63 protein-coding genes, 1 tRNA gene, 5 rRNA genes and 10 pseudogenes (1 of these 79 only partly in view) are annotated in these 85,000 nt (G+C 37.9%); 18 read left to right on the top strand and 61 right to left on the bottom strand.

Annotated features, from left to right (window positions below):
• Nucleotides 1–189, bottom strand: a pseudogene (locus BK574_RS16510) (transcriptional regulator); the annotation flags it as partial.
• A 645-nt stretch (nucleotides 190–834) separates the two neighbouring features.
• Nucleotides 835–1,353 carry a DJ-1/PfpI family protein gene (locus BK574_RS16520; RefSeq protein ID WP_078429359.1) on the bottom strand — a complete coding sequence of 173 codons (519 nt, stop codon included), beginning with the start codon at nucleotides 1,351–1,353 and terminating at the stop codon, nucleotides 835–837.
• 148 nt (nucleotides 1,354–1,501) lie between these two features.
• Here BK574_RS16520 and BK574_RS16525 point away from each other — a divergent pair, with 148 nt between their 5' ends.
• Together BK574_RS16525 and BK574_RS16535 are read left to right on the top strand one after the other, a co-directional pair.
• The gene (locus tag BK574_RS16525; RefSeq protein ID WP_031537027.1) at nucleotides 1,502–1,891 is read left to right on the top strand and encodes a winged helix-turn-helix transcriptional regulator; all 390 of its coding nucleotides are present in this window, start codon (nucleotides 1,502–1,504) and stop codon (nucleotides 1,889–1,891) included.
• A gap of 576 nt (nucleotides 1,892–2,467) precedes the next feature.
• Nucleotides 2,468–3,487, top strand: a complete 1,020-nt coding sequence (locus BK574_RS16535) for a site-specific integrase (RefSeq protein WP_078429360.1) — start codon at nucleotides 2,468–2,470, stop codon at nucleotides 3,485–3,487.
• A gap of 218 nt (nucleotides 3,488–3,705) precedes the next feature.
• On the opposite strand, the gene BK574_RS16540 is transcribed toward BK574_RS16535, so the two are convergent.
• Both BK574_RS16540 and BK574_RS16545 read right to left on the bottom strand, forming a co-directional pair.
• On the bottom strand, nucleotides 3,706–4,923 hold the full coding sequence (locus BK574_RS16540; RefSeq protein WP_078429361.1) for an IS256 family transposase: 1,218 nt from the start codon (nucleotides 4,921–4,923) through the stop codon (nucleotides 3,706–3,708).
• Between the two features lie 94 nt (nucleotides 4,924–5,017).
• Nucleotides 5,018–5,758, bottom strand: coding sequence for a DDE-type integrase/transposase/recombinase (locus BK574_RS16545; RefSeq protein WP_078429362.1), 741 nt, complete (start codon nucleotides 5,756–5,758; stop codon nucleotides 5,018–5,020).
• A 126-nt stretch (nucleotides 5,759–5,884) separates the two neighbouring features.
• On the opposite strand from BK574_RS16545, the gene BK574_RS16550 reads away from it, so the two are divergent.
• On the top strand, nucleotides 5,885–7,090 hold the full coding sequence (locus BK574_RS16550) for a tyrosine-type recombinase/integrase (RefSeq protein WP_238458038.1): 1,206 nt from the start codon (nucleotides 5,885–5,887) through the stop codon (nucleotides 7,088–7,090).
• A gap of 67 nt (nucleotides 7,091–7,157) precedes the next feature.
• Here BK574_RS16550 and BK574_RS16555 read toward each other — a convergent pair whose 3' ends face one another.
• Both BK574_RS16555 and BK574_RS16560 read right to left on the bottom strand, forming a co-directional pair.
• Nucleotides 7,158–7,517, bottom strand: a complete 360-nt coding sequence (locus BK574_RS16555; protein WP_078429363.1) for a hypothetical protein — start codon at nucleotides 7,515–7,517, stop codon at nucleotides 7,158–7,160.
• Nucleotides 7,518–7,650: 133 nt separating this feature from the next.
• On the bottom strand, nucleotides 7,651–8,109 hold the full coding sequence (locus BK574_RS16560; RefSeq protein WP_078429364.1) for a helix-turn-helix domain-containing protein: 459 nt from the start codon (nucleotides 8,107–8,109) through the stop codon (nucleotides 7,651–7,653).
• A 167-nt stretch (nucleotides 8,110–8,276) separates the two neighbouring features.
• Between BK574_RS16560 and BK574_RS27610 the strand changes: the two genes are divergently transcribed.
• Nucleotides 8,277–8,480 carry a hypothetical protein gene (locus BK574_RS27610; RefSeq protein WP_078429365.1) on the top strand — a complete coding sequence of 68 codons (204 nt, stop codon included), beginning with the start codon at nucleotides 8,277–8,279 and terminating at the stop codon, nucleotides 8,478–8,480.
• A gap of 145 nt (nucleotides 8,481–8,625) precedes the next feature.
• Here the strand turns inward: BK574_RS27610 and BK574_RS16570 are convergent, their stop codons facing one another.
• The 8 genes from BK574_RS16570 to nikA form a co-directional block, all read right to left on the bottom strand.
• Nucleotides 8,626–9,918, bottom strand: a complete 1,293-nt coding sequence (locus BK574_RS16570; RefSeq protein ID WP_078429366.1) for a GTPase family protein — start codon at nucleotides 9,916–9,918, stop codon at nucleotides 8,626–8,628.
• A 1,225-nt stretch (nucleotides 9,919–11,143) separates the two neighbouring features.
• Nucleotides 11,144–12,325, bottom strand: a complete 1,182-nt coding sequence (gene cntE / locus BK574_RS16580; RefSeq protein WP_078429368.1) for a staphylopine family metallophore export MFS transporter CntE — start codon at nucleotides 12,323–12,325, stop codon at nucleotides 11,144–11,146.
• Nucleotides 12,326–12,340: 15 nt separating this feature from the next.
• Complete coding sequence (gene cntE, locus BK574_RS16585) at nucleotides 12,341–13,513, bottom strand: staphylopine family metallophore export MFS transporter CntE (protein WP_180320591.1); 1,173 nt, start codon at nucleotides 13,511–13,513, stop codon at nucleotides 12,341–12,343.
• Between the two features lie 23 nt (nucleotides 13,514–13,536).
• Nucleotides 13,537–14,361, bottom strand: coding sequence for an ABC transporter ATP-binding protein (locus tag BK574_RS16590; RefSeq protein WP_078429370.1), 825 nt, complete (start codon nucleotides 14,359–14,361; stop codon nucleotides 13,537–13,539).
• A gap of 15 nt (nucleotides 14,362–14,376) precedes the next feature.
• On the bottom strand, nucleotides 14,377–15,234 hold the full coding sequence (locus BK574_RS16595) for an ABC transporter ATP-binding protein (protein WP_158211683.1): 858 nt from the start codon (nucleotides 15,232–15,234) through the stop codon (nucleotides 14,377–14,379).
• Nucleotides 15,235–15,248: 14 nt separating this feature from the next.
• On the bottom strand, nucleotides 15,249–16,064 hold the full coding sequence (locus BK574_RS16600) for an ABC transporter permease (protein ID WP_078429372.1): 816 nt from the start codon (nucleotides 16,062–16,064) through the stop codon (nucleotides 15,249–15,251).
• Complete coding sequence (gene nikB / locus BK574_RS16605; protein ID WP_078429373.1) at nucleotides 16,061–17,002, bottom strand: nickel ABC transporter permease; 942 nt, start codon at nucleotides 17,000–17,002, stop codon at nucleotides 16,061–16,063. The genes BK574_RS16600 and nikB overlap by 4 nt, the downstream gene beginning before the upstream one ends.
• A 4-nt stretch (nucleotides 17,003–17,006) precedes the next feature.
• Nucleotides 17,007–18,620, bottom strand: a complete 1,614-nt coding sequence (gene nikA / locus BK574_RS16610) for a nickel ABC transporter substrate-binding protein (protein ID WP_078429374.1) — start codon at nucleotides 18,618–18,620, stop codon at nucleotides 17,007–17,009.
• 689 nt (nucleotides 18,621–19,309) lie between these two features.
• Here nikA and BK574_RS16615 point away from each other — a divergent pair.
• Nucleotides 19,310–20,521: pseudogene (locus BK574_RS16615) on the top strand (site-specific integrase).
• 202 nt (nucleotides 20,522–20,723) lie between these two features.
• Here the strand turns inward: BK574_RS16615 and groL are convergent.
• Both groL and groES read right to left on the bottom strand, forming a co-directional pair.
• Nucleotides 20,724–22,361, bottom strand: a complete 1,638-nt coding sequence (gene groL, locus BK574_RS16620; RefSeq protein ID WP_078429375.1) for a chaperonin GroEL — start codon at nucleotides 22,359–22,361, stop codon at nucleotides 20,724–20,726.
• A 55-nt stretch (nucleotides 22,362–22,416) separates the two neighbouring features.
• Nucleotides 22,417–22,701: a co-chaperone GroES gene (gene groES, locus BK574_RS16625; RefSeq protein WP_075388854.1), complete on the bottom strand. Its 285-nt coding sequence runs from the start codon at nucleotides 22,699–22,701 to the stop codon at nucleotides 22,417–22,419.
• 383 nt (nucleotides 22,702–23,084) lie between these two features.
• Here groES and BK574_RS16630 point away from each other — a divergent pair, with 383 nt between their 5' ends.
• Entirely contained in the window at nucleotides 23,085–23,801 is a 717-nt protein-coding gene (locus tag BK574_RS16630) for a CPBP family intramembrane glutamic endopeptidase (RefSeq protein WP_075388855.1), read from the top strand.
• Complete coding sequence (locus BK574_RS16635) at nucleotides 23,798–23,992, top strand: YdiK family protein (protein WP_075388856.1); 195 nt, start codon at nucleotides 23,798–23,800, stop codon at nucleotides 23,990–23,992. The genes BK574_RS16630 and BK574_RS16635 overlap by 4 nt, the downstream gene beginning before the upstream one ends.
• 237 nt (nucleotides 23,993–24,229) lie before the next feature.
• On the opposite strand, the gene BK574_RS16640 is transcribed toward BK574_RS16635, so the two are convergent.
• The 7 genes from BK574_RS16640 to BK574_RS16670 form a co-directional block, all read right to left on the bottom strand.
• Entirely contained in the window at nucleotides 24,230–25,648 is a 1,419-nt protein-coding gene (locus BK574_RS16640; RefSeq protein WP_238458039.1) for a DHA2 family efflux MFS transporter permease subunit, read from the bottom strand.
• 290 nt (nucleotides 25,649–25,938) lie between these two features.
• Entirely contained in the window at nucleotides 25,939–26,469 is a 531-nt protein-coding gene (locus tag BK574_RS16645; RefSeq protein WP_078429376.1) for a DoxX family protein, read from the bottom strand.
• 930 nt (nucleotides 26,470–27,399) lie between these two features.
• A complete protein-coding gene (locus BK574_RS16650; protein WP_078429377.1) occupies nucleotides 27,400–28,188 on the bottom strand; it encodes a carbon-nitrogen family hydrolase in 789 nt (262 codons plus the stop codon).
• A 19-nt stretch (nucleotides 28,189–28,207) separates the two neighbouring features.
• Nucleotides 28,208–29,380, bottom strand: a complete 1,173-nt coding sequence (locus BK574_RS16655) for a pyridoxal phosphate-dependent aminotransferase (protein ID WP_078429378.1) — start codon at nucleotides 29,378–29,380, stop codon at nucleotides 28,208–28,210.
• Nucleotides 29,381–29,533: 153 nt separating this feature from the next.
• Nucleotides 29,534–30,307 (bottom strand): twin-arginine translocase subunit TatC, encoded by a 774-nt coding sequence (gene tatC / locus BK574_RS16660; protein ID WP_078429379.1) that lies wholly within the window; start codon nucleotides 30,305–30,307, stop codon nucleotides 29,534–29,536.
• Between the two features lie 16 nt (nucleotides 30,308–30,323).
• Nucleotides 30,324–30,506, bottom strand: a complete 183-nt coding sequence (locus BK574_RS16665; protein ID WP_075388862.1) for a twin-arginine translocase TatA/TatE family subunit — start codon at nucleotides 30,504–30,506, stop codon at nucleotides 30,324–30,326.
• A 69-nt stretch (nucleotides 30,507–30,575) separates the two neighbouring features.
• Nucleotides 30,576–31,211, bottom strand: a complete 636-nt coding sequence (locus BK574_RS16670; RefSeq protein WP_075388863.1) for a redox-sensing transcriptional repressor Rex — start codon at nucleotides 31,209–31,211, stop codon at nucleotides 30,576–30,578.
• Nucleotides 31,212–31,464: 253 nt separating this feature from the next.
• Here BK574_RS16670 and BK574_RS16675 point away from each other — a divergent pair, with 253 nt between their 5' ends.
• Nucleotides 31,465–33,372, top strand: a complete 1,908-nt coding sequence (locus BK574_RS16675) for an ABC-F family ATP-binding cassette domain-containing protein (RefSeq protein WP_078429380.1) — start codon at nucleotides 31,465–31,467, stop codon at nucleotides 33,370–33,372.
• Between the two features lie 133 nt (nucleotides 33,373–33,505).
• Here the strand turns inward: BK574_RS16675 and BK574_RS16680 are convergent, their stop codons facing one another.
• The 8 genes from BK574_RS16680 to BK574_RS16715 form a co-directional block, all read right to left on the bottom strand.
• Nucleotides 33,506–35,656, bottom strand: a complete 2,151-nt coding sequence (locus BK574_RS16680; RefSeq protein WP_078429381.1) for a hypothetical protein — start codon at nucleotides 35,654–35,656, stop codon at nucleotides 33,506–33,508.
• Between the two features lie 529 nt (nucleotides 35,657–36,185).
• Nucleotides 36,186–37,202, bottom strand: a complete 1,017-nt coding sequence (gene tsaD / locus BK574_RS16685) for a tRNA (adenosine(37)-N6)-threonylcarbamoyltransferase complex transferase subunit TsaD (protein WP_078429382.1) — start codon at nucleotides 37,200–37,202, stop codon at nucleotides 36,186–36,188.
• A complete protein-coding gene (gene rimI, locus BK574_RS16690) occupies nucleotides 37,192–37,650 on the bottom strand; it encodes a ribosomal protein S18-alanine N-acetyltransferase (RefSeq protein WP_075388867.1) in 459 nt (152 codons plus the stop codon). The genes tsaD and rimI overlap by 11 nt, the downstream gene beginning before the upstream one ends.
• Complete coding sequence (gene tsaB, locus BK574_RS16695; RefSeq protein WP_075388868.1) at nucleotides 37,647–38,354, bottom strand: tRNA (adenosine(37)-N6)-threonylcarbamoyltransferase complex dimerization subunit type 1 TsaB; 708 nt, start codon at nucleotides 38,352–38,354, stop codon at nucleotides 37,647–37,649. The genes rimI and tsaB overlap by 4 nt, the downstream gene beginning before the upstream one ends.
• On the bottom strand, nucleotides 38,355–38,807 hold the full coding sequence (gene tsaE, locus BK574_RS16700) for a tRNA (adenosine(37)-N6)-threonylcarbamoyltransferase complex ATPase subunit type 1 TsaE (RefSeq protein ID WP_078429383.1): 453 nt from the start codon (nucleotides 38,805–38,807) through the stop codon (nucleotides 38,355–38,357).
• Nucleotides 38,808–38,819: 12 nt separating this feature from the next.
• Complete coding sequence (gene thiL / locus BK574_RS16705) at nucleotides 38,820–39,803, bottom strand: thiamine-phosphate kinase (protein ID WP_078429384.1); 984 nt, start codon at nucleotides 39,801–39,803, stop codon at nucleotides 38,820–38,822.
• 130 nt (nucleotides 39,804–39,933) lie between these two features.
• Nucleotides 39,934–40,010, bottom strand: a tRNA-Met gene (locus tag BK574_RS16710).
• A gap of 751 nt (nucleotides 40,011–40,761) precedes the next feature.
• On the bottom strand, nucleotides 40,762–41,901 hold the full coding sequence (locus tag BK574_RS16715; RefSeq protein WP_078429385.1) for a trans-sulfuration enzyme family protein: 1,140 nt from the start codon (nucleotides 41,899–41,901) through the stop codon (nucleotides 40,762–40,764).
• A 182-nt stretch (nucleotides 41,902–42,083) separates the two neighbouring features.
• On the opposite strand from BK574_RS16715, the gene BK574_RS27615 reads away from it, so the two are divergent.
• Complete coding sequence (locus BK574_RS27615) at nucleotides 42,084–42,221, top strand: hypothetical protein (RefSeq protein WP_158211684.1); 138 nt, start codon at nucleotides 42,084–42,086, stop codon at nucleotides 42,219–42,221.
• A gap of 398 nt (nucleotides 42,222–42,619) precedes the next feature.
• On the opposite strand, the gene rrf (BK574_RS16720) is transcribed toward BK574_RS27615, so the two are convergent.
• The 3 genes from rrf (BK574_RS16720) to BK574_RS16730 form a co-directional block, all read right to left on the bottom strand.
• A 5S ribosomal RNA gene (rrf, locus tag BK574_RS16720) occupies nucleotides 42,620–42,735 on the bottom strand.
• 414 nt (nucleotides 42,736–43,149) lie between these two features.
• A 23S ribosomal RNA gene (locus tag BK574_RS16725) occupies nucleotides 43,150–46,081 on the bottom strand.
• Nucleotides 46,082–46,724: 643 nt separating this feature from the next.
• Nucleotides 46,725–48,276: ribosomal RNA gene (locus BK574_RS16730) — 16S ribosomal RNA — on the bottom strand.
• The 16S, 23S and 5S rRNA genes sit together here, the layout of an rRNA operon.
• Nucleotides 48,277–48,891: 615 nt before the next feature.
• Between BK574_RS16730 and BK574_RS28485 the strand changes: the two genes are divergently transcribed.
• From BK574_RS28485 to BK574_RS16745, 4 genes and pseudogenes are all read left to right on the top strand, one after another.
• Nucleotides 48,892–49,035 (top strand): DUF6407 family protein, encoded by a 144-nt coding sequence (locus BK574_RS28485; RefSeq protein ID WP_274379463.1) that lies wholly within the window; start codon nucleotides 48,892–48,894, stop codon nucleotides 49,033–49,035.
• Nucleotides 49,036–49,285: 250 nt separating this feature from the next.
• Nucleotides 49,286–49,453 (top strand): annotated as a pseudogene (locus BK574_RS16735) (IS4 family transposase); the annotation flags it as partial.
• Nucleotides 49,453–49,575: pseudogene (locus BK574_RS16740) on the top strand (sigma 54-interacting transcriptional regulator); the annotation flags it as partial. The pseudogenes BK574_RS16735 and BK574_RS16740, both read left to right, overlap by 1 nt.
• 368 nt (nucleotides 49,576–49,943) lie before the next feature.
• The gene (locus BK574_RS16745) at nucleotides 49,944–50,375 is read left to right on the top strand and encodes a cell wall hydrolase (protein WP_078429387.1); all 432 of its coding nucleotides are present in this window, start codon (nucleotides 49,944–49,946) and stop codon (nucleotides 50,373–50,375) included.
• Nucleotides 50,376–50,616: 241 nt separating this feature from the next.
• Here the strand turns inward: BK574_RS16745 and BK574_RS29265 are convergent, their stop codons facing one another.
• From BK574_RS29265 to BK574_RS16775, 7 genes are all read right to left on the bottom strand, one after another.
• Nucleotides 50,617–50,928, bottom strand: coding sequence for a CBO0543 family protein (locus BK574_RS29265; protein ID WP_420796956.1), 312 nt, complete (start codon nucleotides 50,926–50,928; stop codon nucleotides 50,617–50,619).
• Nucleotides 50,929–51,417: 489 nt separating this feature from the next.
• Entirely contained in the window at nucleotides 51,418–52,524 is a 1,107-nt protein-coding gene (gene mnmA, locus BK574_RS16750; RefSeq protein ID WP_078429388.1) for a tRNA 2-thiouridine(34) synthase MnmA, read from the bottom strand.
• Nucleotides 52,525–52,635: 111 nt separating this feature from the next.
• Nucleotides 52,636–53,592, bottom strand: coding sequence for an LLM class oxidoreductase (locus BK574_RS16755; protein ID WP_078429389.1), 957 nt, complete (start codon nucleotides 53,590–53,592; stop codon nucleotides 52,636–52,638).
• 472 nt (nucleotides 53,593–54,064) lie between these two features.
• Complete coding sequence (trxA, locus tag BK574_RS16760) at nucleotides 54,065–54,379, bottom strand: thioredoxin (protein ID WP_078429390.1); 315 nt, start codon at nucleotides 54,377–54,379, stop codon at nucleotides 54,065–54,067.
• Nucleotides 54,380–54,589: 210 nt separating this feature from the next.
• Entirely contained in the window at nucleotides 54,590–55,009 is a 420-nt protein-coding gene (locus BK574_RS16765) for an RrF2 family transcriptional regulator (RefSeq protein ID WP_078429391.1), read from the bottom strand.
• 300 nt (nucleotides 55,010–55,309) lie between these two features.
• Nucleotides 55,310–55,612, bottom strand: coding sequence for an ArsR/SmtB family transcription factor (locus BK574_RS16770; RefSeq protein ID WP_078429392.1), 303 nt, complete (start codon nucleotides 55,610–55,612; stop codon nucleotides 55,310–55,312).
• Nucleotides 55,613–55,734: 122 nt separating this feature from the next.
• A complete protein-coding gene (locus BK574_RS16775; protein WP_078429393.1) occupies nucleotides 55,735–57,726 on the bottom strand; it encodes a sigma-54-dependent Fis family transcriptional regulator in 1,992 nt (663 codons plus the stop codon).
• Between the two features lie 466 nt (nucleotides 57,727–58,192).
• Here BK574_RS16775 and BK574_RS16780 point away from each other — a divergent pair, with 466 nt between their 5' ends.
• Nucleotides 58,193–58,705, top strand: coding sequence for a 2,4'-dihydroxyacetophenone dioxygenase family protein (locus BK574_RS16780; RefSeq protein ID WP_078429394.1), 513 nt, complete (start codon nucleotides 58,193–58,195; stop codon nucleotides 58,703–58,705).
• Nucleotides 58,706–58,984: 279 nt separating this feature from the next.
• Here the strand turns inward: BK574_RS16780 and BK574_RS29270 are convergent.
• The 3 pseudogenes from BK574_RS29270 to BK574_RS16790 all read right to left on the bottom strand — a co-directional run.
• A pseudogene (locus tag BK574_RS29270) lies at nucleotides 58,985–59,190 on the bottom strand (IS3 family transposase); the annotation flags it as partial.
• Between the two features lie 91 nt (nucleotides 59,191–59,281).
• Nucleotides 59,282–59,389 (bottom strand): annotated as a pseudogene (locus BK574_RS16785) (phosphogluconate dehydrogenase (NAD(+)-dependent, decarboxylating)); the annotation flags it as partial.
• 32 nt (nucleotides 59,390–59,421) lie between these two features.
• Nucleotides 59,422–59,607: pseudogene (locus BK574_RS16790) on the bottom strand (glucose-6-phosphate dehydrogenase); the annotation flags it as partial.
• Between the two features lie 54 nt (nucleotides 59,608–59,661).
• Here BK574_RS16790 and BK574_RS16795 point away from each other — a divergent pair.
• The 4 genes and pseudogenes from BK574_RS16795 to BK574_RS16810 form a co-directional block, all read left to right on the top strand.
• Nucleotides 59,662–59,784: pseudogene (locus BK574_RS16795) on the top strand (SDR family NAD(P)-dependent oxidoreductase); the annotation flags it as partial.
• Nucleotides 59,785–59,825: 41 nt separating this feature from the next.
• Nucleotides 59,826–61,256, top strand: a complete 1,431-nt coding sequence (locus BK574_RS16800) for a spore germination protein (protein WP_078429395.1) — start codon at nucleotides 59,826–59,828, stop codon at nucleotides 61,254–61,256.
• A gap of 14 nt (nucleotides 61,257–61,270) precedes the next feature.
• A complete protein-coding gene (locus BK574_RS16805; RefSeq protein WP_078429396.1) occupies nucleotides 61,271–62,350 on the top strand; it encodes a GerAB/ArcD/ProY family transporter in 1,080 nt (359 codons plus the stop codon).
• On the top strand, nucleotides 62,343–63,431 hold the full coding sequence (locus BK574_RS16810) for a Ger(x)C family spore germination protein (RefSeq protein WP_078429397.1): 1,089 nt from the start codon (nucleotides 62,343–62,345) through the stop codon (nucleotides 63,429–63,431). The genes BK574_RS16805 and BK574_RS16810 overlap by 8 nt, the downstream gene beginning before the upstream one ends.
• 280 nt (nucleotides 63,432–63,711) lie before the next feature.
• Here BK574_RS16810 and BK574_RS16815 read toward each other — a convergent pair whose 3' ends face one another.
• The 17 genes and pseudogenes from BK574_RS16815 to BK574_RS16890 all read right to left on the bottom strand — a co-directional run.
• A complete protein-coding gene (locus tag BK574_RS16815) occupies nucleotides 63,712–63,912 on the bottom strand; it encodes a tautomerase family protein (RefSeq protein WP_078429398.1) in 201 nt (66 codons plus the stop codon).
• A 149-nt stretch (nucleotides 63,913–64,061) separates the two neighbouring features.
• A complete protein-coding gene (locus BK574_RS16820; protein ID WP_078429399.1) occupies nucleotides 64,062–64,262 on the bottom strand; it encodes a tautomerase family protein in 201 nt (66 codons plus the stop codon).
• A gap of 201 nt (nucleotides 64,263–64,463) precedes the next feature.
• A complete protein-coding gene (locus BK574_RS16825) occupies nucleotides 64,464–65,252 on the bottom strand; it encodes an N-acyl homoserine lactonase family protein (protein WP_078429400.1) in 789 nt (262 codons plus the stop codon).
• A gap of 32 nt (nucleotides 65,253–65,284) precedes the next feature.
• Nucleotides 65,285–66,886 (bottom strand): class I adenylate-forming enzyme family protein, encoded by a 1,602-nt coding sequence (locus BK574_RS16830; protein WP_078429401.1) that lies wholly within the window; start codon nucleotides 66,884–66,886, stop codon nucleotides 65,285–65,287.
• A gap of 31 nt (nucleotides 66,887–66,917) precedes the next feature.
• Nucleotides 66,918–67,685, bottom strand: coding sequence for an enoyl-CoA hydratase-related protein (locus BK574_RS16835; RefSeq protein WP_078429402.1), 768 nt, complete (start codon nucleotides 67,683–67,685; stop codon nucleotides 66,918–66,920).
• 128 nt (nucleotides 67,686–67,813) lie between these two features.
• A complete protein-coding gene (locus BK574_RS16840) occupies nucleotides 67,814–69,508 on the bottom strand; it encodes a flavin-containing monooxygenase (protein ID WP_238458041.1) in 1,695 nt (564 codons plus the stop codon).
• Nucleotides 69,509–70,615: 1,107 nt separating this feature from the next.
• Nucleotides 70,616–72,580, bottom strand: coding sequence for a sigma-54-dependent Fis family transcriptional regulator (locus BK574_RS16845; protein WP_078429403.1), 1,965 nt, complete (start codon nucleotides 72,578–72,580; stop codon nucleotides 70,616–70,618).
• Between the two features lie 605 nt (nucleotides 72,581–73,185).
• Nucleotides 73,186–74,352 (bottom strand): type 2 periplasmic-binding domain-containing protein, encoded by a 1,167-nt coding sequence (locus BK574_RS16850; protein WP_078429404.1) that lies wholly within the window; start codon nucleotides 74,350–74,352, stop codon nucleotides 73,186–73,188.
• Between the two features lie 73 nt (nucleotides 74,353–74,425).
• Entirely contained in the window at nucleotides 74,426–75,502 is a 1,077-nt protein-coding gene (locus BK574_RS16855; protein ID WP_142247986.1) for an acyl-CoA dehydrogenase family protein, read from the bottom strand.
• 7 nt (nucleotides 75,503–75,509) lie between these two features.
• Complete coding sequence (locus BK574_RS16860) at nucleotides 75,510–76,670, bottom strand: acyl-CoA dehydrogenase family protein (RefSeq protein ID WP_078429406.1); 1,161 nt, start codon at nucleotides 76,668–76,670, stop codon at nucleotides 75,510–75,512.
• A 1,380-nt stretch (nucleotides 76,671–78,050) separates the two neighbouring features.
• Entirely contained in the window at nucleotides 78,051–78,332 is a 282-nt protein-coding gene (locus BK574_RS28120; protein WP_218970588.1) for a cysteine hydrolase family protein, read from the bottom strand.
• 100 nt (nucleotides 78,333–78,432) lie between these two features.
• Nucleotides 78,433–78,588 (bottom strand): hypothetical protein, encoded by a 156-nt coding sequence (locus tag BK574_RS27620; RefSeq protein WP_218970589.1) that lies wholly within the window; start codon nucleotides 78,586–78,588, stop codon nucleotides 78,433–78,435.
• 355 nt (nucleotides 78,589–78,943) lie between these two features.
• Entirely contained in the window at nucleotides 78,944–81,076 is a 2,133-nt protein-coding gene (locus BK574_RS16870) for an ATP-dependent Clp protease ATP-binding subunit (RefSeq protein ID WP_078429407.1), read from the bottom strand.
• A 230-nt stretch (nucleotides 81,077–81,306) separates the two neighbouring features.
• Nucleotides 81,307–81,597, bottom strand: a pseudogene (locus BK574_RS28490) (IS3 family transposase); the annotation flags it as partial.
• Between the two features lie 37 nt (nucleotides 81,598–81,634).
• A pseudogene (locus BK574_RS29275) lies at nucleotides 81,635–82,117 on the bottom strand (IS91 family transposase); the annotation flags it as partial.
• A 152-nt stretch (nucleotides 82,118–82,269) separates the two neighbouring features.
• Nucleotides 82,270–82,385, bottom strand: a 5S ribosomal RNA gene (gene rrf, locus BK574_RS16885).
• Nucleotides 82,386–82,799: 414 nt separating this feature from the next.
• Nucleotides 82,800–85,000 (bottom strand): 23S ribosomal RNA (locus BK574_RS16890); it runs 730 nt beyond the window's last position.

Here is an 85,000-nt window from a genome sequence, read left to right on the forward strand (position 1 = left end):
CTTGCTTCGGATATCCCCTACGCAAACCCCGCCTTCAAATCCTTCATCAGCAATAATATGGGCTTGCGGTGAAAAATGACTGTCGGGATCTTTTAACATTTGAAGAATGCTCACCCTCGTCTGGTTCGACAATGCCTTAAAAATTTCAACGGCTTGTTCATCATTTAAGCGTTCCAATTCCTGCTTCAATGTCATTTGCCTCTTTCTATATCAATTATCACTATCCCAATGGAAGCTGGATAGATGATCTGAAAGCATCATGCCAAATCGGTAATTCCCGATATTAATATATTAGCCATCTGGTCCTTCCAAATCAAATGATTTGTTTCGAAGGAGATACGGCGAAAAGCCACATCTTAAAAAAGGTCACTAAAAAACCTGCAAATAACAGGTTTTTTCGACGGTTCCGCGACTCCATCTTTGAACTTATTCCATTATTTTCAGCTTATACACTTCTCTATTTGACATAAGGTCTGTAATATTGTTCCTGTATTCCTGATAATGAGCCGACTGAATATGGTATTCCAGCGCTTCCTCATCCTTCCACACTAAATGTACCCTTTTAAATCTCTTATCCGCTTCAATTATGTAAGCTTTTAACTGTACTCTTAACTTTTTTAGCATGACCAAAAAGTTGAGGCTTGTTTTCGATTGAATTTGATTGATATTCAACTAAAGGACGACCTAGTAAAACTATATAAATATCGTAATACGGTTCATATTGAATCAGAGTTAATTTTTGGTGTATTTTGCTTACATTTGGATAGCCGAAAACCTACGGAATTAATTCCGTAGGTTTTCGATTATATGAAAATTCAGGGAGGAAATGTAGAATTAACTTAATGCTTTTACTACAGCTTCTCCAAATTCTTTAGCGCCATCTGGACCATCACCAGTGATAATATCATCATGAGCAACAACATGTTTTTCAACATATGTTACTTTATTCGCTTTTAATTGGTCTTTTTGTACATCTACTGGATAGCAAGTTGCTTCTCTTCCAGTAAGTAAACCCGTTTTAGCTACAGTAACCGCACCTGCACAAATTCCTGTTACAAGAACTTTATTAGTATACGCTTGTTTCAAGTAGTCTTGTAATTCTTTATTTTCCCATAGATGATCGTTCGTACCAGATCCACCAATAACAGATACAACATCATAGTCAGAAGCAAAAACGTCGGAGAAAATGACCTCAGCAGTTGCTGTACCTTCATAATCTCCTATGATTTCACCTGTTTTTGTACTTGCAATTGTCACCTCAATTCCGCTGCTTTCCAATTCCGCTTTAGGTTGAAATAATTCGTCTTCATTGAAACGTTCTGGTGGTATAATTAAAAGTGCTTTTTTACTCATTTGTAGTTCCTCCTCATTAATGAAAAAGATTTGCCGGTAAGACGACCATTTCATTCTACTGCTTGTTTTCTTCACTGTGAAGAATGCACTTTTTTGTAAGGAGGTTACCGACAGGTTACAATTGATACAAATAAGGAGGTAAGAATTTATGCCAGATACATTTAGAGATGAAGTTAAAGAAAAGATCATAAATGGTGATTATAATTGTGAAAAAGAACTTACCTTATCAATTATAAGTGGTAAATGGAAAATTGTTATTTTATGGCATTTGGGGGTAGAAGGACCACATCGATTCAGTGATCTCCAAAGGCTTTTTCCAAAAATATCCCATAAAATATTAACGAATCAATTAAGAGAACTGATGGAAGATGGAATAGTTCATCGCGAGGTTTATCCAGAAGTTCCACCGAAAGTGGAATATTCCATGACTGAATTGGGGATGACTTTACTTCCTATCGTTGAAATGATGTATGAATGGGGAAAAAATCGGATAGCAGAAATCATAAAAGAAATGGATATTTCGGAATTAAACAATTAAGCATAAGCTTACATTTACAATGTTGCTTTACAAAACCTATTAGAAAAGAAGCACTTTCACTTAACTGTAAGAAGGTGCTTTTTTTCTACCCATCATTAAAAATTAAAATGTTCGAAGGGTCCAACACGACTAAACCAAGGCATTTTTAATCCATTTTATTAATCATTTTTGGTAACTTCCTTTATTATTTCAGTTGCAACCGTAACAATGACTGGATTCCCACACTTCCTATCACCTCCCTTAATTACTTTTATTAACTATTACAATCTTTGCTAATAAACCATCTCCCATCTTTTAGACAAACTAAAAAGAGTAGATTATTGGTTTCTGCTTCTAAGGCAATTCCAATAACCCACTCTGATTCTGCATTGTATATATATGTGAAACGAAACTAGCAGAAATGTCCCGTCAGGGACTGGATCTATACTATTCTCTTCCTATCCTTTCCAATTACCTAGGTCACTCATCCTTAGAAGCTACTGATAAGTATGTCAGGTTAACTTCGGATATGTATCCAGAATTAATTCAGGAGGTAAATAGTCTTTGTTCATATTTGTTTCCGGAGGTGACTTTACCGTGAAACCTACAGATTTTTCATATTATCTTACAGGATTTCTTACCAAGTTTCTACCAGGGGAAATTGGTGCAAGCAAAAATACCATTGCCTCCTACAGAGATACATTTATACTCTTTCTGCGGTTCTTAAAAGACGAAAAAGGAATTTCAGTAGAACATCTAACATTGAACAAAATAACAAAAAATTTAGTGGTGGATTATTTAGATTGGACAGAGGATAAGCGTCAGTGCAGCCCTTCAACAAGAAATGTGCGACTAGCGGCTCTCCATTCTTTCTTTAAATACCTTCAATACGAGAATCCAGACAATCTATTAGAATGGCAGCAGGTCCTCTCTATATCGGTCAAAAAGACAGAAAAGAAAACCATTAACTATTTAACCCTTGATGGAATTAAACTACTTTTAGAAATGCCGGATCTTAACACAGAGGCAGGACGGCGCAACTTAGCCTTATTAACACTTATGTATGACACTGGGGCAAGAGTGCAGGAAGTTATTGACTTGACACCATCTATGATTAGATTCGACAAACCTTATACTATAAAGTTGATTGGTAAGGGGAACAAGGCTAGGATCGTACCATTAATGGAGCCAACTATGCGGATTGTAAAAAAATACATGGAAGAGCAGAATCTTTTACGAAATGCCGCTAACTTATATCCTTTGTTCTTTAATAAGAGAAAAGAAAGACTGACTAGAGCAGGGGTAAATTATATTGTAGAAAAATATAAAAAATTAGCACGTGAGAAAAATAAAGTATTAATACCAGAAGTATTGTCCTGCCACTGCCTTAGACACTCAAAGGCAATGCATCTCCTTCAGGCAGGAGTAAATCTTGTCTATATAAGAGATATATTAGGCCACTGTTCTGTACAAGTAACGGAAATCTACGCTAAAACGGATTCAAAGCAAAAAAGAGAGGCAATTGAGAAAGCGTATGTAGATGTATCACCTACTGATGAACCAATGTGGGAGAAGAATGAAGATTTATTGACTTGGTTGAAAACCTTTAATAAATAATAGCCATGGTGATAATGTAAAGTTAAATCTGGGAAAACTTGGGAGTATAAATTATTTTGTGTAAATGGGAATTGCACTCAATAAACTAAGAAGGCTTTACATGGAGAGGCGGGCATGATAGGCTTGTCAGCCAGGCGATACTTTTTTCAAAGGATCGCCCCATCGCCAGAAATCCATGCCCGTAGAGGCTCCATGTCAAGCCGGAACTTTATAAACTGCTATGCAGATAGTTCCGACTTAAGCCGATCTTCAAAATAAATGGCTAGCTGTGATATACATTCTTTCCAACCTATTAGGGGCATAGTCCATTTTTTTGATACTTCCATGGTAGCTAAATAAATAATTTTCCTTAAAGCCTCATCCGTTGGATAGGCTGTTTTTGTTTTGGTTACTTTTCGTAGCTGTCTATGATAACCTTCAATAATATTGGTGGTATAAATCATTTTTCTAATGGCAGGTGGATAAGCAAAATAAGCGGTCAACTCAATCCAGTTCGCTTCCCAAGACCTGATAATAATTGGGTGCTTCTTGCCCCATTTTTCCTTAAACTCTTCAAAGGCTAGTTCGGCCTCTTCCATCGTTAAAGCTTGATAGACTTTCTTTAAATCTGCCATCACTTGCTTTTGTTCTTTGTATGAAACATATTTCATAGAGTTACGAATTTGATGGATTACACATAGTTGAATTTCCGTTTGAGGAAAGACGGAATTAATAGCTTCAGAAAAACCTGAAAGACCATCTTTACAAGCAATCAAGATGTCCTCAACCCCTCGATTTTTCAAGTCTGTACATACGCCTAGCCAAAAGCTGGCACTCTCATTCTCGCCGATCCAAATGCCGAGAATTTCTTTATGACCTGAGACAGTTATACCTAAAACACTATACGCAGCCTTATTGATAATTCGGTTGTCTTTACGCACCTTAAAGTGAATGGCGTCTAAAAAAACAATCGGATATACACGATCTAAAGGACGCGATTGCCACTCTGTAATTAATGGCATAATTTTATCTGTTACTTTACTAACCATCGTAGGAGAGACATCTATGCCATAGATATCATTCATGTGAGATTCAATATCCCTAGTCGACATACCTTTAGCGTAAAGAGCGACAATTTGATCTTCAAGTCCGTTCGCCGTTGTTTCATACTTCTTAATAATTTGTGGTTCATACTCACCATTACGATCTCTCGGAACCTCTAATTCTGTATTCCCAAACTTGGTTTTTAATGTTTTCTTACTATAGCCATTTCTACTATTCCCTGTATGATCTCCTTGAGCGTCGTGCTTTTTATAGCCTAACTGATTTTCTATTTCAGCTTCAAAAACCTCTTGAATTGTATCCTTAAATAAGTTTTTTAACATGGCGTGGACATCTTCAACAGTACGGCATTCTTTTGCCAATTCCTTAATTGTTTTGTTTCCATAGTCTTGCATAAATGATCATCTCCTTATTGGAAAGTATAACCATTTACACAAAACTTTTTACGCTCTCGAAAACTTCTTATTTAATAACATAAAAAGGGTTACTTTACATTATCCTCTTCTTTACATAACCTTTTGATTCAGGATCACTCTTTCTACATAGATAAATGTTGAATTGACGTGCTAGATGATACTTTGTGAATTCAGCTGTCATGATCAAGTCACCAGCATTTTCACTAACAGCTAGTAGCGCATCTTGATCGTATACCATCTCAAACGGTATTCCCTCAAAATAATGGAAAGCATTCTCATGCATTCTAATTACATCTGAGGTACGAAACGGTCGGTCAAGCCACTCCACGTACTTATAACGAGAATGGGCTAATACAAATGCAATAAAGTAAAGCTTGATGTTGTTACCATATTGTCCTTTAATTACTGTCTGTCCAAAGTCCACTTGAACTTGTTGACCCATAGGAAGTTCTGGAACTACAGCATAAGTGCGATACGCTTTAACTTTCGGAATATGATAAAAATCTCTCATCTCATTTAGATAATTCCTAACCGTATTTTCACTCACCTCTTTAAAGTCTAATTTTTCCTCTAACCAATCATATACTTGAGCAGCTGTTAGATCTGGGTGTTCTCTAATCCAACCCAGTATTTGATTGTGATACAAGTCCAACTTCTTTTCTCGTGTTTGTATTGAATTCAAAAAATCCTCAAACTCATCTGGTGTCATTTTCAAATAATCTATCACCCTATTTCTTGAGATATTCAGTTTCCTAGCAATTGCACTCTTTGAGAATCCCTCTTTAAAAAGCTGATGGACCTCCTTATAAGTCATAAAACGGTTCACTCCTATTCCTCACTTTCAATAAACTATAATCTAGTATATTGAAAATGATCATGTACTGGGGAACTGTTTAATCTTATTTGTGGTTTTCTGTTGAGTTCTATTTGTGGAAAACTGTTGATTCTAGTTTATCGTTTACAAGGTTGCACTTGCAGTGTACCTAATTGCAAGTGTGACAAATCTTGGGCTTTCGTTATAGACATCGGACGAGACCCAGAGACTGGCAAAAGAAAACAAGCAACAAAAGGTGGTTTTGGATCAATAGAAGAAGCCCAGTTTGCTGCTCAAACTTTACTTAATGAAAAAAAGCATGGTACTTATATTAAAGAGTCGAATATTCTCTTTAAAGATTTTGCACAAGAGTGGCTTTCAATTTATCAAGAAAGAACTGGAGCTAAGTCTGGAACAATGCGTCTTAGAAAGTACAGTATTAATAAACTACTCCCTTATCTTGCTCATGTAAAACTGAGAGACATCACTGAAGAGATGTATCAAAAAGCAATAAATGATTTAAAAGCTAAAAACTTTGCTAGGAGTACATTAGAAGGCTTCCATACCACTGGAAAAATGATTTTTAAAATGGCTCTTAGCAAGAGAATGATTAAAATAAATCCGACAGAGTATGCTTATATCCCTCGAGATCCAGAAGTTGTAATTGAGTCAGATGAAGAAGACATACCTAAATATTTAGAACTCGATGAACTGTTACAATTCTTGGATACTGCTAAGAATAAGGGTCTATTTATGGATGAACTAATTTTCACTACCCTAGCCTTTACAGGTATGCGTGTTGGAGAGTTAGTAGTACTCAAGTGGAAAGATATTGATTTCGATAATCACACAATTAAGATTACAAAAACGTACAACAATGAAAAAAACAATACAATAGAATACTCATTAGGAACTCCAAAAACCAAACGTTCCAGACGTACCATTTCCGTACATGAAACAGTGATTGAATTGTTTAAAAAACATAAGGCCGAACAAGAAAAGTTAAAAGAAAGATTTGGCCCTGCCTATTACGATCAAGATTTTGTATTTGCAAACATCAACCGACATCCAGGCTACCCGATCCTCACAAAGTTTGTTGGAACTAGAATAAATAGGTTATCAAAGTTTTTTAAATTTAAAGTATGCAACCACACACTTCGTCATACCCACACATCCCTTCTTGCAGAAGCAGGAGTAAAACTAGATCCAATTAAGGACCGATTGGGGCATTTCGACGACGAAACGACTAGAAAGGTTTACCTCCATGTAACGTCAACAGTGAAAAGAGAGGCTTCCGATAAATTTGGACAATTAATTCAGGGGAGAATGTGAAAAATTACTGAAAGTAAAATGATTTAATTTTGCTTTCAGTAATTTACATATATTCATTTCCCCACCATCAATCTTCTTTTTTTTCTAGGTAGGCCTCGATAAGCTGTCTCGGAATTAAATTTAGTGTACTTTCCACACCTAAATTAAATATCAGCAATTTTATTGCTTCCTGTAATTCACGATCAGAATACAACAGTTTACCATTTCGAGGCATCTCCCACCTTTCCGGTAAGTACTCACAAACAGTATCGTAATTAAGCAGCTGAGATTCCATCTTTAGTTCTAGTTCTGGAGCGATATCTTCTTTGCATACTTCATTAACCAAATCCCACAATGGATTATTTTCTTTATTCTTTGGTTCCAAATCTCTTGCAGCCTTTTTTATCTTTTCTACAGCCTTTCTATAATTTTCTTGCTCATATGACATATCATCACACCAATTCTATTTATTTTGATGGCTTTCCACCAGCCTTGAGATTCTTAAACGATTGCTTAAACAGTTATATTCAAATCGGACACACTCCTTCACCCATTTAGCACTTGCAATTTGTAAGGAATTGTTATTTCTTTTTCTCAACTTTTTCCAATTCAAAACACTTTTCTATCGGCGGGCAACCCAGTGAAATCCAAATCAACAAAAAATACTCCATTGAAATAAATCGTTTATTATTTAAGACTATACTAAGCTCACTATTGGAGATACCTGTCATTTCAGAAAGATCTTGTTGTTTCAGTCCTAATATTTTTAGTTGTTCCTTAAATTTATTCTTCACATTTTTGGGAGAGCGAAGTGGCTTTGTTTTCAACTCGCAAAAAATCTCGTTAATTAATTCCATCCGGTCTAGCTCGTTATGTACGGATCCTTTAATAAAATCCTCTAAAGCAAATTCCTCTTTAGTTTTTAAAACGTAATTGTTTTCTGCATTAAGCCAGTTCATAATGTGCCCTATTTTCATAATAGTGTTTAGTTCAAAATCTAACTTCACCTCAACTTTGTTAGACTTATTTGTGATAGACATGTATTTTCTCTCCCCTTCTTTCATAAGATTTTATTAAAATATATGGTTATGAGGTGATTTTAATGACATTATTCCGAAATACAATGGATGGAAAGTCCGCAGGAGAGATAGCGAGGGAAACTTGCAAGCGTGGCCAAAAAGGTTGCTAAAGTTAGGTGTGCAATTGTTTGAGTAAAGCAAAAAAATGTGATGTCAGTTTCAGGTGTTTTTCAATAAATGAAATAAAAATCATATTTGTTTTGTGCCCTTCTAAAATTTCAATTAGAGGAGGTATACAGAAAGGATTTCTTTTTGGAGACCAATTAAGGAAAAATGAACGGACTGATCTTACAGTTTTATATACTCTTATTAAAAAATCTAAAAAAGCCTAATTATACATTTGTATGAATAAAACAATGCATATTTAGGCTTCTTAAAATTTTATATTTTAATCGACTATCGAGCCCCGATTGTGGAAGAACATTATTTTAAATATTATTAATGGTACTGTTCTCCATAATGTATCTAAGTGAGGTTTTATTGCAACTGTTCTTCTTTTTTTGCATCTTCCATTTCTTGCTTCGCTTGTTCTTTTGTTTTTCCATCTATATAGTAAGCTATTGCTGCTTTACCTATTGCATAAGTTCCCGAATAAGCTATTGTACTACTGATAGCAGATCCTGAACCTGGTATTACTACATTTAAAAATTTTGCACCTTGTTGAGCTACAAATCTCAATCCTAATCCAAACAAAGCTACTCCTCCTAACGAAAGAATAAATTCTCTTGCCATCTTACTATCTATCTTATGTCCACTTAGATAAGCTATAAGAGTAACTTCAACTATTTGTATAGGTATTAGAACTACAATATCACTTGCTGGTATCGGAGTAATTGCCACACCTGCACTTGCTGTTGAAAACACTTTGACAAACTTATTGGCAATTTTCTCAATAGCTATATCAAGTTTGTTGTTCAACATTAAATATACAGCGGCACGAAAGTCAATGTTTTCTTCTAAAAAGTTTACCAGCTTATCAATATTGTATCTTCCATCAAATTCAATCACTAGTTTCGCACGCTCTTCTGGAGACAAAGATTCTGGGTCATCATGATTCCATTCAATATATGAAGAAACTGGTACTATAAAAGTATCTGATAATCCTACTTCTTCTAATACTTGACTAACCTGTTGCTCTTTTATTGCAATGTTATCTTTTTTCTTTTGAGTATATCTTGTTGGTTCCTTAATTCTAGCTGGCTCTATATCATCTATTCGTGTAATAACTGTAACTAAAGGGACAGTTATATCTAGACTACTATAGACTTCTTTAAGATACACAGCATCTTCTCTTAAAGTAGATCTATCAGCACCATTGGTTAATAATAAAAAGGCATCTGGTTCAAAATCTTCAATTACATTTTTTAAATCTTCTTCAGCTGTACTTGATAATGCATTTAAATTTTCTTTAATTCCTCTAGTATCAATAATTTCAAATATTACTTCATCATTCTTTTTATATTGAAATACTTGAGAATCTTTAGTACCAACCTCTATAGCACTAGTCTCTGCTAAGTATTCACCAAATATGGCATTAATAAGGCTGCTTTTTCCTACACCTGTGCGCCCCATTATGACTAATCTAGGCGGTCTTCTTTCTTTGATTCCTTCCATAATACTAGTAATCTCATCTGATTTTAAAGCATTAATCACTAAATCTTTGGCTTTTTTCGGGATAACAAAATCTACCCCATTAATTAATTCTTCAACAGAGTCCATCGTATCTGTAATTTGTTGCAATCTTTTTTCTAAAACCTCTCTGCTAGTCATAATTCCACCTCCATTTTAAATACCTAATTCATATTGCACTACTTTTAAAAAAACATATAGTATTCAATCAGATTTCTGATTTAAATAGTTGAATCTAATTTACACATAATAATATAGGGAAAATTACCCACTTATATAATATCATTATAGATTCATTAAATATAATTAAATTTACTCGAATTACTATGATTCATATTTAAAAGCCAACAAAACCGATAAAGGAGCGAAAGAACCATCTAATGATGGCTCTAATTGTCATTCTTCAAGTACCTCTGTATTGATCCTTATAGTTTGCAATTGTCTTATTCGAGCTTATAGTTGTCCTATCTATTCTGGCTATCAAACCGTTTATTTTCACTTTCGAAAATTGATCTAGCTTTTAGAACCTCATTTACTTATGTACTATTCACTCCGATTAATCCTAAATAAACTTAAATGTGATACAAATAAATTCACGAACTCTTTCTCCATAATCATGGCCCGATTGTTAAATAACTACCTTCGAAAATTAAAACCTCTTTAATAAATTGCATTCTTTCATAAACGAAATTATTTGTTATGTAGTATGAGTCAAATACGAAGAGACGATTACTTAAACGTAATTGCCTCTCCGTAATTTTTTGCTTCACAGTATCGTTGTAATGCGTAGCAAAAGATCCTGTTATAAATTGGATGTCCTGATAAAAAAAATTACGCTTCCCCGCTCTTCCCCCCTCATTCTCCCCAATCCCTTCTCCCACCTGCCTTCACGCCTTTTCTCTCACCCTTCCATTTTCTACAAAATAATAATACCGTTCCTGCTTTTTCACGCTTTTTGCCCATTTGTGTATCGATTTTGCAATGATTGCGAGAGAAAAAATACGTTCCGTAGTAGAGTTAAGGATTAAGGTGGGTAGTGGAGGCAAGGATAGAGGGTTAAGGCGTTTTCATCCTGCCTTGTTTCTACGCTTATTCCTGACACGACTGGTTTTGTCACGCTTTTCATCCTACGTTCTCACCTGCTTTTTCTCCTGCTTTTCTGGCTCTTTTTCGGACATAAAAAGACCGAAGGTCTGCTGAGATTACTCAGAAACCTTCGGTTTTTGGAACGCTATTTTTATATCGGAAGCGTTATTTTTATTTAAGAGTCGGTAATTTTTTGGTGGGACATTGGAGATTGGGACTTGTTAAAGATACAATCTTATTGCTTACTAAAATTAATACTACATTCATAGATTTCTCTATATTACCCAACAAATATTTTTCTTCGCTCATAGCCAAAAATAATCATTGCTACTCCTAAAAAAGCACAAATCATATACATAAATGAATAGGAGAAAATATCTGCTAATGGTCCCATAATAACTCCTCCGAGCGAAACTCCTAAATCAGCAGTAGCAATAAATAAACCAAGTAATACATTACGATTTGCTTTAGGCAAAACAAAAGTCAAGTATGATGTTAACGTCGGATAGATAAGTGCCTGAGCTATCCCCATTAAAATTGCACCTCCATAAAAAAAGATAGGTCCACCAGTTATAGAAAAGCTTACACACTGGGCTGCTAACGCTAGAATAAGCATAGTTCCCATGATAAAAGAAGAATGCCATTTCCCATCTGAAGGAATTCTCTTTCTTAAAGTAAAGCGAGAAAAGACAACTGTTCCTGCCATAAGCATGAGGTAAATTCCAGCATTGCCGCTTTCTAATTGCAAAGCATATAAGGGGATAAAGACTGTAGTGGCTCCAAATACCATGGAAGAAGTCAACATTAGTATGCTACATTTAAATAAAAACGGATTTTGTACTAATTGCCTAAATGATTGAATTATATTGACACCCTGTTCAGCATTACTCGTAACAGGCTGTTCAGTGTTTTTATCCATTTTCGCACTATAGCCAACCAAACCTGTAAAAATCGCAATTCCTATCATCACAACTGTAAAATAATTCATATCACCAGCTTGCCAAATCCCTAAAGCAAGCAATGGACCTATGATTCCAGGTACATAAGAAAATAACGAATATAACGAAATACCTTGAGAGCGATCTTCCTCTGGCAAAGCATCTATAATACCTATCTGTAGTGCCATGGAAAAGAATGCCGTCGATACCCCTTGTAGCATACGGGCGAAAAAATACCCTCCTAATCCAGTAAATGTATAGATTATTAAGGCAAAGCCATTAAGGATTAATATAACTCGTAACACTTTTATTGGACCATGTTTCTGAATTATTTGACCTGCCCACGGGCGAAAGAACATAGTGGTAAATAGATAGGCTCCCATAATAATTCCAATCGTTGTATTACTAGCACCTAATGATACTCCTTTTAACGGGATAATAACATTTAGAATAGAGTTGGCACTAAAATATAGAAGAACTAATAAATATAAGCGTAAAAAAGGCCAAGACAATGCTCCTCTCACATTTTTCCCCCTTTCTTAAGAGACGGCACCCTTATCTATTACGAAAACATCTGCTTCTTTCCTATTTGCCCAAATGAACATAATTGCAGCGAGACCTACAATTGCACAAATAATAAACATTATTGAAAAAGAACTCATTTGTATTACAAATCCCATAACAAACCCACCTAGAGCAAAGCCTAAATCATAAGAAGCAAGAAAAACGCCGAGTAATATATGCTTGCTCTCCTGCGGAATAGCAAAAGACATATACGTAATGATCGTTGGATAAAGCATCGCTGTAGCCAAACCATTAAAAATGGCTGATACATAAATAAAGTGACCTATATAAGGCATGAATGCCAAAAGGGTGGTTCCAATAACCGAACTTACTAAAACAATCGACATAAAAGATGGATGCCATTTCCCATCAGAAGGAACTATTTTTCGAAGTAAAAACCGACTCACGACCACAACTATTGCTTGTAAAAATAAATACAATGCTGCATTACCATAGCCAGTCGTTATCATATACAAAGGTAAAAAGGTAGTAATAGCTCCAAAAACACTTGCACCGATCAGCATAACAAGAGCAGAAACCATAAGCCCTCTATGCCGCCTTGTAGTCTTAAAAGCTGTATACATCTCCCGAAACGTAAACATCCCTTTATCCTCTCTTGTTGCTGGTAACGGAGAGCGGAATACAAATAAAAACGGCAGCACGGATAAGGCAGCAATTAAAAGTAATAAATATAGATGGTCAAAATGAGTCCAGAGGAGCAAAGCTAACGCCGGTCCATATAAACCTGGCAAAACAGTAGATAAGGAGTACATGGACATACCTTGACCCCTGTCCTTATCTAACAAAATTGAAGCTATCCCTATTTGCATGGCCATGGAAAAGAACGCTGTCACCACCCCTTGAAGGGCACGTACGATATACAGGCTCTCGACTCCTAACCAAACATACAATAACAAGGCTAACGCATGACCTACTAACAACCATTTCATGATAGTTAATACGCTATATTTGGCAATTAATTGACCTGCCCAAGGTCTTAGCCCCATACAGACAAACATGTACATTCCCATCATAATTCCAATTTCACCTTCCCTGAAACCATAATCAGCTGCCTGTAATGGGAAAATGACGGTTAAAATGGAATTGGCAGTAAAGAAGAATAGAGCCAGTACATATAATTGAAACATTTTTATTGAGATTGGATTAACTTCTATGATACATTCATTCCTTTCTTCACCGACATATCCTCACTAGCTTGCTGCGTCTTAATAGGAAGCTGAGCTTCTAGCAACCTTCTACTTGCAGGATGCGTTAATTTATCAAACTCCTTGACATCTTCTGTATAATCAACTATTTTTCCCTTATCCATTACAGCTACCTCATCAGCAAACAGTTTCACTGAATGTAAATCATGGCTTATAAAAAGATAGGTTAAGTTCAATTCACGTTGCAATTTTTTTAATAACTTTAATATACTAATCTGAACCAACACATCTAAACTATTAATTACTTCATCTAAGATGATAAACTTAGGTTGAATAGAGATGGCCCTTGCAATCGTAATTCGCTGGAGCTGTCCACCACTAAATTGATGGGGGTATTTCTCACCATCCTCTGCGGTTAATCCAACGGTCTCTAACAATCTCTTTACTTCTTCCCTTTTTTCTTTTGAGGAGTATTGTAAATGAACACGCATCGGTTCAGCAATCACATCTCTTATTTTCATACGAGAATTGACGGCACTAAAGCAATCTTGAAAGACAATTTGCATGTCTCTGCGTAATTGCTGTCTAGTTTGGTTGGAACTATTAAGTAAATTGAATCCATTAAAAAATATCTGACCACTTTCCGGCTTCTCAAGACCAATCAGTATTTTTCCTAAAGTACTCTTACCAGAGCCGCTTTCTCCTACTAAAGCAAAACACGATCCTTCCTTGATGTGTAAAGAAATATCGTCTAGGGCCTGTATTTTCTTTTTCTGTCCCCACCATTTGCCATCAAAATACTGTTTTGATACGTTTTTAAATTCTATCATTGTAATCCCTCCAGCCTACTGCCTTACCCAATAACCAGGTTTCCATTCTATAAAATGACCTTCCATTGGTTCTTCATAATGGTCTACCAACTCTTCTAAGAGACTATTCTCTTTTTTTACTGCTAGTAAGGCTTTCGTGTATGAATGAAGCGGTTGTTCAAGGACTAAGGAAGCAGGGCCATACTCAACCATCAACCCGCGTCTCATCACGATGAGATCATCAGCTAATTTAGCAATCACTCCCAAATCATGAGAAACAATGAGCATACTCGTGCCAGATTCTTGCTGATATGCTAATAGCTCATCTAAGATGCGTAGCTGTGTCATCGTGTCTAAGGCTGTTGTTGGTTCATCTGCAATTAGTAAAGATGGACGATGGCAAACTGCTATCGCAATCATTATCCTTTGTAGCATTCCTCCACTTAGCTCATGAGGATATTTGTTTAATATATTCTCTTCAGGTAGCTGATAACGAGAAAGCTGTTCAAGTGCTTTTTGTTTCGCCTCTTTTTTACTTATATTAACGTGAGCTTGTAGTGTTTCGATAAAGTGATCTCCAATCGATACCATAGGATTAAACATGGCCATGGGATTTTGCATAATAAGAGCGATTTCCTTCCCCCTTAGCTTACGCATCTCCTCCTTGTTTTTAGCATGAAGAGATTCACCCTGAAATAAAACCTCTCCGGACACTCGACGACTCTCACGAAACAATTGAAGAATCGTGGTACATATCATTGATTTTCCGCTACCGCTCTCCCCGACAACACCCACAATTTTCCCTTTTGGGATTTTAAAGCTTATATCCTGGACAACCTCAATTTCATCCGTTTCACGTTGTACAAAAACAGATAGATTTTTTACTTCTAACAAGTGAATCAGCCTTTCTATAGCGTTTTTGGATCTAGAGCATCACGCACCGCATCTCCAAACCAATTAAAGAGGAGCACAGTTAGTGAAATTATGAAACCTGGAATAAACATTAACATCGGATTGCTTAATAAAAATGTTTTACTATCACTAATCATCATCCCCCACTCAGCCATTGGGGCGCTCACTCCTAGGCCTAGAAACGATAGTTCAGATATGAGTAAAATCGTAGAACCTAACCCAATTAATTTAAGCAGGAATATTTGTGGAAAAACAAAAGGAAGAATATGGACTCTCATAATGTTAAAGCGGGAAACTCCTGTCACCTGAGCATACTTCACAAACTGGGCTTCTTTAAGACTTAACACCATGTTTCGAATTATACGGGCATACCATACCCAAGAGACAAAGACTATTCCTATAAACATATTGAAAAGCCCACCGCCAAGCGTTCCTACTATAACAAGGGCAAAAATAAAGTTGGGCATCGCTAGTAAAATATCACAAATACGCATTAATACTGTATCTATAATTCCACCAACATAGCCTGCTACAATGCCAACAACCAGACTAATAACTAATGTTACAAATAAAATTGAAAATGTGGTAAACAAGGATACTCTTGCACCTGCGATGAGCCTTGATAGTACACAGCGTCCTAAATGGTCCGTACCTAAGGGGTAGGTAGCTGAAAAGCCTTGGAGCTTCATGGCCATATTGATTGCATAGGGGTCATGAAGTACTAACCACGGTTCAAGTATAGCCACCATAGTAACTAACGCAACAAGGGAGCTACTGATGATTAAAGGTAAACGCTTGTTTCGCTTTTTCATTTTCCCTCCACCTTTAAACGAATTCGTGGATCAATCAGGGCACACACGATATCCGCTAAGAAATTTATGAAAATATAAAAGACCCCGATTAACAATATAAAGCCTTGTAATACAACATAATCTCGGGCACTCATTGAATCCAAGATATATCTTCCTATTCCAGGAATTGTAAATACGATCTCTATGATCACTGCTCCACCTAATAAACCGCCAAACGTCATAGCTAATGATGTTAATAAAGGAGGTAACGTTCCCCTTAACAGATGATGGAGTACTATGACACTCTCTTTTAAACCACGAGCCCGAGCATATAAAACATAGGGTTGCTGCATCTGCTCTATCATACTTGTTCGGATTAACCGAATATAAAATGGACTTATTCCCAGTGCTAGTGTCAATGATGGTAATATCATATGCTGCCATGTTCCCCACCCCATCAACGGTAAGACCCCCCATTTCAACGCCACAACGTATATTAAAATAAAGGCTAACCAAAAATTAGGCATAGAGGCAATCGTAAAAATCGATGTACGTGCAAGCCTATCAAATAGGCTGTATTGCTTTACTGCTGATAAAACACCTATGGGAACACTTATAAAAACTACAAAAAGCAAGGCTGTGAAGGCAATCCCTAAAGTTATCCAAAACCTGCTTATTAGTTCATTTGCGACATCCTGCTTTGAAACAAACGATTTTCCAAAATCAAGTTGAAACACCTGCCACATCCAATTGGCATATTGAGAAAGCAGAGGCTGATTAAACCCCTGCTCTTCACGAATTGCGTCCATTGATTCCTCGCTAACTGGTAATTGATTGATGGCAAAGTAAGCTTCAACAGGGTCAACTGGAATCACCCTAATTAAGAAAAAAGCAACGAGGGATACACCCCACAGCGCCAAAATCATACTTAAAATTCTACTTACTAGAAAACGTTGCATTATTCTATTCCTCTAATTCAAATAGTGAGAGTGGTACTTCATATTGATGCGGAGTAAACTGTAAGCCTTTAACACTATTATTGGCTACTAAGTAATTGGTACGATATGAGATTGGAATAAGCATCGCTTCTTCATGAATTCCTCTCAGAATCTCTTCATACAATGTTTGTCGTTCATTTTCATCGGTTGAACGAATCACTTTTTCGACAGTGGTAACAAACTCAGATGAAATAGTTGTTCCACTTTGTGCATAGTTTCCTAATTGGTTCTCTCCAATCATCGTACGAATATACATATGTGGGTCGTATGGTACACCCCATGTATCATTAAAAGTCAGATTAAATTCTCCATCTCTCACTTTTTGAGTATAGATTTGAGGTTCTTCCGCCTGTAACTTTACATCAATCCCGATTTCAAGCCATGCACTTTGCAAATACTCTAATATACCTTTATGTATTTGCTCCGTACTGCGATATGGAATTGTTACTTGTAAGACTTGATTATCTTTCATTCGAAATGGTTGTCCCTCTACTTCTTTCCAACCAGCTTGATCAAGTAATCTCTTAGCTTCTTCGATATTGTTCTTATATTGACCTACCTCAATATCACTATAAGGGAAACCAGGCGAGAATAAAGAATGTGCCTCTTCCTCTAAACCATTTAATAAATGCTCCACGATGGTCTCACGATCCATTGCATGATGAAGTGCTAATCTAACTTCTTTTTCATTCGTTGGAGCAACGGTTGAATTAATAGCCAAAACTCTCGTTGATAATGGACCTGAAATTAACGTTTGATATGTTCCATTCTGTTCCAGATTCTGATATTCAACAGGAGCAAGTTGGCCACTTCCAAATATTAAATCAATATCTCCTTTCTCCAAGGCCATGATGCGTGCTTGCGAGTCTGGAATGACCTTAAGAATAACTTTTTCTATTTTAGGCTTTTCTCCCCAATAATTTTCGTTACGTGTAAACTCAGCATGACTATCTTTCGCATAATCAGTTAAAACCCACGGACCTGTTCCAATAGGAGCTTTGATTTCTTCCACTGTTAAACCACTCTCAGGAAACCCACTGTCACCTAACATTCTCAGTGGACGAATTAACGTTAACTCTTGTAGAAAAGGATAGTAGGCTTCTTTTAAATCTACTTTTACTTTTAGTTCATCTATCACTTCTACTTTTTCAATAATACTTACAGCTTCTAGCCAGCTGTGTCTTTCCATATTTTGAAGAACGGCTTCTATATTTCTTTTCACATTCCCCGCTGTAAGAGACGAACCATCTGAATACACTACACCTTCACGTAAAGTGAATAAATAGCTTTTCCCATCATCTGAAATCTCCCATTCTGTAGCTAAGGCAGGTGTTATCTCTCCATTATCACCGTAGCTTACTAGTGGATCATACAGCAACGCCTGAGCAAACATTTCATTAGGTGCATATAGATGTGGATTTACCTCTCCAATATCCAAGGGCCAAGATAACGTCAATGTATCATTAGCCAATGTTCCTTCTTGTTTGCTTGTTTCTTGAATACTTGTCTGTTCATTACTACAAGCCGCTATCATTAACATAAGTGTACAAGAGAGTACGAGCAAAGCTAGTTTTTTCATACTTATCGAGCCTTCTTTCTTCCATTGTATTTTTCTACTATTACTTTCAAAGCCCTTACTCAAATAGTAATGATTACTATTTTCAATTTAAATTAAATCACAGTTTACATAGATTGTAAATAAGTTTAAGAACTAACTTATGTGATAAGAAAACAATACTATATATTTGTGAGACCCTTGTGAAATTTATTTTATTGTCACAAGTTCAATTCATATGATTTCGCCATATACCATGGTACCTGAATATAAAAAGCACACTACCTACTCAGTTAGGTAATGCGCGAAGTGTCTTAAACTCTATGAGAGATTTCATTTAACCATATGGACGTTTGTGGAACAATTTTCTTAGTAGGACTTTTAAACTCTTCTGCTTGTCACCTTTAGTACATTCTTCTCAAGACCACTCGAAACTGTAGTCATATGCTGCAGAGTTATGGTCTACTGTTCATTAACATATTATCTTCAAAGCAATCTACGTACAAAGCTTTGTAGCACCCCCTTACCTCAACAGTCAACAGAATCTCGAAGTGAATAAATCATCATTAATAATTACCCTTATATACCACTTATACCATTTATAAAATAGTCTTTAATCCGCATTTTCCTGAATTAATGTCATGAATTATTATTCTGATTTTGGCAATAATGTACAATTGCAACAAAATAATATTTAGAAAGCGAGGATGCCTATGAAAGGACATTTTTACAGAAGAGGCTGTAAGTGCAAAAAGAAAAAATGCACTTGTGGTTCAAAGTGGGCTTTCACTGTCGATATTGGGTTAGATCCAATCACCGGAAAAAGAAAACAAAAGGTAAAAAGTGGATTTACTACTAAGCAAGAAGCTGAAGAAGCTGCTACCACTCTAATTCATCAAGTAAACAAAGGAACATATTTAGAGGAGACAGATAAAACCTTCAGCGAATTTGCAAATGAATGGCTTCCCATCTACAGGGACTCAAAAGATGTAAAACCCGGAACCATCCGAGTTCGCCTCCATGAAATCGGAAAATTGTTACCCTACTTTGCTCAATTAAAATTAAAAGACATCACAAAAAAAATGTATCAAGATGCTCTAAACGATTTAAAAGAGCAAGGTTACTCTGATAGTACTAGGGAGGGAATTAATCGAACAGGAAGGATGATTTTTCGAAAAGCACTAGAACTGGAGTTAATTAAAAAGGACCCTACGGAGTTTGCTTATGTAAAAAAAGATAAGAAAACAGTTGAACAGTTGGAAGAAGAGGAAGTTCCAAAGTATCTTGAAAAAGAAGAGCTCGCCCTATTTTTAGAGACAGCTAAAAATAATGGACTTGAACATGATTACTTGGTGTTTTTGATACTCGCCTATACTGGAATTAGGGTTGGGGAGTTAGTTTCTCTAAAGTGGAAAGATGTAGACTTCAAAAACCACACGATAAGTATTACCAAAACGTATTACAACCCCAATAATAATACCGTCGAGTATCAATTAGTCCCACCGAAAACCCGAAAGTCTAGGCGGAAAATTGTTGTGGATGAAGATGTCATCAACGCTCTGAAAGAACACAAAAAGGTTCAGAATAAAGTCATCGAGCAATTAGGTAACAGTTACTATAACAAGGACTTTATCTTTGCCAAAATGGAACGACAGCATGGCTATCCCATTGTCGTCAAGACCGTTCAAAACCGAATGGCTAGATTACTTGTCATTGCTAATTTAAACAAAGAATTAACACCACATAGTTTAAGACATACACACACTTCACTTCTTGCAGTAGCCGGTGTAGGGCTTGAACAAATTATGGATCGACTTGGCCATTCCGATGATTAAATAACCAAAGACGTATATCTACATGTCACCCACGAAATGAAAAAAGAAGCCTCTCAAAAGTTCAGTGAACTCATGAGAAGCCTCCGTTAATTATCCTCAATGTTAGCAAAATGTTAACATTTCACTCTCACCTTGCCAACAAACCCAGTCATATCAGGGGTTCGAGGGGCAGATGTCCAGCCTCAACTCCTAGAAACTCCAGCCTCTTCCCATCCTCCTGCGTGGCAATGAGCGCCACTTGTCGGATGGTCCAGATTCCTCCGTTTCTGAGCAGTCGCTTCGGCTTTTCGTATTACATCATGCCGCCCATTCCACCCATGCCACCCATTCCAGCCATGTCTGGCATTCCGCCACCATTCTCATCTGGTTGGTCAGCGATTACAGCTTCAGTTGTTAAGAACATTGCTGATACTGATGCTGCGTTTTGAAGAGCAGAACGTGTAACTTTAGCTGGGTCTACGATACCCGCTTCAACCATATTTACCCACTCACCCGTTGCAGCGTTGAAACCTACTCCAACTGCTTCGCCTTTTAAGCGCTCAACAACAACAGATCCTTCAAGCCCTGCATTGTGTGCAATTTGGCGAACTGGCTCTTCTAAAGCACGAAGTACGATGTTTACACCTGTTTGCTCATCGCCATCCGCTTGAACAGCAGCTACTGCTTTGTAAACGTTCATTAATGCAGTACCACCACCAGCTACGATACCTTCTTCAACCGCAGCACGAGTTGAGTTTAGAGCATCTTCAATACGAAGTTTACGCTCTTTCATTTCAGTTTCGGTAGCAGCACCAACTTTAAGAACAGCTACACCGCCAGCTAATTTAGCTAAACGCTCTTGTAATTTTTCTTTATCAAAATCAGAAGTTGTTTCTTCTACTTGTGCTTTAATTTGGTTTACACGAGCAGCAATTTTATCAGACTCGCCTGCACCTTCCACGATCGTTGTTGTTTCTTTTGTTACAACAACTTTTGCAGCGCGACCAAGTTGAGTAATGTCAGCAGATTTAAGATCTAATCCTAAGTCTTCTGTAATTACTTCACCACCTGTTAAGATTGCGATGTCTTCTAGCATTGCTTTACGACGGTCACCAAAACCAGGAGCTTTTACAGCTACAGCGTTAAATGTACCACGAAGTTTGTTAACAACTAATGTTGCTAGCGCTTCACCTTCAACATCTTCAGCAATAATTAAGATTGGACGACCTTGTTGTACCACTTGCTCAAGTACAGGTAATACTTCTTGGATGCTTGCAATTTTCTTATCAGTGATAAGAACATAAGGGTTTTCTAAAACAGCTTCCATTTTATCAGAGTCTGTTACCATGTATGGCGAAGCATATCCACGGTCAAATTGCATACCTTCTACAACTTCAAGCTCAGTTGTAAATCCTTTTGACTCTTCAATTGTGATAACACCATCGTTACCAACGCGCTCCATTGCTTCTGCAATAATTTTACCAACTTCATCGTCAGCAGAAGAGATTGCCGCTACTTGAGCGATAGACTCTTTACCTTCGATTGGCTTAGAGATGTTTTGTAATTCTTCAACAGCAACACGAGTTGCTTTTTCAATCCCTTTACGGATAACCATTGGGTTTGCACCAGATGTTACGTTCTTTAACCCTTCACGGATCATTGCTTGCGCAAGAACAGTTGCCGTTGTCGTACCATCACCAGCAATGTCGTTCGTTTTGCTAGCAACTTCAGCAACTAACTTTGCACCCATATTTTCAAACGGATCTTCAAGTTCAATTTCTTTAGCAATTGTTACACCATCATTAGTAATTAAAGGAGAACCGAACTTCTTTTCAAGAACAACGTTACGTCCTTTTGGTCCTAATGTTACTTTAACAGCATTTGCTAATGCATCTACACCACGAAGCATAGAGCGACGAGCGTCTTCACTGAATTTAATATCTTTTGCCATCGTTTCAACCTCCTAAAATGATCTTAATATGTTTTATCATGTTTTATCGTTTTGATTAACCAAGAATAGCTAATACGTCACTTTCACGTAAAACTAAATATTCATTACCTTCGTACTTCACTTCAGTACCTGCGTATTTAGAGAAAATTACTTTGTCGCCTTCCTTCACTTCAAGAGCAACACGCTCACCATTTTCAAGTACGCGACCTGTACCTACTGCAACAATTTTACCTTCTTGTGGTTTTTCCTTCGCAGAGTCTGGAAGTACGATACCACTTGCAGTCTTTTCTTCTGTCTCAACTAACTCAATTACAACACGATCACCTAATGGCTTTAACAAGGAAAACAACCTCCTTAAAATATTTTTTTCTCCTCAATTTATGTAAAATTTTAGGGTGAGGAGTTTTTGTTAGCACTCTGTTTGGTTGAGTGCTAATTCCATTATTATAATAATCATTCATATTTTTTTTTGCAAGTACTTTGAATAATTTTTTTTGTAAAATTAATATTACAACTTGTAATATTGAACAAAAGCCTTCACTAGAATAACCAAATGAGTTGTTTTATAAACTACTTACTGAAAGTTTTCTAACACAAAATTGGACTTAAACTTCTTCTTTATTGTTAAGCCCCATTCCTTCTTATTTTGTAAATAAGTATGATAAAATGGAAAATACATTGTTCATGAAAAACACTACGTCTATTCAAAAGGGGAATTATATCGTGTCTAAACGCTATTGGTGGGTATTAATTACATATATCGCCATGCATATGTCTGCTTTTATTGGTGTTCCATTATTGAAACTTATGGATATACCTTTGGAAAGAATTCCAGGGATTTGGAGTACCATTAGTTTTTCAGCTGCATTATTGATTATCGTAATTTTACTCCTACCTGACATACGTAATCGCCATCAAGTTCGTGGCCGTTCTTCTAAATCTGAAGCCGCGATGTGGTCGGTGCTTGGTGTACTCCTTGCATTTGTAGCACAATACATTTCGATTTATATTTCAGTTTTTCTATTAGGAGTAGAACCTGGATCTGAAAATACAGAGCGAATCTCTGAATATGCCCGTATCTTTCCATTGTTTATCATCATTATGGCCGTAATCGGCCCAATTCTTGAGGAGATTATATTTAGGCAAGTTATTTTTGGTTCACTCTATAAAAAATATAACTTTATTATCGCTGCGCTTATCAGCTCATTAATTTTCGCTCTCGTGCACATGGATTTAGACTACATATTAGTTTACACTGCTCTTGCGTTTGTTTTTGCTTATCTCTATGTGAAAACAAAACGAATTCTAGTACCGATTATCGCACATGTTGCTATGAATACCATAGCTGTTTTAGTCCATGTTATCTATGGAGAAAGACTAGATGAATTACAACGACAACTAGAGCAAATACAATCATTTATTGGAGGATTTATAGTATGAGAACGTCTCCTACATTTATGGCGCTCGTCTATGCCTTAATAGGTGTCATGTTCACCTATTTAGCGATTCAAAATGTCCAAGTAGCAGGCTGGAATTTTTGGACATACCTTTTTATCGGTTTATCAGCCGTTGATTTTATGATGGCCTATCGATTTTTTCAAATGAGAAAATCTATAAAAAAGTCTAAATAAACAGGAACATAAGTATTAATTAAACATTTATTTAATACTTATGTTCGTATAAATTAAGAAGGGCTGGTCTAACTTAAGTGCTAGCCTTTCTTTTTATTTCATCAATAAAACAACTTTTGTAATCTATTTCATAAATGGGTCGGTACCATTATCTTACATAAACGCGAACTTATTGCTCTGCTTCTAACAGAAAAGAACACTCGCTTCAAAAAGGAGTGCTCTCTTTCTTGTCTTTAGTTATGAAACATTTTTTTCCTGCGTGGGCATTTCTTTTGCGGTTTTTCCGAGTAAATAACCTAAAGGAACTGTAATCGCAGTTAACACAGCTAAAATAATAAATCCTTCATTAATGGCTTGTAAGTTAGCTGCTTCAACCGACTCTTCAATTCCATATAATTGTGCTTTTCTTACTTCATAATAAATAGAAATGAATACGATCCCTAAGGCTGAACTCATTTGGCGCAATACATTATTCATGGCCGAGCCACGAGAAATGAATTGCTCTGGTATTGCATTCATACCAGCGGTTGTTGCAGGCATACTTGAAAGTCCAAACCCTACTCCCCTAATAGCCATAAGAATGATAATAAATGCAAGGGACGTTTCCATTGTCAAAGAGCCTAATAAAAATGTACAAATTGTTGAAATAATTAGCCCAGTAGTAATAACCCCTGTTCCTCCACGCTGATCTAAAATACGTCCACCTACGGTCATAAAAATTCCCATTAATAAAGCGGTAGGCAAAAATACGAGACCCGTGACAATGGCGTTAAAACCATACACATTTTGTAGTAGTAGCGGGATCAAAAATACACCCCCGAACAAACCGATCGACATCACTCCTGAAACACAAACACTCAGAGAATATGGGGTAATTTTAAATATCGTTAAATCTAGTAATGGATACTTTTGTTTTTTCTCTATCATAATAAATAAAACTAAACAAACAGATCCAATAACGATAAAACTAATATTTAGAGCATTCGTAAGATGTTCAAGACTTGAGGTACGGCCAAGTGCAAGAAGAATTAAACCAACACCGATAGTAACCGTTATAAATCCCCAACGATCAAATGTAATTTTCGAATTCATTTCCGTTTCTTTTAAATATTTCGAAGCAAACCAAATTCCTAATAACCCAAAAGGAACATTACATAAAAATAAGTAATGCCAACTTCCCGTTTCGATAATTATTCCACCAATCGTTGGACCGATGGTAGGGGCCATCATTGCCGCAACACCATATATCCCGGTTGCCATTCCTCTTTCCTGTTTGGGAAAATTAGCAAAAATAAGCGCCATCGATAAAGGCATCATAATGCCCCCACCTACTCCTTGTATACCTCTAAAAATGATGAGAGATGAAAGGTTCCATGAAAAAGTACCAAGAATCGAACCTACTACAAAAATACCTAGTCCGATAATATATAACCGTTTCTTACCCCATTTATCACCGAGGAAACCCGTTAGGGGCATGGTCATCCCCATTGTTACCATGAAAATCGTAATGACCCATCCTGTAGAAACCGCATCTGTATCGAATACAGTCATGAGCTGTGGTACAGCAGGGTTGAGCATACTATTATTTAAGATTAACGTGAACGTCCCAATCAATACAGCAATGACGACCATCCACTTTTCTGATATATTACTCATATGAATACCACCATTTCGTTAGTCGAAATAAATTACTACTACTATAACATGGATCACAGTATTTCAGGTACCTTTTTACTTCCAGTTGAAAGAAAGTCGAAAAAGAGCCAGTCTCACAATGAAACTCCCGCCACTTCTCACCTCCCATTGACGATACACCAAGAAAGCATAAAAAAGAAGCTACTTTCTATGCAGATGCCTACTAGTGCAACTACAACAGAAAGTAACTTCAAACCATTTTATTATTATGAGGGGTAAAGCGAGAGTCAAGACTGATTGTCTTTATTTCGTTATGCAACTTTTATAACTTTTTTCTGACCATCTAACATTTGATCATCTGATTTTTTCATAAAACTTTGTCGTAAATAAGGTAATACCCAACGATCTCCACCGTAACGACCTGCATTTGCACCAGCTGCTAAAATAAACATTGAAATTAACACCAGCCATGGATTAGTGGAAATAGTTCCCGCAAACATAAATGCGAAGTTCATCATTACACCAAAGAATGCTGCAGCACTAGTGAATACACCAAGAATAAGTCCTAAACCTACAAGAAACTCTCCCCATGCTACCATACCACTAAATAGATCCGCATTCGGAATAGCAAACTTCTCTAAAAACGCTACGTAATTCGGATATATAAGACCTTCCCCGTTTACTACAGGGTTAGCTACTGAACCTTGTAAATAACCTCCAGCATTAAAGTCGCCTGTAATTTTTCCCCAACCTAAAGTTAACCAAGTCCAACCTAGATATACACGTAGAAATAAAAGGATACCTGCTGAAATAGAATGATTGCGTAAGAATTGACCAAACATAGTTATTCCTCCTCTAGAACGTTGTTAGTGACATTTAACCTGGTCGCGACAAGTTTTAATGCTTCGTTTGTGAAGTGTTTCACAATTTATATATTAAAGCATACCTCTATATCTGTCTATATATTTGCTCACCATTTCACAAACTGTTCAAAATAGCAGTATGATAGTGATCGCTTATACTGTTTGTGCACTATTAACACTTTATAGTTACCGCTACGCTTCTTCTAACACTGCTTCGGGCACTATGAACCCTCTATAGTTACCGCCACCACTTCTTCTATCCCTCCCACGGGCACTATGAACGCTTTATAGTTACCGTCACCACTTCTTCTATCCCTACCGCGGGCACTATGACCCCTTTATAGTTACCGCCCACGCTTCTTCTATCCCTCCCACGGGCACTATGAACCCTCTATAGTTACCGCCACCACTTCTTCTATCCCTCCCACGGGCACTATGACCCCTTTATAGTTACCGCCCACGCTTCTTCTATCCCTCCCACGGGCACTATGAACGCTTTATAGTTCCCGCCACCGCTCCTTCTATCCCTCCACGGGCACTATGAACCCTCTATAGTTACCATCACCGCTTCTTCTATCCCTCCCGCGGGCACTATAAACCCTTTATAGTTACCGACACCACTTCTTCTAGTCCTCCCGCGGGCACTATGAACGCTTTATAGTTACCACGACCGCTTCTTCTATTCCTCCCACGGGCACTATGAACTCCCTGTACTTACCGCCCTCACTTCTTCTTCCCCTGACATCAGCTAACATAAAGCACTTTAACATTAATCTGAATTAACTACGGCCAAAGCAAAACTACTTAAATAAGTACGACGGCTACTATTACTCCAAGTAGCGCTCGAATGCTCATAAAAAGAAGGAGTACAAGGTCTAAAAACTAGACTTTGTGCTCCCTCTTCATTATTCAGTATAAGTTTGGCACTCTACTTTTAAAAACTGGAACATTTTTACGGACTTCTTTTACATTTTCTAATGGCAAGGTTGCCCTAATGGTTTCTTCTTTTGCTTGTGTACCCTGGGCAATAATATCTCCCCATGGGTTAATCACATATGATCTCCCACAAAATTCTACTCCATCGTAAGTCCCCACTCGATTGGACGATATAATATACATTTGGTTTTCAATTGCCCTGGCTTGCTGCAATATTGTCCAATGGGTTTGCCTTGCTTCAGGCCACTCCGCCAAAATGAACAGCACTTCGGCACCGTCTAAGGCTAACGAGCGAGCAAGTTCTGGAAAACGAAGATCATAACATATGATCACACCTACTTTCACTCCGTCTAATTCAAAAATTTGAGCCTTTTGTTCGCCTCCAGCTAAATATAGATGTTCATCAAGCATCGGAACGAGGTGTACTTTATCATACTGGTGAACTTGTTGCCCAGATCGATTAAAGATTAGCGCTCGATTATATATTTTATCCTTTACCTTTGTCGCAACAGAACCACCGACAACGTTGATGTTGTTCATACTCGCCATTTCACTTAAAAATTGGGCAGTTTCATTCCGCTCACCCTCACAGACTTCATCTAACGTCGGTAACGTATAAGCTGTCGTCCACATTTCAGGAAGAACAATGACATCTGGTATTTCTTCACTTTGCATTAGCTGGCCAACCCACTGTCTCACTTTTTTACGATTTTCTTCTGGTTGACCTGGTACAATATCCATTTGATAGATTGCAACTTTCATTGGAGGACCTCCTCTCATTTTAAAAAAGTTCAAGTTTTCGAATACGCTCGACTGCTTCTTTTAATCGGTCTTCCTCTTCTAAGAGGCCTACACGAACGTACCCTTCTCCGCTTTCACCGAAACCTCGGCCAGGAGCTACCGCAATATGTGCTTTATAAAGTAGGATATCAGCAAATTCTTCAGAGCTCATTCCCTCTGGACACGGCAGCCACGCAAAGAAAGACCCATTCGGTGCTTTTACATCCCAGCCAATCGATTGTAAACCTTCAATAAGAACATTGCGGCGGCCTTCATATTTTTTTACCAATTCGTCCACACAAGTTTGTGGACTTAGAAGTGCAGTAGCTGCGGCCTTCTGGATCGCTCCAAACAAACTTACATACATATGATCTTGATATAAATTAAGCATTTCAATAACAGAGGCATTACCAACAGCGAAAGCAACACGCCAACCTGCCATATTATATGTCTTTGATAACGTATAAATTTCAATTCCAACCTCTTTTGCCCCTTCTGATTGGAGAAAGCTTACTGGTTTTTGACCATCAAATCCTATACCACCATATGCAAAGTCATGAACTACACATAAATCATGCTGCCTAGCAAATGTAACCGTTTCATCATAAAATGCCTTCGACGCTGTTGCCCCTGTTGGGTTATTCGGATAATTCAGAAACATAAGTTTAGCCTTTTTTTTAGCGTCTTCACTGATCACTTGATAATCGGGTAGAAAGTTATTGTTCTCTTGCAATGGCATCATTTCCATTTGGCCTCCAGCCAATGCTACTCCTGACCAATAATCTGGATACCCAGGATCTGGAACAAGCGTAACGTCACCAGGATTTAACATGCATTGACTAATTTCAACAAGTCCACCTTTTCCGCCAAACAGAACACAAACTTCTTTCTCTGGATCAATATCCACGCCATATTCTCTTTGATAAAACTCCGCAACCGCTTCTTTTAAAAAGCGATACCCTCGAAATGGTGGATATTTATGGTATTTAGGAAGATCGGCCGCTTCCTTCAAACTTTTTACAATATGATCAGGTGTTGGCTGATCTGGATTTCCTTGTCCTAAATTAATAATGTCTGCACCTTCTTTTACAAGTGCCCCTACTTTAGCGACGAGGCTCGCAAAATATTGCTTTGGAAGTCCCTTCATTGTCTGGTTCATCTGAAACTGTTTCATTATTTCAACCCCTACAATTCATCACTTTAATACAGTAAATCCATCGTATGATGTGTGATGGTTTTTGTCAATGGTCCACCTCTTCAAAGCTATAAGTACGGGTTTCAATGGTGCCAGGCAACCCAAAAAAAGACTGCATTCAGTGAATGCAGTCTAGCCATGATTTTCATTATCCGCCTGTTCTTGTTCTTTTAAACGTTGCTCTTCGAGGCGTTGTGCTTTACGATACGATATTCTTGAGATGACTATACTAATCTCATATAACAAGAATAATGGTAAAGTAACCATTAAATGGGAAATCAATTCAGGCGGTGTGATTAATCCCGCGATCACGAGAAGGATAAAGTAAGCTAACTTTCTAAATTTTGCAAGAAAGACTGGCGTTACGATTCCTAGCCGTGTTAAGAACATAATAACGACTGGCATTTGGAACAGGATCCCAAACGGAATGGTTAATTGAAAGAGAAAGGTAAAATACTCATTTATTCCATACATTTCATTTATTCCTAATTGTCCTGCTAACGCACCGACAAACTGAATGACGAACGGAAACAAAATGAAATAAGAAAATGAAATTCCCATCAGAAATAATATAAATGCAATTGGAATATAAGCTAACGTCACTCTTCTCTCAACTTCATGTAAACCAGGGCTAATAAATGCCCAAAGCTGATATAAAATGACTGGGAAAACAAGTAAAAATGCACTAAAAAATGCAAATGTCATATATACCTTGAGTGGGTCAATCGGCTTAAAGGCATTCATTGGAATATCTTGAGCAGTCGGTGCACTTTGAAGAAAGGTAATGATCGGCTTGGCTATAAATAATCCAATCACAAAGGCGATAATAAAAAAGACGAACACGATAATTAACCGTCTACGCAACTCGCCTATATGATCATACACAGACATGTCTTTCTGTTCCATGAATTACCCATCCTAACTATTTTTGTTTCTCATTTTTCTTGTTGTTATCGTCGTCTTCATCTGCTAATCCTTTAGTAGCATTCTTGAATTCACGTAATGTATTTCCTGCTGCTTTTCCTAATTCAGGCAACTTTTTCGGTCCGAAGATCAATAGGGCAACTAATGCTATTAAAATTAAACTACCTGGTCCTAATGGCATAACAAACACCTCCTTAAATTTAACTTTCTATATACTCTAACGAAATATCACTTATAGGCTTATCCTCTATTATAACGGATAATGCTTTAAAAAATAAATAAGTGCTTGAAGTTCTACTGATAGATCAATATGGTGAACCCTAACATTGTCTGGAACTGTTAATCTTGCTGGCGTAAAATTAAGAATGCCATTAATTCCTACAGAAACGAGTCGGTCAGCAATTTTTTGAGCAGAATGAGCGGGAACTGTTAATATAGCGACCGTCACGTCTGGATCTAATTGTTCTTCAAGCTGAGCTAAATTGTATATTCTAACCCCACCGATTTCTTGCCCAACCTTATCTTCGTCAACGTCGAAAGCCATCTCAATTTTTGTATTATTATTTTTAGCAAAATTGTAATTTAAAAACGCAGTACCAAGATTCCCGACCCCAATAAGGATGACCTTCGTTAACTCATCTTGATCTAACGTTTTCCGAAAAAAAGATAGCAAATAATTAACATTATATCCATACCCTTTTTTACCTAAAGCACCAAAGTAAGAAAAATCACGGCGAATCGTCGCCGAGTCTACTTTCACCGCTTCACTTAACTCTGACGATGATACTCTTTGCTTTCCCGAAGAATTAAGATTCTCTAAATACCGATAATATAAGGGCAATCGTTTCGCTGTTGCTTGTGGAATTTTGGGTTGTTCGAATTTCATAGATCGCCTCCAAGGTTTACACCATTTCAGGTTATTACAAATCATATTGTACACTATTTTTCTCTTCATGTAATTGTTTTCAGTCAGTGTTCATGAAGTTGTTGAATACCGTCTGATAAGGTAAACTTGATTTAATAGCACATAGGGAAATTTTATTCCGTTTAACGTAACAAATCAACAAATTCATTTCAACAGCGAGTTCTCCTCCTGAACTTTTTGAACAACCTTTTTATAGGTAGGAAGGATTTTATTTATGATCTTATTACAGTGTGTAAATTTAACCAAATCATTCGGCGTAGAGCCCATCTTGACAAATATAAAATTTGAAATACAGTCAAAACAACGAATTGCTCTTGTTGGTCGAAATGGGGCTGGGAAATCAACACTATTAAAAATTATTGCTGGTCAGACATCATTCGACTCAGGTGATTTGATTATTCCTAAAGATGTCAAACTCGGTTATCTTGCTCAAGATACAGGATTGGAGTCTGAACTGTTCATTTGGGATGAAATGTTAACGGTTTTTGCTGAACTTCAAAAAAAAGAACGGGCTCTTAGACGGCTCGAAGAACAAATGGCTGATCCAAGTCATGAACATTACGATAAAATCTTGCAAGAATACGATCAACTTCAAGTAACGTTTAAAGATGAAGGTGGCTATCAATACGAGGCCGATATCCGTTCCGTACTAGCTGGTTTGAACTTCGCAAACTTTGACTATGCTACGAAAATTTCTACACTCAGTGGTGGCCAAAAAACGCGTCTAGCTCTCGGAAAACTACTATTAACCAAGCCAGATTTACTTATTCTTGATGAGCCAACGAACCATCTTGATATTGAAACACTATCTTGGCTGGAACAATATTTAACAAATTACCCTGGAGCGGTTCTCATTGTCTCACATGATCGGTATTTCTTAGATAAAGTTGTCGATCACGTTTATGAATTATCAAGAACAAAAGCGACAAAGTTTAAAGGGAATTATAGTGACTACCTTGAAGAAAAAGCTCAGCGCTACGAACAAGAATTAAAACAATTTGAAAAGCAACAAGAAGAGATCGCGAAACTAGAAGACTTTGTTCGTCGTAATATCGCTAGAGCTTCTACGACCAAAAGAGCTCAAAGTCGTAGAAAATCACTAGAAAAAATGGAACGCCTAGGTAGACCTCAAGGAAATGAAAAAACAGCAAATTTCTTGTTCGGAATTGATAAACAAACAGGCAATGAAGTCTTAAAGGTACAAGCTCTTTCTGGTGGTTATAAAGATGTCCCATTATTTAAAGACATTAATTTCCAACTTAATCGTGGTGAAAGTGTAGCATTAATTGGTCCCAACGGAATTGGTAAATCAACTTTACTGAAAATCATTACTAAAGAATTGCAACCAATAACAGGAACCGTCTCCTATGGAAGTAACGTTGCTATAGGTTATTATGATCAAGAACAAGCAAAATTAACATCGAACAAACAAGTAATACACGAACTTTGGGATGAATTCCCGCTTATGCAAGAAAAAGAAATCCGAACAGTCTTAGGAAATTTCCTCTTTAGTGGTGATGATGTCTTAAAAATTGTTTCTGATTTAAGTGGAGGAGAAAAAGCGCGACTCGCCTTAGCAAAACTAATGTTAAAAAAAGCAAATTTCCTCATTCTCGATGAGCCGACCAATCACCTTGACCTAGACAGTAAGGAAGTTTTAGAGTCGGCGTTAATCGATTATCCTGGAACGATATTATTTGTTTCGCATGACAGATATTTCTTAAACCGAATGGCCACACGAATTATTGAACTAACACAACAACAGATCACTAATTATCTTGGAGATTATGACTATTACTTGCATAAAAAAGAAGAAGCTCGCCAATTACATGAATTGGCTGCATCTGAGCCATCAAATAGTGATGAACCAAAAAAGGATAAACAAAATTTCCAAATGGATAAAGAAGCAAAACGAAAAGAGAGACAACGACAGCGTCGTATTGAAGAAATTGAAACGACGGTCGACCAAATGGAAGCAGAAGTTGCTGAATGGGAAGAAGCCTTATGTAATCCAGATATTTATGAAGACCATGAAAAAGCTGCCACTCTTCAACAACAAATAGATACTCACAAAGAAAAGATAGAACAACTCTTAACCGAATGGGAGCAAATTCAAGAATAAATTGAAACTTCCACCAGTTAGGGTTTTCCTCTTCCCCCACCTAAGTTAGTTGTGGGGTTTTTCTATTAATTAAACGTTTATTTAATTAAGATAGGATAGTCAGTTAAGTTACAAGATGATAAAAGGAAGAAGCTTATGTAGCTTCTCCCTCTTTTTCTTCTAGTAACCAAAAATAACTGGTAGCCACAATCAAAAACATGGACGTTGCCGCTGCTACAACACCAGAGTCATTTAATAATAATAACGCAACGGATGTAACAAGCATTGTTTGCAATATGTCTTTTTCACGCTCATTTTTAATCCATTTTTTTTGTCTCCACAACATAATTCCCATTAAGATATAAGATGTGACAAACAGCTGAGTCCAATTGGAAAACTTAAATATCTTCCAATTCATTTGCAATTTTCTTGTGATTACGTCCAACATATAAGTTAGGTCGCCATTTAAAATCCTTTCAAAAGCATAGCCAATATGTGTCGGTTTTCCACTTAGCTGTAACAAATATAAAAGCATAAGTGAAAGAAGTGGAATCCCAATAAGAAGAATCGGTAACCACAACTTCCACTTTTTCATAATAAAACTATGCTTTACAGCAATAAATCCCCACGCAATAGCAGCTGATAACGTTGCTCCAGCGTTAGTACCTAGATGGCTGGCTCCCAACATATAAATTAAAAAAATAAAAAGAATGGTGACTACTAAGAAAAAGGTTTTCTTTGATGCCTTCCAAAAAGGAATTAATAATAGTAATCCCGAGATCATATAGACTCCCGCATATTCATTACCAATCCCGTAATACCTAGCTCCTATAATCGGATCATAACCTAAATAGGATCTTTGCATTAAAGGAGAACCCATCCACAAATCTAATGTGATTACTAGAAACTGTACTGTACCTAAAAGAACGAGCGGATATTTCGTAAACTTTAGAAGAAGCCATCCTAATAATATCGATAACAACGTTAATAACCAAAAGTAGTAACCACTATGAACATAAAGAAGCACTTTGGATAAAAAAAGATACCATATCGGTGAACTCACAGCTGCTAATAATAATACTTTTCCAATACTTAACCAGCGAGGATTTGTTCTTCTCCTCCACAACAAGATACCTACGCCAATGAGCATTAAAACTAATAACGTAATATAACTTGATAGGACGACGCTTCGAGTACTATAAATTTTAAATATCCAATTGATATTATTAATTATTTCATCATGTAAATCATCCGAACGCTCTATACGTTTTAGAGACGTTCCAGGTAAACTAGCTGGTATTTGAATGTCGTAAATCGAAAGAATCGTTGGTACGATATCGACATTGCTAATAACATGGCGTTGTTTAGTCGTTTGTGAATATAACTCTAATGAATTGAAGTGAGCAGCGTCCCAATAAAAAAAAGGACTTAGTTGTTTTTTTAATTTGTATGCTTCTGTATGCATCATCGGAGATACCAACATCACATGGCGATTTTCGTTATCCACAATCAATTGAATAAATTGTTCGAGTGAACGAAGTACATCCTCATAGTTATTCACAAAATGATCAGTAGTCATCTTGTTCTTTTCTGCATATAACCGATAAAAATCACCCCACTCGACTACAATAAATGACTGCTCACTGTTTTTTTCGATCGTTTCGATCTCCTCAAGTAAGCTGTTAGTATTCATTTTTAACCCATATGGGGCCTCTGGATCTACTTGTACCATTTCAGATAACTTCCCAGGCACTTCACCCTTCCGATCTACAGCAAACAATGATCCATAACGAACTCTTTCCTCAATATTTAAGTCACTTGTTCCAAGAACGTAACGATGTACCCCTTCTTGTTTTAGTGTTTCTCCCAAGATCCCAATTGGAGCCCGAAACGTTGTCTCATTGTTTTTCTCGACTAACTTATGGAAATACGGGTGAAGCAAACTATCTTGTGGATAGTTTCCTGTCCATTGTAAAAGGAGATCTTCTACCTTTCTTCCATCTATATGTTCTCCTCGTTCAAAACCATTCCAATTATCCACACCTACTCCACGTACACCCGTACTTAATGAGACCGTATTGTTCAAGTATGAATAACTCCCATCTGGTCGAACATTTAAGGCAGCCAAACCAGCATTTTTCCATAACTCCTCATCCCCATGCTCTACTAACCAATCTACTTCTTCAAAAGAAAAATCAGGGACAACGATGAGAACTAGTGACTGTTGTTGTTCATAACTTTTCGCATTAGTTGTGAATACAAAGAAGATTAACAAGCTAATAACAATTATCCAACTCTTTTTCACACACTCTCTCCTCACCTTTTGAACAAATTTTCTGACATATCCACACTACCCACAACGTTATACACAGGTAAACTACTGATTTTTCCTATTTTATGAAAGTTATCCCCATTATCCACATGTTTATCCACATAATTTTATAAACACTAAATATCCCTGTAAAATAAGTTATTCACTAACTTATCCACTTTATACACATTATTGTGGATAAGTGTTTTCCACAAACTAAACCACTTAACTTAAATAACATTTGCTCGTTCAAGCTGACTAAAACCAAAGGTAATTTTTTTAGCCCCTCTAAAAATGATTTCTTCTTAAGTAAAATAAAAAATCCCTTCTTTCAGCATAGACTGAAGAGATGGGATTTAAACTTCTATCATTTAGCCAAAGGACACCCTACAAAAACCATGCAAGTCTGGGTTAGAAACGGTCATCGGGTGCATAATTACTTTACTGAAATGTGCCAATAAAAAGAATGGAGGAAAATTCAAGTAGGTAAAAGGAACAGTCATTAATGCTGTAGCGGAAGTATTCATTCCTCGGTTTCTAGTTCAAGCCCTGGATTTCCATTCAATGCCCAACTTGAAAACTTACCTTTTTTCAACATTAAACTAGCAGCGGCACCAATCATCGCCGCATTATCTGTACATAGTGAAAGAGGCGGAATAACTAAATCAATTTCAGAATGGCCAAATTCACCCTCTAAGCGTTCGCGAAGCCCACGGTTAGCAGCAACTCCACCAGCTAATAATAGTTGTTTAACTTCGTATTCTTCTGTTGCCCTTTTTGTTTTTGTGACTAATACGTCAATAACACTCTCTTGGAAACTTGCTGCTAAATTAGCAGGTTCAATCGTTTCTCCTCTTTGTTTTGCATTATGAAGTGTATTTATGACAGCTGACTTTAAACCACTAAAACTAAACTCATATGAATGAGGCTCTAACCAAGCTCGCGGTAAATCAATTGTTGCTTCACCAGCATGAGCAAGCTTGTCAATATGAGGGCCTCCTGGATAAGGCAAGTTTAACGTTCGGGCTACCTTATCATACGCTTCTCCTACCGCATCATCTCTCGTTTCACCAATGACCTTAAAAGAGCCGTGCTCTTTCATATAAATGAGTTCTGTATGTCCTCCAGATACAACTAATGCTAGTAATGGAAATTCCATTTCTTTTACTAATCGGTTTGCATAAATATGACCTGCGATATGATGAACGCCGATCAAAGGTAGATCGTGGGCAAACGCAAGTGCTTTTGCTGCATTTACGCCCATTAGTAAAGCACCAACAAGCCCAGGGCCTTCTGTCACCGCTATAGCATCTAACTGTGAAAAAGTTACACCAGCTTCTTCCATTGCAGCTTCAAATATATATGTCATCTTTTCAACGTGGTGGCGAGACGCTATTTCTGGTACAACCCCACCAAACCGCTTGTGACTTTCAATTTGCGACGAAACGACATTTGAAAGTATCTCCACTCCATTTTTAATTACAGCTGCTGACGTTTCATCACAGCTCGTCTCAATTGCTAATATTAATTCATCCTTCATTTTTCAACACCGCCCACATGACTAATGCATCCTCTAAATTGTCAGTATAATAGTTCTTTCTAATCCCACCTGACATAAACCCTAACTTTTCATATAATCCTTTTGCCGCTTGATTTGATACTCGAACTTCTAGTGTCATTTTTATTGCTCCATACATTTTCGCCAGTTCCATTACATATAAAAGTAACGTTTCTCCGTACTTGTTCCCCCGATATTGAGAAAGAATAGCAATATTTGTAATATGTGCTTCGTCCATTACCAGCCAGACGCCACAATAACCGATAATTACTCCTTCCAATTCCATAACGACATAATGAGCAAACTGATTACTCGATAGTTCATTATAAAAGGCGGTTCGACTCCAAGGTACCGTGAAAGCATCCTTTTCAACAATGAGAACCTGTTCGAGGTCATTCACTGTCATAAACCGTATGATAGGCTCTGTCATTTTATCTCACCTTTATTTTGAGCCTCTAACCATTTCACCTCAGCTTCAGCTAGTTGTAAATATTGGGGAACCATTTCATGAGTATTGGGCTGGGGCTCTTTAGTTAATCCGAGTAGCGCTAATTCTGATGGTCTAGGGTTTTGCATTGAAACATAAGGAAACACCGCGCGGTTTCCGAGTGCTGCTTTAATAGCTTCTTCGTGTAACGCTAGGTCGTTACTTAAAAACAAAATGCGTTCTTGTAAATTTTTTAGTGTTTCGAGCCAGTCCTTAAGAAGAACAAGCCGATCTTCTTCTTGGACCTGAACATCTTGATGAACTGCTTTATATAAACCTGTATAAACTTGACCACGACGAGCATCAAAAAAGGGACAAATATATCCATTAAAAAATCGACCGTTTTGCGCTAGTACTTCAAGGCTAGATACTCCTACAATCGGTATATTTAATGTCCACGCTAATGTTTTAGCCGTTGTAACACCAATTCGAACTCCAGTATACGACCCTGGTCCGTGAGCAACAATGACTCGTTGAAGATCGCTTGGTTTAAAGCCAACTTCGTTCATTAATTGAGATATGGCAGGCATCAGACGGACCGAGTGATTTTTCTTTAAATTAGTGATCATTTCACCAACCACTTTTTCGCCATCTACGATGGCGACACCCATCACTAAGTTTGTTGTATCTATCGCAATTGCTTTCATTTATAATAACTCCTTACACAGTGAAATAAACCGCTCACCTTTAGGACGCAATTCAAATGTTCTTTTATCGTTTCCATTATGATAAATATAAATATCAAGGCGTTCCTCTGGTAACATCTCCTCAATTCTACTCGCCCATTCAACGACTGTTACACCTTCACCTTCAAAATATTCATCAAAACCGAGATCTTCTTCACTATCTTCTAGACGATAAACATCCATATGGTACAACGGTATACTTCCTTTATATTCTTTAATTATCGTAAACGTAGGGCTATTAATAACACGTTGGACGCCTAAACCTTTACCGATTCCTTTTGTAAAACTTGTTTTTCCAGCCCCTAAATCTCCTTCTAACGTAATGACATCACCAGCCATTAACTGTTGCGCTAACTGTTCTCCAAATTTATATGTATCATCAGGAGATTGACTTATAAATGTATATTTCTCCATAAATTCACCTATCTACTTGAAATGATTGTAGCCTTCCTTCTTTAATTCAACCAAATTTTCATCTGTTTGTAAAAAGACTTGTGGTTTACCTTCGATGACTTTTCCAACTACACTTGCTGTAATGCCTTCATCTATTAGCTGCTTCTGTACTTTCACCCATTCTACTTCTGCTATCGTACCAATAAGTTGAAAGTCTTCGCCACCAAATAGAGCCCATTCTAAGTGCTTTTCTATAGGCACAGCATCAATAAATGGACTCATTGGAATTTTATTTTTTTCAATAACCAATGATACACCACTTGCTTCTGCTATTTCATTGGCTTCACTCGCTAAGCCATCACTTATATCATTTAAAGAGAGTCTACAATTAGAACGTGCTAAAACACGGCCCGCTTTCACTTGTGGTTCGGGCATTTGGTGAGCTTGTAGCAACTCTTTCTCAGCTACTGTAAATAGACCATCACGCGTTTTTTGAAACAAAAAATGTAATCCAGCTGCCGATGAACCAACATGACCTGTTATAAAAACAACGTCACCAGGTTTTGCCTTATTCCGAAGTAAACGTCGCCCTTTTTCAACTTTGCCAATAACGGTTACCGAAATAACAAGTTTATCGTTCGTAGAAACAGTATCTCCACCAATTAAATCCATTTCATACTGAACCGCGAGCTTTTTCATACCTTCATATAAGTCAAACAGTTCTTTTTCATCCCATTTTTTAGGAATAGCAATAGAAACTAAATAAAATAACGGGATACCTCCCATTGCAGCAATATCACTTATATTTACCGCTAACGCCTTGTATCCAATATGAAAAGAAGACATGGTATCACTTCTGAAATGAATATCTTCTACCATAGTATCGACACAGATTACTTCATCATAATCCCCATCAATCCGATATAATGCAGCATCATCACCTATTCCACAGATTAACTCTTGCTGGTTTAATCGTTTCGGGGTTATTTTATTAATAAATGAAAACTCGTCCTTCATGTATTTCACCCTTTTTATAATCATAGAAAAAAATCCTTAGGAACTGTCTTCCTAAGGAGTTTCTGTTTTTTGTTTACATTAAAATTATGTATTATAGTTGTTGCTTCCAAACTAAAAGCGGTAAATGTTTTGGTTGCGGGGATAGGATTTGAACCTATGACCTTCGGGTTATGAGCCCGACGAGCTACCAGACTGCTCCACCCCGCGATAATATGAATGCTAACGGATGAAGTTACTCACCGTAGCGTCTTGACTGTCTCTTCCTCTACTTGCTTTTTCTTCGAAGTGTATGCGTCGAGACAACTCGATGTAACTTCATCGATGCTTTGCTCGTTGCTCCACCCCGCGACGTTATAAAGTAAATGGATGATGTTATTTCCTAGAGGTCATCGCTTCCTCTTCTCGTAACACTTTGTAGTTAGATGCGTCACGACATGTCGTTGTGAATTTCACGAAGCTCATGCTCCACCCCACGACTTTATAAAGTAAATATGATGTTATTTCTTAGAGGTCATCGCTTCCTCTTCTGGTATTGCTTAGTGGCTAGGTGCTTTGTTCGTCCTAACAGTTATTATAATTTACCATATGTCATTTCTTTATGCAAGAAATTATCATTTTTTTTTAAAAAGCTTGTCGAATTGGAATTTGCCTATTATAATATCAATTAATACAGAATTTTCAGAATAATTAATATTTTATAAAAGGGGTTGGTAGTTATGAACAACAAAACAAACTTTCTTTTACTCCTAAGAAGTGCTTTTCTTGCAAACATAGCTTTATTTTTGACAATTCTCCTTTTACCGATTTTGTTGCTAACAGATAACATTCATATCTACCATAAGTTTCTTCGATATATTTCGTATGATAGTCGTTTTGACAAACAGACTAATTTAGTTATCGAAAGCCCATAAAATGTTTATGAAACGAGTCGGTGTATTCCATCGACTCGTTTATTGTATTACTTTGCGCTTCTAATTGCCGCTTCAAATGTTTCTATAATATCGAGTTCGTCTTCAATTCCCACTGAAATACGAACAAGCCCATTTGTAATACCAAGCTTCTCTCGTATTTGATTAGGTATAGTTCGATGTGAAGTACGAATTGGATAAGAGACTGTTGTTTCTACTCCTGCCAATGTTGGTGCAATTTTAACCCAGTCTAAAGATGCGAAGAACTTTTCAATATTTAGGATCGAATTTAACTCAATGGACACCATCGCACCATTTCCTTTTGAAGATAACTCAGTAGGGTAATACACTTTTGTTACATTTTCATTTGTCTTTAACGCATTTGCTAAGGAATGAGCATTTTTAGATTGTCTGTCCATACGTATACTAAGAGTCTTTAAACCACGACATGCTAGCCACGCTTCAAATGGGCTTAAATTACACCCTAAACTTACAACTTTTACTCTGGCCTTTTCAATCAATTCCTTTTTGCCAACTAGTACTCCAGCAGTCACATCACTATGCCCTCCAATATACTTGGTTGCACTATGGATCACGAGATCTGCTCCAAATTTAGTTGGTTGTAAAAGAAATGGTGTAGCAAATGTGTTATCTATCATGGTGATCAGTCCAAACTCCTTTGCCAATTCCTGTACCATTTTTAAATTTTCTACCCTTAATAGCGGATTTGTTACCGATTCAGTATATATTAACTTGGTTGTAGATTGTATAGCAGTTCTAATCTCTTCTTTATCTTCAAAAGAAACAAAACTAACCTCAACTCCAAGGTTAAGTAATTCGACTGCTAATAGTTGGTACGTCCCACCATATAGATCCTCAGATGCAATAACATGTTCCCCTGGTTTTACTACTGCTAATATTCCTGCGAGAATCGCAGACATTCCTGACGACGTTGCTACCCCATCCTCAGCTTCTTCTATAGCAGCTACACCTTTTCCTAAATCATCAGTATTGGGGTTTCCAAATCTTGAATAAAGATATTCTTTATCCCCTTTATAAAAGCTTTCCATATCTTCTAGATCCTTAAAAGTAAATGCTGATGTTTGATAAATTGGTTGAGCTTTACTCATATTTCTAGATACATCTTTTGCTTGAAAGTGTACCGTCTTTGTATCAAATCGTTGTGCCATGTTTTTCTCCACCTTTTTATTTTCTTTGCTTTGTAAAGTTTGTTAATAGCATTTTAACATTTTTAATCACTTCTTTACATAAATATACGTCAAATAAACATTACTAAAAAATATTATGATTAATATAGAAAACAGGAACCAGAACATCCCTCCCAGCATTTAATAATCTAGGGGGGCTTCTAATGCTTGTATTCATTATCTTTACAATACTGCTTTTTTTATCGGGTTTACAAAAAACAAAACTAACCTCTAACTATGAAGAATACGGTTTATTTAAAAAAGTCAATGAAACGTCTAACCATGACAATGCAACAGATTAACCTATATAACTTTCCAATTGTATTCACCCTTTGGTTCCGATCAAAAAATGGATAAAAATTAAAAGAAACCACTGAACAAGTAATATAACGGGTTCGGTTTAAGAGTAGAAAACAGAAAACAGCAGTCCAATTAGCACATGAATTGAACTGCTTATTTTTATTGATATAATGGGGTTTGTTAATAAAAGTAAGATGACACAACTTATTGTCTCCATTATAGAGTTTAAACTGTTTCTTTTTACATTTTTTATAGTTATGGTCTTCATTTGGCTTTTTATGAATTCTAGATCTATGATCTTAACTCACCTATTTATGAAGTGAATTTTGAATTTATATTCCTGACTGAGAAACCTTTCATAAAAAAGTAAAAAACACAACCCTATTGGATTGTGCTTTATGCCTAGCGACGTCCTACTCTCACAGGGGGAAGCCCCCAACTACCATCGGCGCTGAAGAGCTTAACTTCCGTGTTCGGCATGGGAACGGGTGTGACCTCTTCGCTATCGCCACTAGACTTATAAAATTGTGATAAGCTTCGCATTTCTTCGTTGGCTGCGCTCCCTGCGTTGCTCATGTACCCTTCAAACGTACATTCCGCTACTCGTGAACTTGCCGCCTCGAACTACTCGCTTCTAACAATTTTCTATTAGGATTTTTGATAAGCTGTGAATTTCTTCATCAGTTTCAATTCTTGCGGTGCTCCGACGTACAGGATGTACTAGTGCCGACGTTGTCACAGGACGTGACGAACTTAGTCGGTTACCTTTCCGATACGCTCCACTCCTCAGAATTTCACATCCTCGAACTTCTTGCTTCTGAAAATCCTTTTTAAAATTGTGATAAGCTTCGAAGTGATTCGATGCTTATGATTGAGAGTCATTCTCTCAAAACTGGATAATGTACTAGAAGAATATCAACGCTTTATGTTTTGGATAAGCCCTCGACCGATTAGTATCTCTCAGCTCCACGTGTCACCACGCTTCCACCCGAGACCTATCAACCTCATCATCTCTAAGGGGTCTTACTTACTTAACGTAATGGGAAATCTCATCTTGAGGGGGGCTTCACGCTTAGATGCTTTCAGCGCTTATCCCGTCCACACGTAGCTACCCAGCTATGCTCCTGGCGGAACAACTGGTACACCAGCGGTGTGTCCATCCCGGTCCTCTCGTACTAAGGACAGCTCCTCTCAAATTTCCTACGCCCACGACGGATAGGGACCGAACTGTCTCACGACGTTCTGAACCCAGCTCGCGTACCGCTTTAATGGGCGAACAGCCCAACCCTTGGGACCTACTTCAGCCCCAGGATGCGATGAGCCGACATCGAGGTGCCAAACCTCCCCGTCGATGTGGACTCTTGGGGGAGATAAGCCTGTTATCCCCAGGGTAGCTTTTATCCGTTGAGCGATGGCCCTTCCATGCGGAACCACCGGATCACTAAGCCCGACTTTCGTCCCTGCTCGACTTGTAGGTCTCGCAGTCAAGCTCCCTTATGCCTTTGCACTCTACGAATGATTTCCAACCATTCTGAGGGAACCTTTGGGCGCCTCCGTTACTGTTTAGGAGGCGACCGCCCCAGTCAAACTGCCCACCTGACACTGTCCCTGAACCGGATCACGGTTCGAGGTTAGAACTTCAATACAGCCAGGGTAGTATCCCACCGACGCCTCCACGTAAGCTGGCGCTCACGCTTCCAAGGCTCCTACCTATCCTGTACAAGCTGTACCAAAATCCAATATCAAGCTACAGTAAAGCTCCATGGGGTCTTTCCGTCCTGTCGCGGGTAACCTGCATCTTCACAGGTAATATAATTTCACCGGGTCTCTCGTTGAGACAGTGTCCAAGTCGTTACACCATTCGTGCGGGTCGGAACTTACCCGACAAGGAATTTCGCTACCTTAGGACCGTTATAGTTACGGCCGCCGTTTACTGGGGCTTCGGTTCACAGCTTCGGCTTGCGCCTAACCACTCCCCTTAACCTTCCAGTACCGGGCAGGTGTCAGCCCCTATACTTCGCCTTGCGGCTTCGCAGAGACCTGTGTTTTTGCTAAACAGTCGCTTGGACCTATTCACTGCGGCTCTCTCGGGCATACACCCTAACAGAGCACCCCTTCTCCCGAAGTTACGGGGTCATTTTGCCGAGTTCCTTAACGAGAGTTCTCCCGAGCGTCTTAGAATTCTCTTCCCGCCTACCTGTGTCGGTTTGCGGTACGGGCACCTCTCACCTCGCTAGAGGCTTTTCTTGGCAGTGTAGGATCAGGAACTTCGGTACTTAATTTCCCTCGCTATCACAGCTCAGCCTTTATGGTAAGCGGATTTGCCTACTTACCAGCCTAACTGCTTAGACGCGCATCCATCAGCGCGCTTACCCTACCTTACTGCGTCCCCCCATTGCTCAAACGGTGAGGAGGTGGTACAGGAATTTCAACCTGTTGTCCATCGCCTACGCCTTTCGGCCTCGGCTTAGGTCCCGACTTACCCTGAGCGGACGAGCCTTCCTCAGGAAACCTTAGGCTTTCGACGGAGGGGATTCTCACCCCTCTTTTCGCTACTCATACCGGCATTCTCACTTCTAAGCGCTCCACCAGTCCTTCCGGTCTGACTTCGCTGCACTTAGAACGCTCCCCTACCCCTGTCCGTAAGGACAAGCCGTAGCTTCGGTGATACGTTTAGCCCCGGTACATTTTCGGCGCAGAGTCACTCGACCAGTGAGCTATTACGCACTCTTTAAATGGTGGCTGCTTCTAAGCCAACATCCTGGTTGTCTGGGCAACTCCACATCCTTTACCACTTAACGTATACTTGGGGACCTTAGCTGACGGTCTGGGCTGTTTCCCTCTTGACTACGGATCTTAGCACTCGCAGTCTGACTCCCGAGGATAAGTATTTGGCATTCGGAGTTTGACTGAGTTCGGTAATCCTGTGGGGACCCCTAGCCCAATCAGTGCTCTACCTCCAATACTCTTCCCTCGAGGCTAGCCCTAAAGCTATTTCGGGGAGAACCAGCTATTTCCGAGTTCGATTGGCATTTCACCCCTACCCACACCTCATCCCCGCATTTTTCAACATGCGTGGGTTCGGGCCTCCATTCAGTGTTACCTGAACTTCACCCTGGACATGGGTAGATCACACGGTTTCGGGTCTACGACCACGTACTTATTCGCCCTATTCAGACTCGCTTTCGCTGCGGCTCCGCCTTATCAGCTTAACCTTGCACGGGATCGTAACTCGCCGGTTCATTCTACAAAAGGCACGCCATCACCCGTAAATGGGCTCTGACTACTTGTAGGCACACGGTTTCAGGATCTCTTTCACTCCCCTTCCGGGGTGCTTTTCACCTTTCCCTCACGGTACTGGTTCACTATCGGTCACTAGGGAGTATTTAGCCTTGGGAGATGGTCCTCCCTGCTTCCGACGGGGTTTCACGTGTCCCGCCGTACTCAGGATCCGTCTCGGAGAGACGATCATTTTGGCTACAGGGTTGTTACCTTCTCTGACGGGTCTTTCCAGACCGCTTCGCCTATGATCGTCTTTTCTTACTCCATGTGAGACGTCCTACAACCCCAAGAGGCAAGCCTCTTGGTTTGGGCTAATTCCGTTTCGCTCGCCGCTACTCAGGAAATCGCATTTGCTTTCTCTTCCTCTGGGTACTTAGATGTTTCAGTTCCCCAGGTCTGCCTCCTCATACCCTATGTATTCAGGTATGGGTACCATCCCATTACGGATGGTGGGTTCCCCCATTCGGATATCCCCGGATCAAAGCTTACTTACAGCTCCCCGAGGCATTTCGCTGTTCGTCGCGTCCTTCTTCGGCTCCTAGTGCCAAGGCATTCACCGTGCGCCCTTTCTAGCTTAACCTACGTTTTAAAATAAGCTGCGAATTTCTTCGTCAGTTTTGTCCTTCCGGTACTCACGTATGTTAGATACGATCCGTTCCTCAGGACTTCACTTCCTCGAACTTCTTGCTTCTTTTAAAACTTCTAAAGTTTATCAAAAAACTTAAATAACTATAAAGGTTGTTGAATTCTTGACGACTCAAGTTACTCTTGGTTACACAATGTGCAACCCAGTGAAATCTTGATGTCTTTTCTAGTCATTATCCAGTTTTCAAAGAACCACTGACGAATGATAAGCGGCGGATTACTTCGTTGGCTGCGCTCTCTGCGTTGCTCATGTACACTTTAAACGTACATTCCGCTACTCGTGAGCTTGCCGCCTCGTACTCCTTGCTTCTAATTCGTCACTTAAATTAAAAATATATCAATTGAAAGAAGTAAATTCTTTCAAAACTGAACAAGGCAACTGACTTCAATTACAACTTGAACAGTCATCTAAGTTATACTTCTTGCAGCCTTGCATCGAGGAAGCTTACTTCGAAGCGTTGCTCGTAGACACAGATGCAAAAAGTAAATCAGAGAGTTTTGAGTTCTCTCAAAACTGAACAAAAAAGACCAAAGCGTACATACCGAAGTATGCATCGACTAGAGTAAATACTCCATAGAAAGGAGGTGATCCAGCCGCACCTTCCGATACGGCTACCTTGTTACGACTTCACCCCAATCATCTGTCCCACCTTAGGCGGCTGGCTCCAAAAGGTTACCCCACCGACTTCGGGTGTTACAAACTCTCGTGGTGTGACGGGCGGTGTGTACAAGGCCCGGGAACGTATTCACCGCGGCATGCTGATCCGCGATTACTAGCGATTCCGGCTTCATGTAGGCGAGTTGCAGCCTACAATCCGAACTGAGAATGGTTTTATGGGATTGGCTCGACCTCGCGGTTTCGCTGCCCTTTGTACCATCCATTGTAGCACGTGTGTAGCCCAGGTCATAAGGGGCATGATGATTTGACGTCATCCCCACCTTCCTCCGGTTTGTCACCGGCAGTCACCTTAGAGTGCCCAACTAAATGCTGGCAACTAAGATCAAGGGTTGCGCTCGTTGCGGGACTTAACCCAACATCTCACGACACGAGCTGACGACAACCATGCACCACCTGTCACCTTGTCCCCCGAAGGGGAACGCTCTATCTCTAGAGGTGTCAAGGGATGTCAAGACCTGGTAAGGTTCTTCGCGTTGCTTCGAATTAAACCACATGCTCCACCGCTTGTGCGGGCCCCCGTCAATTCCTTTGAGTTTCAGCCTTGCGGCCGTACTCCCCAGGCGGAGTGCTTAATGTGTTAACTTCGGCACTAAGGGCATCGAAACCCCTAACACCTAGCACTCATCGTTTACGGCGTGGACTACCAGGGTATCTAATCCTGTTTGCTCCCCACGCTTTCGCGCCTCAGCGTCAGTTACAGACCAGAGAGTCGCCTTCGCCACTGGTGTTCCTCCACATCTCTACGCATTTCACCGCTACACGTGGAATTCCACTCTCCTCTTCTGTACTCAAGTCTTCCAGTTTCCAATGACCCTCCACGGTTGAGCCGTGGGCTTTCACATCAGACTTAAAAGACCGCCTGCGCGCGCTTTACGCCCAATAATTCCGGACAACGCTTGCCACCTACGTATTACCGCGGCTGCTGGCACGTAGTTAGCCGTGGCTTTCTGGTTAGGTACCGTCAAGGTACCGCCCTATTCGAACGGTACTTGTTCTTCCCTAACAACAGAGCTTTACGACCCGAAGGCCTTCATCACTCACGCGGCGTTGCTCCGTCAGACTTTCGTCCATTGCGGAAGATTCCCTACTGCTGCCTCCCGTAGGAGTCTGGGCCGTGTCTCAGTCCCAGTGTGGCCGATCACCCTCTCAGGTCGGCTACGCATCGTCGCCTTGGTGAGCCATTACCTCACCAACTAGCTAATGCGCCGCGGGCCCATCCCGTAGTGTTAGAATTCCCAACTTTTACAATCACACCATGTGGTGTTATTGATTATCCGGTATTAGCTCCGGTTTCCCGAAGTTATCCCAGTCTACAGGGCAGGTTGCCCACGTGTTACTCACCCGTCCGCCGCTAACTTTTCAAGAGCAAGCTCTTGAAAGGTCCGCTCGACTTGCATGTATTAGGCACGCCGCCAGCGTTCGTCCTGAGCCAGGATCAAACTCTCCAATAAAGTGTTTGATTAAGCTCACTTGTCACCGTAGTGACTACTTCATATATAATGAAGTTAATTGACGAGATATCTTGTATCTCTTTAATTCGCTTGGCTTTTTGTTCAGTTTTCAAAGAACTTTATGTCGTTGGTAGCGACAGGAATTACACCTTACCACGCTAGCAATAATTAATCAACAACTAATTTTCGGGAAAACTTTTTTTGTACATCGAATCACTCAGGTTTAATCAAAGTGAATAAATTATTGTATCATAATCTACTAACATTAGTAATCCCTTTTTTTAGAAGAATAAAAATGCTACAACTTCATTGATCGGCGCCTTTTAAAAGCGACAAAATTAAATATAACAAATTAATAATACAAACGCAATACTTTTTTTGATATTTTATTTTATGAGTCGCTTAATAAAAAATTAGACTTTTATATTTCCTATTCTTATTAGTATAGGATCATGATATTGAGTAAGATCTCATTTCCGCGGATGCTATAAGAAATTATATTAGTATGTTGGTTGGTTAGAATGTTGTTATGGAAAGGAAGATACATAATGAGAAAAGTATCGAACGGTTTGTGAGTGAAACGATTTCTAAAATGTCACATTTTGATCCTAAAATATTGAGTATACTAATCAAGGGACGATCGAATATCTGCACTTACACTCGATGGCAGAAGAGAACCTTCTATCAAAAGTAGTAACACATGCTATTAACGATGAAATCAATTTGACAATAGAAGATCATATTATTAGAAGACATTAATTTGTTAATCCTTCTTAAATTAACTGTTATTATAGGGAATAAAAGGTCAACTTTTTTAGTTAACCTTTTGTTTTCTATATTATTACTCAACTTCGCACATAGAAAAATGTGGTTGGTTTAACTAGCTGTAAGACTAGTAACCATTGAAGTATGGTCATTGACAGAAAAAAAATGCATAAAAAAAAAACACCTCAACGTTTGGTATAGTTGATTTAGAATCACATAACCATACAGAAGAAGTGTCTCCTATATGATAGCGAATAATGACCAAAATAAGCAACTACCAAATGAATTAACATACACATTTAAAGAATTAAAGGTACTAAAACATTTAAGAAAAGCTGGTATTACAAAGTCTTTTGGCTTTTCTTGTGCCTACCTATTTAAATTGATTTTTTGTTTGATCTTTGAAAACAAGCCATTAATTGCGGAGCCATTCCTACGGCTTTGATTGAAAGTGATCTTTTTGGGTATGATCAAGGAGCGTTTACTGGTGCAATTAAAGGAGGTAAAAAAGGAAAGTTTGATATCATTCTTGGGAGAAGACGAAATTGGTGAAATGCCGTTCAAAAGAGTAAAATAATTTTATCGAGGCTAACTCATGAGCGTTCTTGCCTTTCCTAGAGGGATATATATAGATCGAAAGAAGTAATAACCTATATCGATTTTAAGCGCCTCTGAGTTAGACTCGCTTTTTATTTTCCACTTTTTCTAAAAGAGTTTTGCTATATACTTATGGCTTTGAAAAATTATTTTATGGAAGCATTAAACACTAAGAGCTAGTTAGATATTTACTCTTCTTCAACAAATTAGCAAAAGTAAAATACATAGTTTCGTCGTATATAAATATAATTAATTGTATACCTATTTTGCAGTAAGCAAATAGATGATTGTATGGAGGGATGGTTTTGGCTGTTATCAAAGCTTCATCCAATGATAAGCGATTACTAGCAAGGTTGATAAGAGCGGAAGCTGAAGGCGAAGGGGAACTTGGGATGTTGTTAGTAGCAAATGTTTGTGTCAACCGTGTCCGTGTTCGTTGTCTAGATTTCGCAGATATCAATTCGGTAGAACGAATGGTTTGGCAATCACCAGGTGGATTTGAGGCAGTTCATAAGGGTTACTTTTATCAGAGGGCTAGAGAAAGTGAAATAAGGTTAGCGGAACGGATTATTAATGGTGAAAGACATCGACCCGCTGAAAATGCCTTATGGTTTTTTAGACCTGACGGACCATGTCCTGCGCAATGGTGGGGACAATGGAATTCAGGCCGTTATAAGTTACATTGTTTTTATGCTCCAGTCGAATCCGAATGTCCCAATGTTTATCGAGTTTTCTAGTCGCATTGAAATAGCTCCTTGGTTGTCAACGGATTGATTAGTTTGCCAAGCCTGTTACCCTAAGCAAAAATACGTCAGGGTGATTGGGATCTTCCTATCTATTATATCAAGGTTTCTCGTATTTACTATGCTCATTACTCTCACAATCGTGATTTTCCATTCGAACCAAACTCCTTTTGATTTTTTATAAAGTATAAAAAAAGTCAAGTGACACTACTGTCACAAAAAAGCGTTCTGGATTTTATAGGAAAATAAATGGACTACACATATTAGACATTCGAATATGTGTAGTCCTAATTTTTTTATATTTAATTACTTTAGTGTATTTTACAGCAAAAATTTCAAAAAAAGTAATAATGGAAGTATAAAAACAATAATACAAGAGTTTAACAAAATCATTTCTTTTTTCAGGGTAATACAAATTGAATAATGAGCATAACCCGGGATAAACAAAATATTCAAAAGTAAAACTAGCCCTATTAGCCTTTTTGAAAAATAGACGAGAAGGATAAGAAATCAATTTTTTTCTACAACAAGTAAACCACAAAGCCACGTAATGAACTGTTTAAACAAAAAAGATATTTGAGCCTCGCGAATTCTATTTCTAGGTACAAATTTAATTAATAGTAAGATGTAATAATCCAAGCAGAAATCTCAATTGTATTTTCTCGTTTGTTTTTCATTTTTAGGATCCACCTCTTATTAATTTATGATATCTTTTAATCGGAAGTTTATGTATACCAATTTATAATCTTCTTAAAGGGAGTTTAGTTGAAGAAGGAATTTGATAAAAATAAGAATAAAAAATATCAACGGACAGGCTGGACATGGTATTGGAGCTTCATTACAATGTGGATATCATTTTACATAGCACGAATTTATTATCGTTGGTTTTTTAAGATACATCCTTCAAGAAAAAAGTTTTCTACAACAGAAAATAAATAAAATTCCCCTTTGCCGACCTTATTGACCAAAGGTAAGTAAAAACAAGTAATTATTTGCCTGTTTTGAGTAGTCTTTACAGAAAAAAGGAAAATGCCAATTAGGCATTCTCCCATTTATTAATCACACGATCTATTGTTCCCCCACCAATACAAACATCGCCATCATACAGTACAACAGCTTGTCCTGGTGTAACAGCGCGCTGAGGTTCGTGAAAATAGATCCTAGCTGTTCCATCTTCTTGCGGATACACTGTTACCTGTTGATCCTCTTGACGGTATCTCATCTTGGCGGTACAACTAAATTCTTGCTTAAAAGTTAGATCTGTTTTAATCCAATTCATACCAATAGCCTCTAAACCTTCTGAATAAAGTCCTTCGTTATGAAACCCTTGTCCAACAATCAAAACATTACGCTCTAAGTCTTTACCAATGACAAACCAAGGCTCCCCCGATCCGCCAATGCCAAGACCTTGACGTTGACCAATAGTATAATACATAAGACCATCATGGTGACCTTTAAATTTACCATCTAAGGTTTGCATTTCACCAGGTTGAGCTGGCAAAAAGCCACTTAGAAATTCCTTGAAATTTCGTTCACCGATAAAACAAATACCCGTACTATCTTTTTTCTTTGCTGTTGCAAGACCTGCCTCTATCGCAATCTCACGCACTTCTTTTTTGGATAAATGCCCAAGCGGAAACATAGTTTTCGATAATTGATTTTGAGAAAGAGCATTAAGGAAGTATGATTGGTCTTTATTATGATCAGCACCTCGCAGCAATCGGAATTGTCCATCTTTTTCTTCGACTCGTGCATAGTGACCTGTTGCGATATAGTCAGCCCCAAGTGACATCGCATGATTTAAAAAGGCCTTAAATTTGATCTCTTTATTACACATGACGTCAGGATTAGGTGTCCGACCTGATTTGTACTCCTCTAGGAAGTATGTGAAGACTTTATCCCAATACTGTTTTTCAAAATTAACAGCATAATACGGGATCCCAATTTGATTACAAACCTTAATCACATCTTCGTAGTCTTCAGTTGCTGTACAGAAACCACTTTCATCCGTATCATCCCAATTTTTCATAAAAATACCAACTACATCATATCCTTGCTCTTTAAGAAGCAAAGCTGTAACTGATGAATCAACACCACCAGACATACCGACTACTACCCTTGTATCTTCTGGTCGTTTCTTCATACCTTTCACCACCTTTTGATCCCTTATTCAATTAAAAAATTTTCTTTTAAATTAGCTACCTTTCTTGTTACTTATTCTTAAATCCCTGATTCATCAGCTCTATTGTACGGATTATATGGCCTGTTGTTTAAATGCAGGAAACTGAGGTACTACCTTTTCTCCTAATTCATTAATTACATCCTTTGCCGGACGTTGACCATATTTTAAATTCAGAATAACATGATTAACTCCAATTTCTTGTAAGCGATTCAGAAATTCAATTAAAAATTTATATCCGCTCCTAAACCCAAGGTGAATAGGAGTAGGACCTTCATCCGGATCTTTTGCTAAATCAATATAAAGTGATTGAGAAAATGGCTGGAAATCATACGTTAAGGAACGCCAATCATTAATGAGTTCAGCTTGTACATCAATATTTCGCGGGTAACTAATCCAACCGTCACTGTTTTCAGCTATCCACTCTAGTGACTGCCCTGAACGACCTGTCACGAAAACAGGAATATCTGATAAAACTGGTTTTGGCAAGAGGTCTCCTTGTTCTAATCCAACTCTTTGTGAGTTGATCAGTGGGAATGACTGTTTCCATGCCTCTTTCATAACAAAAAATGACTCTTGAAATAATTCGGTTCGATCTTCTCGGTTAACTTTATATGCTGAAAATTCAATAGGTCGGTCTCCAGTTGCAATACCCAAAAGAAGCCTTTGATTAGATATTTGATCTACAGATGCAGCAGCTTTCGCTAGGTCAAGTGGATGACGTAGTGTCGTCACAATGCTCCCTGTCCCTAATGCAATCTCTTTTGTTTGAGCTGCTAAGTAACCTAGAAAAACCCAAGGATCATATATTTGCCCAACATCACCAAAGGTCGGGTCATTCAACGGAACATCTCTAACAAATAAAGAAGCAAAATTAGCTTCTTCAGCGATTTGAGCAAGATCTACCTGATGCTTTAAATCCATAACTGGGATACTTCCCTTATATGCTTCTAAAGGAAAGAATAAACCAAGTGAAAGTTTGTTTTCTTGAAATGTACGTGAATAGCCTTTATGCTTTTCAAATTTATTCATACTTTTTAAACTCTCCCCTTTCAATGTTGAATTTAACTGCACTTCCTTTAAAAACTACATGGACTAACTAATCAGTCTTCCTTAGCGAATAAGTGAACTTCCCTGTTTATTATGCAGTTTCTTGCTTCACTGAATTTGGATTCGCGACATGATATTTGCCCCCACTTTGTAAAAAAAACATGAATGGTCGTAATTCGGAATGACCACATTTAGGACAATGATCATTTTCTTTAGTTATCGTTAAGCATTTGTCGCAAACGTGTCTATGTTTTGCATTTGACCTAACCATACTTCTTTCATACCTTTCTGTTATTTTTTCTATCTAAAACTCTTTGTTTTCCTGATTTTTCAATATTACTCATAATCCGTCAGTTCCAATTACATTAAGAGCTTTGTAACATAAAAGTGAACACTTATTAAGAGGAATTACGGAACTATACTGAAACAAAAACAGTTACATTTTGGCTAGTATTTATAAATAAGGTTTCACTAGCTTAAGTAGCTCTTCTTTTGGGGGATAGCCGCTGATCTTTTCCACAACTTTCCCGTCTTTAAATAGGATTAATGTCGGGATACTCATGACATCGAAACGACTAGTTATTTCGGGATGATGATCAACGTTTACTTTACCAATTCGTAAGTTCTCGCCTAGCTCATCGTTTAGTTCAACGAGTACTGGTGCTATCATTTTACATGGGCCACACCAAGGAGCCCAAAAATCAACTAAGACGGTACCTACTTTTGTTTCATATACGAAATTTTGATCGGTTAATTCTACAATTGCCATTTTTCTCTACCTCATCTTTCTTTTTAATTTATGGTTGGTGATCTAACAGATATATTTTTATCAAATAAGCTAGATTGTCTAGTTCTCCCTGAAAAAATGTTATAAAAATAGTTATATTTTACTAATAAGAAAGCTTAAACTTTCTAAACTATCAATACAATTCACCATCTGTAACAAAAAAAATTACATTTAGTTCGAAAATAAAACAACTTATTGACATTGTTTTATTTTCTTCAAGATGGATGCAATCGAAATACGGTCGAGGTACGCTGTTAAATGTTGATCGGTTTCCTCAAACACATCATCCATCACAACTTGAATTTTAGAGGCAACCACACATTCCTCTTCAGGATCTCCAGAACACCAATTGGGTTTAATGGTTCCACATGACACCGAACGATAAATTTGACCCAATGTAATTTCATTTGGATCTCTCAGAAGAATGTAACCACCTCCCATTCCTTCTTTTGTTTGAACAAATCCATTATTACGCAAACAACTCATTATTTTGCGAATTCTTGCTGGATTAGTCGAAACATTGTCCGCAATCATTTGGCTACTTGCCATATGATCAGGCAAATGTGCTAAAAAAACTAAACTATGAACGGCTATCGTAAACTCACTATTCATAAAATTCACTTCCTTCTGGTACCTATACTGTAATAATATTTTTTACAGTTAAGAAAGTCAATTAAATACTGAGTTAATATTTACCAAGCATTATAGGTAAGTTTATTATGACTGCTACTAGTCGCAATGACTCCTGCACCTAGAGAAATAATTTTGGGACAAGGATATCTTATAACACTCCCTCAAACAATTCTACAAATTAAGAATTGATGATATGTTATCCTGAATAAATATTTATAAATCTAGAATTATCGATATATTAGTGGTAGTAACAACCAAACTCTGATACGAATTTGGTTGTTACAATTCTGTTCGGATGTACATTCCGAGTTTTTTTATGGCTTCTTCGTCCCTTTTGTAATAAGTCCATTTCCCTAATCGAGTAGCCCTGATTAAACCTGCTTTTTGTAATGTTGATAGGTATTGGGAAGCAGTAGATTGGGTCATGTTTAATTTAGCTGTTATTTGACTAACGCATACTCCAACTTCTACTAAATCAATCCCGTCTTGTGGATCAAAATGAGCAACAGGATCTTTAAGCCATTCTAAAATTTGTAGACGAGCCTCATTCGAAAGTGATTTGAAAATATTTATCTTGTCCATGTCCACATTATATATCGATAAAATTCGATTTGTCAATGCAATAAAATTTGAACTTTGTACTATAAGAATACAAGATATTGATCCGTCCAAGTTCTTTAGCTTAAATGTTGAATTTATTGTGTCTACTTTAAGGAACGCAATACAGAATCTCTTCTAGCAAGTTTCTTATATATAGTACTTCTATGAATACCTAATCTTTTAGCCGTTTCTGTAACATTACCATTCAGTTCATCAAGTACAGCAAGAATCGTATTTAACTCCTGCTCTTTTAGTGAGGGTACCCTATTCTTAGAACCATGAGATTGTTGAGATGAAAAAGATCGTTCAACGGGATTTTCTTCTTTTGACACGGTTTTCTCTTCCGTGAATTCTTTTGGAAGATCAGCGCTAGTTATCATATTTCCCTTTACCTTTACTGCCATTTTATAGGAAAAATTCCTAAGTTCACGCACATTTCCAGGCCAGTCATATCGTTCCAAGGCAAGTAGAGCTTGATCATTTATCATAAGCGGTGGTCTTCCCAATTCGATACAAATTTTCTTTAACAAATGCTCGAAGATCACAGGAATATCTCCTGATCTTTCACGGAGTGGAGGTGCTTGTAAGGAAAGAATATTAAGCCGATAATATAGGTCTTTACGAAATTTACCTTCTTCACATGCCTTTTTCAAATCACAATTGGTTGCCGCAATAACTCGAACATTCAACTTAATAGGTCGTGTTCCACCGAGGCGAACGACCTCCCCTTCTTCAAGGATCCGCAATAACATCGTTTGTAAATCTAAGGGCATCTCCCCGATTTCATCTAAAAATATAGTGCCCCCTTCTGCCAGTTGAAACTTTCCAGACCTACCGCCTTTTTGGCCACCTGTAAAGGTTCCTTCTTCATAGCCGAATAATTCACTTGCAGCAAGTTCTTTTGGTATTGCTCCACAGTTAACCGCTACAAAAGCTTCCGAAGACCGAAGACTAGATGAGTGAATGGATTGGGCTAATAACTCCTTTCCCGTTCCACTCTCACCCTCTATTAAGACGGGTAAATCTATACTTGCTACTGAGCGTGCCTCTGTAATAAACGATATAAATTCATCGGACTGACCTATCATACTTGTAAAGGAGTGTTTTGTTGAATTGCCTGTTTTCTTTGAAAGTTTCACTGGTGGAATAGCATGTAATACAGCACCTATTCGATATCCTTGGAAGAAGTAAGGTATGACTTCAAAAGTCCATATTCCATCTCTTTTTTCCATTTCCCATCTATATTTATTTTCCTTCCATAAAGCTTCCTTATCTAAATCAATTACGTGACTATTTTTGTCTAACCATCCTTTTTCATAATATAGAGGAGACGCTTTAATGACTGAACAGCCACGATCAAGCACAGCGAAGTTTTTATTTGGATTTTTACCAATTACTTCTATATAGTGTTCCATTAACAGGAACTGTTCAAATTTCAAATGGTTGAGGAGCTTTTGTTCAATGAGTTGTGCTGCAGAAATTACAGTAGTAAGGGAGTGAGGATGCACCGTATCCCAAATACCTGTTAAATTAATAGCTCCAAGAACCTTTTTTGTAGCGGGGTCTTTAATAGGCGCTGCTGAACACACCCAATTGTGGACTTGTTGGCAGAAATGCTCACCAGCGAATACTTGCATAGGGTTGCCTGTAGCCAGTGCTGCTCCCATTCCGTTGGTCCCTGCATGATGTTCAGACCACGAGGACCCAGCAATGAAGTTAATATTCTCTGCTTTTCTTTTAAGTGATTGATCTCCATCTAAGTACACTATTTCACCGTTTTCATTACAAAAAACGATCAAATAGCCAGAGGCTTTCACTGAATTTTTCAGATTGATAAGTAGGGGTTCTAAAGTCGAATAAATAAGACTAGAAGATTGATATTCTTGAATTTTCTCTTCCGATATGACGAGAGGGGCTTTTCCTTCAAGTGGGTGCACCCCATGTTTTAATGAGCGTTTCCATGACTGATATGTTAAAGGTCGCACTTTAGAGGCTGAGTCTTTACCAAATATAAAATGTTCCCATGCTCTCTCAACCCTAATTTTTTCATTCTTTGGTGAAGACAAAGTGTCCAACGAAATAAATAGATCATTCACACTATCATCATCCTTTTTTATGTAATTTCAGGAAAGCAGAAGTATTTGTTAAAAATTAAAAGCATGAAAAATTGTAACCGCTTTCAATATTTTGCATCTTTAAATTTGAATAACTGAGAGTAGGAATAACTTATGCACCATAGTTGCATTATAAAACATTATTATAAACTAAATAGACAGATTTTTCACGCATTTATTGTTAGATCCATGTACTACTTTTCACATTAGAATGTCGCAATTTTTTTCATATCCTGTCTCCAATATCGACAATGTCGACACTTTCTACATACATCAAATGAAAATACAGGTGGTTTTTTCAATACTATATAGTTCAATTCACTAAAAATCCGCGTAGTTATCTTTATTTTCCATATTTTCAGATAAAAATTAAAAATTGGCATTGCATTTGCATTATATAAAAGTGAAAGTTAAAAAAACTTAATTTTATTTTATAGGAGGAATTTATATGGAAACGCAAGCATCAACACGCACGATCGATAAGAAAATGAATGAATTTACGGAACGCTTTATGCTTCCGGATCGAGTTAGTCACTCACCTGAAATGCAATGGATGCCCTTTTCTGACGATGGGTGTTGGTTCAAGCCACTTCGCTTCGACCTTACAACTGGTCTATGGATAATGTTATTTAAAGTGGGAAAAGGAGCTGTACTTTCTCGTCATCGTCATACTGGTGGTTCTGTTACTGGTTACGTAATTGAAGGAAAGTGGCATTATCTCGAAAAAGATTGGGAAGCAAACGAAGGAACACTTATTTTTGAGCCACCGGGTGATATTCATACTCTTTGTGCAGATCCTGAGCTTGGCATGACAACACTATTCACAGTGACTGGAAGCATACAGTTTTTTGACGATAATGGCTCTATTACTCGTGAAGATGATGTGTTCACTATGTACAAGCGCTATCTTTATTATTGTGAAGAATATGGAATCGAGCCCAACGATAATCTTATCTTTTAATCCTAAGTTGGCTTTCTGCAAAATTGATTAGAAGGGGTACACGATTGCTTTTTTAAGCCGAAAACAATGTTTGATACTGTAAATTAACATTTCCCCCCTCGCATTAACCAAATATTGTTGGGATTGAGTATTCAGATTTATGCAATGAAACAATATTGCTGTTTTCTATCTTTGTAGAAATATTATTCGAGCAAGAAAGAAGCGATGCTTTTGTTTTTTTGCATCGCACCCGTCCGTATTATAAGGTCAGCCAGATATTTAGCTTTATAAAGGACATCTTTAAAAAGGGCATGTCACATGGAGAAGATGAATTCTGTATTTAACAGGGGTCATCTTCTTTAAGTTCAATTGAGGTCTGAAATTCTTATAGTTGATCCTATAACTTCATATTCTATATTCACTTCTTCTAAAAAATTACAATGTTTAATAGATGTTTCATCTTTAAAATGGCCAAAGAAGGACTCTTGTGAAGCATTATCTCCACAAAAGTCCTTTTGAATATTATAAATTAGAAAACCCGCTTAGGCATTTATTTGATAAGGTATACCTTCACTATTTTATCTATAAATGAAGCTGTCAGTTTTTTTCAACTGCATGTCCGCCAAATTGGTTGCGGAGAGCAGCCACTTTCCCAGTAAAAGTATCGTTTTTTAATGAACGGTAACGCATCAATAAAGACATAGCTTTACCACCATTTAACCATCCTCAGCCAATAATTAATGTAAAGCTTCTGGCCCCATTGAACCATAAGGATAATACTGAAAGAGAACGGTGTTTTCTTCAAAAGCTTCTAAAATAGGCTGAACCCATTTCCAAGACAATTCGACTTTATTCCAATGAGCAAAGAAGGTGGAGTCACCTCACATTGCATCAAAAAGCAGGAGCTCATAAGCTTCCGGTACATTTTCTTGTTTAGAGGAAAAGTCTCTTCACCCCCGACTATTTCACTGGCAGTTATTTTGGGAGTATATAATGTCACAAGAGCAACCCTTCCTGAAATGATTGAAAGAAAATCAGGAGATATTATTAATATTTCATCATCAGCTGGACAAAAAGGTGCACCTATTACAAGTGCCTTCCTAAAAAATATAACTTTATCCAAATCATATTTTTAGATTTCATGGGGAAACTAGGAAAACTATTCTTTCGAAGAGGAAATGAAAATTCCATGTATCTACAAACAAATGTATTAGAAGAGATAAAAAATAGGTTAAATCCTTGTGATGATTTAGTCACTAGAACGTTTCCAGAACTTGAAATAATTATTTTATATTTTGATCATTTAGTTGGACCACATGAACTAGAACAAGATGTACTACAGCCCTTTTCACAAATCCAAGAGAATGAAGTAATGGATTTATTAGAGCGGTCGCAGTATCAAAAAGCAAAAGATACGCAGACCATAATTACAGGACTATTGTCTGGTAATGCTGCTATTTTCTATAAGGAGAAATACCCCTATCTCGTCAACCTTTATATTCCCAAAACAAGGGATATAACTGCAGCACAAATTGAGACGAGTATCGTTGGGTCCCGAGAAGCGTTTGTTGAATCGGTTGAAATGAACTTATCTTGTATTCGAAGACGCATTCAATCAGAAAAATTAAAAGTAATCAATCTTCGAGTAGGAAATGTAACGAATACAAAAATGAATTTACTCTATATCGAAGGAATTACTCCTGATCATTACCTTTCTAATGTTAAGGCGAAGATAAATTCCGTTAAAGTAGATGGAGTACATGATTTAAATATGCTTATGGAATATATTGATGAACATCCCTTCTCTTTGTTTCCACAATACTTAACAACCGAGCGACCTGATGTGGCTGCTTCAAAATTATTAGAAGGTAAAGTGCTCGGATTAATTGATGGTAGTCCTTATGCTTTCAGTGCACCAGCAACATTTTGGGAGCATTTCCAATCGCCAGATGATTATAATCAACGATGGGTTTTAGGAACTGCTTCTAGATTTTTACGTTACATCGCCTTACTAATTACTTTGACTTTAACTGCTTTTTACGTATCTGTTACTATGTTTCATTATGAAATGATTCCTCATGATTTATTACAAAGCTTAATCGAGTCTAGAGCAAAAGTTCCGTTTCCACCGTTATATGAAGCTTTGCTCATGGAGTTTACAGTAGAATTATTACGGGAAGCTGGCGCAAGATTACCGACAAAAATTGGACAAACGATCGGTATCGTTGGTGGGATTGTAATTGGTACTGCCTCAGTGCAAGCTGGTTTTACAAGTAATATTCTTATTGTTATTGTTGCGATTTCGGCAATGGCTTCCTACGTCATTCCTCATATCACGATGAGTGCATCGATAAGAGTAGCTCGATTTGGACTCATATTTCTTGCGGGCATATTAGGTAATTTTGGATTAGTTGCAGGTATTTCATTAATCGTCATCCAAATTTCAAGATTAACAAGTTTAAACTCTTCTTACGTCATCCCAGTTGCTCCATTCTCAGACTGGAGTGATACGTTTGTAAGAGCTCCAATAAAAATGATCAAAAAGAAGCCAAGTCAAACGAGAGAAAAATAAGTAGGTGTAATGATATGTCAGAAAGAGTACATCCCAGTTATCTTTTTTTCCTAATGTATATGACTCAGAGTGGTGTCATCATATTTTCACTACCACGTATTATTGCAGAGACGTTTGGTACGAATGGCTGGTTAGCAATACCTATTATCTCAATGGTTGTTATATTTCTGCTTGTATTGTTCGACTTTATTTATCAGTGGAGTAATGATCAATCGATCTATACCATTATTGAGAAGATGCTTCCAATAAGTATGTATAAAATTCTGTACATACTCCTAAGTTTATTTTGGACAGTTTTTGCTTTTACCATTGCAAAAAAATATGTGTTTATTGTCAAATCACTCTATTATCCTTTAACCAGTATTCATTGGTTGATGTTCATTATGGTAATCCTTATTTATTTTTTCGTTACAAGTACAATTGATAGTATTTTTAGAATAACGACATTCCTATTTTTTCTATCATCAACTTGGATGATTCTGCTAATTTTTTTGGTTATCCCTGAGTTGGAGCTTATTCAGTTCACCACCTTTATCTTTCAATCGCAAGGTGATTTTTTACGAGGAAGTATAGAAATCTACTCGGCCTTTTTAGGATTTGAAATGATTATTTTCTTTTTGCATCATGTTCAGAAATCTTCTAAGACGATGAAATATATATATTTAGGACAGCTTTTTTCGACATTTGTCTATCTCATAGTTACAATTTTTAACTACGGTTTTACAAGTTTTGAACAATTAAAATATCAATCATATCCCTTTATTGATTTTTTCAGATATATTCAACTCCCATTTATCGAGCGGTTGGATGGACTCTATTTTATGTTTTTTTTAATGAAGATCATTGTGACAGCTACTGTTTATCTTTATGTTTCAATAGAAATATTGAAGCGGAGCTTTCAGTTAAGTAGACCCTTTTATATCCCCATCCTCTTATGTGTAATTGGTTTTATTTGCATTTATCCGCTTAATACAAAGTATGATATTGATGTTCTCTTATCAAAAATGGTGTATGTTCAAACTGTTATTTCAATAATATTACCAGCTATTCTTATATTATATTTAAGCGTGAAAAGGAGGAAAACTGATGTATAAAGAATTATTATTTTTTTCCTTTATGTTACTACTTTTCACAGGATGTCATGACAATATTGTAGAAGAATTAGGTTTGATAAAAACGGTGGGATACGATCAAGTTAAATCTACGGGAGGTGATGAAGAACTTCTGGTAACTATCTCCTTCCCACTTACCAAAGGTGAACAAATACAACGACAAACCATAACCTCTATTGCTGAATCAAGTAAAGAAGCTCGTATATTACTATCAAGACAAACAGATAAAAAACTAGTTTCAGGACAACTTCGAAGTATATTAATTGGAGAAGAACTAGCTAGAAAAGGTATTTGGGAAATTATTGACTCTTTAAATAGGGACCCTAACATTAGACCTAGAACTAAAATTACTATTGTAAAAGGTAATGCCAATGACTTATTAACAAAAAGGTACCCATACTATCCTCAATTAGATGATGCAATTACTTCTTTATTAGAAAAAGAAGCAATGTTAAATTCAATTCCTGAGGTGGATATGCACCGTTTCTCAAAAAATTATTTAGATAATGGAATAGACCCTATTGCCCCTATTATTACCATTGGAAAAGAAGGAATGATTAGTGAAGGAGTGGCCTTATTTAAAAAGGACCAGTTTAAAGCAACCATAAACATTTTCCAGTCACAAATTTTATTTTTAATACTTGGTGAATTTCAAATGGGTGATCTCAGCATAAAACTCGATCGTGAAAAATTACTTTTCAGTTTTTTATCAAGTAAAAATCGTATAAATGTAAACGTAGACTCCACTGATAAAATTAAAGTTACTCTTAATGTGGATGTTCAAGGATATATTACTGAGTATGTAGGACATAGAGATTTATCGAAGGTCAATGAAATCATTGACTTAGAAAAAGAGATTGCAACTTATTTAGAACAAAAAGCAAATTCAATCATTTCTATCATGAAAGAAGAGAAAATGGATAATCTAGGAATCGGAAAACATATTCGTAACAAAATGACCGTTGAAAATTGGGAAAAGGTAAATTGGCCAGATTCGATCGCTAATGTAGACGTTCAACCTCGAATAAAAGTTAAAATTATGGACACGGGTTTAATTCAATAGTGAGTCTAACAATACAAAGTCCTCAATAGTGCCCTAGTGAATTTTTTCTTGAAAATAGCAGATTCTATGTCTGTTTTTTAAATACAAAAAGTTTTTTCAACACGCAAATAAGAAGAGTAAGCTCTACTCTTCTTATTTGCGTGTTTTTAAATAATTTAATTTTGAAACTAATGTTTTTTCCTTCTTCATTCTACCATCTTTATCGATAAATAATTTATCATCATGCTTATATTTCAGAATCATTTATTCGGAAAAACATGAGACCCTTATATGGTGGTTGCTATTTTGAATTCAATCTAATGTTTTTTATGGTTTTTCCGCCCACTCCCCAATCCTCATTGTCAACTTCTTGAACCACTACAAAGGTCGATTCTGGCTTGCTTCCAAGCACTTCCTGTATTACTTTCGTAACACCGTTAATAACCTCTTCCTTTTGTGCTGTTGATGCTCCTTTAAGAATTTGTACATTTAAATATGGCATATAATTTCCTCCTAATTAAGTTTTTAATATTTTTTAATACTAATATTTCTTCCTTCTTCGTTCTAACATCTTTATTGGTAAAATGACTTTACATTTTCTTATAAATAAAAATTATTTATAAGAAAAAACATGAAATTGTTATATGCTAGCTATTTTGAATTCAATTTAATGTTTTTTATAGTTCTTCCTCCCACTCCCCAATCCTCACTGTCAACTTCTTGAATTACTACAAAGGTCGACGCTGGCTTGCTTCCAAACACTTCCTGTATTACTTTCGTAACACCGTTAATAACCTCTTCCTTTTGTTCTGTTGATGCTCCTTTAAGAATTTGTACATTTAAATATGGCATATAATCTCCTCCTAATTTAGATTTCATAAAGTTTCTTATAAAAAATTTTAAAATAGTTTAGCTTCACCCTAATTCATTTTGACTTTCATTTCCTTAGCAAATTTCTCAATGGGCAATCTATTTTCGCTTAATAATTTTAAACTCTTAGAACTTTTCCCTAGCATTCAATATTAGAAGGAAAAAGCAGGACCTTTTCTTTCATTAATCAGCCCATTCACCGTTTTTAGGGAATTCTGCAAAATCCTTTGGATCATGTGAAAGATAAATTGGTATACCTGAATTTTCGAGCATCCGAACCTTCATTCGCGAATCACTTAGACTTTCTACATTCCAATCATAGGGCATCGGGACGTTATGCTGATAAGAGTCCTTATGATGGGCGGTATCTGCACCCAAACATACAAAACCTCTATTTTCTAATCTCATTATCATCGATTGGTGTCCAGGTGTATGTCCTGGAGTAGTAATGAGTTGAATTAACCCGTCTTGAAATAAATCGATATCTCCATTAATTTGTAAAAAGTTATATCCTCTTGTATCCTTATAATCATTTAAACAATATACTAGGCTAGTCCATGGATCCGGCCACCACGCATGACGAAGTTCATTCTTTTGCACAACAAAGGTAGCATTAGGAAAGTGACACATCCCTCCTGCATGATCTAGGTGTAAATGTGATAATATAACGTATTTTACATCTTCTGTTTTATAGCCTAACTTCACTAGTTGGCGGTCGATTGCATCGTCTCGGGTCATATTACAACCAAATGCGTCTCGCAACCCAGGGCCCCAATATCTTTCTGCTGCTTCTGGATCAGCAACATTATAATTAATCCCCGTATCAAACAGAATTAATCCTTTCCTTGGATGTTCTATAATATAAACACTCGACGCTACATCTATTTTCCCGCTTGCACCAGTCATAAGGATACCCTTGTCAATATTTAAAGGGCCACAATCCACCGCAGTAACTCGTAATCCAGTAGGCATTAATAATCCCTCCTAATCGATAATTCTTAATATTAAATCTCTAAAAAGTGTTTTCTTAACTCTTTTTTTAATACCTTCCCCATTGGGTTCCTTGGCAAAGCATCGATGACTTCAATGTCCTTAGGGACCTTATAATCTGCTAATCTCTCTTGACAGAATAATATAATCTCCTCGATTGTAGTGGATTTCCCTTCGGAAAATACAACAAAAGCTTTAATATCCTCGCCTAAATTTTTGTGCGGTTTAGCTACCACTGCAGCTTCTAAAACAGCTGGATGCTGATACAGGCAGTTTTCCACTTCCAAGCTAGAAATGTTGAATCCACCTCGGATAACTAAATCTTTTTTTCTATCAACATGAAAAATAAATCCGTCTTCATCACGATAAACTAAGTCTCCACTGTACACCCAATCACCTTGAAGCGTTTCTTTTGTCGCTTGATCATTCTTTAAATATCCCTTCATATTCGCTGGAGAACGGTAGCAAATCTCGCCAATCACATTGGGTCCTACCACCTGTTTTTTTTCATCAACAATTTTGACTTCTACAAACGGCATTCCCTCTTTTCCAACAGATCCTAATTTATCCAATGCATATTTACCAGGTAAATAGGTTCCTGTCGGTCCAGCTTCTGTCAAACCGTAAGTTTGTCTCAATTCGATGCCAGGAAAGGCCTTATACAGATCTAAAATCACCTGTTTAGGCATCGGCGCTCCACCATAATCGAGTAGCCGTAGCGAGGATAATTGATATTCGGGAATCTTACCTGATTCCAGCATATAGGTATAAACAGCAGGAACTCCTACATAAACGCTTGTTCTTTCAGTTTCCATGTTCCTTAACGTTTCTTCTACATCGAACTTACGGTCAAGAATAATTGTTGCTCCATTAACTAGTACGGAGAGTAAATTGAAGTGACAGCCTGAGCTCGTATAAAAAGGAAAGGCACTTTGATAAACATCTGTCTCACATAGATCCAACGCTCCACCAACTGAATACCCCGTCATAACAGCACTTCCATGGGTATGTATAGTCCCTTTTGGACGAGCAGTTGTTCCAGAAGTATAAAGAATATCGGCAATATCATCCTCTTCTAGTATGACTGAAGGAGGTGAACAATTTTCAGTTTCCAGCAGCTTCGAAAAAGAATATATCTGAATATGACTATTGGATTTCGATGCCTCTATTGATGATTCATCCGTAACAATAATGCGTCGAAGCTTCTCACAATCGTAAGAAATATTCTTTATTTTCTGAAAATTATTTGCTGATGTAATGACAGTTGATGCTTCACAATGGTCCAAAATGTATTTTAGTTCATGCTCAGAATATCTTACGTTTACTGGAACATTAACTCCCCCGATTTTGTGAACAGCATAGAAGGTGAGGATACACTCTATCCCTTGCTCGTTATCTAACAAAATAGCAATCCGTTCCCCTTTATTGATTTCTAGCTCCTGATACCAATTAGCTAGACGATCAGTAAGCAGGTTAAGCTCTTTATAACTTAAACTTACTTTTTTATTTCCACTCCAAGCTACTACAGCCGTCTTATTTGGAAATTGTTCGGCGTAAGACCTCAAATATTGTGGAATGGTCCGAAGCTCAAAAGACGATGGCAGCGGTAGACTCATTCACATTCCTCCTTCACCTCTACACTAGTATTTATTTTCCTTTAAATACGGGATCTCGTTTTTCAAAGAAAGCTTGAACAGCTTCTTTTGAATCTTCATAACCAGAAAGTTCACCCGACAGACTCTGTTCAAACTTGTAGCCTTTTTTTAAGTCCATATACTCAATGGTGTTCAAACTCTTTTTGGCCATTTTTATTGCAACCGGACTCTTTTTGGCTATTTTTCTAGCGACTTCAAGTGCCGTGTCAATCAGTTTGTTTGCTGGAACCACTTCAAAAACAGCTCCGTACTCTTTCATTTCTCTAGCAGTCATCTGCTCTCCAGTATAATGCATGTAACGAACAACCATCTGTGGGACGAGTCGAGAGAGGTGTTTTGCCCCACCCATCACTCCTACATTAATTTCTGGTAAACTAAATGTAGCATTCTCTGAAGCGACCAATATGTCACAAACGGCAGCATAGGCAAGTCCTGTTCCAGGAGCATGACCATTAATCGCGCCAATTACTGGGACTTTGCAATCATACAAAGACCAAAAGCTATCACGTACCTTCCGCATTCTTTCAGTTGCATTTTCGGGTTTCATAGTTAAAAATTCATTCAAATCATTTCCTGCAATAAACGCTTTTTCCCCTTCAGCCCGAAAGACAACTACGCGGATATCATCTCGTTCATTAATAGCATAAAAAATATCAGCGATTTCCTGATAGGCCTGCGCATTAATAGCATTGACAGGCGGACGATTTACCGTCACCACGCCTATATGATTTTCCACCAATTCCAACCTAACAAACTCCATTCCTAACCCTCCTATTATCATGACAATTATCATTTAAACAAACCTAAATATTTCTAAGATCTGCCGACGAATGGCGCCCCATCCATACAGAAGCACCTCGTGTAATAGTGTTTCTAATGCTATGCTGTTCACTTACTTGCTTGGATCATATTTTCAGTTGTATTGGACAACAAAAATCCCTTATATTCGTTTACTGCAGAGGCATCACATTGTCTTTTATAGTTTGGAAAACCACCGATATACATCAGACTAACCCTTGCTTTACCTTCGATGTTCGCTCCCATATACCAACTATCAGCTTGAGGTAAAAGAGTCTGATCGGCTACCTCGGTGCTGTGAGTTACCCATTCATTTTCTGCCTTAATATTTGGTTCGATCGAGGTAATACCTTTGACGCTCATAAACTCAAGGCAACTCCCCACCCATTTTGCTTGATACTCATTGAGTAGTACAGGCTGATAGAACGCACCAGGACTTCCTGGCCCATCAAGCATAAAGAGATTAGGAAAACCTGAGATCATAAATCCTAAGTAATTGCGTGGACCATTTTCCCAGTATTCCTGGAGAGATTGGTTATCTCTACCTCTAATATCAATCCTAGTCATAGCACCCGTCACTGCATCAAAGCCTGTTGCAAATACAATGGTGTCAAACTCATACTCTTTCCCTTCCACCATTATTCCATCAGGCGTGATCCTTTCAATCGGAGATTCCTTGACGTCTATTAAGCTAACGTTATCTTGATTAAACGTCTCTAAATAATTGTTATCAGCAACAAGTCGCTTCATAAGAATAGGATAATTCTTTGGGATTAACTTTTCGGCGATATTTCGATTAGATATTCTTTCACCCATCTTAGCTCGGATGAACTCAGCTAAGGTATCATTAGCCTCTCTATTAGTAAATACATCAGGAAATGTATTATAATAACATAATCCTCCAGAATTATAACGGTTTTCATAATCAGCTAACCGCTCCTCGAGTGTTACTTCCAATGCAAGCTTGCTATTAGGTAGCCGTGGTTCGAAATTTTGTGCAACATAGCCTCCGAAGGCAGTACGCTCAATACGTCGCCATTTACCATAGTTAGCCTTCACTGATTTCAGGTATTCTGGAGACAGCGGGCAATTCCGTAACGGAACGATATAGGCTGGAGTTCGTTGAAATACAGTCAGTTGAGCAGCTTCATTTGCAATGAAAGGAATTGACTGAATTGCGGAGGAACCTGTACCAATAACCGCAACCCTCTGCCCTGTAAAATCGACACCTTCATGAGGCCACTTAGCAGTGTGATATTGTTTTCCTTTAAAGGTTTCTATTCCTTTAAAATTCGGTTTGTTTGGAGCTGATACGAAACCTGTTGCCATAATAACAAACTTAGCCCTGACTTGTTCACCGTTATCAGTTTCAACTAACCATTGGTTCGTTTCTTCATCAAAGATAGTTGAAGTGACTCTCGTATTTAACTGAATATCCCGACGTAAGTCGAATCTGTCCGCAATGTGATTGAGATATTTTAACACCTCTTTTTGGGATGGATACCGTTCAGTCCATTCCCACTCTTGCTGAAGTTCGTAGGAAAACGAGTAGGAGTACTCTACACTTTCAATATCAACTCTCGCTCCAGGATAACGGTTCGAATACCATGTACCGCCGACACCGCCAGCCACATCGTAGGCCTTTACGGAAAACCCACAGTCATTCCGTAAATGATGGAGGGCGTACAAACCACCAAACCCAGCACCTACGATAACAACATCATATTTACAGACCTGCTCTCCCACTGTTTTCACTCTTTCCTCTGGCAAATTGTTAACTGTCAAATTAAATACCTCCTTTTTTTTAACAATAGTTTACTTTTCCTATAAAATAATTAATTCTGATAATGAATAGTTTTTTAACTTATCCATGATAAATATGATGAATTACATCAGTAACATCAGCATAAAATCACCTCTCTTTTCGTTCTTATTCTTATATATGCAAAGAACATGCCATCTTTAAAAATGTACAAAGGAGTAAAAAAATTTTTATCTTATCCTCAAAGTATTAAAAACACTGGTGATAATCCATCTATTTTGAGGGGATTAGTTTATTAGTTCCTTATTAATGTAATAAAATAGTGTAGAAAGTGTTGAAAGTGTTGAAAGTATCAATATGTAGAGAGTGTAGGAAGGTATTACACTCTTATAACGTCTCAAAATAATTACATTGGGGTAATTACGAAACAAGGAATAAAAAAAACTATTCCATGGATAGCAGGTTCAGTTTAGGAATAGAAAAATACTAATAAAATAGCAAACAATAAACTAATTAGCATAAATTTCAACAAGAAATGAACAGCATAAATCGCACACAAAACGCTCAAAATATAATCTGAACGTTTATTTAACTCGCTCAGATCGATAGGTATATCTCTCAAATGCTTACGCTCTCGTATGTTTAGTAGAATCATCATGGATTGGAAATCAAGCTAAATCACCTTTTTTTGTGGACTCAAAGGACCTTATTTAAAATCTATCATTTTTATCGCTGTTATCGGACTGAGAGGACGTTATTTGTAAAAATTCTTGCGCAATAGACTGTTATTTTATGCAATAAGAGGCTTCTGAGTCCATTAGACCTTATAAATTACTGTTTTTGACACAAATAACAGCTCTGGAATCCGCTACCACTTTGTTCAACATGACTGTGAACAAGCAGAACATAAATTTACGCACGTTTGTTAATAAGGATGATAATTAGCTTGCCAATTGTAGTGTTGAACCAGGATAAACGCTGCTATATCAAATAAAAAGAAGTACTAATCATCATGTGATTGGCACCTCTTTTTTGTGTATTATTTAATTTATACTTCTTGAAAACTGAACACGTTTTTCCTTGAAACAGGATGCTTCTAACTGATCAAAAGCTCTCAAATACTTGTTATACTAATTTCGTAATTCATATTTCTTCATTTTGTTATAAATGGTCCATCTAGATACATTTAGGATACGACCCGCTTGCGTAATATTTCCATTTGCTTGTTTTAATGCTTGAATTAAAATAGTCTTATTTATATTTCTTTTGTAAATACTCTCTTCTAAACCACTTTCAGTTGTACTCACCTTTTCTTCCTGCACTGGATAAAGTGATATGGCTGATTGAATTTCGCTTGGGAGGTCCTTCAGCTGAATATGTTGTTCGTCAGCATTAAACAACATTTTCTCAATGGCATTTTTTAATTGACGAATATTCCCCGGCCAGTCAAAGGCACACAAAGCTTCCATAACACCATTATCCATAACTGGGGTCCTATTACCTTCTCGGGATTTATTCAAAAAATAATGAACTAGGAGAGGGATATCACTACTTCTTTCCCGTAGTGAGGGAACTGCAAAGGAAATGATATTAAGTCGGTGATACAAGTCGGCCCGAAAATTTCCTTTTTGCACTTCCACCTCTAAATTTTTATGAGTGGCTGCAACCACTCTCACATTAATGGGGATCGGTTGAGAACCGCCTACAGGGATGACTGTTCGCTCTTCTAAAATTCGCAAAAGATAAACTTGAACATCTAAAGGAAGATCCCCGATCTCATCTAGAAATATAGTCCCTTTGTCAGCCAACAAAAACTTTCCTTTCTTCCCTTTCGATTTCGCTCCTGTAAAAGCCCCACCTTCGTAACCAAATAGCTCACTGGCTACCAAATCCCTAGGTATCGCACCACAATTCACCTCGATAAAAGGACCTTGCTGCCTAGAACCGTAAGAGTGGATTGACTGTGCTAGTATCTCTTTTCCAGTTCCAGTTTCTCCAGTAATCAAAACAGATTTATTACTAAAAGCCGCTTTTTTCGTCAATTTAATTATCTTTAGCATCGACTCATCTTGAGTCATAATATCAGAAAATTGATATCTCGTCTGGTTGCGCTTTTCTGAACTTGTTGGTAATGATAAACTCTTCTTTTGAAATAAGATCATTCCACCAACAATCTCGGAACCTCTTTTATAGGGCTGGATTCGAAATTTCCATTCATCTCCTTTAATTTGACAAACATCTTGTATTCCGCTTGATAACAATCCTTCCCACTGCTGAATGATAAAAGGGCTGTTAAGCATCATAGGTAAGGAATCACCTGAATGAATATGAAAAAAATATTTCGCTGCATCATTACAACGAACAATTGTACCTTTCATATCAAATAAAATGAAAGGCTCATTAATCATATTAAACGTTTTTTCTAAAGAAAACATATTCTGATTTACTACTTCGGTTCCAATCAATTGCTCAATCTTTTTAACTTGTTGTAGAAGTAAAAAAGTGTCATGGGCTGGAACTATATTTTTTTCAGCTCCCATATGTAACACACCAAGTATTTGCTTACTTACTGGATCATGAATTGGAATTGCCGATGCAACATAAGGATGAAATGATTGAAAAAAATGTTCACCAGCAAAAATCTGTACCGGCATTTTTTCTATTAGGGCTATACCCGTTGCATTGGTTCCACTTGCTTGTTCACTTATATCTGCTCCTGGCACAAAGTTAAGGTCACTAACTTTTTTCAATAGATTTGATCGACCAGTTTTTCTCTCTAAAATAACCCCCTCTTGGTCAGTAATAAACCATGCTAAATCATGGTGTAATTCTTGGAATAGAGGCAAAACAGCATCTAGCAATATGCGATTTTTTTCCCTTTTCTCTTGTAAAAATTCATCTTGATAAACGATAAGAGGTTTTTTGGTATACGGGTTGACACCAGTTTGTTTACACCGTTCCCAAGAAGAAGCAATTATAGGGCGAATGAAATCAGGTATTTGTCCTTCCGTATGAAAGCGCTCCCAACTTTGAACAGTATTTTTTTCAGTTTGATAAAATTCATCAAAAACCTTTATTACTGGTTTATTTAGCATCCTATAACCCCCCCTGATTTTTTTTGAAATTTGCAAGTGTATGGTGGCGCAATTTCTATTTCTCCTTCATTATATTCAAAAGGTCTCATCCTAAACGAAGGCTTCGTGTTCAACCTGAAGCACTGTGACTTAAGATAGAGAAAGAGATAGGGAATACAGAAAAAATATCTAACTTAAAAAATGTACATACAAAGTCACAGAAAAAAACGGCTTAAGAATATACAAAAGGAACAAGAACACTAGCAAAAAAATTTAATTTAAAATTTATTGCTGTTCAGTTCCATGTTGTATTTAAATACTATACAAATTCCAATTACCCCTCCCTAGTAAGGAGAGATATTATTTGAAGTTTATTTATGGTTTAATTATATATTACTAGTCTTGAAATTATCAATTCCGAATATTCTGATTCTTAAAAATTAATGGAGCTAGGGAAAAAATTAAGAGGCTGACATTCAAGCAATAGTCAGACCTCGTGTTATAAAATCTATATAAAGTTGTTAGCCTTCATCTAAAAATCAACATATCTTCCATAATAATAATAATAATACAATTCAATACTAAATATAAGTCTAAGCATGTCATTGTATTAATTTTTCCTAAGATTACTCAATCTCCATAATTTCTTTAGGTAAAACAGCCCCAGCTTCAACTAACATATCTCTCCAAAGGATAGCCATCTCCCTTCCAGCAAGCTGTTGACTTTCTAAATTCTCGATCCAATCGTACCATGTCTTAACCATCGCCTGGTTAATATGGTCCCTCGTAGCAGGATCTAAATCATGTAGATGAACAAATTCTCCTCCTTTTTCTATATTATTTTCTTTACCAGATTCCGCTTCTCCCATCGTAAGTAAAGCCCCATCAAAAATGAGTTCATTGGCGGCTTGTTCAAATTTTTCTTGTATTTTACCTGGAAGTTTATCCCATGTCGCTTGTGTCATAGCAATCTGGTTAACAAAATGACCTAAGTTTACTCCTTCAATCGTATAATTAATTAAGTCATCCAAACCAGTTGCTTCCCAATCAGGAACATTGTAAAAAATTCCATCTAATGCATTACGACTAAGAGCGTCATAGGCATCTGTGATCGGCATTGAAAGAGAAGAAAGGTTTAAATTTGAAGATAAAATTTCGTGAACTCTTGAAGCTGTACGCATTCTAATCACTTCCGAAAATTGCTCCAGACTTTCAAACCTATGTCCAGTAGTTGAAATTAGATATGGCTCTGTTGGTGGAAGAGTAAAAACAACTAAGTCCTTATCTCCAAATTCTACTTGGTAATATGTTTTTCCATCAATAATCTCTCGGTCACTCTTCATCAAATTTTGCATTGCAGTAGCGATAATATGTGCATCTGACTCATGTAAGGGTAACATGACAACCTCTGTATACGGAAATCTTTGTGGATCATAAATCGCTGTTAACGTAAGACTTATATCGATCGTACCGTGGCGAAGCGCATCAAATTCGGTTCCGAGTGGAATTAGTTCTCCCGCAGTAAACACCTCAAAGCTTAGAGCTCCATCTGTTTCCTCTTCGAGTCGTTCAAATAGTGGTCGAACGAAACCGCGATTAAAAAAATGTAATTCGGTAAGCCCTGACGATGCTCGTAGGCGAATTTCTTCGACCTGGTCTTCTATCTTCTCCTCAACAGTTTCCTTACCTTTACTGATGTTTTCTTCAGTCGTCGCTTCACTACTACAGCCGCCTACCAAAAAGAACGCCATCAGTAAGATTATAATAATAACGGATTTTAATACTTGCTTCATTTCTTCACCTCCATTTATTATTTACAACTTAAAAATTGAAATTAAATGTTAGGAGAACCCATCTGACTTTTCTTTAAAAACTTTCCTGTAGTACGGGTCTATTATCTATCAATATATTGACTTGATCTTTTTTGTTTAAGTAATCATAGATGCCTTTTAACGTTGCTGCATTACGATAAAAATGCTGCATGTCATACTCCATCATAAAGCCGTATCCTCCAGCCATTTGTACACTTGCTGTTGCACAAGCGTGATAGACCCTAGCTGCATTTTGCAAAGCGAGCCGCGAATCAATGTCGGCGCTTTTTTGATATTGAAGTTGCCAAGCAACCTGTCTTGTTAACAACTCAGCTCCTTCAGAAGCTGTTTGTAATTCAGCAGCCCAATGATATAGTGCCTGAAAATTACTGATCGGTTTCCCAAACTGTTCCCGACCTTTCATATAATTAAAGGTAATATTCAAAGCCTCTTGCATCGCACCATTCATATAGGAAGAAACAAACATCCTGCCAACGTTTTCTAGCTCAGCAATGATTCCGTTCGCCTCATCTACTAGTGATAATCTCGCATCATCACTAATGATGACATGATTGAAAGACACTTGCGCTGCTGGTGTTTGATCAGATAGTTCTAAAGGTACAATGTCTTCTATCTGATCCTTAGTAATATAAAATAATGTATTGGATGCCTCACAAATGAAACATTCAGCTTCACTAGCAAAAGTGACAATATTTGTACAACCTGTAAGTACCCAGTTTTGATTGTCAGTTCTTTCTGCTACAATGTTGTTGTCTGCTTTTATGTAGGAGATTATCTTTTGCCCATTGATAATTTCCTGCAATTCTCTTTTCCATTTCTCCTCAGTTTGTCTACCTAAAATAGAGCCTGCTATAAGTATCGTTGAATAGAACGGTGATTGAAAAAGAGCTCTTCCCATTTCATACCCTGTCAAATGGATGAGATCGTATGAAGTGCCCATACCGCCTTTCTCCTCAGGAATACCGAGGCCAAGAATCCCTACTTTAGCCAGTCCCTCCCAAACTTCAGAAGAGAAACTATTTTTTTCTACTTCACTTTTGGTAAATAGTTTTCTTATTGTTTGTTGAAACATTTCCTGTTCTTTTGTTAAACCAAAATCCAATTGCTTCACAACCTTCCTATTTAGAATTCACTAGTTTTAAACCTCTTTTTGCAATAATTTCTTTTTGAATTTGTGACGTACCAGCTACAATTGTCCCCATTGCAGATACTCGATAGTTTTCTTCAAACAACCCTTTCCAAATATTCTTTTTACTTCGGTGGGTTAATAGTGCACCTTCACCAATGATTTCAAGAGCCGTTCTACTAATCTTCTTCCATAATTCTGTCGAATACACTTTTGCCATCGATGCTTCTGTATTTGGAACTTCACCTTCAGACTGCATCCAGGCGACGCGGTAAGATAATAACCTTGCTACCTTTACCTCGGCAAGAAACTGTTGTAACGTTTTTGCAATCCAGTGATCTTCTGTTAACGTTTCTGGCCGATATTCTCTTAAATAGTTAACTGTTTCGTCTAAAACACGTCTTGCCTTTCCAACATAGATTAATCCTGATCTTTCGATATCTAGTGCGATCGCCAGGCCTCTCCAGCCATGATTTTCTTCTCCTAGTCTCATTGATTCATCAACCAAAATGTTGTCAAAATAAATGGTATTTATCCTGAATCCACCTAATGTCCATAAAGGCCCTACTTCTATTCCTGGCGTCCGCATATCAACAATAAAAAGTGATATCCCTTTATGATTTGGTGCGTCTGGGTTTGTTCTTGCTGCAAGAACACAATAATCTGCAAGATGAGCATTCGTTGAGAATATTTTTTGTCCATTAATAATATAGTTTTCGCCAACCTTTACTGCTCTTGTTTTTAAAGATGCTAGATCAGATCCAGATCCTGGTTCTGTGTACCCCATGCAGAATAAAAGCTTTCCTTCCGCAACACTTTTAACAAATTTTTGTTTTTGAGCATCATTACCGAGTAGAAGTATCGAATGAACAAGAATCGTATTAAGTTCATTTGACATCATCGGCGCCAAGTAGTACGCTGTTTCTTCTCTGAAAATGCCCATCTCGATTTGTTTCTTACCTAAACCACCATGCTCTTTTGGAATATCGAGAGCTAGCCAGCCTTTATCAGCTAGCTTTTTAAAAAAAGTCGGTGAATGCTCATCGCCCCTGGCATAAATTTCATTCATTACTTCATCTGTAACTTCTTGCTCACAAAATCTTTTTATTTCATCTCGAAATTCTAATTGCTCTTTTGTAAAAGAAAAATCCATCAACGTTCCCTCCAGTTTTATTAGGGATCTAACCCTCAGGCTACTATGGTCCTTGCTTGTAAAAAAATAGTATACTTTCCTTTAAAAACCATACCTCCTAACGATAGTTTTTAGAGTGGGACATGAAACCCGTGCTATACCATTGCTCCCCTCCTTTCCATTCTTAAATTAATTCATGCAAATACCATGCCATTTTTTAAATTGAAAAGAAGTGGAGAACCTAGCACATTTTATTAACAAGAATATTTATTTTTTTCTCAATAATCCATCTCTATAGTAATGCGGGTTATATACTCTGTTCCTTTTTAGGTGTAGAAAGTGTTGAAAGTGTAGTATGTAGAAAATGTAGAAGGTGTTGGGTTGTTATTAAATACCAAAATTGATAATCTAATTTGCTCCATTCATCAATTTAACAAATAAAGTCCAGTAGTTTATTATCAATTTCCCAGAGGTTATTAGCGAATTGTCGAAAAATCTTAACGAAATGATAAAAACGCCTCTCGTACAGTGGATTTGTTCTTATAGACACAAAATCACTATATAAAGGGCGTTTCGTTTACTTCTATGCTTAATTTTCAGATGTCATATCAAATTTCCCCCACTTTTTTGCTTCTATTCTTTATTTTCCTCTTTTTTATTAACAGAAATCGAGTAGGAGGGGGTGAGTAACCTCCAACCTCTCACACCACCGTACGTACCGATCGGTATACGGCGGTTCAACTAAGTATGACGTAGATATTCATATCGTTGATATATACTTTTCAACCCTCGATGGCTAAGAGATTTTGTTGAAAGTATTCGCTCCATTAACATTTCATATTCCTTTCCACGTGAATGAGGTTATCTGTTTGTTTCAATTCCTACTCCACCCTCTTGAAGTGCCCCGTGTAATAACCACTTCCTCCTTCAAGTAAGCCCTTTAGTATTGTCTGCTTCAATATAGGAATTCCACGTCGAGTTCTCATTCTTCTTAATTGTTCAGTCCTTCCCCGAGTTGATGAGGTACTATGACGTCTGCTGACTTCTTACTGTTCAGCTATTTTATCACTAAATAGGTTACTGAGGTCACTCAGTGTTTCAGTCAGATCTCCCCAGGTAAGAATGCAATCTTTCCTACCATCCATTGCTTCATATACTCTGTACCACTTTCGGCATAAAGGGCTTTGTTTTGTTGAGCAAACTCCCCCAATGATCCTAGCCTTATATGAAGTTTGTGTTCCTCAGACCAGCTTCAATAATCTTTTCTGCAGATAGCACTCTTCCGAACCCTTCTCATCGTTCGTAATGTAGCTTCGTGAGCAAGGACACTGTTGGTGGCATTAATATCTTCCCCAAACACGATGTGATAGTTTAAAAAGTAACCGTTCTTGCGGTTGATTCTCAGCAAAAATTTGTTAGAGTTCCTGCGATAATTAATGTTTTTACACCTAAATTTCTTAAAACATAATCTAAATCGGTACCTGTAAACGAACAATACGCAGGTTTCGTACGAATCACTCTTTCAGTAGGCAGCGGGTAGATTCCTGAGTAGATATCAGCTCCTGGTGAACCTTCCTTAATTGCTCCATCTTTGATTGGTTTCCATAACTTATAAAAATCTGCAACACAGTCTTCAGCAATGTTATGAGCGGTATAAATAACAGGAACTCCAAGTTCTCTCATTCCTTTATGACGTTTTTAACTCGAGGAATCATTCGATACGCTTCTGGTACACACATCGGATGCGAGGGATTGACGAAATCCTCTTGAAGGTCAACAACGATTAAAGCACACTATTCTTTATAGTATTTTCTGCAAACTCGATGAATTCCTCTTCTCCAGAAAATACACCATTCGCTTCCAGCTCATTTGATGTCAATAATTCACTTTCATCTCGATTATACATGTTTAAAAAATCCGTTACTACTTTGCTTTTCATCATTACACCTTCCTTATTTCAGTAAATATTACCAATGTGTATTGCCACGAACATTTTCGTAAGCACAATCTTCTACCGTTCTTGTCATAGGACCTACCGTATCCATACTCCAAGCTAATGGGATCCCCCGTAATTACTAACTCGGCCAATCGTCGGCCTAATTCCTACCACTCCATTTATGGACGTTTGTTTATTAGGGTGATAATTAGCATACTATTGTAATACTAAAAGAGGATAAGTGCGGCTTTTTAATAAAACTAGAGGTGCAAATCATCATGTGATTTGCACCTCTGGTTTGAGTGTATTTAACATTTTCTCCCTATAAATGAACCCGTTACTTCAGTCTCTTTTCTTCTTATCTAACTTTCAATTGATTTTCTTCAACAGATACATTAATAACTTCAACTTGTTCATTTTCAATCATTAATGCTGTAATTTTATTTTCGATGTGATCTTGAATGGCGCGACGTAAAGGTCTAGCCCCGAATTCGGGGTGGTACCCAAATTCAGCGATTTTTGCTTTGGCTTCTGTCGTCATTTCCATTAAAATACCATGTTCTTTTAATGTTTCTTTTAGCTCATCTAACATAATATCGACAATTTGAATAAGATCGTCTTTTGTAAGATGCGCAAACTCGATAATAGAGTCAATGCGGTTTAAGAATTCTAGTTTGAAATAGTTTTTTAGTGTCTCTAGTTGAGTCAATGTTTCTTCAACAGATTCGGATGAACCAAAACCGATCGCTGGTTTCTTTTTATCTGTAACTCCAGCGTTTGATGTCATAATTATCACGGTTTCGTTGAAGTTAACGACTCTACCTTGACTATCTGTTAAACGGCCGTCTTCCATAATTTGAAGGAAAACATTCATGACATCAGGATGTGCTTTTTCAATTTCATCAAGTAGTACAATAGAATACGGATTTCTACGAACTTGTTCAGTTAATTGACCTGCTTCATCATGACCTACATATCCTGGAGGTGAACCGATCAACTTTGATACGGAATGCTTTTCCATATATTCACTCATATCTAATCGGATCATCGCATCCTTACCTCCAAACAATTCTTTTGCAAGTGTTTTCGCAAGTTCTGTTTTACCCGTACCTGTTGGACCGACAAAAAGGAATGAAGCGGTTGGGCGGTGTTTTGGTTTTAATCCAACACGAGCTCTCATCGCAGCATTGGCCACTTGCTCAATTGCTTTTTCCTGCCCGATCACTTTCTCAGCAAGTCTTTTCGGTAAATCTTTCATTTTTGATTGCTCGTCTTTTTGTAGCTTTCTAACTGGAATACCTGTACTTTTTTCAATAATTTCTTGGATATGCTCTATGGTCACTTCTGTTTTCGGTTCTTGTGCTTGTTCGTTAGTTAACTTCGCTTTGATTTCTAATTCTTCATCGCGAAGTTGGACTGCTTTTTCATATTGCTCCTGTTGTGTTGCTATTTGTTTTTCTTGCTTGATTTCTTTTAATCGTTGTTTTAAGTGATCTTGATCTGTTTCACCTTGTGATAGGTTTAGCTTAGAACCTGCTTCATCCAATAGGTCTATCGCTTTATCGGGTAAAAAGCGGTCTTGAATATATCGTTTAGATAAAGCTACACAAGCTTTTAAAACGTCGTCTGAGTATTTTACATTGTGATACTTTTCATACGCAGGACGAATCCCTTTTAAAATTTTGTACGCTTCGTCTTCAGTCGGCTCTTTTACAATTACTGGTTGGAAGCGTCGTTCGAGTGCTGGGTCTTTTTCAATCATTCGATATTCTTTGATTGTTGTTGCGCCAATGATTTGTAGGTCTCCTCGGGCAAGGGCAGGCTTTAAAATATTACCTGCATCCATAGAACCTTCCGAGCTGCTCCCTGCTCCAACCATCATGTGAAGTTCGTCAATGAACAGGATGACATCATCTCTTTGCTGTAATTCAGTAATTAATTCCTTCATTTTTTCTTCAAACTGACCGCGATAGCTTGTGCCTGCAACAAGAGAGCTAATATCTAACGTGTAGACTTCTTTATTTTTTAATTTAGCTGGAACTTGACCTTCAACGATTTTAAGCGCAATGCCCTCAGCAATCGCTGTTTTACCAACACCTGCTTCACCGATTAATACAGGGTTATTTTTGTTACGTCGATTTAATATTTCTATTACTCGTTGTATTTCTTGATCTCGACCAATAACTGCATCAATTTGTCCTGCTCTTGCTTCTTCCGTTAGATTACGACCGTTTTGGTCAAGAAATCCGTTTCCTCGCGCTTGTTGAGGAGGCATTTCTTTTACTGGATGTTTCTGATATCCATTTGATTTTTGCTGTGCTGATGAAAAGACATCTTTGAAATAATCATTCATGTTAAAAGCATTCATACCAAATGATTTGTACGAATCATTGTAGCATTCAGAGCATAAATGCATTTGTTTATGCTGTTGATTTATCATTACATTCAATTTGATATTCACTTGGTTGACTTTACATTTTTGACATAACATTTTATTTCTCCTCCTTTTTTGACTTTGACTATATTTGACCTTTTATATATTAAAAAATCCCTTGATTACAGGGATTTAAATTTCTTCTTTGTAATTTTATTATATCTGACCTTATTTAACCTTTCAAGAGGAAATTGTTGGTGCCAAGCACCTTTACGACTAGTCCACGGTTTAGGGACACGGTTGGTTGAACTGTACCCCATAAAATGGACAGTTTAATAAAAGAGACTTTAAGCAGCTAGTAAATGACCTCGGTATTGAGCCGGGGTCATTTTCATTAATCCCCACTGATAACGATGATTATTGTATTCTTCTATGAACTCATTTACTTCTTGCTTTAATTCCGTAAGATTTTCGCAGTTCTTGTAATTGACGTGATCTTTAAAATGACCAAAGAATGATTCCATTGGAGAGTTGTCTCAACAGTTTCCCTTTCTAGACATAGACTGACGGATTCCTAATTGCTTTACCTTCTCCTGAAACATTGGATTCGTATAATGGACTCCCTGATCAGAGTGAAGAATTGCCTCTGGATGAGTTTATCAAACACTTGATAAACTTGTAGAACATGGTAAACGGCAGGTAGTCATAAGACTTCCATTCTCCTTTCTTCATTATTCCACCCATGGTTACTAACATATGTACATGCGGTTTAAAATTCACTTTAGACCCGAATGTATGTAAACCAACTATCAATCCAGGAGTTACTTCTGCTTTCTTTTGAAAGAAATTTAGAATTAGTTTTGCTGCCGCATCCATAAAGTCTTTTAACAAATGGCGGTGTAAAAGGAATACCTCTCATAACCCTTTATCAATCGTAAAGATAACATGACGGTGGTTTACTTGTAATACATCTTCGGTCAATAGGCGGCTCCATTGCTCGCTTTCTCCCACAGAACAAGTTGAACAAAATCTTCCTTTACAACGATAAGGCACTTTTCTAACATCATGACAACCTTCACAAACAAAGAGTTTGAATCCATTTTTAGGATTACCGCATTCTCGAAACTTTTTCACCTCTTTCATAACAACTGGTCGAATTCACTCTCCATGTTTTTCAACAAAACGATCCCGTAGAATATTGTTATCCATATATAAAAAATACCACATCTAACCTAATTAGAATGTGGCAAAATTTTATACTTTCTTATCTTTTTTTAAAAAAAGCACAACCCACATGGATTGTGCCTGGTGCCTAGCGACGTCCTACTCTCACAGGGGGAAGCCCCCAACTACCATCGGCGCTGAAGAGCTTAACTTCCGTGTTCGGCATGGGAACGGGTGTGACCTCTTCGCTATCGCCACTAGACTTATAAAATTGTGATAAGCTTCGCATTTCTTCGTTGGCTGCGCTCCCTGCGTTGCTCATGTACCCTTCAACCGTACATTCCGCTACTCGTGAACTTGCCGCCTCGAACTACTCGCTTCTAACAATTTTCTATTAGGATTTTTGATAAGCTGCGAATTTCTTCGTCAGTTTCAATTCTTGCGGTGCTCCGACGTACAGGATGTACTAGTGCCGACGTTGTCACAGGACGTGACGAACTTAGTCGGTTACCTTTCCGATACGCTCCACTCCTCAGAATTTCACTTCCTCGAACTTCTTGCTTCTGAAAATCCTTTTTTAAGTTGTGATAAGCTTCGAAGTGATTCGATGCTTATGATTGAGAGTCATTCTCTCAAAACTGGATAATGTACTAGAAGAATATCAACGCTTTATGTTTTGGATAAGCCCTCGACCGATTAGTATCTCTCAGCTCCACGTGTCACCACGCTTCCACCCGAGACCTATCAACCTCATCATCTCTAAGGGGTCTTACTTACTTAACGTAATGGGAAATCTCATCTTGAGGGGGGCTTCACGCTTAGATGCTTTCAGCGCTTATCCCGTCCACACGTAGCTACCCAGCTATGCTCCTGGCGGAACAACTGGTACACCAGCGGTGTGTCCCTCCCGGTCCTCTCGTACTAAGGACAGCTCCTCTCAAATTTCCTACGCCCACGACGGATAGGGACCGAATTGTCTCACGACGTTCTGAACCCAGCTCGCGTACCGCGTTAATGGGCGAACAGCCCAACCCTTGGGACCTACTTCAGCCCCAGGATGCGATGAGCCGACATCGAGGTGCCAAACCTCCCCGTCGATGTGGACTCTTGGGGGAGGTGAGCCCGTTATCCCCAGGGTAGCTTTTATCCGTTGAGCGATGGCCCTTCCATGCGGAACCACCGGATCACTAAGCCCGACTTTCGTCCCTGCTCGACTTGTAGGTCTCGCAGTCAAGCTCCCTTATGCCTTTGCACTCTACGAATGATTTCCAACCATTCTGAGGGAACCTTTGGGCGCCTCCGTTACTGTTTAGGAGGCGACCGCCCCAGTCAAACTGCCCACCTGACACTGTCCCTGAACCGGATCACGGTTCGAGGTTAGAACTTCAATACAGCCAGGGTAGTATCCCACCGACGCCTCCACGTAAGCTGGCGCTCACGCTTCCAAGGCTCCTACCTATCCTGTACAAGCTGTACCCAAATCCAATATCAAGCTACAGTAAAGCTCCATGGGGTCTTTCCGTCCTGTCGCGGGTAACCTGCATCTTCACAGGTAATATAATTTCACCGGGTCTCTCGTTGAGACAGTGTCCAAGTCGTTACACCATTCGTGCGGGTCGGAACTTACCCGACAAGGAATTTCGCTACCTTAGGACCGTTATAGTTACGGCCGCCGTTTACTGGGGCTTCGGTTCACAGCTTCGGCTTGCGCCTAACCACTCCCCTTAACCTTCCAGCACCGGGCAGGTGTCAGCCCCTATACTTCGCCTTGCGGCTTCGCAGAGACCTGTGTTTTTGCTAAACAGTCGCTTGGACCTATTCCCTGCGGCTCTCTCGGGCATACACCCTAACAGAGCACCCCTTCTCCCGAAGTTACGGGGTCATTTTGCCGAGTTCCTTAACGAGAGTTCTCCCGAGCGTCTTAGAATTCTCTTCCCGCCTACCTGTGTCGGTTTGCGGTACGGGCACCTCTCACCTCGCTAGAGGCTTTTCTTGGCAGTGTAGGATCAGGAACTTCGGTACTTAATTCCCTCGCTATCACAGCTCAGCCTTAACGGTAAGCGGATTTGCCTACTTACCAGCCTAACTGCTTAGACGCACATCGATCAGTGCGCTGACCCTACCTTACTGCGTCCCCCCATTGCTCAAACGGTGAGGAGGTGGTACAGGAATTTCAACCTGTTGGCCATCGCCTACGCCTTTCGGCCTCGGCTTAGGTCCCGACTTACCCTGAGCGGACGAGCCTTCCTCAGGAAACCTTAGGCTTTCGACGGAGGGGATTCTCACCCCTCTTTTCGCTACTCATACCGGCATTCTCACTTCTAAGCGCTCCACCAGTCCTTCCGGTCTGACTTCGCTGCACTTAGAACGCTCCCCTACCCCTGTCCGTAAGGACAAGCCGTAGCTTCGGTGATACGTTTAGCCCCGGTACATTTTCGGCGCAGAGTCACTCGACCAGTGAGCTATTACGCACTCTTTAAATGGTGGCTGCTTCTAAGCCAACATCCTGGTTGTCTGGGCAACTCTACATCCTTTACCACTTAACGTATACTTGGGGACCTTAGCTGACGGTCTGGGCTGTTTCCCTCTTGACTACGGATCTTAGCACTCGCAGTCTGACTCCCGAGGATAAGTATTTGGCATTCGGAGTTTGACTGAGTTCGGTAATCCTGTGGGGACCCCTCGCCCAATCAGTGCTCTACCTCCAATACTCTTCCCTCGAGGCTAGCCCTAAAGCTATTTCGGGGAGAACCAGCTATTTCCGAGTTCGATTGGCATTTCACCCCTACCCACCCCTCATCCCCGCATTTTTCAACATGCGTGGGTTCGGGCCTCCATTCAGTGTTACCTGAACTTCACCCTGGACATGGGTAGATC

Source organism: Alkalihalobacterium alkalinitrilicum, assembly GCF_002019605.1.
In the GTDB taxonomy this organism is placed as follows: Bacteria; Bacillota; Bacilli; order Bacillales; family Bacillaceae_F; genus Alkalihalobacterium; species Alkalihalobacterium alkalinitrilicum.

Bases quoted from the DNA above. Each gene is read 5' to 3' on its own strand.
- BK574_RS16520 (WP_078429359.1), bottom strand. From the start codon at position 1,353: ATGAGTAAAAAAGCACTTTTAATTATACCACCAGAACGTTTCAATGAA.
- BK574_RS16525 (WP_031537027.1), top strand. From the start codon at position 1,502: ATGCCAGATACATTTAGAGATGAAGTTAAAGAAAAGATCATAAATGGT.
- BK574_RS16540 (WP_078429361.1), bottom strand. From the start codon at position 4,923: ATGCAAGACTATGGAAACAAAACAATTAAGGAATTGGCAAAAGAATGC.
- BK574_RS16545 (WP_078429362.1), bottom strand. From the start codon at position 5,758: ATGACTTATAAGGAGGTCCATCAGCTTTTTAAAGAGGGATTCTCAAAG.
- BK574_RS16555 (WP_078429363.1), bottom strand. From the start codon at position 7,517: ATGTCATATGAGCAAGAAAATTATAGAAAGGCTGTAGAAAAGATAAAA.
- BK574_RS16560 (WP_078429364.1), bottom strand. From the start codon at position 8,109: ATGTCTATCACAAATAAGTCTAACAAAGTTGAGGTGAAGTTAGATTTT.
- BK574_RS16570 (WP_078429366.1), bottom strand. From the start codon at position 9,918: ATGACTAGCAGAGAGGTTTTAGAAAAAAGATTGCAACAAATTACAGAT.
- cntE (WP_180320591.1), bottom strand. From the start codon at position 13,513: ATGTTTCAATTATATGTACTGGCTCTATTCTTCTTTACTGCCAATTCC.
- BK574_RS16590 (WP_078429370.1), bottom strand. From the start codon at position 14,361: ATGATAGAATTTAAAAACGTATCAAAACAGTATTTTGATGGCAAATGG.
- BK574_RS16600 (WP_078429372.1), bottom strand. From the start codon at position 16,064: ATGAAAAAGCGAAACAAGCGTTTACCTTTAATCATCAGTAGCTCCCTT.
- nikB (WP_078429373.1), bottom strand. From the start codon at position 17,002: ATGCAACGTTTTCTAGTAAGTAGAATTTTAAGTATGATTTTGGCGCTG.
- nikA (WP_078429374.1), bottom strand. From the start codon at position 18,620: ATGAAAAAACTAGCTTTGCTCGTACTCTCTTGTACACTTATGTTAATG.
- groL (WP_078429375.1), bottom strand. From the start codon at position 22,361: ATGGCAAAAGATATTAAATTCAGTGAAGACGCTCGTCGCTCTATGCTT.
- BK574_RS16635 (WP_075388856.1), top strand. From the start codon at position 23,798: ATGAGAACGTCTCCTACATTTATGGCGCTCGTCTATGCCTTAATAGGT.
- BK574_RS16640 (WP_238458039.1), bottom strand. From the start codon at position 25,648: ATGAGTAATATATCAGAAAAGTGGATGGTCGTCATTGCTGTATTGATT.
- BK574_RS16645 (WP_078429376.1), bottom strand. From the start codon at position 26,469: ATGTTTGGTCAATTCTTACGCAATCATTCTATTTCAGCAGGTATCCTT.
- BK574_RS16650 (WP_078429377.1), bottom strand. From the start codon at position 28,188: ATGAAAGTTGCAATCTATCAAATGGATATTGTACCAGGTCAACCAGAA.
- BK574_RS16655 (WP_078429378.1), bottom strand. From the start codon at position 29,380: ATGAAACAGTTTCAGATGAACCAGACAATGAAGGGACTTCCAAAGCAA.
- tatC (WP_078429379.1), bottom strand. From the start codon at position 30,307: ATGGAACAGAAAGACATGTCTGTGTATGATCATATAGGCGAGTTGCGT.
- BK574_RS16665 (WP_075388862.1), bottom strand. From the start codon at position 30,506: ATGCCATTAGGACCAGGTAGTTTAATTTTAATAGCATTAGTTGCCCTA.
- BK574_RS16670 (WP_075388863.1), bottom strand. From the start codon at position 31,211: ATGAAATTCGAACAACCCAAAATTCCACAAGCAACAGCGAAACGATTG.
- BK574_RS16675 (WP_078429380.1), top strand. From the start codon at position 31,465: ATGATCTTATTACAGTGTGTAAATTTAACCAAATCATTCGGCGTAGAG.
- tsaD (WP_078429382.1), bottom strand. From the start codon at position 37,202: ATGAAGGATGAATTAATATTAGCAATTGAGACGAGCTGTGATGAAACG.
- rimI (WP_075388867.1), bottom strand. From the start codon at position 37,650: ATGACAGAGCCTATCATACGGTTTATGACAGTGAATGACCTCGAACAG.
- tsaB (WP_075388868.1), bottom strand. From the start codon at position 38,354: ATGAAAGCAATTGCGATAGATACAACAAACTTAGTGATGGGTGTCGCC.
- tsaE (WP_078429383.1), bottom strand. From the start codon at position 38,807: ATGGAGAAATATACATTTATAAGTCAATCTCCTGATGATACATATAAA.
- thiL (WP_078429384.1), bottom strand. From the start codon at position 39,803: ATGAAGGACGAGTTTTCATTTATTAATAAAATAACCCCGAAACGATTA.
- BK574_RS16715 (WP_078429385.1), bottom strand. From the start codon at position 41,901: ATGGCACAACGATTTGATACAAAGACGGTACACTTTCAAGCAAAAGAT.
- BK574_RS27615 (WP_158211684.1), top strand. From the start codon at position 42,084: ATGCTTGTATTCATTATCTTTACAATACTGCTTTTTTTATCGGGTTTA.
- mnmA (WP_078429388.1), bottom strand. From the start codon at position 52,524: ATGAAGAAACGACCAGAAGATACAAGGGTAGTAGTCGGTATGTCTGGT.
- BK574_RS16755 (WP_078429389.1), bottom strand. From the start codon at position 53,592: ATGAATAAATTTGAAAAGCATAAAGGCTATTCACGTACATTTCAAGAA.
- trxA (WP_078429390.1), bottom strand. From the start codon at position 54,379: ATGGCAATTGTAGAATTAACCGATCAAAATTTCGTATATGAAACAAAA.
- BK574_RS16765 (WP_078429391.1), bottom strand. From the start codon at position 55,009: ATGAATAGTGAGTTTACGATAGCCGTTCATAGTTTAGTTTTTTTAGCA.
- BK574_RS16770 (WP_078429392.1), bottom strand. From the start codon at position 55,612: ATGGACAAGATAAATATTTTCAAATCACTTTCGAATGAGGCTCGTCTA.
- BK574_RS16780 (WP_078429394.1), top strand. From the start codon at position 58,193: ATGGAAACGCAAGCATCAACACGCACGATCGATAAGAAAATGAATGAA.
- BK574_RS16800 (WP_078429395.1), top strand. From the start codon at position 59,826: ATGGGGAAACTAGGAAAACTATTCTTTCGAAGAGGAAATGAAAATTCC.
- BK574_RS16805 (WP_078429396.1), top strand. From the start codon at position 61,271: ATGTCAGAAAGAGTACATCCCAGTTATCTTTTTTTCCTAATGTATATG.
- BK574_RS16810 (WP_078429397.1), top strand. From the start codon at position 62,343: ATGTATAAAGAATTATTATTTTTTTCCTTTATGTTACTACTTTTCACA.
- BK574_RS16815 (WP_078429398.1), bottom strand. From the start codon at position 63,912: ATGCCATATTTAAATGTACAAATTCTTAAAGGAGCATCAACAGCACAA.
- BK574_RS16820 (WP_078429399.1), bottom strand. From the start codon at position 64,262: ATGCCATATTTAAATGTACAAATTCTTAAAGGAGCATCAACAGAACAA.
- BK574_RS16825 (WP_078429400.1), bottom strand. From the start codon at position 65,252: ATGCCTACTGGATTACGAGTTACTGCGGTGGATTGTGGCCCTTTAAAT.
- BK574_RS16830 (WP_078429401.1), bottom strand. From the start codon at position 66,886: ATGAGTCTACCGCTGCCATCGTCTTTTGAGCTTCGGACCATTCCACAA.
- BK574_RS16835 (WP_078429402.1), bottom strand. From the start codon at position 67,685: ATGGAGTTTGTTAGGTTGGAATTGGTGGAAAATCATATAGGCGTGGTG.
- BK574_RS16845 (WP_078429403.1), bottom strand. From the start codon at position 72,580: ATGCTAAATAAACCAGTAATAAAGGTTTTTGATGAATTTTATCAAACT.
- BK574_RS16850 (WP_078429404.1), bottom strand. From the start codon at position 74,352: ATGAAGCAAGTATTAAAATCCGTTATTATTATAATCTTACTGATGGCG.
- BK574_RS16860 (WP_078429406.1), bottom strand. From the start codon at position 76,670: ATGGATTTTTCTTTTACAAAAGAGCAATTAGAATTTCGAGATGAAATA.
- BK574_RS28120 (WP_218970588.1), bottom strand. From the start codon at position 78,332: ATGAGAGAACTTGGAGTTCCTGTTATTTATACCGCTCATAACATTGCT.
- BK574_RS27620 (WP_218970589.1), bottom strand. From the start codon at position 78,588: ATGAAAAGCAAAGTAGTAACGGATTTTTTAAACATGTATAATCGAGAT.
- BK574_RS16870 (WP_078429407.1), bottom strand. From the start codon at position 81,076: ATGTTATGTCAAAAATGTAAAGTCAACCAAGTGAATATCAAATTGAAT.